96 protein-coding genes, 2 tRNA genes, 3 rRNA genes and 4 pseudogenes (1 of these 105 only partly in view) are annotated in these 114306 nt (G+C 61.9%); 57 read left to right on the top strand and 48 right to left on the bottom strand.

The features are described 5' to 3' along the window. The first annotated feature begins 227 nt into the window (after positions 1-227). The 3 genes from KHO49_RS05005 (at position 228) to KHO49_RS04995 (ending at position 2904) form a co-directional block, all read left to right on the top strand. The gene (locus KHO49_RS05005; protein WP_249735473.1) at positions 228-698 is read left to right on the top strand and encodes a hypothetical protein; all 471 of its coding nucleotides are present in this window, start codon (positions 228-230) and stop codon (positions 696-698) included. Between the two features lie 88 nt (positions 699-786). Next, positions 787-1311 carry a hypothetical protein gene (locus tag KHO49_RS05000; protein WP_213664709.1) on the top strand — a complete coding sequence of 175 codons (525 nt, stop codon included), beginning with the start codon at positions 787-789 and terminating at the stop codon, positions 1309-1311. 126 nt (positions 1312-1437) lie between these two features. Further along, positions 1438-2904, top strand: a complete 1467-nt coding sequence (locus KHO49_RS04995; RefSeq protein ID WP_213664708.1) for an ArnT family glycosyltransferase — start codon at positions 1438-1440, stop codon at positions 2902-2904. Positions 2905-2979: 75 nt separating this feature from the next. Here KHO49_RS04995 and KHO49_RS04990 read toward each other — a convergent pair whose 3' ends face one another. Beyond that, positions 2980-3315, bottom strand: a complete 336-nt coding sequence (locus KHO49_RS04990; protein ID WP_060842421.1) for a hypothetical protein — start codon at positions 3313-3315, stop codon at positions 2980-2982. A gap of 185 nt (positions 3316-3500) precedes the next feature. Between KHO49_RS04990 and KHO49_RS31005 the strand changes: the two genes are divergently transcribed. Both KHO49_RS31005 and KHO49_RS04980 read left to right on the top strand, forming a co-directional pair. After that, entirely contained in the window at positions 3501-4049 is a 549-nt protein-coding gene (locus KHO49_RS31005) for a hypothetical protein (RefSeq protein ID WP_249735472.1), read from the top strand. A gap of 84 nt (positions 4050-4133) precedes the next feature. Then, positions 4134-4592, top strand: coding sequence for a hypothetical protein (locus KHO49_RS04980; RefSeq protein WP_102878303.1), 459 nt, complete (start codon positions 4134-4136; stop codon positions 4590-4592). Positions 4593-4634: 42 nt separating this feature from the next. On the opposite strand, the gene KHO49_RS04975 is transcribed toward KHO49_RS04980, so the two are convergent. After that, a complete protein-coding gene (locus KHO49_RS04975) occupies positions 4635-5192 on the bottom strand; it encodes a pesticin C-terminus-like muramidase (protein ID WP_110653092.1) in 558 nt (185 codons plus the stop codon). Positions 5193-5360: 168 nt separating this feature from the next. Between KHO49_RS04975 and KHO49_RS04970 the strand changes: the two genes are divergently transcribed. From KHO49_RS04970 to KHO49_RS04960, 3 genes are all read left to right on the top strand, one after another. Continuing rightward, entirely contained in the window at positions 5361-5744 is a 384-nt protein-coding gene (locus KHO49_RS04970; protein ID WP_102861053.1) for a transcriptional regulator, read from the top strand. 81 nt (positions 5745-5825) lie between these two features. Then, entirely contained in the window at positions 5826-6482 is a 657-nt protein-coding gene (locus tag KHO49_RS04965) for a DUF2589 domain-containing protein (protein ID WP_102878301.1), read from the top strand. A gap of 71 nt (positions 6483-6553) precedes the next feature. Continuing rightward, complete coding sequence (locus tag KHO49_RS04960) at positions 6554-7138, top strand: DUF2589 domain-containing protein (RefSeq protein ID WP_102861051.1); 585 nt, start codon at positions 6554-6556, stop codon at positions 7136-7138. Positions 7139-7176: 38 nt separating this feature from the next. Here the strand turns inward: KHO49_RS04960 and pmrG are convergent, their stop codons facing one another. Further along, entirely contained in the window at positions 7177-7851 is a 675-nt protein-coding gene (gene pmrG / locus KHO49_RS04955; RefSeq protein ID WP_110653093.1) for a lipopolysaccharide core heptose(II)-phosphate phosphatase PmrG, read from the bottom strand. A 493-nt stretch (positions 7852-8344) separates the two neighbouring features. On the opposite strand from pmrG, the pseudogene KHO49_RS31475 reads away from it, so the two are divergent. Both KHO49_RS31475 and KHO49_RS31470 read left to right on the top strand, forming a co-directional pair. Continuing rightward, positions 8345-9223 (top strand): annotated as a pseudogene (locus tag KHO49_RS31475) (methyl-accepting chemotaxis protein); the annotation flags it as partial. Positions 9224-9265: 42 nt separating this feature from the next. Continuing rightward, entirely contained in the window at positions 9266-10129 is an 864-nt protein-coding gene (locus KHO49_RS31470; RefSeq protein ID WP_372342433.1) for a methyl-accepting chemotaxis protein, read from the top strand. Between the two features lie 262 nt (positions 10130-10391). Here the strand turns inward: KHO49_RS31470 and KHO49_RS04945 are convergent, their stop codons facing one another. Beyond that, positions 10392-10784, bottom strand: a complete 393-nt coding sequence (locus KHO49_RS04945; protein ID WP_102878297.1) for a DUF3077 domain-containing protein — start codon at positions 10782-10784, stop codon at positions 10392-10394. A 563-nt stretch (positions 10785-11347) separates the two neighbouring features. Here KHO49_RS04945 and gliR point away from each other — a divergent pair. Further along, the gene (gene gliR, locus KHO49_RS04940; RefSeq protein ID WP_102878296.1) at positions 11348-12376 is read left to right on the top strand and encodes an AraC family transcriptional regulator GliR; all 1029 of its coding nucleotides are present in this window, start codon (positions 11348-11350) and stop codon (positions 12374-12376) included. Positions 12377-12382: 6 nt separating this feature from the next. Here gliR and KHO49_RS04935 read toward each other — a convergent pair whose 3' ends face one another. The 8 genes from KHO49_RS04935 to mdaB form a co-directional block, all read right to left on the bottom strand. Further along, positions 12383-12751 (bottom strand): glyoxalase superfamily protein, encoded by a 369-nt coding sequence (locus tag KHO49_RS04935; RefSeq protein WP_110595960.1) that lies wholly within the window; start codon positions 12749-12751, stop codon positions 12383-12385. Between the two features lie 116 nt (positions 12752-12867). Continuing rightward, the gene (locus tag KHO49_RS04930; protein WP_110653095.1) at positions 12868-14334 is read right to left on the bottom strand and encodes an N-acyl-D-amino-acid deacylase family protein; all 1467 of its coding nucleotides are present in this window, start codon (positions 14332-14334) and stop codon (positions 12868-12870) included. 1 nt (position 14335) lies between these two features. Further along, entirely contained in the window at positions 14336-15196 is an 861-nt protein-coding gene (locus KHO49_RS04925) for a MurR/RpiR family transcriptional regulator (protein ID WP_213664707.1), read from the bottom strand. Next, entirely contained in the window at positions 15197-16546 is a 1350-nt protein-coding gene (locus KHO49_RS04920; protein WP_102861043.1) for a GntT/GntP/DsdX family permease, read from the bottom strand. Between the two features lie 216 nt (positions 16547-16762). After that, positions 16763-18208, bottom strand: coding sequence for a SulP family inorganic anion transporter (locus tag KHO49_RS04915; protein WP_213664706.1), 1446 nt, complete (start codon positions 18206-18208; stop codon positions 16763-16765). 195 nt (positions 18209-18403) lie between these two features. Beyond that, positions 18404-20071: a gamma-glutamyltransferase gene (gene ggt, locus KHO49_RS04910; RefSeq protein WP_213664705.1), complete on the bottom strand. Its 1668-nt coding sequence runs from the start codon at positions 20069-20071 to the stop codon at positions 18404-18406. A gap of 139 nt (positions 20072-20210) precedes the next feature. Further along, entirely contained in the window at positions 20211-21122 is a 912-nt protein-coding gene (locus KHO49_RS04905) for a LysR family transcriptional regulator (protein WP_110653097.1), read from the bottom strand. Positions 21123-21196: 74 nt separating this feature from the next. Then, on the bottom strand, positions 21197-21787 hold the full coding sequence (gene mdaB, locus KHO49_RS04900; protein ID WP_102861039.1) for an NADPH:quinone oxidoreductase MdaB: 591 nt from the start codon (positions 21785-21787) through the stop codon (positions 21197-21199). A gap of 203 nt (positions 21788-21990) precedes the next feature. Between mdaB and KHO49_RS04895 the strand changes: the two genes are divergently transcribed. Continuing rightward, positions 21991-22305 (top strand): putative quinol monooxygenase, encoded by a 315-nt coding sequence (locus tag KHO49_RS04895; RefSeq protein WP_213664704.1) that lies wholly within the window; start codon positions 21991-21993, stop codon positions 22303-22305. Between the two features lie 9 nt (positions 22306-22314). Here KHO49_RS04895 and KHO49_RS04890 read toward each other — a convergent pair whose 3' ends face one another. Next, entirely contained in the window at positions 22315-23079 is a 765-nt protein-coding gene (locus KHO49_RS04890; protein ID WP_213664703.1) for a sulfite exporter TauE/SafE family protein, read from the bottom strand. Between the two features lie 238 nt (positions 23080-23317). On the opposite strand from KHO49_RS04890, the gene KHO49_RS04885 reads away from it, so the two are divergent. The 3 genes from KHO49_RS04885 (at position 23318) to KHO49_RS04875 (ending at position 25265) form a co-directional block, all read left to right on the top strand. Next, entirely contained in the window at positions 23318-24199 is an 882-nt protein-coding gene (locus tag KHO49_RS04885) for a LysR substrate-binding domain-containing protein (RefSeq protein ID WP_110653100.1), read from the top strand. Between the two features lie 56 nt (positions 24200-24255). Further along, complete coding sequence (locus KHO49_RS04880) at positions 24256-24831, top strand: NAD(P)H-dependent oxidoreductase (protein ID WP_213664702.1); 576 nt, start codon at positions 24256-24258, stop codon at positions 24829-24831. Positions 24832-24893: 62 nt separating this feature from the next. Beyond that, positions 24894-25265, top strand: coding sequence for a MerR family DNA-binding protein (locus tag KHO49_RS04875; RefSeq protein WP_213664701.1), 372 nt, complete (start codon positions 24894-24896; stop codon positions 25263-25265). Positions 25266-25790: 525 nt separating this feature from the next. Here the strand turns inward: KHO49_RS04875 and KHO49_RS04870 are convergent. After that, positions 25791-27204, bottom strand: a pseudogene (locus KHO49_RS04870) (amino acid permease); the annotation flags it as partial. Positions 27205-27314: 110 nt separating this feature from the next. Continuing rightward, positions 27315-28565 (bottom strand): kynureninase, encoded by a 1251-nt coding sequence (gene kynU / locus KHO49_RS04865; protein WP_213664699.1) that lies wholly within the window; start codon positions 28563-28565, stop codon positions 27315-27317. A 188-nt stretch (positions 28566-28753) separates the two neighbouring features. Here kynU and KHO49_RS04860 point away from each other — a divergent pair, with 188 nt between their 5' ends. After that, entirely contained in the window at positions 28754-29227 is a 474-nt protein-coding gene (locus KHO49_RS04860) for an Lrp/AsnC family transcriptional regulator (RefSeq protein ID WP_102878281.1), read from the top strand. Positions 29228-29233: 6 nt separating this feature from the next. Here KHO49_RS04860 and KHO49_RS04855 read toward each other — a convergent pair whose 3' ends face one another. After that, on the bottom strand, positions 29234-30247 hold the full coding sequence (locus KHO49_RS04855) for an AraC family transcriptional regulator (protein ID WP_213664698.1): 1014 nt from the start codon (positions 30245-30247) through the stop codon (positions 29234-29236). A 348-nt stretch (positions 30248-30595) separates the two neighbouring features. On the opposite strand from KHO49_RS04855, the gene antA reads away from it, so the two are divergent. From antA to KHO49_RS04830, 5 genes are all read left to right on the top strand, one after another. Then, entirely contained in the window at positions 30596-31984 is a 1389-nt protein-coding gene (gene antA / locus KHO49_RS04850; protein WP_213664697.1) for an anthranilate 1,2-dioxygenase large subunit, read from the top strand. A 2-nt stretch (positions 31985-31986) separates the two neighbouring features. Beyond that, the gene (gene antB / locus KHO49_RS04845) at positions 31987-32478 is read left to right on the top strand and encodes an anthranilate 1,2-dioxygenase small subunit (protein WP_047301590.1); all 492 of its coding nucleotides are present in this window, start codon (positions 31987-31989) and stop codon (positions 32476-32478) included. Positions 32479-32496: 18 nt separating this feature from the next. Next, positions 32497-33519, top strand: coding sequence for an anthranilate 1,2-dioxygenase electron transfer component AntC (gene antC / locus KHO49_RS04840; protein WP_213664696.1), 1023 nt, complete (start codon positions 32497-32499; stop codon positions 33517-33519). 79 nt (positions 33520-33598) lie between these two features. Beyond that, a complete protein-coding gene (locus KHO49_RS04835; protein ID WP_110595947.1) occupies positions 33599-34999 on the top strand; it encodes an amino acid permease in 1401 nt (466 codons plus the stop codon). A 183-nt stretch (positions 35000-35182) separates the two neighbouring features. Beyond that, the gene (locus tag KHO49_RS04830; RefSeq protein WP_123393804.1) at positions 35183-36391 is read left to right on the top strand and encodes a benzoate/H(+) symporter BenE family transporter; all 1209 of its coding nucleotides are present in this window, start codon (positions 35183-35185) and stop codon (positions 36389-36391) included. A 14-nt stretch (positions 36392-36405) separates the two neighbouring features. Here the strand turns inward: KHO49_RS04830 and pdxR are convergent, their stop codons facing one another. The 3 genes from pdxR to kynB all read right to left on the bottom strand — a co-directional run bounded on the left by pdxR (position 36406) and on the right by kynB (position 39770). Further along, the gene (gene pdxR, locus KHO49_RS04825) at positions 36406-37905 is read right to left on the bottom strand and encodes a MocR-like pyridoxine biosynthesis transcription factor PdxR (protein ID WP_170004361.1); all 1500 of its coding nucleotides are present in this window, start codon (positions 37903-37905) and stop codon (positions 36406-36408) included. 266 nt (positions 37906-38171) lie between these two features. Further along, on the bottom strand, positions 38172-39023 hold the full coding sequence (gene kynA, locus KHO49_RS04820; protein WP_102861023.1) for a tryptophan 2,3-dioxygenase: 852 nt from the start codon (positions 39021-39023) through the stop codon (positions 38172-38174). Positions 39024-39128: 105 nt separating this feature from the next. Beyond that, on the bottom strand, positions 39129-39770 hold the full coding sequence (gene kynB / locus KHO49_RS04815; protein ID WP_102861022.1) for an arylformamidase: 642 nt from the start codon (positions 39768-39770) through the stop codon (positions 39129-39131). A 276-nt stretch (positions 39771-40046) separates the two neighbouring features. Between kynB and KHO49_RS04810 the strand changes: the two genes are divergently transcribed. From KHO49_RS04810 to KHO49_RS04800, 3 genes are all read left to right on the top strand, one after another. Further along, positions 40047-40391: a cupin domain-containing protein gene (locus KHO49_RS04810; RefSeq protein WP_102861021.1), complete on the top strand. Its 345-nt coding sequence runs from the start codon at positions 40047-40049 to the stop codon at positions 40389-40391. Between the two features lie 123 nt (positions 40392-40514). After that, positions 40515-41000, top strand: coding sequence for an Xre family toxin-antitoxin system antitoxin (locus KHO49_RS04805; RefSeq protein ID WP_102861020.1), 486 nt, complete (start codon positions 40515-40517; stop codon positions 40998-41000). Continuing rightward, positions 40997-41515 carry an RES family NAD+ phosphorylase gene (locus KHO49_RS04800; protein ID WP_213664695.1) on the top strand — a complete coding sequence of 173 codons (519 nt, stop codon included), beginning with the start codon at positions 40997-40999 and terminating at the stop codon, positions 41513-41515. The genes KHO49_RS04805 and KHO49_RS04800 overlap by 4 nt, the downstream gene beginning before the upstream one ends. A 270-nt stretch (positions 41516-41785) precedes the next feature. Here KHO49_RS04800 and mmsB read toward each other — a convergent pair whose 3' ends face one another. Together mmsB and KHO49_RS04790 are read right to left on the bottom strand one after the other, a co-directional pair. Beyond that, complete coding sequence (gene mmsB, locus KHO49_RS04795; protein WP_102861018.1) at positions 41786-42673, bottom strand: 3-hydroxyisobutyrate dehydrogenase; 888 nt, start codon at positions 42671-42673, stop codon at positions 41786-41788. Between the two features lie 10 nt (positions 42674-42683). Then, on the bottom strand, positions 42684-44210 hold the full coding sequence (locus KHO49_RS04790) for a CoA-acylating methylmalonate-semialdehyde dehydrogenase (RefSeq protein ID WP_102878272.1): 1527 nt from the start codon (positions 44208-44210) through the stop codon (positions 42684-42686). Positions 44211-44359: 149 nt separating this feature from the next. On the opposite strand from KHO49_RS04790, the gene KHO49_RS04785 reads away from it, so the two are divergent. From KHO49_RS04785 to KHO49_RS04770, 4 genes are all read left to right on the top strand, one after another. Next, positions 44360-45307, top strand: coding sequence for a LysR family transcriptional regulator (locus KHO49_RS04785; RefSeq protein WP_213664694.1), 948 nt, complete (start codon positions 44360-44362; stop codon positions 45305-45307). Positions 45308-45723: 416 nt separating this feature from the next. After that, positions 45724-47049, top strand: a complete 1326-nt coding sequence (locus tag KHO49_RS04780) for a hypothetical protein (RefSeq protein ID WP_213664693.1) — start codon at positions 45724-45726, stop codon at positions 47047-47049. Positions 47050-47122: 73 nt separating this feature from the next. Continuing rightward, complete coding sequence (locus KHO49_RS04775; protein WP_213664692.1) at positions 47123-47779, top strand: DUF5343 domain-containing protein; 657 nt, start codon at positions 47123-47125, stop codon at positions 47777-47779. A gap of 1 nt (position 47780) precedes the next feature. Next, the gene (locus KHO49_RS04770) at positions 47781-48374 is read left to right on the top strand and encodes a Swt1 family HEPN domain-containing protein (RefSeq protein WP_213664691.1); all 594 of its coding nucleotides are present in this window, start codon (positions 47781-47783) and stop codon (positions 48372-48374) included. A gap of 415 nt (positions 48375-48789) precedes the next feature. Here the strand turns inward: KHO49_RS04770 and KHO49_RS04765 are convergent, their stop codons facing one another. From KHO49_RS04765 to KHO49_RS04755, 3 genes are all read right to left on the bottom strand, one after another. After that, positions 48790-49374 carry a hypothetical protein gene (locus tag KHO49_RS04765; RefSeq protein WP_213664690.1) on the bottom strand — a complete coding sequence of 195 codons (585 nt, stop codon included), beginning with the start codon at positions 49372-49374 and terminating at the stop codon, positions 48790-48792. Between the two features lie 231 nt (positions 49375-49605). Next, positions 49606-49953 carry a hypothetical protein gene (locus KHO49_RS04760; protein WP_213664689.1) on the bottom strand — a complete coding sequence of 116 codons (348 nt, stop codon included), beginning with the start codon at positions 49951-49953 and terminating at the stop codon, positions 49606-49608. A 177-nt stretch (positions 49954-50130) separates the two neighbouring features. Next, entirely contained in the window at positions 50131-51615 is a 1485-nt protein-coding gene (locus KHO49_RS04755; protein WP_502937855.1) for a tyrosine-type recombinase/integrase, read from the bottom strand. 41 nt (positions 51616-51656) lie between these two features. On the opposite strand from KHO49_RS04755, the pseudogene KHO49_RS31465 reads away from it, so the two are divergent. Continuing rightward, positions 51657-51800 (top strand): annotated as a pseudogene (locus KHO49_RS31465) (LysR family transcriptional regulator); the annotation flags it as partial. A gap of 46 nt (positions 51801-51846) precedes the next feature. Here the strand turns inward: KHO49_RS31465 and yfiB are convergent. The 13 genes from yfiB to aptA form a co-directional block, all read right to left on the bottom strand. Next, positions 51847-52341, bottom strand: a complete 495-nt coding sequence (gene yfiB / locus KHO49_RS04745) for an outer membrane lipoprotein YfiB (protein ID WP_102878270.1) — start codon at positions 52339-52341, stop codon at positions 51847-51849. Between the two features lie 14 nt (positions 52342-52355). Next, complete coding sequence (dgcN, locus tag KHO49_RS04740) at positions 52356-53624, bottom strand: diguanylate cyclase DgcN/YfiN (protein WP_102861014.1); 1269 nt, start codon at positions 53622-53624, stop codon at positions 52356-52358. Then, positions 53621-54202: a regulatory sequestration protein YfiR gene (yfiR, locus tag KHO49_RS04735; RefSeq protein ID WP_102861706.1), complete on the bottom strand. Its 582-nt coding sequence runs from the start codon at positions 54200-54202 to the stop codon at positions 53621-53623. Before yfiR ends, dgcN begins: the two co-directional genes overlap by 4 nt. 116 nt (positions 54203-54318) lie before the next feature. Then, on the bottom strand, positions 54319-56400 hold the full coding sequence (gene recD, locus KHO49_RS04730; protein ID WP_213664688.1) for an exodeoxyribonuclease V subunit alpha: 2082 nt from the start codon (positions 56398-56400) through the stop codon (positions 54319-54321). Continuing rightward, on the bottom strand, positions 56397-60089 hold the full coding sequence (gene recB / locus KHO49_RS04725; RefSeq protein ID WP_213664687.1) for an exodeoxyribonuclease V subunit beta: 3693 nt from the start codon (positions 60087-60089) through the stop codon (positions 56397-56399). The genes recD and recB overlap by 4 nt, the downstream gene beginning before the upstream one ends. Continuing rightward, positions 60086-63538 (bottom strand): exodeoxyribonuclease V subunit gamma, encoded by a 3453-nt coding sequence (gene recC / locus KHO49_RS04720; protein WP_213664686.1) that lies wholly within the window; start codon positions 63536-63538, stop codon positions 60086-60088. Before recC ends, recB begins: the two co-directional genes overlap by 4 nt. A gap of 163 nt (positions 63539-63701) precedes the next feature. Then, positions 63702-63817, bottom strand: a 5S ribosomal RNA gene (gene rrf, locus KHO49_RS04715). A gap of 146 nt (positions 63818-63963) precedes the next feature. Then, positions 63964-66855: ribosomal RNA gene (locus tag KHO49_RS04710) — 23S ribosomal RNA — on the bottom strand. A gap of 221 nt (positions 66856-67076) precedes the next feature. Continuing rightward, positions 67077-67152, bottom strand: a tRNA-Ala gene (locus tag KHO49_RS04705). Positions 67153-67162: 10 nt separating this feature from the next. Further along, positions 67163-67239: transfer RNA gene (locus KHO49_RS04700), tRNA-Ile, on the bottom strand. A 123-nt stretch (positions 67240-67362) separates the two neighbouring features. Continuing rightward, a 16S ribosomal RNA gene (locus KHO49_RS04695) occupies positions 67363-68901 on the bottom strand. The 16S, 23S and 5S rRNA genes sit together here with 2 tRNA genes alongside, the layout of an rRNA operon. Positions 68902-69528: 627 nt before the next feature. Beyond that, positions 69529-71022, bottom strand: coding sequence for a CoA-acylating methylmalonate-semialdehyde dehydrogenase (locus KHO49_RS04690; protein ID WP_102863050.1), 1494 nt, complete (start codon positions 71020-71022; stop codon positions 69529-69531). A gap of 74 nt (positions 71023-71096) precedes the next feature. Then, positions 71097-72446: an omega-aminotransferase AptA gene (gene aptA / locus KHO49_RS04685; protein ID WP_213664685.1), complete on the bottom strand. Its 1350-nt coding sequence runs from the start codon at positions 72444-72446 to the stop codon at positions 71097-71099. Between the two features lie 124 nt (positions 72447-72570). Here aptA and KHO49_RS04680 point away from each other — a divergent pair, with 124 nt between their 5' ends. From KHO49_RS04680 to KHO49_RS04655, 6 genes are all read left to right on the top strand, one after another. Beyond that, positions 72571-73491 carry a LysR family transcriptional regulator gene (locus KHO49_RS04680; protein ID WP_102863048.1) on the top strand — a complete coding sequence of 307 codons (921 nt, stop codon included), beginning with the start codon at positions 72571-72573 and terminating at the stop codon, positions 73489-73491. 366 nt (positions 73492-73857) lie between these two features. After that, positions 73858-74526, top strand: coding sequence for a TetR/AcrR family transcriptional regulator (locus KHO49_RS04675; protein ID WP_102863047.1), 669 nt, complete (start codon positions 73858-73860; stop codon positions 74524-74526). Between the two features lie 5 nt (positions 74527-74531). Further along, positions 74532-75113, top strand: coding sequence for an IMPACT family protein (locus KHO49_RS04670; protein WP_213664684.1), 582 nt, complete (start codon positions 74532-74534; stop codon positions 75111-75113). A gap of 531 nt (positions 75114-75644) precedes the next feature. Continuing rightward, positions 75645-77210, top strand: a complete 1566-nt coding sequence (locus KHO49_RS04665) for an ABC transporter ATP-binding protein (RefSeq protein WP_213664683.1) — start codon at positions 75645-75647, stop codon at positions 77208-77210. Between the two features lie 11 nt (positions 77211-77221). After that, the gene (locus tag KHO49_RS04660) at positions 77222-78328 is read left to right on the top strand and encodes an ABC transporter permease (protein WP_102881908.1); all 1107 of its coding nucleotides are present in this window, start codon (positions 77222-77224) and stop codon (positions 78326-78328) included. Then, entirely contained in the window at positions 78328-79254 is a 927-nt protein-coding gene (locus KHO49_RS04655) for an ABC transporter permease (protein ID WP_213664682.1), read from the top strand. Before KHO49_RS04660 ends, KHO49_RS04655 begins: the two co-directional genes overlap by 1 nt. On the opposite strand, the gene KHO49_RS04650 is transcribed toward KHO49_RS04655, so the two are convergent. Then, complete coding sequence (locus KHO49_RS04650; protein WP_110595509.1) at positions 79251-79688, bottom strand: hypothetical protein; 438 nt, start codon at positions 79686-79688, stop codon at positions 79251-79253. The genes KHO49_RS04655 and KHO49_RS04650 overlap by 4 nt on opposite strands. Positions 79689-79873: 185 nt before the next feature. On the opposite strand from KHO49_RS04650, the gene KHO49_RS04645 reads away from it, so the two are divergent. The 3 genes from KHO49_RS04645 (at position 79874) to KHO49_RS04635 (ending at position 83240) form a co-directional block, all read left to right on the top strand. Further along, entirely contained in the window at positions 79874-80557 is a 684-nt protein-coding gene (locus KHO49_RS04645) for an SDR family oxidoreductase (RefSeq protein ID WP_102863041.1), read from the top strand. 205 nt (positions 80558-80762) lie between these two features. Further along, a complete protein-coding gene (locus tag KHO49_RS04640) occupies positions 80763-82121 on the top strand; it encodes an 8-oxoguanine deaminase (RefSeq protein WP_213664681.1) in 1359 nt (452 codons plus the stop codon). Between the two features lie 111 nt (positions 82122-82232). Further along, the gene (locus KHO49_RS04635) at positions 82233-83240 is read left to right on the top strand and encodes a formylglycine-generating enzyme family protein (RefSeq protein ID WP_258010430.1); all 1008 of its coding nucleotides are present in this window, start codon (positions 82233-82235) and stop codon (positions 83238-83240) included. On the opposite strand, the gene KHO49_RS04630 is transcribed toward KHO49_RS04635, so the two are convergent. After that, entirely contained in the window at positions 83237-84325 is a 1089-nt protein-coding gene (locus KHO49_RS04630; protein ID WP_102881913.1) for a calcium:cation antiporter, read from the bottom strand. The genes KHO49_RS04635 and KHO49_RS04630 overlap by 4 nt on opposite strands. A 327-nt stretch (positions 84326-84652) precedes the next feature. Between KHO49_RS04630 and KHO49_RS04625 the strand changes: the two genes are divergently transcribed. From KHO49_RS04625 to KHO49_RS04615, 3 genes are all read left to right on the top strand, one after another. Further along, complete coding sequence (locus KHO49_RS04625; RefSeq protein WP_123391172.1) at positions 84653-85735, top strand: BMP family ABC transporter substrate-binding protein; 1083 nt, start codon at positions 84653-84655, stop codon at positions 85733-85735. 65 nt (positions 85736-85800) lie between these two features. Continuing rightward, entirely contained in the window at positions 85801-86766 is a 966-nt protein-coding gene (locus KHO49_RS04620; protein ID WP_213664680.1) for a 2-oxoglutarate and iron-dependent oxygenase domain-containing protein, read from the top strand. A gap of 179 nt (positions 86767-86945) precedes the next feature. Continuing rightward, complete coding sequence (locus tag KHO49_RS04615) at positions 86946-87899, top strand: adenosine deaminase (protein ID WP_213664679.1); 954 nt, start codon at positions 86946-86948, stop codon at positions 87897-87899. Positions 87900-87974: 75 nt separating this feature from the next. Here KHO49_RS04615 and KHO49_RS04610 read toward each other — a convergent pair whose 3' ends face one another. Beyond that, complete coding sequence (locus KHO49_RS04610) at positions 87975-89351, bottom strand: MFS transporter (protein ID WP_213664678.1); 1377 nt, start codon at positions 89349-89351, stop codon at positions 87975-87977. A 136-nt stretch (positions 89352-89487) separates the two neighbouring features. Further along, positions 89488-90396, bottom strand: a complete 909-nt coding sequence (vimR, locus tag KHO49_RS04605) for a transcription regulator VimR (protein WP_102863034.1) — start codon at positions 90394-90396, stop codon at positions 89488-89490. Between the two features lie 118 nt (positions 90397-90514). On the opposite strand from vimR, the gene KHO49_RS04600 reads away from it, so the two are divergent. The 3 genes from KHO49_RS04600 to KHO49_RS04590 all read left to right on the top strand — a co-directional run bounded on the left by KHO49_RS04600 (position 90515) and on the right by KHO49_RS04590 (position 92172). Continuing rightward, positions 90515-90808, top strand: a complete 294-nt coding sequence (locus KHO49_RS04600; protein ID WP_102863033.1) for a putative quinol monooxygenase — start codon at positions 90515-90517, stop codon at positions 90806-90808. Between the two features lie 30 nt (positions 90809-90838). After that, positions 90839-91852, top strand: a complete 1014-nt coding sequence (locus KHO49_RS04595; RefSeq protein ID WP_213664677.1) for a zinc-binding alcohol dehydrogenase family protein — start codon at positions 90839-90841, stop codon at positions 91850-91852. Positions 91853-91995: 143 nt separating this feature from the next. Beyond that, positions 91996-92172, top strand: a complete 177-nt coding sequence (locus KHO49_RS04590; RefSeq protein ID WP_162884107.1) for a hypothetical protein — start codon at positions 91996-91998, stop codon at positions 92170-92172. A 1-nt stretch (position 92173) separates the two neighbouring features. On the opposite strand, the gene KHO49_RS04585 is transcribed toward KHO49_RS04590, so the two are convergent. Both KHO49_RS04585 and KHO49_RS04580 read right to left on the bottom strand, forming a co-directional pair. Beyond that, a complete protein-coding gene (locus KHO49_RS04585) occupies positions 92174-93370 on the bottom strand; it encodes a multidrug effflux MFS transporter (RefSeq protein WP_213664676.1) in 1197 nt (398 codons plus the stop codon). A gap of 92 nt (positions 93371-93462) precedes the next feature. After that, positions 93463-93660: a heavy-metal-associated domain-containing protein gene (locus tag KHO49_RS04580; protein WP_102863030.1), complete on the bottom strand. Its 198-nt coding sequence runs from the start codon at positions 93658-93660 to the stop codon at positions 93463-93465. Between the two features lie 145 nt (positions 93661-93805). Between KHO49_RS04580 and KHO49_RS04575 the strand changes: the two genes are divergently transcribed. The 3 genes from KHO49_RS04575 (at position 93806) to cueR (ending at position 97138) form a co-directional block, all read left to right on the top strand. Continuing rightward, on the top strand, positions 93806-94189 hold the full coding sequence (locus KHO49_RS04575; RefSeq protein ID WP_110650842.1) for a hypothetical protein: 384 nt from the start codon (positions 93806-93808) through the stop codon (positions 94187-94189). A gap of 151 nt (positions 94190-94340) precedes the next feature. Beyond that, the gene (locus KHO49_RS04570; RefSeq protein WP_213664675.1) at positions 94341-96737 is read left to right on the top strand and encodes a heavy metal translocating P-type ATPase; all 2397 of its coding nucleotides are present in this window, start codon (positions 94341-94343) and stop codon (positions 96735-96737) included. After that, complete coding sequence (gene cueR / locus KHO49_RS04565) at positions 96734-97138, top strand: Cu(I)-responsive transcriptional regulator (RefSeq protein ID WP_060837378.1); 405 nt, start codon at positions 96734-96736, stop codon at positions 97136-97138. The genes KHO49_RS04570 and cueR overlap by 4 nt, the downstream gene beginning before the upstream one ends. Positions 97139-97385: 247 nt before the next feature. On the opposite strand, the gene KHO49_RS04560 is transcribed toward cueR, so the two are convergent. Next, positions 97386-98282, bottom strand: a complete 897-nt coding sequence (locus KHO49_RS04560; RefSeq protein ID WP_102863027.1) for a PA4780 family RIO1-like protein kinase — start codon at positions 98280-98282, stop codon at positions 97386-97388. A 456-nt stretch (positions 98283-98738) separates the two neighbouring features. Between KHO49_RS04560 and KHO49_RS31460 the strand changes: the two are divergent. Continuing rightward, positions 98739-99827 (top strand): annotated as a pseudogene (locus tag KHO49_RS31460) (cache domain-containing sensor histidine kinase); the annotation flags it as partial. Positions 99828-99917: 90 nt separating this feature from the next. Continuing rightward, entirely contained in the window at positions 99918-100685 is a 768-nt protein-coding gene (locus tag KHO49_RS31455; protein WP_371826197.1) for a methyl-accepting chemotaxis protein, read from the top strand. An 84-nt stretch (positions 100686-100769) separates the two neighbouring features. Here the strand turns inward: KHO49_RS31455 and KHO49_RS04550 are convergent, their stop codons facing one another. After that, on the bottom strand, positions 100770-102047 hold the full coding sequence (locus tag KHO49_RS04550; protein ID WP_110595500.1) for an acetyl-CoA C-acetyltransferase: 1278 nt from the start codon (positions 102045-102047) through the stop codon (positions 100770-100772). Between the two features lie 133 nt (positions 102048-102180). On the opposite strand from KHO49_RS04550, the gene KHO49_RS04545 reads away from it, so the two are divergent. After that, a complete protein-coding gene (locus KHO49_RS04545; RefSeq protein WP_213664674.1) occupies positions 102181-103533 on the top strand; it encodes a 3-oxoacyl-ACP reductase in 1353 nt (450 codons plus the stop codon). Positions 103534-103535: 2 nt separating this feature from the next. Then, on the top strand, positions 103536-104390 hold the full coding sequence (locus tag KHO49_RS04540; RefSeq protein WP_102881926.1) for a MaoC family dehydratase: 855 nt from the start codon (positions 103536-103538) through the stop codon (positions 104388-104390). A 7-nt stretch (positions 104391-104397) separates the two neighbouring features. Here KHO49_RS04540 and KHO49_RS04535 read toward each other — a convergent pair whose 3' ends face one another. Beyond that, positions 104398-104847, bottom strand: coding sequence for a DMT family transporter (locus KHO49_RS04535; RefSeq protein WP_102863022.1), 450 nt, complete (start codon positions 104845-104847; stop codon positions 104398-104400). A gap of 420 nt (positions 104848-105267) precedes the next feature. On the opposite strand from KHO49_RS04535, the gene KHO49_RS04530 reads away from it, so the two are divergent. Beyond that, positions 105268-106857, top strand: coding sequence for a collagen-like triple helix repeat-containing protein (locus KHO49_RS04530; RefSeq protein ID WP_213664673.1), 1590 nt, complete (start codon positions 105268-105270; stop codon positions 106855-106857). Positions 106858-107049: 192 nt separating this feature from the next. Next, complete coding sequence (locus KHO49_RS04525) at positions 107050-108726, top strand: ShlB/FhaC/HecB family hemolysin secretion/activation protein (RefSeq protein WP_123391188.1); 1677 nt, start codon at positions 107050-107052, stop codon at positions 108724-108726. 74 nt (positions 108727-108800) lie between these two features. Here the strand turns inward: KHO49_RS04525 and KHO49_RS04520 are convergent, their stop codons facing one another. Then, positions 108801-109214, bottom strand: coding sequence for a response regulator (locus tag KHO49_RS04520; protein WP_110595495.1), 414 nt, complete (start codon positions 109212-109214; stop codon positions 108801-108803). A gap of 187 nt (positions 109215-109401) precedes the next feature. Continuing rightward, complete coding sequence (locus KHO49_RS04515; protein WP_102881931.1) at positions 109402-109608, bottom strand: Flp family type IVb pilin; 207 nt, start codon at positions 109606-109608, stop codon at positions 109402-109404. A 329-nt stretch (positions 109609-109937) separates the two neighbouring features. On the opposite strand from KHO49_RS04515, the gene cpaB reads away from it, so the two are divergent. The 4 genes in view from cpaB to KHO49_RS04495 are tightly spaced (at most 19 nt apart) and all read left to right on the top strand, a layout consistent with a single transcriptional unit that may run on beyond the window. Then, complete coding sequence (gene cpaB / locus KHO49_RS04510) at positions 109938-110873, top strand: Flp pilus assembly protein CpaB (protein WP_213664672.1); 936 nt, start codon at positions 109938-109940, stop codon at positions 110871-110873. A 19-nt stretch (positions 110874-110892) separates the two neighbouring features. After that, a complete protein-coding gene (locus tag KHO49_RS04505) occupies positions 110893-112146 on the top strand; it encodes a type II and III secretion system protein family protein (RefSeq protein ID WP_123391192.1) in 1254 nt (417 codons plus the stop codon). After that, complete coding sequence (locus KHO49_RS04500; RefSeq protein WP_102881934.1) at positions 112143-113330, top strand: CpaE/TadZ family protein; 1188 nt, start codon at positions 112143-112145, stop codon at positions 113328-113330. Before KHO49_RS04505 ends, KHO49_RS04500 begins: the two co-directional genes overlap by 4 nt. After that, on the top strand, positions 113327-114306 hold the 5' portion of the coding sequence (locus tag KHO49_RS04495) for a TadA family conjugal transfer-associated ATPase (protein WP_102863014.1). The gene runs 301 nt beyond the window's last position; 980 of the gene's 1281 nt are visible here — the first part of the coding sequence; its start codon is at positions 113327-113329; its stop codon lies beyond the right edge, outside the window. Before KHO49_RS04500 ends, KHO49_RS04495 begins: the two co-directional genes overlap by 4 nt.

Raw genomic sequence — 114306 nt, 5'->3', positions numbered from 1 at the left:
CTCGGTAATCGTCAGGAACTTGAACATGTCCATCTCCTTCTGGGTGGGTGACGCAAGCCGGGCCCGTGAACAGTCGACGGGCCGCTGCCTGTATAAGGGATTTTCTGCCCCGACGTCATCCACCAGAGAACATTGACCGCGAAAAAACCACGCAAACTCCACAATCAAACCGCCTGCTTGCCGATAGCCTGGGTCCGGTCATCCTCAGCCTGAAGCCCGTGCCCACCATGCCCCAAACGTCCAATTCCGTTCGCACCCTGAGCCCCTATCACTGGATCGCCACGTACTTCATCGGCGTTGCGGGACTGGCCTTGGCCCTGATGCTGGTGGTCAATCTGATCCTGCTGAGCACCAGCCAGACGCCGTGGCAATCGCTGCTCAACTCCCTGTCGTTCAGCGTGGCGGTGCTGATGGTGAGCCTGGTGCTGATTACCCTGATCGCCGCCTTGCCGTGCATCCTGTTCTTCTGGCTGGCCCAGCGCTTTACCTGGCGCCGCCTGTGGATCTACCTGGTGAGTGGAGCCCTGGCGGCGCAGTTCGCCATTCCCGTGATGACCCAGCTGCTCCCCGAACTCTTCAACCTCCCGCACGGCGTCAGCGCTGCGCTGCACTATATACAGCTGGCATCGATGTTCGGCGGCTGCGGGGTGTTTCTGGGGGTAGTGTTCTGGTGGCGCAGCGGGCGTCACTTGCGCTGAGCCGAGCCTTTATTCACCACCGGCCCGACGCCAAGCAACCCGCCCCTTGAGCAGGGCCAAAGCAGCCACCCATATAGCGATCTTTTCCATGTCCGTAACAACTCCACCCCAACGCAGCGTGCAGCCAGAAGACTGGTTCGCCGCCTACTTCATCGGCGTCACGGCCATGGCCGTGATCCTGGCCTTGCTGATCATGCTGGCGATGCTGGCCAGCGCCGGCTCGTTGAACGCAGACATCATTACCCAGACGCTGTTCGTGGGCCTGCTGACCCTGGTGGTCAGTGGCGTGCTGATCGGCATTATCACGGCCCTGCCCTGCGCCCTGTTCTTCTGGCTGGCCCAACGGTTTGCCTGGCGCAATGTGCTGATCTACCTGTTCTGCGGTGCACTGGCGGCGATGCCGACCATTCCCGTGGTAGCCAGCCTGGTGCCCTCCAGCTTCTATACCGACCGCTACGAGGATGAACCGCTACCCGACGGTTTGCCGCGCTACCTGCCGCTGGCGCCATTGTTCGGCTGCTCGGGGGCTTTTCTGGGGCTGGTTTTCTGGTGGCGCAGCGGCCGTCATCTGCGCAGATCAACTCCCCAACACCGCGCGAACCGGTCCGCCTGAGCCCTCAAGACCGAACCGCACCTTTTCCCCCTACTTGTTCACAATTTGTTAAGAGTTGCCTCCGTATACTTTTGCGCTTGCCCGCGGCCTTCCGGCTGCGTCCCTCGATCTGCCGGCGCAAAATTCATGTCACGACCCGCTCCGCTGTTGTTCCTGCTGGCCTGCCTGCTGTTCTTCTTCGCCCTGGGCAACCACCAGTTGCAAGGTTCCACCGAAGCCCGGGTCGCCGGGATCGCCATGGAAATGCACCTGGACGATGACTGGGTGACACCGCGCCTGTTCGGCACGCCGTTCCTGGAAAAGCCGCCCCTGAGCCTGTGGCTCGACGCCGGCGCCATCCGCGCCTTCGGCGGCACGCCCCTGGCGGTGCGCCTGGCCTCAGCCTTCGCCGGGCTGATCAGCGTGATGCTGCTGTACGCCATGCTGCGCCGCTTCGGCCGGCCGGCCACCCTGGCCGCGGTGGCCGGGCTGATGCTGGCAACCATGGCCAGTTACTGGAGCAACGTGCGCGGCGTGGGTGAAGATGCCCTGCTCAGCCTGGGGGTGACCCTGGCCCTGCTGGCGTTCTTTCAGGCCCAGCGCCGTCAGGCCGAACGGCAACCGGCGCTGCTGGCCTGGCTGGCGTTCGCCGTCGGCATCGCCATCGCCACCCTGAGCAAGGGCGTGCTGGGCCTGGCCATGCCGGGGGTGGTGATCTTCGCCTACCTGCTGGCCGACAGCCTGATCGAAAAACGCTTCACCCTCAGCCACTGGTTGCGCCCAGGGTTGCTGACCCTGCTGGGCCTGGTACCGCTGATGATCTGGCTGTACCTGCTCTACCAGCGCGGCGGCTTGCAAGCCCTGGGCGAAGTGCTGTGGACCAACAGCGTCGGGCGCTTCGGCGGCTCCTTTGTCGAGGCCGGACACTACGAACCCTTCTATTACTACCTGGCCAAGCTGCCCCAGGCCTTCCTGCCGTGGAACATCCTGGTCTACCTGGGGCTGTGGCACTTCCGTAAAACCCTGGTGCAGAACCGCTACCTGCTGTTCTTCAGCCTCTGGTTGCTGGCGCAATTCACCCTGCTGTGCCTGGCCTCCAGCAAACGCACGGTGTACCTGATGTCCCTGACCCCGGCAGCGGCGGTGCTGGCGGCGGAATATGGCGCGGTGCTCTACCAGCGCCTGGCCCAGCGGGCCCTGGGCACGGGTTTCTGGAGTGCCGTGGGGCGCCAGCGCAAGGGCTTGCTGATAACGCTCATGGCCCTGGTGATCGGCGGCTATCTGGCCAACGCCCAATGGGCCGCGCCCAAGGCCGACCGCAAGCTGTCGTTTGTTCCGGTGACCGACCGGATCATGGCGTTGCAGGGTAGCGGGCACCAGCTGGCGCTGTACCAGGCCAACGAGCGCATCGCCGGCGCCAGCGTGTTCTACACCCAGAGCCTGCTCAAGGACCTGCAGACCGAGGCGCAGTTGCTGGCCTTTCTGCGCGAGTCGCCGCAGCACATGGCGGTACTGGGCGGCGCCGAAGCGCCCAAGCCGCCGCTACAGATCCAGCAGACCCTCATGGTCGGCCGCCAGGCCTACTACTTCGTCAGCCTGGCGCCCGCCGGCTGACCCAACAAAAACGGCACCTGCTGCAGGTGCCGTTTTCATTTCCAGACCCGCGACGGAGCCCGGCACGGTACGGACTTACTGAGGATTCTTCAGCTTGACCACGTCACCGGAGACCTTGGTGGTGTAGCCGTTCAGGACCCAGGCCCAGAACCAGCTTTCCTGGACCTGGGTATTGATCAGGGCATCACCGCCCTTGGCCTTGATCGCCGCAGTCTGGGCGCGTACGAAGCGATTGTTCTGCTGGATCGGGAACATGCCCAGCAACATGATGCCGGTGGCGCTCCCTTCGCTGTGACCGATGACGGTGTACTGGCTGCTGTCCAACTGCTGGGTTTTCATCGGGGTGCCGGTGCAGCCCGCAAGAACCAGACCGAGGCAGGCAGAGGCAACGACTTTGCTGATGTGCTTCACGACGTAACTCCATGGAGAAAGCGCCCGGGACTCATTTCCCGGGCGCCGGCACTTTACTCGCGCGATACCGTCCTGCCCATCCCCGCCGCCCACACCCCTTGAACCCTTTCCCGCTGATACCCGCACGCCGCCCTTGAAACCATGACTCCTGCCCAACGACGGGCAATCCCCCCAAGGAGTCAGTCATGAGCATCACCGTTACCACCTCCACCCTGGACCAGGCCGTCGCCCAGAAGCGCTTCGACGATGCCTGCCGCTACCTGCGCCAATCCGATCTGGCCAACTTCCTCCTCGACGAGCTGATCGCCGTCAAAGAGGAACTGACCGTGGAAGTCACCAACTCCTCGGCGGCGGACAAGACCGACCGCTGGATTCCTCCGGCCGCCAACTCCACCACGTCCGCCGGACGCGTGGTGTGGAACCTCAAGTCCCAGGTGTACGCCATCGAGAAACAATACAAACAGCCGGACCTGAGCAACTTCCAGAAATTCCTCGCGCTGTTCGCCAGTGACCGGGTCGAGCGCCTGTCCCCGGCCCTGGTGCTGATGCATGAGTTGGGGCACGCCTGCCAGTTCCTCACCAACAAGGCCGAGTTCCGCAAGCAACTGGCGGACAAAAACATCCTTGAAGTGGAAAACATCAACGTCAACGCCATCGAGAACACCGTGGCCAAGGAGCTGACGGCGAAAAACAACAAGGAAGGCCTGCGCTGGGACTACCTCGACGCCCGCTGAGCCTTGTCCCCCGGCGATGACCTGTCGCCGGGGTCCTCCCTGTGTTCGTGTCGGGCCCTAGCGGCCTGCAGAAGGAGTTGCCCCATGTTGATTCTGCGTTCACTGATCATCGGCCTGAGCCTGTTGGCCAGCGCCGCCCACGCCCTGGAAACCACCAGCACCCCGGCCGAAACCCTGAAGGCCTACGCCGCCACCCTGGGGAGCACCGCCGGCAGCAGCCAATGGCAGCAGCTGTGGAAACGCGCCCGGGACCAGGGCGCTTTCAATACCGCGGGCGAACAACCGCGCTTCACCATCACCCAGGACAAACTGCCGGACATGGCTCGCACCACCTTGAGCAATGCCAGCAGCGTAACCGCGCAAAACACCACCCAGGCGCTGTACCGCCATGAGTTTGCCACGCCCATCGGCCAGGCCCAGGGCAAGTCCCTCAAGGCTCTGTGCCTGTTGGTGGATTGGCGTTCGCTGCCCACCGGCACCCGGCCCGATGACACCAGCCACATGGGCAGTGCGAGCCTGCTGCAAATCATCCCCTGCCCCTGAAACCGACAAGCCGCCCAGGCCCTTAGCCTGGGCGGCAACGGCTCATGAAGCGATCTGCGAGCTCAGCAGATCGGCCTCCTTGCGCCGACGAGTGCCGTAGCTGTCGCCAAAGTTACGCAGGTTGGCCAGGGCACTGGACCAGTCGCGGGCCACCACCTGGGCCCAGAACTTCGGCGTGCGGCTGGCCAGGTCGCCGTACTGAAAAGCCACCGAGGCGATCACGGTCTGCATCGGTGCCGGCAGTTGGGCGAAATCCACCCCACTGGCCTTGGCGTAGTTCGCCGCCAGGCTATCGACAAAGGGCGCCTTGAACGCCTCATCGATCAGCTCGGCCTCGTCACTGCCGATGCTCAAGGGCTGGCCATCGAGAAACGCCTTGGCCTTGAGCCCCGTCAGGCCCAGGTAGGGCGTCAAGCGCCGCACCAGATCTGCCGGCAGATTGAGCGCCTGCAAATCCTTCACCCCTCGCTGCCCCAGATCGAAGCCCGTGCCCACCGTGACCCCGCTCTTGCTGTTGGCCGCATCAGGCACATAACCGCGGGTCATGGCACCGCCTTCCAGAGCGGCGATAAAACTGAAATCAATCGCATAGCGTGACATGGATATTTCCTCCTCCAGTTGAAGAAAATCCAGTGCATCACCAGCGACCGATACAACATCAGAATGTAATAGTTCCCTTTAATAGGGGGGAAATTTCCCACTGAACAGAGGACGACACACCTCCTTAGGATCGAACCAGCTGTATTCATAATTCCAAGGAGGTACCAAATGGACGTGAAAGACCTCAGTCTTATCGATATTCGCCAGCTACCCCATTCACTCCAGGCCCTCATCGACTGCATCGGCCTGGAAAACGCCTACCGCCTGACACGTGAATACGGCGGCCGTCCTAAGTACATCCCCAAGCACGCCGAACGCACTTCGCTGGCGCTGATCCTGCCTCCCGATGCTCTCAACGCCCTGATCGAACGCTTCGCCGGACTGGCCCTGGAGATCCCCAAGGCCGACCACTTCTGCCGGCAGATCCGCAATCAGCACATCCAGCTGGAAAGCCTGGGAGGCATCTCCCGCAGCGTCCTGGCAGACAAGTACGGCCTGAGCCTGCGGCAGATCGGCAACATCCGCCGCCTGGAAGCCAACACTCACCGGTAATCGATTCCCGCTGAATCGGCGGCGCGGGCTTGCTTAAGGTGCAAGGGCGCAACTCGCGCATAAACGATAAGGAGATTGACCATGCCAGATATCGACAAGGGCTTGATCGGCGGCGTGATTGCCGCCCTGCCCCTGGACAAGATGATCACCGGTCCGTTGATGGCAATGATCCAGGCGCAGGTCGCCGCGAGCAAAGCCTATGCGGACTTCCTCATGGGTGTGTGTATCCAGAACGGCCAGGCGGTATCGGTGCAGTTCGACTACGACGAAACCCTGGTGGATGACCAGGGCGTCTACAAGGGTACGGTGAAGAAGTCGATGCGCATCCCGCTGCTGGCGGCCATCAGTCACCCCAACATCACCATCGAGGAAGGCTCCATCGAGTTCGAGCTGACCATCAGCCAGATGGCCGAGGACACCAGTTCCACTGAAGCCTCCGGCAGTTTCGAGGCGAAGATGGGCTGGGGCCCGTTCAGTGTTTCGGTCAAGGGTGCGGCGAGCCACAAATCCACGCAGACCCGCAAGACCGACACCCGGGCACGCTATGCCATCAGCACCAAGATCGTCCGCCAGGACCCACCGGAAGCCCTGATGCGGGTGATCGACTTCCTCACCGACGCCGCCACCAAACCGGTGATGCTGCCGAGCGCCACCGCCACCGACACCGACAAGCTGCCCACCGCCAACGCGCTGAAAATGCCCGATGCTCCGGCGGAAAACAGCGGCAACAAGCCCTGACAACCACGCTTGACCCACCCGCCCCGCCGCCACGGCGGGGCACTTCAGCCATCGAACAAGGAGCATGATCCATGGCGTTTTTTTCCCGTCGCAAGGAGCCCATGTCCGCCAGCGACCTGAGCCACATCACCCGTGGCATGCACCAGGCCGCCGCTGCGACCCACAACCTGATCGCCCAGCAATACATCAAGTTGTTCGACCAGTTCTTCGACTACAACGTCAACGACCTGGGTACGCCGATGAAGGCCAAGATGGTCGAGGTGGCCCTCAACGAACAGCACATCATCAACGTCCCGTTGATTGCCCTGGTCTCGCCCAAGGGCCTGGCCCTGCACAAGATGACCGTCGACCTGTCGGTGCGCATGCAGGGCACCGAACTGCAGAAGGCCAGCCACGACCTGGAGAATGGCGAGCTGCAGAGCGAGAAGTTTTTCGTCACCTTCGGCAGCGGCAAGCGCGAAGGCCAGGAGCGCGACCCGGACGAAGTGCAGATCTGCATGGAGTTTCGCGACTGCGAGCCGCCGGAGGCGATCCAGCGCCTGATCGAGGAGTTCACCAATCTGATCAGTCCACAACGGATCAATGAAGGTCCTGCGCCCGGCGCGCTGGCTCCCGCGGCACCCCCTCCCGCCGATCCGGACCTGCTGGCCCCCTGAGCCTGATCGCCGGCCGCGACGGCCGGCCCCGGGGGCCGTCAGGGCTTGAGGTTTACCGAACGCCAGTCACTGGCCTCGATCATCCCGAGCATCTTCGGCGCCCCGTTGAGGGTATCGGTAGACACGAACAGCGAGGCGCCGTAACCCAGGGTCGGGGTCGACAGTTTCAGTTCCTGCTCCAGTTGGTCCATGCATTCACTGTGGGTCACCAGCACCAGATTGCGGCCAGCGACCTTATGCGCCAGCACGTCGTGCAACATGCTGTTCTTGCAGTTGTACAGCCAGTCATCGCCACTGCTGACCTTGCTGAACATATAGCCGGCCGTCTGCGCGGTACGGGTCAGGGGGCTGTTATAGAGGTCGGTACGTTCCAGGCCCAACTGCTCGAACTGCGCGCCAATGCTCACCGCCACCTCCCGCGCTCGATCGGTAATGCCATCGGCGGGCCCGAGACAGGTGGCACTGGAGCGATCGCAGCGCTCCACGTGGCGCACCAGGACAATCATGTCGCCCTTGGCCCAACTGCGGGTCAAGGCCCTGATCCCGGCCACGTTGCCGTGGGCCAGATCCGGCACCGCCGCCGGCTTGAGCAGGTACAGACTCAAGGGGAACAGCAGCAACACGCCCAGCAGCGCCAGTGCATTCTTGTAACGGACCAGGGAACGCCTAAAGGGCGGACGCTTGGCCACCGCCAGCACGAGTCTTGTAGCCACAGTCCTGCCGCCCTTTGAGGGTGATCCGGGTTTTTGAGCAGCGCGTAGCGAGGCTACAGAACCCGGATGACAATTGAGCGCTGCCGGGCACGCTGGCAGCAACCGGACCGACTCTAGGGCGCACACCGTGGGGGAGCGGTGAAATCAATGTGAAAAAAAGCTCAACGCACGGGTGGTTCATCCCGCAAAATAACCGTCCATCGCCGAAAACATTGTCTTGGGACAATGCGGACGAAATCGTTTCAGCTATGGCACATCCCGCCGATACACCCCCTACAAAACACCTTGCTGGTCACCAACAACAACAATCTTCCAGCCAACTCAAGATCAAGAAGAGCTATGTTCCTGGAGGAATTCAATGAGTAGTTGGTTTGCCAACATCAGCGTCAACCTTAAGCTGGGCCTGGGTTTCGGCCTGGTCCTGGCCCTCACCGGCATCCTGGCACTGACCGGCTGGACCAGTCTGGGCAACCTGATCGACCGCAGTAACTGGATGAGCGACATCACCCAGCTCAACAGCGGCCTGACCAAACTGCGGGTCACCCGTCTGCAGTACATGCTGGCCAACGGCGACGAAACCGCCGCCCAGGGCGTGCAGAAGACCCTGGATGATTTCAGCGCCCAGCAGAAAAAACTCCTGGCCACGTTCCAGAGCCCGGAAAACATCAAGCTCCTGCAAGGCCTGGGCGCGACCATCAGCGCTTATCAGGACTCGCTGAACAAGATGCGCAATGCCTACCGCACCGGCGACGCTGCGCGCCTGGCGATGAACCAGAACGCCGAACGCGCCAATGACCTGATCAATGGCATCAACACCTGGGTCAAGCAACTGCCCCTGAGCGACGAACGCTTTACGCAGTTCCAGGCCATCACCCAGGCCAAGGAAGCCTTCCAACTGGCGCGCTATGAAGTGCGCGGCTATGTCACCACCAACAACCCGGACACCGAACAGAAAGCCGTCACCCAGCTCAACGCGGCCATTGCCGAAATGGATCAGCTCAAGAGCCATTTCAGCAGCACCCAGCGTGATGCCCTGCAACAGCTGGAAACCGCACTGAGCGGCTACCGCAGCTCGCTGCAGGCCTTCAAGGTCGCCTTCACCGACGCCGTACAGGCGCGCAAGGAAATGACCGAGCAAGGCGCCGACATCGTCAGCCGCAGCGACGCCCTGTACCAGATCCAGCTGGAGCGCCGCGATATCGAAAGCGCCCAGGCCCGCAGCCTGCAATTGATCAGCACCCTGCTGGCCCTGCTGGTGGGCGTACTGGCTGCCGTGATCATCACCCGGCAGATTACCCGTCCGCTGCGGGAAACCCTGGCCGTGGTCGAGCGCATCGCTTCCGGCGATCTCACCGAAAACCTGCGGGTGACCCGTCGCGATGAACTGGGCGTGCTGCAACAAGGCATCGTGCGCATGGGCGTGACCCTGCGCGAACTGATCGGTGGCATCCGCGACGGCGTGACCCAGATCGCCAGCGCCGCCGAAGAACTGTCCGCCGTGACCGAAGAAACCAGCGCCGGGGTCAACAGCCAGAAAGTCGAAACCGACCAGGTGGCCACCGCCATGCACGAGATGACCGCCACCGTGCAGGAAGTCGCGCGCAATGCCGAAGAAGCTTCCCAGGCCGCAGCCGCAGCCGACGGCGAAGCCCGCGAAGGCGACAAAGTGGTGGCCCAGGCCATCGAGCAGATCGAGCGCCTGGCCAGCGAAGTGGTGCGCTCCACTGATGCCATGACCGTGCTGCAACAGGAAAGCGACAAGATCGGCAGCGTCATGGACGTGATCAAGGCCGTGGCCGAACAGACCAACCTGCTGGCGCTGAACGCCGCCATCGAAGCCGCCCGTGCCGGTGAAGCCGGTCGTGGTTTCGCCGTGGTCGCCGACGAAGTGCGGGCCCTGGCCCAGCGCACCCAGAAGTCCACCGAAGAGATCGAAGAACTGGTGGCCGGCCTGCAGAACGGCACCCAGCAAGTGGCCACGGTGATGAACAACAGCCGCAGCCTGACCGACAGCAGCGTCGAGCTGACCCGCAAGGCCGGTGCCTCGCTGGAAAGCATCACCCGCACCGTGTCCAACATCCAATCGATGAACCAGCAGATCGCCGCCGCGGCCGAGCAGCAGAGCGCCGTGGCCGAAGAGATCAGCCGCAGCATCATCAACGTGCGCGACGTCTCCGAACAGACCGCCGCCGCCAGCGACGAAACCGCCGCCTCAAGTGTTGAACTGGCGCGCCTGGGCGGCCAGTTGCAGATGATGGTCAGCCACTTCCGCGTCTGATTCGCCGCGCCCCTTCGGTCCTGTAGCCGCTGCCGCAGGCTGCGACAAGGACCGAAGGGCCTTCCTAGGCCCTCAAGAGCTTGAACAAGGGTGGCGGCTGCGTGCAGGCCTGCAATGCCAGGAAGAAGCAAACCTGGTGGATCCGAAAATCCGCCAGCACGCAACCGCCATTAATTGACACGGCTACAAGCGTGATTGCAAACACGCTTGATGTACCACTACCGGTTTAGGTTAGCCCGGTCCCTGCCGGCGACGTCCTGCCCTACCCCGCCGGTTTACTAGCGCCATCCAACAGCGCATCCACCACCGCCCGCGCCATCTCCACCGAATGAATCATCGACCAGATCAGCCCGCGCTCGATGCCGCTGGCGCTGGTGATTTCGTCGGCCGTCTCTTCCGCGCACTTGAGCAGCAATGAAACGTGCAGCAGCGCCTCTTCGGCATTGACCCCTTCACATACCGCAAACAGCGGACGGCCCTCGCCATCCCGACAACCAAAGCGGGTGCTGCCAGTGGCAGTGAAGTGCTCATGCAAAGGGGGCGAAAGCGCGGTGTTTTGCAGCGCCTGTAGCAAGGTCTTGTTGGGTTCTTCCAGCGCAGTGATCAACTCACGGCTGGGTTGCAGAACGGGTGGGTCGGGAACGATCTTCTTCACGGCAAAACTCCTGGAGAAGTTGAACCGCCACGCATCGCTACCAAACGATCAAGGTGGCGGCCATACGCAGGTTGGTAGACCGGGACTCCAGGAAACCCAGCGCACACGAGGTGCCCTGCGCACAGCCGCCATAACACGTCGACAGATTAAGGCCTGTCGAAAGTCAGCGGCGCTTGTGCCTGAAGTGATGCGGGCTACCAAACCCGATCGCTGAAATGCAGCGACGGCCGAAGACTAGCCCTGGACATTCGATAGGCACAAGCCATGCAAACAGTTGAAATGTAACGGGTGGATTCTCGCGGAAATGCCCTACAAATCAAAGCGAAAATCCGCCATCAGAGGCAAACTTTATCGCATCCCTGTAGCCGCTGCCGCAGGCTGCGACAAGGCCCGCAGGGCCTTCCGAGGCCCTCAAGGGCGGCGTCCCCTTCGGGGCCGGTCGCAGCCTGCGGCAGCGGCTACAAGAAGCGGGGTCGCCGGCCATTTACAGCACTTGGGGTTTGCCCTTACCTTTCCCGGTCTGCGTCCTGCTGTCCGAAGGATCTGTCACCAGGAATATCTCGATGCCCAGCCTCGGTTTTACCTCGGTCCCACCCTTGCTCAAATATCTGCTCTATGCCGAGCAATTGGGTATTGCCACGGCGCCGGCGCTGGCGGCGGCGGGGCTTGAGGCCGCGCAGTTGAACGACACCAGTCTGCGCCTGCCGGTGGAGGTGCATGAGCGGTTGCTCGACTACTTCTGCCAGCATTCCGGCGATCCGCTGTTCGGGCTCAATTCGGCGCGCTTCGTCAAACCCAATTCCTGGAATGTGCTGGGCTACATCACCATGAACTGCGCCACCCTGGGCGAAGCCATGGGCCGCATCATGCCGTTCGAAAAGCTGGTGGGGGACATGGGCACCAGCCGGGCCGAGGTGGCGGGCGATCAGGTGCGGTTGATCTGGAGCTGTCGTCATCGGCGCCCGGACATTCGCCGGCATCTGGTGGAAAACGTGCTCGCCTCCTGGCTGCTGTATGCGCGCTGGATCGCTGACTCACAGCTCTCCCCCACTGCAGTGTGGTTCGAGCACTCGCTGCCGGAGCAGGCCGAGGTGGCGCAGTACGAGGCCCTGTTCGGCTGTCCGGTGCTGTTCGGGCAAGCCTGCTCGGCCCTGGTGGCACCGCTGCACTACCTGCAGTTGCCCCTGCGCCAGGCCGATGCGCGGCTGCTCAAGACCCTGGAGGATCACGCCCAGGCGATGATGGCCTCGTTGGCCGATGCGCCCCTGGCGTTGCAGGTGCAGAACGTGTTGCGCCAGTTGCTCAAGGACGGCCTGCCGCGCAAGGAGCAGGTGGCGGAGCAGTTGCAGATGTCCGAACGCACGCTGCAGCGCCAGCTGCAACAGGCCGGCACGTCCTACCAACAGATTCTTGATGACTTGCGCCAGGAGCTGGCCGAGCACTATCTGCGCCACAGCGAGCTGTCGATCCAGGGGATCGCCGATTGCCTGGGCTTTACCGAATCCCGTTCATTTCACCGCAGCTTCAAGAGCCGCACCGGGTTGACCCCGGGGCAGTTTCGTCAGACCGCGCTGAACGCCGGCAAGGCCTGAGCCCGCTCAGACGCTGATGGCGTTGGTGAACACCAGCCGATTGCCGAACGGATCGCTGATGGTCATGTCCTGGCTGCCCCAGGGCATGGCCTGGATCTGCGGATGGGAAAAGCGGTACTGCTTGGCCAGCAATTGCTGCTGGAAGGTTTCCAGTTCATCGGTCTCGATCCGCAGCGCCGCGCCCGGGGTGCAATCGCCGTGATGCTCGGACAGGTGCAGCACGCAATCGCCCCGGGACACCTGCATGTACAGCGGGAAGTTGTCCTCGAAGCGGTGCTGCCAATCGAGGTTGAAGCCCAGGAAGTCCAGGTAAAACTCCCGGGCCTTGGCTTCATCGAAAATCCGCAGGATGGGGGTGGTTTTGCCAAAGCTCATTGCATGACTCCCTGACTGAAATAGGCCGACTCTACAGGTGGCGATTCCCAGCACTTCGGCGCCGCGCAAGGATTCTTTAATGGCACAGCGCCATCACTGTGATGAAGATCAAAGAATCAGACTACGGATGTGAAGCCCCGGCGCAAATCCCCCTCTCGCGGTAAGAAACGTCCCGAGCGTTGACCGTTGGCCTGGCCCTCGGCGTAGCTGCGCACGCCATTGACCCAGACCCCGTCGATCCCTTGCGCGGCTTGCTGCGGGTGCTTGAAATCGGCCACGTCGCGCACCCGCGCCGGATCGAACAGCACCAGGTCGGCCCAATGCCCCTCGCGGATTTCGCCGCGCTGGTGCAGGCCAAATCGCGCCGCCGAAAGCCCGGTCATCTTGTGCACCGCGGTGTGCAGCGGGAACAGGCCCAGGTCGCGGCTGAAGTGGCCCAGTACCCGAGGGAAGGCTCCCCACAACCGTGGATGAGGGAAGGGATCTTCCGGCAGACCATCGGAGCCGATCATCGACAGCGGATGGGCGAGGATGCGCCGCACGTCGCTTTCATCCATGCCGTAGTACACCGCCCCCGCCGGTTGCAGGCGCTCGGCGGCGACCAGCAGGCTGACGCCCCACTCGTCGGCAATCTCGTTCAGATCACGACCGCCCTGTTCGGGGTGCGGCGTGGACCAGGTGATGGTGATGCGGTACGCATCGGTGACCTGCTTGAGATCCAGGGTCGAGGAGCTGGCGGCGTAGGGATAACAATCGCAGCCCACCGGATGATCCTGGGCCGCCTGTTCCAGGGCCGCCAGCAGTTGCGGACTGCGGCCCCAGTTGCCGGCGCCGGCGCATTTGAGGTGGGAGACGATCACCGGCGCCCGGGCCGCGCGGCCGATCAGGAAGGCTTCGTCCATGGCCTCCAGCACCGGCTCGAACTCGCTGCGCAGGTGGGTGGTGTACACCGCCCCGAACGCCGTCAGTTCCTGGGCCAGTTGCAGCACTTCATCGGTCTCGGCGCAAAACGCGCTGGCATAGGCCAGCCCGCTGGACAGGCCGAGGGCGCCGTCCTCCAGGCTTTCGCGCAGTTGCTCGCGCATGGCCGCGATTTCGCCAGCGCTGGCGGTGCGATGCAGGTCCGAAAGGTGGTTGCTGCGCAGCGCCGTGTGCCCCACCAGGGCCGCGACGTTCACCGCCGGGCGCGCCTCATCCACCGCCGCGCGATAGTCGCGAAAGTGCGGATAGACAAACATCGAGCGCTCGCCCAGCAGGTTCATCGGGTCCGGCGGATCGCCCTTGAGGCTCACCGGCGCAGCGCTGATCCCGCAGTTGCCGACGATCACTGTGGTCACGCCCTGGCTGAGCTTGGGCAGCATCTGCGGCTGGCGGATCACTACGGTGTCGTCGTGGGTGTGCACATCGATGAAGCCCGGGGCCAGGACCCGGCCGCCGGCATCGATCTCGTGCTCGGCGGTGGCGGCGCACAGGTCGCCGATGCGCTGGATGCGACCGTCGCCGATCGCCAGGTCGGCGGGATAGCCCGGGCGGTCGCTGCCGTCGATGATCAGGGCGTTGCGGATCAGCGTGTCGTAGCGCATGTCAGTCTCCCAGGGGCAGGCAGTCGTCGCCGCCACGGTAATGATCCAGGGCCAGCTTGATCCGCCGCAGGCGTTCCTGGCTGTCATCGGGCAGGGCCAGGGCCAGCTCGGTGGCCAGCACATCAATGGCCAGCAGCATGCCGTAGCGGGCCGCGGTGGGTTTATAGATGAACGAAGTTTCGGCGCTGTGCAGGGGTAGCACCACGTCCGCCAGTTGGGCCAGGGGTGACTCGGGCAGGGTAATGGCGAGGATGCCGGCACCGTAGTTGCGGGCCAGGGCCACCGCGTCCAGCAATTCGGGGGTGATGCCGGTCAGGGAACAGGCGATCACCGCATGTTGCGGCCCCAGGGCGGCGGCGGTCACCCGCATCATCACCGGGTCGTGGCAGGCGACGATGGGGTAGCCCAGGCGCACCAGGCGCACCTGCAGTTCATCGCTGCACAGCGTCGAGCAGCCGCCCATGCCGAAGGCGTGGATCATCCGTGCGCGCCCCAGCAAGCGCACCGCATCGGCAAACTGCGTTTCCTCGAAACCGGCCAGGTGCTGATGCAGCGCAGACTCGATATCGCCCAGGATCTGCCGGTAGAAACCGGACTGCTCAGGCGCTCCCGCCGGGTCGAGAAAGCGGCTGCCGACACCGCTGGCCTGGGCCAGTTGCAGGCGCAGTTGGCGCAGGTCGCGGCAACCGACACTGCGGGCAAAGCGCGACAGGGTGGCGGCGCTGACTTCGGCGCGCTGGGCCAGTTCGTCGAGGCTGGCGGAGGCGGCAAAGCCCACGTCGTCGAGCAGCAAGCGGGCGATCCGCCCTTCCCCGGCGCTGAAGTCATCCAGGCGCGAACGGATCTGATAAAGAATGTCCATCTACAACAGCTCCGCGAGTCCCAGGGTCAGGCCGAAGGCGATCAGCGAAATCAGCGTCTCCAGCACGGTCCAGGTCTTGAAGGTTTGAATGACGGTCATATTGAAGTATTCCTTCACCAGCCAGAAGCCACCGTCGTTGACGTGGGACAGAATCACCGAACCGGCCCCGGTGGCAATCACCAGCAATTCCGGGTGGGGATACCCCAGGCCGACAGCCACCGGCGCCACCACCCCAGAGGCGGTGGTCAGGGCCACGGTGGCAGAACCGGTGGCGACCCGCATCAGCACCGCAAACAGCCAGCCCATCCACAGCGGCGACAGCTGGAATTCATGGGCCAGGCCGACGATCTGCTCGGTGACCCCGGAGTCGATGAGAATCCGGTTGAGGCCACCACCGGCCCCCACCAGCAAGGTGATGCTGGCGGTGGGCGCCAGGCACTCGTTGGTGAACTTGAGGATCGATTCGCGGTTGATGCCCTGGGCAAGCCCCAGGGTCCAGAAACTCACCAGGGTGGCCACCAACAGGGCGATCACCGAGTTGCCGATAAACAGCAGGAACTGATTGAGCCCGGTGCCGGGCTCCGCCAGCAGGTTGGCCCAACCGCCGATCAGCATCAGCACCACCGGCAGCAGGATGGTGAACATGGTCAGGCCAAAGCTGGGCAGGCGCGCCCGGGGTTCGCGGGCAATGAACTGACGCTCCAGGGGGTTCTCGGCCGGCAGATGGATGTGCGGCACGATAAACCGGGCATACACCGGACCGGCGATGATCGCCGTGGGCACGCCGATCAGGATCGCGTACAGCAGGGTCTGCCCCACCGACGCCTGATAGGCCTGCACCGCCAGCATCGCCCCCGGGTGCGGCGGCACCAGAGCGTGGACCACCGACAGCCCGGCGACCATGGGCAACCCCACCATCAGCAGCGACACCCCCACCCGCCGTGCCACGGTAAAGGCAATGGGGATGAGCAGTACAAAACCCACTTCGAAAAACAGCGGCAACCCCACCAGAAAGGCGATACAGACCATGGCCCAATGGGCGTTGCGCTCGCCGAAGCGGTCGATCAAGGTCCGCGCCACTTGTTCGGCGCCGCCGGATTCGGCCATCAGCTTGCCGAGCATGGTGCCCAGGGCCACCACCAGGGCGATATGGCCCAGGGTCTTGCCGACCCCGGCTTCATAGGCACCCACCACGCCGGACGGCGGCATGCCGGCCATCAGCGCCAGGCCGACGGACACCAGGGTGATGACGATAAAGGGATTGAGTCGGTAGCGGGCGATCAACACGATCAACGCAATGATGGCGACTGCGGCGTAGCCCAGCAGCCAATAACCCGTTGCGGGAGCCATGGTGTTCTCCTTGAAAACAGCGTCACTTTCGAATGGTTGTGAAACTCTTTAATCACTTAAGGAGTTTTGTTTCAAACCAAGTGAAACTAATTTTCGTAAAGAGGCAGGCCTTGTCGCGAACAGCTATGCAAAAGCGCGAGCGATGAAAATCGGTAGTGGCTATTTTCATCCCCGCGCATTGAAAAACGGGCGAGCACTGCCACTCGCCCCCGGGCTTCAGTCGTGTTGCACCCGGGCTCGTTTCAGCAGCTTCTTGCAGCGCTCCGACAGGTGCAGCACCCGCAGTTGCTTGCCGGCCTTGGCATAGCGCTCGCGCAAGGTTTTCAGGGCGGCGATGGCCGAGTAGTCGACAAAGCTCAGGTGGCGACAGTCGACGGTCACGTGCTGCGGGTCATCCACCGGGTCGAACTGATTGAGAAACGGCGTGGTGGAAGCAAAGAACAACGTGCCGTGCAAGTGATAGCGCTTGCTGCCGTCGGCCTCCAGGTGAGCGTCGGCGTACAGCTCGCGGGCCTGCTGCCAGGCGAAGTTCAGCGCCGCGATCACGATGCCGCAGAACACCGCTATGGCCAGGTCGGTGAACACCGTGATCACGCTCACGGCGAGGATCACCAGCACATCGTTCATCGGCACCTTGTTGATCACCCGCAACGAGGCCCAGGCAAAGGTCTGCTGCGACACCACGAACATCACCCCTACCAGGGCCGCCAGGGGAATGCGCTCGATCAGCGGCGACAGGAACAGCACGAACAGCAGGATCAGCCCCCCGGCCACCACCCCGGACAAGCGCCCGCGACCACCGGAGCTGAGGTTGATCACGGTCTGGCCGATCATCGCGCAGCCGCCCATGCCGCCGAACAGGCCCGACACCACATTGGCCGCGCCCAGGGCCACGCATTCGCGGTCCGGGTAGCCACGGCTCTCGGTGATTTCGTCGGTGAGATTCAGGGTCAGCAGGGTTTCCAGCAGGCCGACCATGGCCATCAGCAACGCGTAGGGCGCGATGATGCCCAGGGTGTCCAGGTTCCACGGCACCTGGGGCAGCGCCAGGCTCGGCAGGCCGCCGGCGATGTGGGCCATGTCCCCCAGGGTGCGGGTCGGCAGGCCCAGCAGGTACACCAATGCGCCAACGCCGAGGATCGCCACCAGGGCCGGTGGCACCGCCCGAGTCAGGCGTGGCAGCAGGTAGACAATGGCCATGGTCAGCGCCACCAGCCCGGCCATCAGGTACAGCGCCTGGCCGCTGAGCCAGTGCTCACCGCTCTTGAAATGCTCCAACTGGGCCAGGGCAATGACGATTGCCAGGCCGTTGACGAACCCCAACATCACCGGGTGCGGCACCATGCGCACCAACTTGCCCAGGCGCAGCAGGCCAAAGGCGACCATGACCAGCCCGCCCAGCAACACCGTGGCCAGCAGGTACTGCACGCCGTGCTGCACCACCAGGGCGACGATCACCACCGCCATGGAACCGGCAGCGCCGGAAACCATGCCCGGCCGACCGCCGAACAGCGCGGTCAGGGTGCAGATGAAGAAGGCGCCGTATAGGCCCATCAACGGGTTGAGATGGGCCACCAGGGCGAAGGCGATGCATTCGGGGAGCAAGGCGAAGGAGGTAGTGAGTCCGGCCAGGACATCGGCGCGCAGACGTTTTGCTTTCATGGTTGACCTGATAGGCGGACCGGCGGACACGGCCCGGGGGAGAGCGGAAAAAGGCGGGCAATGGTACGCAGTTGCGTGGTCGGCGCCTAGACAGGCGAGCGGTCGGAGCCGGCTTACCGACGAAAGCGCCCCGACACCGAGTGCCGGGCTTGAGCGCGCCTTCGCCGGCAAGCCGGCGCTGACAGAGGGTTGTGGTTATTTGACGATCTTGCCGACACCACGACCGCGGGGGTCGGAAGCGGTTTCAAGCTGGGTGCCATTGACCCGGATCGCCTGGATGTCACCCATCTCCCAACCCTGGTCTTCCAGGGTGTAGCCCATGGTTTTCAGCTCATCGGCGACCTTGCCGGTGAGCGGCGCATAGGCGTCGTAGTAGATCGTGTCCTTGGGCAGCAACTGGTGATGCACGCGCTGCGCGGCCACGGCCTTTTCCAGGGGCAGGTTGTAGTCATAGAGGTTGTTCAGCACCTGGAAGATCGAGGTGAAGATCCGCGAACCACCGGGGGTGCCCAGCACCAGGGTGACCTTGCCATCGCGGGTCACCAGGCTCGGGCTCATGGACGACAGCATGCGCTTGCCCGGGGCGATGGCGTTGGCATCGCCACCCACCACGCCGAAGGCGTTGGCTACGCCGGGCTTGGAACTGAAGTCATCCATCTCATCGTTGAGCAAGAAGCCCGCCCCCTTGACCACCACGCCACTGCCGTAATCCCAGTTCAGGGTGTAGGTGTTGCTCACCGCGTTGCCCTGGGCATCGACGATGGAGAAGTGGGTGGTCTGGTGCGGCTCAAGCCCGGGACGCACTTTCTCGGTGGCCGAGATGGCATTCGGGTTGACCTCGGCGGCGCGTTTTTTCAGATAGGCCGGGTCGGTCAGTTGCTTGACCGGCACGTCGGAGAACGCCGGGTCGCCCAGGTAGTCGGCACGGTCGGCGAACACGCGCTTTTCGATTTCCGCCAGCAAGTGGATGTACTTGGCCGAGTTCAGCTCGACGCCCTTGAAGTCCGCGGCACGCTCTTCCTTGATGCTGATCAGCTGCGCCAGGGCGACCCCACCGGAGCTGGGTGGCGGTGCGGTGTACAGGGTGTTGCCACGGAAGCTGACCTGCAGCGGCTGGCGCCACTGGACCTTGTAGTCCTGCAGGTCCTGTTTGGTGATCAGGCCTTTGTCGGCCTGCATCTGCGCCACCAGCAAGTCGGCGGTCTTGCCGCTGTAGAACTCCTTGGCGCCCTGGTCGGCGATGCGCTCCAGGGTCGCGGCCAGCTCCGGCTGACGGAAGGTTTCACCGGGTTTCATGCTGCCGAAGTAGTCGCCGAAGTTGGTGCTGCCGTTGAACAGCTTCAACGCATCCTCGCGGTACTGGTACTGCTTGTCCGCCACCTTGAAACCGTTTTTCGCGTAGCCCACGGCCGGCGTGATCAACTCGCTCCACGGCAACTTGCCGAATTTCTGGTGGGCTTCCCACAGGCCCATCACGGTGCCCGGCACCCCGGCGGCGCGCGCGCCCACCAGGCTCAGGTTCTCGATCACCTCGCCCTTTTCGTTCAGGTACATGTCCCGGGTCGCGGCCTTGGGCGCGGTTTCCCGGTAGTCGAGGAAGTAGGGTTTGCCGTCGACGAACATCGTCATGAAACCGCCGCCGCCGATGTTGCCGGCTTCGGGGTAGGTCACTGCCAGGGCGAAGGCCGTGGCCACCGCGGCGTCCACCGCGTTACCGCCTTTCTTCAGGATCTGCGCCGCGACATCGGCGCCGTACTGGTTGGGCGCAGCCACCGCGCCGCCTTCCAGGGTCACGGCGAACGCCGAACTGCTGGCGGCGATGGCGGCCGTCAGGGCCAGGGTCTTGAACAACAGGATGCGCATAAAGTCCTTCCTTTTCTTGTTTTTGAACGGCAAGAACCTTAGGCCCGAGACGGGGGTTTGAGCAATCGCCAAACGTGGCACGAACGTCCCAAGCCTCAGCCATGGATAACCTACGGGTGATAGGCGGGAAACGGGGCTTTCAGCCCTGGAACTCGGGGCTGGCGTAGTCCGCCAGCTTGCCCTGGATGAAATCCAGGAAGCACTGGATGCGCAGGGCCAGTTGCGAGTTGCGGTAGTACACCGCGTTGATCGGCTGGCGGTAGCCGCTGTTGAACGAGGCCAGCACCGGTTGCAGGCGCCCGGCGCGGATGTCGTCGATGGTCATGAAATGCGACAGGCAGGCAATCCCCTGCCCCTCCAGCGCCAGGTGGCGCAAGGTCTCGCCGCTGGAGGCACTGATGCCCGGCTGGATCTGCCAGCGATCACCGTGCACATGGCGCAACGGCCAGTGATTGAGGGTTTCGGTCTGGGTGAAGCCGAGCAAGGTGTGTTCGGCCAGTTCGGCCACGCTTTGCGGCGTGCCGTGGCGGACCAGGTAATCGGGGCTGGCGAGGATATGCAGCGGGCTACAGCCCAGGGAGCGGGCATGCAGGGTCGAGTCCGCCAGCACGCCGATGCGGATGGCGATGTCGGTGCTCTGCTCCAGCAGGTCGATGATCAGGTCGTTGCTGTTGAGTTCCAGCTGGATATCCGGGTACAGGCGACGGAACTCGGCCACATGGGGAACGATGGCGTGCAGCATGAAAGGCGACGCGGCGTTGATCCGCAAACGCCCGGACGGATTGCGCTGGCGCGAGGACAGGCGCTCTTCGAGCTCGTCCATCTGGTCGAGAATCAGCTTGGCCTGCTCGAAGAAGTAGCGCCCTTCTTCGGTCAGGTCCATGCGCCGAGTGGTGCGGTTGATCAGCGTGGTGTCGAGCTTGGCCTCCAACCGCGACAAGGTGCGGCTGACCGCCGAAGGGGTCTGGGCCAATTGCTCGGCGGCGGCGGAAATCGAACCGCACTCGATGACGCAAACCAAGACTTGCAACTCGTCGGATCGGGCTTTCACAGGAGTCCTTTATCGGCGCTGGTGGGCCCGGATAAACCGCAGGCCCGCTTCAAGGCGCTCAATAGTAGCCGGATTCAGCCCTGGAGATTGAACACCGCCTTGAGGTGCTCCGCGTAGCGCTGTACGTCGGCTTCGATGTTCGGGCGCTTCATCACGTCGACACAGAGGAAGGTCGGCAAGCCGCGCATGCCGAGGAACTGGTTGGCCTTGTGGAACGGGAAGTACACCGCGTCCACGCCCTTGGCTTCGAAGAAGTCGGTCGGGTCGTCAAAGGCCTGCTGCGGCGCGTTCCAGGTCAGCGACAGCATGTACTGCTTGCCCTGGATCAGGCCGCCGCTGCCGTATTTCTGCGAGGCGTCGGAACGGGTCCGGCCATCGCTGGCGTAGAGGCTGCCGTGGCCTTCGGTGAAGACTTCGTCGATGTACTTCTTGACGATCCAAGGCGCGCCCATCCACCAGCCGGGCATCTGGTAGATGATCACGTCGGCCCAGAGAAACTTCGCCACTTCTTCCTGAATGTCGTAGCCCTCGTCGATATGGGTGACCTTGACCTCCAGGCCACCGCGATCCAGCACCGCCAGGGCGGTGTCGTGCAGGGTGGCGTTGTAACGGCCATCGGAGTGGGCGAACTGTTTGGCGCCATTGAGCAGCAGTACTTTTTTCATGATCCGGCCTCATCGGGGACAGCCCATCGCGCATCGGCAGCGACGGGCTGTGAAGGTTGCAAACGATGGCGGCAGGTTAATCAGGCCGGGAGCGGAGAATAAGCCCGGGTCGCTCAAAATACATTTGACTAAAACGCACGAATCGATAGCCGATCTTTGCCTTAGGATTTTCAGCACCTTCCCCGTCAATGAGTGCTTTGCGCATGTCCACGCCCCAGGCCTTTATCCTTCACGCCAAGACCCGTCCCGAGCGCGCCGACGCCTTCCAGGTGTTCTTCCTGAGCCATGTCGCCGCCAGCCGCGCTGAAGCCGGCTGCATCGAGTACCACATGCTGCGGGACCGGGAAGACCCGAGCCTGTTCATCTTCTACGAGGTCTGGGCTTCCCAGGAGGCGCTGGATAGCCACTCTGGCCTGCCGCACATGCAGCAGTTTCTAGACGCGCGCATGGACTACCTGGAGCGCGACTTCGAGATCCGCGCCATCGACATGCTCAGCCCGGCCGCGGCTGGCCGCTGAGCCAGAGGTCTAGCCGCTGATCAACAGATGCCCGCCCAGCAGCCCCAGGCCGATGAAGAACACCCGCTTGAACAGCAAGGCGCTGATGCGCTGGCGCAACCATTGCCCCAGCCACATGCCCAACAGCGCCGGGGCCAGGGTCAGCAAGGAAGCCCCCAGCTCGGCGCTGCCCAGGGCGCCACGCCACAGCAGGCCGGCGGCCAGGGCCAGGGTCGAGACGGTGAACGACAGGCCCAGGGCCTGCACCAACTGATCCCTGTTCAAGCCCAGGGCCTGCAGATAGGGCACCGCCGGGATCACGAACACCCCGGTGGCCGAAGTGATGACCCCGGTGACCAGCCCGCACAGCGGCGCCAGCCAGCGCTCCTGGGCCGGCGACACGCGCAGGGTCGGCAACAGCAGGCCGCTCAGGGCATACAGCAGCAACGCCGCGCCCAACCCCCGCACCACCCAATGCCCGCCCTCGATGCCCAACCACAATGAACCGGCGGCCGTGCCGACGAAGATCGCCAGCAACATCGGCCACAGGCGCTTGAGCAAGGCCGGCAGGTGCCCGCCAAAGGCCAGTTGCCAGAGATTGGTCAGGGTCGCCGGAATGATCAGCAAGGCTGCAGCCTGCGCCGGAGCCATAGCCAGCCCCAACAGCCCCATGACGATGGTGGGCAGACCGAGGCCGATCACCCCCTTGACCATGCCGGCCAGTACGAAGGTGCCGATGACTAGCAGAGAAAGGGCCAGTCCGAGGTTTTGATAAAACGCGAGAGAGCTGTTCATGGGCCTATCCTGCGCCCTGCCCGCCGAGCTGAAAATCTGCCATATACTGAGCCAGCCTCTTGCCAGGCAATAGGCACATACCAAAACCTATTGCCCGTACCTCCGTAGGAGCTGGCTTGCCAGCGAAGGCGCACTCAAGCCCGATGCAAAATCCTAAGGCCCCTTCGCCAGCAAGCCGGCTCCTACAAAAACATCTGCACGGCCTCCGTAAGAGACCCCGTTCCCCGAGGAATGCCCCATGCACTTCGACCTGATCGACCTGCGGCTGTACCTGAACATTCTCGACGCCGGCAACATCACCGCCGGGGCCGCTCGCAGCCATCTGTCCCTGGCCGCCGCCAGCGCTCGAATCCGCGCCATGGAAGCCTCCCTGGGCATCGAGTTCCTCGAACGCGGGCGCCGCGGCATTCGCCCGACGCCCGCCGGCAAGGCCCTGGCCCAACATGCCCGGACGCTGTTGCTGTACGCCGAACACCTGCAACAGGACCTCGCCGAATACGCCAAGGGAATCAAGGGCCAGGTACGCCTGTTGTGCAACACCACCGCCCTCAGCGAGTACCTGCCGGAGCTGCTGGCGGACTTCTTGCACAACCAGCCCCAGGTGGATATCGACCTGCAGGAATTGCCCAGCCAGCGCATCACCCACGCCCTGCGCCAGGGTGCGGCAGACCTGGGTATCGTCTCCGACGCGGTGGACATTCAGGGACTGATGAGCCGGCCTTTCCGTGATGATCCGCTGGTCCTGGTGATGCCCCAGGATCACCCGCTGAGCCTGCAGCCCAACCTCAGCTTCAACGACACCCTGGCCCACGACTACGTTGGCCTGGCCAGCCATAGCGCCCTGGCGGTGTATCTGGAGGAACAGGCCCTGCACCTGGGACGACGCATGCAATTGCGCATCCGCGCCGAAGGCTTCGACGCCCTGCTGCGCATGGTGGCCCGTGGGGCTGGGCTGGCGCTGGTGCCCCTGGCGGCCCTGGAGCGCAACCGTCACCTGCCATTGCAGTCCCGCCCTCTGAGCGAAGCCTGGGCCCGGCGCCGGTTGCTGTTGTGCGCCCGTGACTTCGCAACGCTGCCGCTGTATGCCCAAGGTTTGTGCGCGGCACTGCTGCCGCCTTGACTCTCCCCTTAGGGGCAGACTTTAGCCTTGGGGTTTATCCCTCAAGGACCACGGCAATGAGCAAACGCATCCTGGTGATTCTCGGCCACCCCTCGCGCAACAGCCTATGCGCGGCATTGAGCGAGCGCTATGTGAAGGCGGCGCAGGAAGCCGGGCATGACGTGCGCCAGCTCAGGCTCGGCGACCTACGCTTCGATCCGGTGCTGCGCGAAGGCTACCGGCAGATCCAGCCTCTGGAGGAAGACCTGCAACGGGCCCAGGCCGACATCCTCTGGGCCGAGCACCTGACCTGGGTCTTCCCCATCTGGTGGGGTGGGATTCCAGCCCTGATGAAGGGCTTTCTCGACCGTGTGCTGCTGCCGGGCTTCGCCTTCAAGTACCGCCTCGGCAAGGCCTTTCCCGAGCAACTGCTCAAGGGCCGCACCGCCCACCTGATGGTGACCATGGACACCCCGCCCTGGTATTTCCGCTGGTTCTATCGCATGCCCGGCTTGCAGCAGATGCGCCGCACCACCCTGGCCTTCTGCGGCATCAAGCCGTTGCGCACCCTGACCTTTGGCCCGGTGCTGGACGCCAGCGAAGAACGCAAGGCGGATTGGCTGATGCAGGCGCAGTACCTTGCCAGGCAGTGAATCCACCGGATAATGCGCAACGCTGTCCACCGCCCGAAACCGGTACTGAACAAGGAGTTTTCATGTACATCGGCCAAGCCGCGCAACTGTCCGGGACCACGATCAAGAGCATCCGTCACTACGAAGCCATCGGCCTGTTGCCCGAAGCTCCGCGTCAGGGTCGCTACCGCCTCTATGACGCCCAGAGCGTCGAGCAACTGATGTTCATCAAATGCGCGCAGCAGTTGGGGTTCAAGCTCAAGGAATTGCAGCAGGTGTTCGCCACGCACCAGGGCCAGGCCTTTCCCTGGGACCGCGCGCAGGCCGCCCTGGCGCAAAAGAGGCGCGAGCTGCAACAACAGATCGATGACTTGCAGCAGTTGCAGAGCCGGCTCGAAGTCTTCGAGACCAGCCTGCAACAGGCTCGCGAAGAGTGCCCCCTGGGCAGCCTCTAGCGGGTCGTTGAGAAAGGAGCGGAAAGGTGCATTCCGATAGAAAATTCAATTAATTAGTGACGCCAATCAGGCTCAGCGGCTCGCACGAACAAGTACGCTGGCACCGTCCAGACCTCCGGACTCGCTCCACCAGCTCCGCCCTTAGACTTTCGGAGGCAACTGGGGGCACCAAACCAAACTGCGATGTGTTCCTCGGGGACATTGGGGTCCCCCTCAATGCCGACCACGACCGCCAGAAGGCCGTCCAGCTCGACTAAGTCACCACGTTGCCAATTTGTCATGCACAGCACCTTTGAAGGCTTTCGATTTTCAAGTCGGCTCGTTCGCCGCAAGCGCGACACTCACCACAACTCAAGTCGGGGATGACTGCCACCACCCAGCGATTGCGCCCAGGCGGATCGCATTGTAAGCCGCTAAGGCCCAGGAGACCCAGCCTCGCAAGGTGGCGAGACCTCGCCACCCTCCTTAGTCGCTCACTACGCACGCTATACACAACCTGCACCAGCGATGCCCGGAGAATCCGGGAGGCGTGGCCTCAGACCTCGGACAGTCCGGCGACCGTCCTGGGCTTACGGAAGCACAGGTAGTAGACCAGGGTCAGTAACAGCAGGAAGGGCACGCCGAACACCAGGGTCATCTTGAACGCCTCGGTGAAGAAGGTGGTGATCATCACCGCCCCCATCAGCACCAGCCCCAACAGGGTGCTGTAGGGAAACAGGCGCATGCGGAACGAGAGCTGCTGCTCGCCATGGCGCTGGTGATAGCGGCGGAAGCAGTAGTGGGTGAGGAAGATCATGAACCAGGTGAAGATCGCGCCGAACATCGAGATCGCCATCATCAGGGTGAACGAGCTTTCCGGGTACAGCACGTTGACCAGGGTCGCCAGGGCGATGCCGGAGCTGGACAGCAGCAGGGCATTGAGCGGAATCCCGCTCTTGCTCAGGGCGCCCATGGACTTGGGTGCGTAACCGGCGCGGGACAGGCTGAACATCATCCGCGTGGTGATGTAGAGCTGGCTGTTCATCGCCGACAGCGCGGCGATCAGGATCACGAAGTTCATCACCCCGGTGGCCCCGGGAATACCGATGGTCTGCATCACCGTGACGAATGGGCTCTGGGCCTTGCCGGCCTGGACCCAGGGCACGATGGCCAGCATCAGCGCCAGGGTCAGCAGGTAGAACACCACCAGGCGCACGATGGTGGCGCGAAACGCCTGCTTCACCGCACGTTGCGGGTCCTTGGCCTCCCCCGCCGCCACCGCGATCATTTCCACGCTCAGGTAACTGAAGATCGACACGATCACCGCGATCCACATGCCCTCGAAGCCATTGGGAAAGAAGCCGCCGTGGGCGCTGTAGTTGTGCACGCCGTAATCGGGGTTGCCGGAGCCGAACACCACATACACCGCGAGGATGATGAAGCCGACGATGGCGGCGATCTTGATGGTGGAGAACCAGTATTCGAAGTTGCCGAAGGTCTTCACGCTGATGGCGTTGAGCAGGATCAGCACGCTGGAGAAGGATATGATCCACACCCATTCCGGAACGTTGGCGAACCAGTACTTCATGTACATGGCGATGGCCGTGACTTCGGCGCCCACCGCCAGAACGATGGCCGCCCAGTAGGCGTAGCGCACCAGGAAACCGGCCAGCGGGCTGACGTAGAACTCGGCATAAGCGCCGAAGGAACCGGAGGTGGAATGGGCCACGGTCATTTCCGCCAGGCAGCCCATGAGGATCAGGGTGATCAGCGCACCGATGGCGTAGCTCAGCAGCACGCTGGGGCCGGCATAGCCGATGGCATAGGCACTGCCCATGAACAGGCCGGTGCCGATGGCCCCGCCGATGGCGATCATGCTCATCTGGCCGGCGGTCAGCTGGCGCCTGAGGCCGTGCTCGCGATTGGAAATCGCTTCGAAACCCTTGTTGGAGGTGGTCACTTTGAGTGCCTCTTTATTGTTGTGTGCACGTATAAATCGATAGGGCAGCTCGTCCTTGTGCCGCTTGCCCGGGTCGCCGCTGGCTGCGGCAACCCAGGGATAAAACCGTCTCAGGTCACGCTGTGACGCACCTGGAATTGCGCCTGGGCCCAGGTTTTTTCATCGAGGATTTCACCGAGAATCTGCACCGATTCCCAGACCTCACTGAAGCGGGTGTAGAGCGGGGTGAAGCCGAAACGCATGATGCGCGGCTCGCGATAATCACCAATCACGCCCCGGGCGATCAGGGCCTGGATCACGGCATAACCTTCAGGGTGTTCGAAGCTCACGTGACTGCCACGCTTGGCGTGATCGCGTGGGGTCACCAGCTTCAGGTCGTGGCCGGCGCAACGCTGTTCCACCAGTTCGATGAACAGGTCAGTCAGGGCCAGGGACTTGCGCCGCAGGCTCTGCATGTCGGTCTGTTCGAAGACCTCCAGGCCGCACTCGACCATGGCCAGCGAAGTGATCGGCTGGGTGCCGCACAGGTAGCGGGCGATACCGCTGGCGGGCTCGTACTGGGTGGCCATGTCGAACTGCCGGGCATGGCCGAACCAGCCGGACAGTGGCTGGGTCACCAGATTGCACAGGGCAGGAGCAACCCAGGCGAAGGCTTGCGAACCCGGGCCGCCGTTGAGGTATTTGTAGGTGCAGCCGATGGCGTAGTCGGCGCCGCTGCGATTCAGCTCCACCGGCACTGCGCCGGCCGAGTGGGCCAGGTCCCAGAGGCTCAGGGCGCCGGCTTCGTGGATCAGCGAGGTGACGGCCTGCATGTCGTGCATGTAGCCGGTCTTGTAGTTGACGTGGGTGAGCATCACCACCGCCACGTCCTGGTCGATCGCCGCCGGCAGTTGTTCCGGGCTGTCCACCAGGCGCAGGGAATAGCCCTGCTCAAGCATCTGGGTCAGGCCCTCGGCGATGTACAGGTCGGAAGGGAAGTTGCTGCTTTCGGAAACGACCACCCGCCGTTCGGGGGCGCGTTCGGCCTGCACCCGCAAGGCCGCGCTGAGCACCTTGAACAGGTTGATGGTCGTGGTGTCGGTGATCACCACTTCGCCGCTGCCGGCGCCGATCAACGGAGCCAGGCGGTCGCCCAGGCGCTGCGGCAGGTCACGCCAGCCGGCGCTGTTCCAGCTGCGGATCAGGCCATCGCCCCACTCCTGCTCGATCACTTGCCGGGCCCGTTCCAGGGCGGCCACGGGGCGCGCACCCAGGGAGTTGCCATCGAGGTAGATCACGCCCTCGGGCAAGGCGAACTGTTGGCGCAGCGGCGCCAGTGGATCCTGTTCATCGAGACGCAGGCAGTGGTTTTTATCGATCATTGGAAGTCCTGTCTTGGTCAAGGTCATGTACGCCTGGCGCGGGCCGGGCACGGGGTCTGGGCGACCCGCAAACCCAGGAAATAATGGACGAAGCCGCAGAGAATTTTCGTGCAAAGTGCAGCGCGTTATCGTACTAATCTCGAATAAAATTCTAATCCTTCAATAAAAAACGCGGATTTATGCCAGCCATGACCCTCGACTCCACCGACCTGCGCATCCTGCACTTCCTGCAACAGGATGGGCGTATCAGCAATCAGGAACTGGCAGAGAAAGTCGCCCTTTCACCCTCCGCCTGCCTGCGCCGCCTGCGCATGCTCGAAGGCGACGGGATCATCAGCGGCTATCGCGCCCAGCTCAACGCCGAGCGCCTGGGGATTGAGTTGGAAGCCATCGTCCATGTGTCCCTGCGCCAGGACGTGGAAGGCTGGCACGAGACCTTTATCAGCAAGGTCCAGCAATGGCCGGAAGTGGTGGCCGCCTACGTGATCACCGGCGCCAGCAACTACGTGCTGCGCATCCGGGCGCGCAACCTCAAGCACTTCTCGGATTTCATCGTCAATCACCTGAACCGCGCGTCCGGGGTTACCGACATCCGCTCGGAAATCGTCCTGCAGAAGATCAAGGAACAGGACGGCCTGCTGGATCTGGTGCTGCGCAAGTAGTCCGTCCTAGAACCCCACCGGGCGCCGTGCCTGGTGGCGCTGAGCCGTGGCGCTCGGCGCCTCGTCGAACAGCTTGCGGTACTCCGCGGAAAACCGCCCCAGGTGGGTAAAGCCCCAGGCCAGGGCAATCTCGGAAATATTGCGCGCCGCGCCGTGTTCGAGAATGTCCTGGCGCACGCCATTGAGTCGATGTCGCTTGAGGTAGGCCATGGGCGACAGGGCAAAGTACTTGCGAAAGGCCTCGAACAGCTTGAAGCGCGAAACGCCGGCGGCGGCTTCCAGGTCCTCCAGGTGCACCGCCTCTCGGGCATGCTCGTGCAGGTACTGGCGGGCCCGCACCAGGTAATGCGGCAGCTTGACCCCGAGCATCGCCTGCAGCTCCGCGGAGTAGTTGTTGGGTTGGGCCAGGATCAGCCCCTTGATCAGGGAGCTCTCGATTTCCCGGGTGAAGGCCAGTTGCTCGTAAAGTTCGTTGCCCTGGGCCAGTTCGCCAATGAAGTGATGCGCCATGCGCCACCAGGCCGCGGCGGCGCCCTGCCGTGCGTCCATGGCAGGCTCGAAGCGCAGCGGCTGCTCGACCGGGCGTTGCAGCAATGCCTCCAGGGCTTCGCTCATGGCCGGCCGGGAAATCACCACCTGCAACTTGCGGCAGTCGCCGGAGATGGCCAGCACCTGGCTTTCGTTGGGGGCAATGATCACCCCCTGGTCAGGGTCCGAACGCAGCAGGCGACCGTCCTTGCTCAGCTCCTGCTCGCCGCACAGGGGCAGGCTCAGGCTGTAGCTGCTGAAGCGCTCGGTGTCCTCAATATCGACGACCACGTCGGTGCCGTATTCGATGATGCCCAGGGTCGTGGCACGTGACCTGAGGACGTTGGCACTGTGGTGGAAACGAATGCGTTCGGGGTTAGCGGTTTCCAGGCGATGCGGCCCACAGATACCCGCCATCCAGCTCCTGGCCCCTTCAAGGTCATAGCGATCGATACGAATCTCGCGAAACAGCCCATCAGCCTTGCTATTCATCACGGCGCACCCACGGCAATTATTATTCAGCGCGCTCTGACGGCGCGTCTTGTGTGACAGGGCAAGTTTTGCGCCAGCCGGCAACGCTGCCAACCCAGTGGATAGCAATCGCCCACTAAGTGGATAACCCGCCCCCATCGTCCTCTCTGGCCGGGCTCACAGTAGCCCATCGGCGCCCCGTGGTGCAGCTGTCGATCGCCGATCCGCTCAAAGGTGGGTCGCAGCTGGGTCACAACTACCCAGGCAATTTTATGGATGGCCTTGGCCGACTAAGCGGATAGCCACCGGCGCCCCGCACTCTCTCTAATGACTGCACCCGATTGACCTAAATAAAAAAGGTACCGACTCATGAGTGGTGCAAGAAGCGTCGAGCAGTGGCAAGACTTCATCCACGGCTGCCTGGACTTCCGCCCCGCGGACGGAGTGTTCCGTATCGCCCGGGAGATGTTCACCGAGCCCGAGCTGTTCGATCTGGAGATGGAACTGATCTTCGAGAAAAACTGGATCTACGCTTGTCACGAAAGCGAACTGCCCAACAACCACGACTTCATCACCATGCGCGCCGGGCGCCAGCCGATGATCATCACCCGCGATGGCGAGGGCCGACTCAATGCCCTGATCAACGCCTGCCAACACCGCGGCACCACCCTGACTCGGGTTGGCAAGGGCAACCAGTCGACCTTCACCTGCCCGTTCCACGCCTGGTGCTACAAGAGCGACGGGCGCCTGGTGAAGGTCAAGGCGCCGGGGGAATACGACGAAGGCTTCGACAAGGCCACCCGCGGCCTTAAAAAGGCCCGCATCGACAGCTACAGGGGCTTTGTCTTCATCAGCCTGGACGTGGCCGCCGACAACAGCCTGGAAGACTTCCTGGGCGACGCGCGGATCTTCTTCGACATGATGGTCGCCCAGTCCCCCAACGGTGAGCTGGAAGTGCTGCCGGGCAAGTCCGCCTACACTTACGACGGTAACTGGAAGCTGCAGAACGAGAACGGCCTGGACGGTTATCACGTCAGCACCGTGCACTACAACTACGTGGCTACGGTGCAGCACCGTCAGCAGGTCAACGCTGACAACGGCACCGGCAGCAGCGCCACCCTGGACTACAGCAAGCTCGGCGCCGGCGACGCCAGCACCGACGACGGCTGGTTCGCCTTCAACAACGGCCACAGCGTGCTGTTCAGCGAAATGCCCAACCCGGCGGTGCGTTCCGGCTACGCCAGCATCATGCCGCGCCTGGTGGAGGAGCACGGCCAGGCCAAGGCCGAGTGGATGATGCACCGCCTGCGCAACCTGAACATCTACCCCAGCCTGTTCTTCCTCGACCAGATCAGCTCCCAGCTGCGGATCATTCGCCCCATCGCCTGGAACAAGACCGAGATCATCAGCCAGTGCATCGGGGTCAAGGGCGAGAGCGACGCCGATCGGGAAAACCGCATCCGCCAGTTCGAGGATTTCTTCAACGTCTCGGGCATGGGCACGCCGGACGACCTGGTGGAGTTTCGCGAGGCCCAGCGCGGCTTCCAGGGACGCCTGGAGCGCTGGAGCGATGTCTCGCGCGGCCATCACCGCTGGGCCACCGGCCCCACCGCCAACAGCGAGAACCTGGGCATCCAGCCGGCCATGACCGGCACCGAAATCACCCATGAAGGGCTGTACGTCAACCAGCACCGCAACTGGCAGAAATTCCTCCTCGACGGCCTGCAGCGCCAGTCCCTGAAACTGCGTGAGGTATGAACATGAATGCGCAATTGCAGTACCAGATCGAGCAATTCTTCTATCGCAAGTGCGAACTGTGCGACGCCCAGGACTGGGACGCCTACCTGCAGCTGTTCGCCGTGGACAGCGAGTTCCACCTGCCGCAATGGGACTCGGAACACGTCTACACCCGGGACCCGAAACGCGAGATGTCGCTGATCTACTACGCCAACCGTTCGGGCCTGGAAGACCGGGTGTTCCGCCTGCGCACCGGCAAGGCGGCCTCGACCATTCCCATGCCGCGCACCCTGCACATGGTCAGCAACCTGCGCATCGCCGAGGGCGACAACGGGCTGCTGCAGGTGCGCCTGAACTGGCACACGCTGTTCTATCGCCTGGCCACCTCCGAGGACTTCTACGGTCACGCCACCTACGACCTCAAGCCCCATGGCGACAGCTGGCTGATCCAGCGCAAGCACGTGCTGCTGCTCAACGACACGATCAACTCGGTGCTCGATTTCTACCACCTCTGACTCGACGGACATCTCTTCATGACGCACAAGGTCGCGTTCAGCTTTGCCGACGGCAAGACCCTGTTCTTCCCGGTCAAGGCCAATGAAATATTGCTCGACGCTGCCCTGCGCAACGGCATCAAGATCCCCCTGGACTGCCGCGAAGGCGTCTGCGGCACCTGCCAGGGCCGTTGCGAGTCGGGCCAGTACAGCCAGGACTATGTGGACGAGGAAGCCCTATCGCCCCAGGACCTGGAGCAACGCAAGATGCTCACCTGCCAGACCCGGGTGCAGTCCGATGCGGCGTTCTACTTCGACTTCGATTCCAGCCTGTGCCACAACGCCGATCCGGTGCGACGTACCGGCTCGGTGATCGACGTGCGCCAAGTCTCGGACAGCACCGCCATCCTGCACCTGGACCTGGGTAGTAGCGAGGCACCGCTGGAGTTTCTCCCCGGCCAGTACGCACGCCTGCAAGTTCCCGGCACCGACAGCAGCCGGGCCTACTCCTTCGCCAACCGGCCGGGGGCGGACAACCAGTTACAGTTCCTGATCCGCCTGCTGCCCGACGGGGTGATGAGCAACTACATCCGCGAGCGTTGCCTGGTGGGCGACAGCATCGAACTGGAGGCGCCGCTGGGGGCTTTCTATCTGCGCCAGATCAGCCGGCCGCTGCTGCTGGTGGCCGGCGGCACCGGGCTGTCGGCGCTGCTGGCGATGCTCGAACAGATCGTCGAGCAGGGCTGCCAGCAACCGGTGCACCTGTACTACGGCGTGCGCCAGAGTGCCGATCTGTGCGAACTGGAGCGTATCCAGGCGCTGGGCGAGCGCCTGCAAGGGTTTCACTTCACCCCGGTGATCAGCGACGCCGACCCGGATTGGTCGGGCAAGCGCGGCTACATCACCGAGCACTTGGACAGCAGCGAACTGCGCGACCAAGACAGCGACCTGTACGTTTGCGGACCGCCACCGATGGTCGATTCGATTCGAACCTGGCTGCAAGAACAGCAACTTAACCGCGTTCAGCTGTATTACGAGCGGTTTACCGAGAGTAATATCTGATCCCGTCAGCATTGAGCCGCGATCGGTCCCGTTCACCACGGGATCGGTCCTGATAACAACTAGAAGAGAGCGCACATTAGTGGATCAAACCTTGCAACAAGGTGAACTCAAGCGTGGCTTGAAGAATCGCCATATTCAGTTGATCGCCCTGGGCGGGGCGATCGGCACCGGACTCTTCCTCGGCTCGGCCGGGGTGCTCAAGTCCGCCGGACCTTCGATGATCCTCGGCTATGCGATTGCCGGGTTCATTGCCTTCCTGATCATGCGCCAGTTGGGGGAAATGATCGTCGAAGAGCCGGTGGCCGGCTCTTTCAGCCACTTCGCCCACAAGTACTGGGGCGGCTACTTCGGCTTTCTCGCCGGCTGGAACTACTGGGTGCTGTATGTCCTGGTGGGCATGGCCGAGCTCACCGCGGTGGGCAAGTACGTGCAGTTCTGGTGGCCGGAAATCCCCACCTGGGTCAGTGCGGCGGTGTTCTTCGTGCTGGTCAACCTGATCAACATGATGAACGTGAAGTTCTTCGGTGAAGCCGAGTTCTGGTTCGCCATCATCAAGGTGGTGGCCATCGTCGGCATGATCGTCCTCGGTTGCTACATGCTGTTCAGCGGCAGCGGCGGCAGCCAGGCGTCGGTGAGCAACCTCTGGTCCCACGGCGGTTTCTTCCCCAACGGCGGCACCGGCCTGCTGATGGCCATGGCCTTCATCATGTTCTCTTTCGGCGGCCTGGAACTGGTGGGCATCACCGCTGCCGAAGCCGCCGAGCCGCGTAAAGTGATTCCCAAGGCCATCAATCAGGTGGTGTACCGGGTGCTGATCTTCTACGTCGGCGCCCTGGCCGTGCTGCTGTCGCTGTATCCGTGGGATGAACTGCTGGTGAGCCTCAACGCCGGCGGCGACGCCTACAGCAGCAGCCCTTTCGTGAAGATCTTCTCGCTGATCGGCAGTGATGCGGCGGCGCAGATCCTCAACTTCGTGGTCCTGACCGCAGCACTGTCGGTGTACAACAGCGGTGTGTACTGCAACAGCCGCATGCTCTATGGCCTGGCCGAACAGGGCGACGCGCCCAAAGCGCTGATGAAGCTCAACAAGCAGGGCGTGCCGATTCTGGCCCTGGGCATTTCCGCGCTGATCACGCTGCTCTGCGTACTGGTCAACTACCTGGCGCCCCACGAAGCGCTGGAGCTGTTGTTCGCCCTGGTGGTGGCTGCACTGATGATCAACTGGGCGCTGATCAGCCTGACCCACCTGCGCTTTCGCAAGGCCATGGCCGAGCAAGGCGTGGTGCCGTCGTTCAGGGCGTTCTGGTCGCCACTGAGCAACTACCTGTGCCTGGCGTTCATGGTGATGATCATCGGCGTGATGTGGATGATCCCGGGCATCCGCGCCTCGGTGTATGCGATTCCGGTGTGGGTCCTGGTGATTTGGGGCTTCTACCGCCTGAGTCATGCACGCAAGGCCGGACAGCCCGCCCTGCACTAAGGCTCAGGGTTGCAACACCCGAAAGCCCGGCCAGGATCAAGGCCGGGCTTTTTTGTCGGCGGCGTAAAAGCGGTCTGCCAATTAGGGTGAATGTGGCCTGAAACAACAGTCCGCCCTCTCTCTAGAATCGACTCCCTCCCGGCACCTGAGCCTGGGAGCCTGTTTCTGGATGGAGAGCGGCTGATGAACAGAACGGCGACAAGCCTACGCTGGACCGATGTTTTCTCGCCCACCGTGGCGGCGCTGATTTCAGTGCTGGTGAACTACGGCGGAACCTTTGTCCTGGTGTTCCAGGCCGCCGAGCTGGCACGGCTGTCACCGGCCCAGACCGCGTCCTGGGTCTGGGCGGTGTCGGTCGGTGTCGGCCTGACCGGGCTGTGGCTGAGCCTGCGTTACAAGGCGCCAATCATCACTGCCTGGTCCACACCCGGCGCGGCGTTCCTGGCCACGGTGATGCCGTTCACGCCCTATGCCGAGGTGATCGGTGCCTACCTGATCTCGGCCCTGGGCTTTATGCTGCTGGGTGCCACGGGGGCCTTCGACAGGCTGGTGCGGATGATCCCCAAGGGCATCGCCGCCGGCCTGCTGGCGGGCATTCTGCTGCAGTTCGGGATCAATGCCTTTGGCGGCGCCAGCGCCGACCCGCTATTGGTGACAGTGCTGTTGGTGTCCTACGCCCTGCTGCGGCGTTTCACCTCGCGCTTTGCCGTGGTGGGCATCCTGGTCATCGGCCTGGGGCTGCTCATCGCTCAGCAGCGGATCGACTTTTCTGCAGTGCACTTGAGCCTGGCCGTGCCGGTATTCACCGCGCCGCAGTTCTCCCTGCAGGCCTTGCTCGGAGTGGCCTTGCCGCTGTTCGTCATCACCCTCACCGGCCAGTACATGCCCGGCATGCTGGTGTTGCGCAATGACGGCTACAGCACCAGCGCCAATCCAGTGCTCACGGTCACCGGCCTGGGTTCGCTGCTGATGGCACCGTTCGGCGCCCATGCCTTCAACGTGGCGGCCATTACCGCGGCGATCTGTACCGGCAAGGACGCCCATCCTGACCCGAAAAAACGCTACATCGCCGGTATCGCCTGCGGGCTGTTCTACATCCTGGTGGGCACCTTCGGCGTGACCCTGGCCAGCCTGTTCATGGTGCTACCCAAGACCTTTATCAGCGCCCTGGCGGGCCTGGCGCTATTGGGGGCCATCGGCGGCAGCCTGGCCAATGCCATGGCCGACGCGGCCACCCGGGAAACCGCACTGATCACCTTCCTCGCCACCGCGGCCAACGTCACCCTGCTCGGGGTCGGCGGTGCCTTTTGGGGGCTGGTGGCCGGCTTGACCGCGCACCTGCTGATCCATGGCCGGGCCACTCTGTTGACCGCCCGTACCGTCAAACCCTGAAGGCCAGCGCCTGGCTAGGCCTTTCTCAGGGCCTGGGCCAGGCGTGCCATGGTCGTTTCGATTTCATGGGCGCTCAGCGAGGCGTAGCCCAGCAACCAGCCTGGCTGCTTGTGCTCCCCGGCATACAGCCGGCCGAGCCCCGGCAACTGGATGCCGGCCCTGGCGGCTCGTTGCTGGGTCAACGCTTCGCTCCAGCCGGGCTCCAGCAGGCAAGGAATCTGCAACCCGCCCGGTGGCGGCAAGGCCACGGCAATGCCCTGCAAATGCCGCCCGATGGCATCGAGCATGGCTTGCCGACGCTCGGCGTACAGCTTGCGCATGGCCCGCACATGGGCGTTGTAGTGCCCCTCCTCCATGAACCGCGCCAAGGTCAGCTGGAGGATCTGCGGCGTGTGCCCGTCCATGATGCTGCGGGCCGCGCTGAAGGCGCTCACCAGCTCGCTGGGCAGGGCCATGTAGCCCATGCGCAGGCCCGGGTAGAGGGTCTTGCTGAAGGTGCCGATGTAAAGGGTGCGCTGATACGGGTCCAGGCCCTGGACACAGGCGGTGGGCAAACCGTCGTAGTGGAACTCGCTGTCGTAGTCGTCCTCGATGATCCATTTCTCCTGCTCGGCGGCCCAGCGGGTCAGTTCCAGGCGGCGCTCCAGGGACAGGGTGACGCCCGTGGGGTACTGATGGGACGGCGTCACATAGACACAGCGGGCGCCACTGCGGTCGGCCCGCAGCAGGTCGGTGCGAATGCCCTGGCTGTCGACATCGATGGGCACGATGCGCGCCTCGGCGGCCTCGAATGCCTTGCGTGCGCCGAAGTAGCCCGGGTTCTCCAACAGGATCGGCTTGCCGGCGTCCACCAGCAGTTGCGCGCACAGAAACAGCGCCTGGCGGGTACTGCTCAGCACCAGGATCTGCTCGGGCTGCACCTTGGCTCCGCGCTCCAGGTTCAGGTAGGCGGCAATGGCCTTGCGCAGGGGCAGCGCGCCCTGGGGATCGCCATGCAGCAGTACATTGGCGCGGTAATCCTTCAGCGCCTGGCGTTGCAGGCGTTCCCAGACATCCAGCGGGAAGCTGCGGGTTTCCGGCAGCCCGGTAGCAAAGGCGGTGACGGCCTGCTGATCGCTGACGCCGCCCCTTTGCAACAGCAGCGCGCCACGCCGGCTCAGGCCCGCCCCAGGCTCTCGGCTGTGCCCAGGCTGCCCCTGCAACTGCTGGCGGCGGCGGACCGAGCCGCGCAACTGGGCACCGATGGCTTCACAGACATAACTCCCCGAACCTTCGCGGCGCTGGATAAAACCGTCGCGCTGCAACTGCACATAGGCGTTTTCCACGGTGTCCCGGGAGACCGCCAGCGACTTGGCCAGGGCCCGACTGGCCGGCAACTTCACCCCAGGCCCCAAGGCGCCATCGAGGATCAGCCCGCGCAACGCACGCTGAATGCGCTGGTGCAGGTCCAGAGGGCGGAACTCAGGGTCGCTGAGGCGCATCTTGAGGGTTTCAAGCTCGAAGGTACGGGACATGTGGTCTGCCTGGGAGAGTAAAAAATCTGCGCTGAAGGCAGCCACTTTATCTCCAGAGCGCAACTGTCGCCAATGCCTACCGCTCTGCAACGACCTCTGTAGCCGCTGCCGCAGGCTGCACTAAGGTCCGCAGGACCTTCCAGACCTCAAGAGCGCGTCTGCTGCGCAGGCGATCGCAGCCTGCGGCTGCGGCGACATTAGGGATTCAGGCAATCAGACGCCGGCAGGCAAATGAAAACGCCCCGGCAGGCGGAGCGTTTTGCGGATCAGAGCGAGGATCGCACTCGCCACAACTCGGGGAACAGCACGGTGTCGAGCATCTTGCGCAGGTAGCCCACGCCTTCGGTGCCGCCGGTGCCAGGCTGAAAGCCGATGATGCGCTCCACGGTGGTCACGTGACGGAAGCGCCACTGGCGGAAGGAGTCCTCCAGGTCGATGAACTTTTCCGCCAACTGATACAGGTCCCAATAGGCCGAAGGGTTGGCGTATACCTCGCGCCAGGCCGCCTCCACCGACGGGTCATGCTGAGTCGTGGTGGTGCTGTTCAGGGCCAGGCGCGCGGGGTCGATGCTCAAGCCGCTGCGAGCCATCAGGGCAATCGCTTCGTCATACATGGACGGCGTGGCAATCGATTCTTCCAGGGACTGCAGCAGCTCGGGACGGTGGGCGTGGGGCCGCAGCAGGGCCGCGCTCTTGTTGCCGAGGATGAATTCGATTTCCCGGTACTGGAACGACTGGAAGCCCGAGGACTGGCCCAGGTACGGGCGGATCGACTTGTACTCGGACGGCGTCATGGTGGCCAGCACGGCCCAGGCGTGCACCAGTTGGTCGAAGATCCGCGACACCCGCGCCAGCATCTTGAACGCCGGGGGCAACTGGCCCTGGCGCACCTGCTCGCGGGCGGCCTTGAGCTCATGAAGCATCAGCTTCATCCACAGCTCCGAAGTCTGGTGCTGGATGATGAAGAGCATTTCGTTGTGGTCCGGCGACAGCGGATGCTGGGCGCTGAGAATACGCCCCAGGTCCAGGTAGTCGCCGTAGCTCATGGAATCGGAGAAATTCAGCTCGGCGTTATGCCATTCATCCGGTGGGTTGCTTGAAAAAGGACATTGGCTCATGGCGTGGGCTCCTCGCCTCAGGCAGCGGTTACCACCCGCAGGCTGTGCAACCCGGGGCGGGATGCACAACGGCGCGGACGGCCAGCTGTGTATTTATTGTAGGAATCAATCGGCCAGGGGGCGCAGGATCGCCCGCACCGGACTGGCATCCAGGTGGGCAAAGCGCAGTGGCAGGGCAATCAGTTCGTAGTCACCTTCGGCAACCTCATCCAGGACTATCCCCTCAAGGATCGCCATGCCGTGGCGAGCCACGGTGTTATGAGCATCCATGGTCTTGGACTGCTGGGGATCGAGGGACGGGGTGTCGATGCCGATCAGGCGCACGCCGAGGCTGGCCAGCAGTTCGATGGTGGCTGGAGCTACCGCGGTAAAGTCCGGGTCCCACGTGCTCAGCGGCGCCTGTGGATAAGTGCGTAGCAAGACTCGCGCAGGCAAGTTGTCCAAGCGTCCGAGCACGGCTTCGGGCTGCACCAGGGCGCCGCTGTCCAGGCAATGCAGGACCCGGCACGGGCCCATGTAGACATCCAGCGACACTTCGCCGATGGGCAAGCCGTCCGGCCGGTAATGCAGGGGTGCGTCGACATGGGCGCCAGTGTGGGGCGACAGGGTTACGCGTCCGACATTCACCGGGCATTCGGGCCCGAACTGCCAGACGCGCTCCTCCTGGAACGGCGTGTCCCCCGGCCAGGTCGGGGTCGCGGTACTCAAAGGCGGGCTGATATCCCACCAGCGTGGTGTATTTTCCATTCGTGCGGCTCTCGGTCACTCCGGACTGAATGATACGAGCGATACCAGTAAAGATTCTTGCGAAATAACTCGGGCATCGTCAGATATTTCGCAAATCCTGCTAAAAAACCGCCCTTTGTCGAGGGAATGTTTCAAGCGCCAGCCGCCCGTTACCCCCCAGCCGGCAGCAACTCTCGCATTGCGCTTCTGGATACCCCGAGGTCGAGAACAGACATCCCCCTGAACGTCGGGCGCTATAGGGTGCGTCTTCAGTTCTCTGCCCGCTAGGAGCACAGCATGTCGCAACCCATTACCGTTCTGCGCGATACCCATCCACTGCCCGTCCTCGACGCCTGCAAGTGGGAAAAACTCGAGGGCGATCCCCACACCGTCAACCTCAACGCCTACACCAGCGAGGACGGCAGCAAGATCATGGGCACCTGGATCTGCACCCCGGGCAAGTGGCGAGTGGCCTATGAGAAGTGGGAGTACTGCCATTTCCAGGAAGGGTACTGCGTGATCACCCCGGATGGCCGCGATCCCATCCACTTGCGTGCCGGCGATATCTTCGTGGTGGAACCCGGGATGAAAGGCACCTGGGAGGTGGTGGAAACCGTGCGCAAATACTTCGTGTTTGCCTGAGTCAGAACACACCGGGGGGCCCCTTCGACCCGGGCTCCCCTTCCGGCATTGCCATTGAACACAACGCACCCCGCCAAATGTCTATATAATCACTGCCAAATGGCAAAGGCAGGAGTAGCACTCATGGTTGCGCTGACAGGCACCGGCATTGCCCCCAAGCGGCGGGGCAAACTGGTATTGAAAGAACAGTCTGCGGACATCCTCCTGGGTGGCCGGGCACGGTTTGACGACCGCATTTCGATCTATCGCTTGACCGAGGAAGGCATCCCTCTGACGGCGATCATCAAGTTCGTCTCCTCGGTCCCCATGCTCAAGGACGAACAGGTCCTGGCCAAGATCATCGGCCTCTCCGAACGCACCCTGCATCGGCGCCTGAAAACCCCGGACGAACCCCTGAACCCGGAGCAGAGTGCCCGCGCGGTACGCTTTGCCCAGGTGCTGGCCAAGGCCCAGGACGTCTTCGGCAGCAGTGAAGAGGCACAGGACTGGATGGCCAAGCCGGTAATGGGCCTCGACGGCCATAAACCGGTGGATCTGCTGACCAACCCCATCGGCTTCGAACTGGTGGACGAGTTCCTCACCCGCCTGGAATACGGGGTCTATCAGTGATCAGTATTCCGGGCAGCAGCGAGATTCATTTCTGGCGACTGGACGCCGCCCGGCACGCCGACAGCTGGGACAGTGGCATCGGTGCCGAGCTGTGCGGCGGCCGCTGGAACTCCAAAGGGGTGAAGGCCGTGTATGGCAGCGCCGATCCGGCCACGGCGATTCTGGAAGTGGCGGTGCACAAGGGCTTTGCCGCACTGGATAACGTGCCCCATGTCCTCACTGGCGCCCTGATCCAGGACCCGTCGACCATCTACCGCGTGGATGAACGCAGCCTGCCCAATCCCAACTGGCTGATCCCGGGCATCCCCAGTGCCGGCCAGCAGAAATTCGCCGACCAGTTGCTGGCCGACCATCCATTCGTGCTAGTGCCCTCATCGGTGTCCCGGCACAGCTGGAACATTCTGATCAATCCATTGCTGGCCAAAGGGCTGTACCAGGTGGTGATCCAGGAACGCTTCGGCCTCGACACCCGTCTCAACCCTCCCCCGCACACCGCTGCCAATCGCCCGAACTGAACCCACAAAAAAGCGGGAACCTGCCCGACGCAGATTCCCGCAAACGCCCCGGCTGAAGGGGCCGCGTTCAACACCAATCTTCGCCAGGCTTGAAATCACTGCGGCCCTTCGGGCCGTTCGCAGCCTGCGGCAGCGGCTACACCCATCCTTGTAGCCGCTGCTGAGCCCGCGAAGCTGCGAAAAGGACCGCAGGGCCTTGCTTGGCGCTATCCAGCTTTGAGATCGCTGCGTCCGTTCGCAGCCTGCGGCAGCGGCTACACAATCTTTGCCTTACTGCGGTTTGCGGTAGCTGTTGACGATGGCCGAGAAGTCCTTGCCGCCTTCCCCACGCTGGCTCATGGCCTGGTACAGCTGCTGGGCCACGGCGCCGAGCACCACCGGCTGATGCGCCTGGCGCGCGGCCTCGGTGGCCAGCCCCAGGTCCTTGAGCATCAGCTCGGCACCAAAGCCGCCGGTGTAGCCCCGGGAGGCCGGGGCGGTTTCAATCACTCCAGGCCACGGGTTGTAGGTATCGGAACTCCAGCAACGGCCGGTGGAGCTGTTGATGATCCCGGCCAGCACCTGGGTATCGATGCCCAGGGCATCCCCCAGGGCCATGGCTTCGCTGACGCCGATCATCGAAATCCCCAGCAGCAGGTTGTTGCAGATCTTGGCAATCTGCCCGGTGCCCACTTCGCCGCAATGCACGATGTTGCGCCCCATCTGCGCCAGCACTGGCTGCAGGGTGGCGAACAGCTCGGCACTGGCGCCGACCATGAAGGTCAGGGTCCCGGCCTGGGCACCACCGGTGCCGCCGGACACCGGCGCATCGGCCATGGCCACACCTTGCTTGGCAGCCACAGCGGCCACTTCACGAGCGGTCTGCGGGTCGATGGTACTGCAGTCCACCGCAGGGACGCCGCGACCAATCCCCGCCAGCACCCCGTCTTCACCCAGCCACACACTGCGCACATGGGCCGCGGCCGGGAGCATGGTGATCACCAGTTCGGCGCCTTCGGCGGCCGCTTTGGGCGAAGCAGCAACGCGCCCGCCCAGTTGCGCCAACTCCGCCAGCACGCTCTGGTTGAGGTCGAACAGGTTCAGCTGATGCCCGGCCTTGATCAGGTTGCGGGCCATGGGTGCGCCCATGTTGCCCAGGCCGATAAATGCAATGTTCATGTCAGGCTCCTCAACGCAGGCTGATGGTGGTGTTCACACCGTCGTTGACGCTGTCATCGTCGAACCAACGGGCGGTGACGGTCTTGGTCTGAGTGTAGAACTGCACCACTTGCTTGCCGTACGGGCCCAGGTCACCGAGCTTGGAGCCGCGGGAGCCGGTGAAGCTGAAGAACGGAACCGGCACCGGAATCGGGATGTTGATGCCCACTTGGCCGACGTCGATTTCGCTCTGGAACTTGCGCGCCGCCGCACCGCTCTGGGTGAACAGGCCGGTGCCGTTGCCGAAGGGGTTGGCGTTGACCAGGGCGATGGCCTGATCCAGGGTGTCCACCTCCAGCACCACCAGCACCGGGCCGAAGATTTCCTGGGTGTAGATCTGCATAGAGGGGGTCACCCCGGAGAACAGGGTCGGGCCGATGAAGTTGCCTTGCTCGTAGCCCGGGACCTGGATGCCGCGGCCATCGAGCTCCAGCTTGGCGCCTTCTTTCACGCCGCTTTCGATCAGCTCCAGAATCCGCGCCTTGGCGCGCTTGGACACCACCGGGCCAACATCGGTGCCCGGCTCGCTGCCGGCGTTGACCTTGAGTTTCTGCGCCAGGGCCTTGAGGTCCGGCAGCCATTGTTTCGAGGCGCCCACCAGCACCACCACCGAGGTGGCCATGCACCGCTGACCAGCAGCGCCGAAGCCTGCGCCCACCAGGGCATTGAGGGTCTGTTCGCGGTTGGCGTCGGGCAGCACCACGGCGTGGTTCTTGGCGCCCATCATCGATTGCACACGCTTGCCGTGCTTGCCCGCCAGGTCATAGACGTGAGTGCCGACCGCGGTCGAACCGACGAAGGACACGGCTTTGATGTCCTTGTGAGTGCACAGCGCATCCACCACGTCCTTGCCGCCGTGCACCACGTTGAGCACGCCGGCCGGGACCCCGGCTTCCACCGCCAGCTCCACCAGCAGCATGGTGGACAGCGGGTCCTGCTCGGAAGGCTTGAGGACGAAGGTGTTGCCGCAGGCGATGGCCATCGGGAACATCCACAGCGGGATCATCGCCGGGAAGTTGAACGGGGTGATCCCGGCGCACACACCGATCGGCTGGCGCAGGGTATAGGTGTCCACACCGCCGGCGACGTTCTCGGCGAACTCGCCCATCTGCAGGGTGCCGATGGAGCAGGCATGCTCCACCACTTCCAGGCCGCGGAAGATGTCACCCTCGGCGTCGGCGAGGGTCTTGCCCTGTTCGGCGCTGAGGACTGCGGCAATGCGCTTGGAATGCTCACGGATCAAGGCCTGGAGCTTGAGCATGATGCGCATCCGCGCGCCGATCGGGGTCAGTTTCCAGGTCTGGAAGGCACGCTGGGCGGCGGCGATCGCGGCATCGACTTCAGCGGCGGTGGCAAAGGGCACCTTGGCCAGCACTTCCTGGGTCGCCGGGTTGACGATGTCGTGCCATTCCTGGCTCTGGGACTGGACCCATTCACCGTCGATCAGCAGTTTGACCTGTTGCAGGGTGGTGCCGTCGGGCTTGAGGGATGCGTTCATGGGGTCTCCTGACTTCTTGAGTTCTTATGCAGGGAACCAAGGCGGGCAAACGCCTTGAAAGAGGGGGCTGTCGCGAGTTGGTGTCGGACGGTTTTTGGAGTATAGATGTGCAAACTTCTAATAAGAACGCACATAAAAACCGGTCCATCATGCAAAAAAACATCACCTCGCTAAGCACCCTGAACTGGGACGACCTGAAGTTTTTCCTCGAAGTGGCGCGCACCCGCAAGGCCAGCAGCGCGGCCAAGCGCCTGGCGGTGGACTACACCACGGTGTCGCGACGCATCGGTTCGCTGGAAACCGCCCTGGGCACCCTGTTGTTCGAAAAGTCCCGCACCAACGGTTTTGTTCTGACCGCCGAGGGCCAGCGCCTGCTGGGTTATGCCGAGTCCATCGAAAGCACCCTGCACATGGCGTGCGAGCAGGTCTCGGGTTCTGGCGTGGCGCTGTCCGGTCACGTACGCATGGGCTGCACCGAGGGCTTCGGCAGCTTCTTCATCACCCCGCAGTTGAGCCACTTCCTCGATGAGTACCCGGCGATCTCAGTGGACATCCTGCCGCTGCCGCACTTCATCAGCCTGTCCAAGCGCGAGGCGGACATCGTCATCGCCCTGGAACGCCCGGAGCACGGCCCCTACGTGTGCTGCAAGCTGTGCGACTACCGCCTGCAGCTATACGCCACCCAGGAATACCTCGACCGCCACCCGCCGATCCGCCGCCCCGGCGACCTGAGTGAGCATCAATTCATCAGCTACGTGGACGACCTGGCGTTCAGTTCCGAGCTGCTGTACCTGGCCAATGTGGTGCCCGGGGCCAGCGCCAACCTGCGCAGCACCAGCGTCATTGCCCAGTACGTGGCGGCGCAGCAGGGCCGCTCGCTGGCGATCCTGCCGTGCTTCCTGGCGGCCCAGGACCCGCGCCTGCTGCCGGTGCTGCCCAAGGAGATCAACCTGACCCGGCAATTCTGGATGTACTGCCGGGAGGATCTCAGGAAGCTCAAAAGGATCACTCTGTTATGGGATTACATAAGAGAGATCACAGAGCTGAACAGCCCGTTATTGCTGGGCCAAACGAGGGTCCTTCGGTTCACAGACTGAGCGTCTGCAAGGAATAAGGGAAGCTCATCGTAACGGGGTCAACAGTCTCTTGGCAACGGATTGTGACAGGGGTTGGCGCAGGACTTGTGACATCCGAAAGGGGCCTCACGGTGACACATAGGCGCGATAAGCCCCCAATTCTGGCCCCGGTGGTGGACGCCCATGCGAGGGCATACAGGGGGGAACGCGCAAGGAGTAACTCAGTGAGGTGATGTCTCGAAAATTTCTGTCAGATCCCATTGAGGAGCTCAAAGAATCAGTTCAGAAAACCACATGAGGGAATCTGCGCGAGGGGGTTGCTGAAAGTCCTACCAGCCTATAGCTTCAGATCTTAGGCATGGCGAGATGCCATCCCCATCTATCCATGGGGAGTCGGCCAGTCGGGTTACGCCCTAATAGAATCAAGGAAGAACAGCATGTCCTCAATCGTACCAACGCCCCCTGAGCCAGCACTTCCAGCACTACTCTCAACGGTGCTGCCCGCATTAACCTCGCTGACGACAGCACTTGGAATCCCAAGAACCGTTCTGGCAAGCGATGAGGAAATAGAGTACGCATGGCGAGATTTGCCACGTGAGCTTAGAGACATACCGGCGCCGTTGCGTGGTGAGTTGGTTGCAAGAATGTGTGTTGCGGTAAGCACTGGCCTTTTTGACAGTGCTATGAATTACATCTGGAACGCTGCCATTTTGCAGCTACGTACAAAAATACGAAACTTTGGCCTGCCTATAGTTGCTCAAATTCTTCAGTCAGATTTTGAGGAAAAGCATCTATTGGAACTGCAAGATAGCCGACTCCTTGAACTTTCATTGAAGCTAAATCTGGTCAACGAGGACGGTTTTTTCTTCCTCGATCAGTGCCGTGATGTCCGGAACAATTTCTCTGCTGCACACCCCACTATTGGGACAGTAAATGATCGTGAATTCACGACATTCCTCAATAGATGTGTCCGCTACGCGCTTGCAGACGCCTCTTCACCACGAGGAGTCGACATTGGCGCTTTCATCACTGCGATCAAAGGTGCGCGGTTCAACGCGAATCAGAATGGCGTTTGGGTGCAACGTCTTTCCGAAACTCACGATGCTCAGCGACAAATGCTGATCGTTATGGTGCATGGAATTTATTGTGATCCCAACACGTCCGAGCCATCTCGACTCAACGCATTAGACGTTTGCAGCGCTCTCAAAAATGGATTCACTGCTGACCTTCGATCAGATCTCGTGAACAAGCACAGTGAGTATGCAGCCAAGGGAGATGAACCACGCCATACAGCTTCGCTCCAGTTCTTCGAGAAGCTTGGACTCCTAACTCTTCTGAACGAATCCGAACAGCACGCGGTTTTTTACCGAGCAATTGATCGGCTATGGAACGTCCACAACGGCGCGAACAATTTCTATAACGAGCCTCCTTTTGCAGAGCGGCTTTTAGAGCTCTCAAAACAAAGTGCTATCCCTGAGACTACCCAAGAGAAATTTGTACAAGTAGTTGTCTGCTGCATTATCGGGAATGGGTACGGTGTATGCTGGGCAGCAGTACCAAGTTACGAGCAACTCATTCGCTCTTTCTCACCCCGAGAGGTTGCTATGATGATTGGATTAGCAGCCACGCCGGCAACCACACTCGCTCGCAGAGTATCGAGCCATGCTTCTTGCCGCCAAAGATTTAAGCAAACGCTAACACTCATAGACCCTGCAAGTGTCCCAAGCAGCGTAAAAGCGACATATGATTTTTATATGAAGTAAACAACCCAACTTTACTCAAAGGCTAACACACGAGCTTGCAAGCTCAAGCTGCAAGTTAAAGGAGAACTGAGCCGTGGCGGAAAACCTACCTTACAGCACGTCTGTTGGAACACTCATTAACATGCTGGAAAAGATAAAGTCAGCATCCGTTCCCGAGAGAGTCACTCAAGACTTTGTTTCGACAAAGTTAGCAATGAAAGGCGGAACCGCCGCCGCTTGCATTCCATTTCTAAAAAAGATGGGATTTGTAGCAAGCGACGGAACTCCGACCGACTCGTACAAAGAGTTCAGAAACCCGAAAAAATCAAGAATCGCAGTCGGTAAAGCCTTCAAAAAGCTTTATCAAAAACTTTATGAGATGAATGAATACGTCCACGACGCTTCTGACCAAGAGATACTTGGCTTAATTGTGGAATGTACAGGCGGCGAAAAAGACTCATCAGCAACAAAAGCAACACTAACGACTCTTAATGCACTTAGAAAAATCTCGGATTTCGACATTGAAAGCGACGACGCAATCGAAGCGATAGAGTCAACCAACGGCAGAGCAATACCAATTGAATCAACTCAACCAACACCTTCTCAGTTTCAGATACCGCCACAACACAGCTCCGGCAGTAAGGGAATCAACCTCGCCTACACAATCAACCTAAATCTGCCAGCAACCAAAGACATAGAAGTATTCAATGCCATATTTAAAAGCCTAAAAGAACACATTCTCGGAAACTAATATGGCCTTCGAAGAAACAGTAAAAGCATTTGGCATGACCAACATGCTAATTGAGTCAGAAATAGATCAACTGGAAAAAAGTCTCTCCATAAAGCTTCGCAACGAAATTAGCAAAGAGGAAGGACAAAACGAAATCGAGAAAGCCTACTTCCCCCAGTTTGCAGAAACCTTGCGAATAGAGGCTGCGGAAATGGCCCGAAGCTACGAACTCTTTTATTGCCTCGAAAAAACTATCCGACGGCAAATAACGGAAATCTTGGAACTTAACCAAGGTGCTAACTGGTGGAACGACAAAACCATCCCTCAACAAATTTTCACTGACGTAAAAAAACGAGTACAACGAGAGCGAGAGTCAGGTATCACTCCGCGCTCCTCAGACCAACTCGACTACACCAACTTTGGAGAGCTCGGAGAGATAATAAAATCAAACTGGCAAATATTTGCAAGTGTATTTAACAACATAAAAGCAGTTGAGAAAATCATGTCCAACCTCAACTCACTCAGGAATCCAATCGCGCACTGCAGCATGCTTGCAGAGGATGAAAAACTCAGACTCGACCTCAGCCTTCGTGATTGGTTCCGGCTGGCGGAATGAACCGAAACCTTACTTTATTAGGTAGTCAGCGTGTTTGTTTTTGATGTCGATGATGTTCATATTTACATATTGGCTGCCTTCTGGCCGACCTCCACGCCCCAGCTACTCGACCCCACAAAAGGTTTGAGCGTGGTTCCAGAAGGCAAGCCAATAGGGCGAGTAGGTTGTTTTGCATGAGACCCAGAGCAGGCGGTCAGGTCTACAAGTGTCTTTTGTGATGAGGGGAATCATGGTCGCAAGACCGTTCCCAAACTCAGAGGGAAGTCCAAAGAGGAAACTTGAAGTTTTTATTTAAGGAGGGATGTTGTTATCACAAAAATTATCCCTTCACAGAGGGTCCAGTAAGCATAAGCAGCTCACAAAGAGGTAAAGAGGAGATCAAGGAGACCCGAAGGCTTTTCTTATAAATGCGGGTTTAATTCGAATCTCCCAGAGTACGAAGATCGTAGTGCAACTTGGTCAAAACATCCGGAGCTGGGATTGTAAGTTCGTCGATCCACGGGTTCTCGCCAGACGGATAGTCATCATTCATTTCGGCAATCAGACTTGGAGGTCTGGTCTGCATCATAAACGGGACTGCCAACTCTATGGCCTTCATGTAGCGCTGAGCCTGTGACTGGCTGTAGCCGAAAAGCTCCTGCACGCCAGCTGTGGTTACCTCATCAAGCATCTCAAGGATCACAAAGCATTTCGTAACTGACAACGGCATGGATTTCCCACCAGTGTCGATGGGGCGAGCGTGCCAGTCCAGCCTTGCGATTCCCTCTACGATGTCCTGCGCAAAGCCTGCGTATCGACCATAGTAGGTGGTCGGGCCAAGGTAGGTGAAAAACGGATTCTTGATTGTTTTGGATTTCCGACCTCGGTTGCCGGTCTTGGAGGCGGCCTTCGTGACTGGCCTCGGGGGGATCTCGCTGCGCGCAATGTAGATAGCTATCAAACGATCTGTTCGGGCTCCGATACGTTTGTCCAACTCGAACAATTCAGCAGGTGTCAGCATGCAGTGGTTCCTCATCAGTAAGTAAGTCAGACGGGATGTCTTTCTTCCCTAAAGTGAGGGGTTTTGCAGAACGTCTACATAGAAAAGGCGCTGCTACGCTCATTCAGCAAGATCACACTCCTGCGAGAAAATCAAAATTGACACAGCGACGCGCAGTAGCAAAAACCCACCCATGACACAGACAATAATTTGGTTTATTGAGCATTTACCGTCTTTGCGGATGGTCCAACCTCATGAATTACCCGGTTTAAGTACAGGTAGTTTTTCAGCGGGGGCGTTGTAGACAGCCCACTCTATTCCTCCAGTTATCTCTGCCATTTTATAAATCACCTGGCGCCGCTCCATATTTTCTACGTGCGCGCGCATTCGAGACAGAATGTCGTTAGCCTGGGCACATTCAACTTCATCAAGCTCATCTGAAGAAACTGTTCGCTTGCCCTTCTTTGGCTTCCTATTTGGCCCAGTGGTTTTGACCCAAGATATAAGGCCATTGGCGGCGCTCACAAAATCAGAGTTCGACCCAAACGGACTCACGATCATGGTAACTGTCATGAGATTGCTGGTGATATCACACCACATGCTTAAGATTTCCTCCCCGGACGGTGTCGGACCCACGACGTAAGTGCAGCGCTCAAGGTACCCACAAACTGTTTGGTCATAAGACTTTTGAGGCAACAATGAAAACTTAGCCGTGTGAGGCGTTTACCCGGTGGTACGTTTTCAGTTTCCAAGTATCCTCCCCCGCACGGTTTTAACTTACAGCTTGAACAACTCCTCAAGCATCTCGGCAATGGTCTCAACAGGAACGCCAGAGCCGTAGGTGTCAAACGTAATCGTACCAGACGCATGCCCCATCACCGCCTGAGCATGAGTCGTAGGAACCCCTTTAGCCTGCATCAGCGACGCCAGCGAATGGCGCAACGAGTGGAACACCAAACCGGGCCCAAAGGACTCCCCAAGAGCCGCAGGGATTGCTTGCTGATTCACCCATTCACCACCCGCCCTATAGCTAATTTGGGCCAACGGTCCGGAACTGTTGGCTCTGCACAACTCCACGTACCGCAAGAACGCCGCGAGGTCGAACCCGTAAGCACCATCAGTCAACGGCACCAATCGCTCGCTGCGTTTGTTCTTGATGGACTTCCCTTCACCCGTTTCATTGATATGAATGACGGTAATACCCGACTCAAGTGCCTGAACATCGCCGGTGGTCAACTGCGAGATTTCGTTGAGACGACCGCCAGTGATAACCCCAAGGCTCAATAGCCAGCGCTTCCACGAGGTCTCTGGCAAGCCGTTCGCGTAGCTCATCAGCTTGGCTATATGGTCCTGGCTGAACGCCTTACGGCTCGACTCAACACCTTTGGTGAACTTGAGTTTCTTATCGAAGGACTTGTCGAGGTGACCATTTTCTACCGCCCAATTCAGGACCGCAGAAAGCTTCATCAACATCTGATTCACCGTTGAAGGCTTTCGTGTCGCTACAAGCTTGTCCCTCAGTCCTACAAGATCCTCACGGGTGTGGCTTCTCAGGTCCAAAGGACCCAGGGCATCTCGAAGGACTCCGTGTGTGAATTTGGTCGTGCTGAGAGTGCTGGGTTTCTGTTCTCCCGCGCGGTCTGCCAAGTAAAGAGCTGAAAGGGCTTCAAACGTCAGCGCTGGACGTAATACAGATAAGGACACAGGAACAATGGCGTCGCGTTTCAAGTTGTCCACCGAGCCGCCCTCAAGATCCCGGATGATCTTCACCAACGGCACTGAGTCACCCTGTAACCGATCCTGAGCAGCGACCATCACTTGCTTTGCCCGTGAGACGTGTTCGTGCTGATCGATACTGAGCGGCATCGTGGCGGAAATCTCAGTTAGATTCATTCCCACGTCTTCGTACAAGTCGCCCCAGTGGCTCAGCGAATGGACATCATGAGCAGATGACAACAATCCCTCTGCGATCACCAACAGGCGCTCTCTCAGCTCATGCCAAGTGGCTGCCGGGTTATCCAGATGGAAAGCCTTGATGGTTTCTGCAAGGCGTCGTGAAGCGTCCATAGCGGCCTTTCTGTCAGTAGTCTTGAGTGAAACGGACGCAGTGCGGGTGATGCTGCCGGTTTCGCGAAGGCGCAGATAGTAAATGCCATTACGCCGATAGTGGTAGAGCTTGGCGAGCTTCGTTCTCGGCCTCAATGAGATCAGCGGTTTTGTGACAGCGTTTGTGACAGCAGGTCGAGTTGCAAAGAAGGTCATGGTGGTCAGCCCCCGTAATCATTGGGTTAACCCTTACTTCCTTGCAATTCTGGATGTACTGCCGCGAAGACCTGCGCAAACTGAAGCGGATTACCCTGTTGTGGGATTACATCCGCGAGGTGACCGAGCAGAATCGGCCGCTGCTCATGGGGGACAGTCGCAGCATGCTGTTCGCCGCCCCCTGATCTTTAGCGGCCACAAAGCTAAAGCCGCAAAAATGTGGATCGCCGATCAGTCGGCGATCACCACGATCGACACCCGGCGGTTCTCGGTGCGCCCGGCTGCGGTGCTGTTGGAAGCCACCGGCTCGCTGCTGCCCAGACCGCGCAGCTGGATGTTCTCTTCACGCATGCCGACCTGGGTCAGCACCTTGACCACGCTCTTGGCCCGGCGCACGGAAAGCTGCACGTTGTAGGCCTCCTTGCCCGAAGCGTCGGTGTGGCCATCGACCCGGACCTTCTGGATATCCACACTGAGCAGGGCCTTGCCGATGCGCTGGACGATCTCGGTGCTGGCCTGGTTCAGGGTCTCCACATCGCTGCCAAACAGCACCTTGCCCGACAGGCCGAAGGCCCAGCCTTCATCCGTCAGTTCGAAGCCCTCCTGTTTCAGTACCGCGATCTGCTGTGGAGTCAGACCTTTGGGCGGCACGCTCTGGCAGCCGGTCAGGGCCAAGAGGGCCATCAATACCAGGGTGCTGAACAGTCGAACCGTACGTTGCGTCATTGAGAACAAGGGAATTAGCTCCTGTTTTGAACCTGAACGATAGGGAGCTCCGCCCCCACTGTGTGTTGCCCGCCTCGCGAGCCGCGCTTGGCGTGGTACATGGCCTCATCGGCAGCGTTCAACAGGCTGCCGGGAGTCACGCCATGATCCGGGTACACGGCAATGCCGATGCTCAGCGACGTCATGATCGACAGGTTGCCAGGCAATTGAATCGGCACGTCCATGCTGTGGATGATTTTGTCTGCGATGCGCTGGGCATCTTCAACCCGGTGCAGCGGGCTGAGCAGCACGGCGAATTCGTCGCCGCCCAGCCGGGCCACCAGATCCTCTTCACGCAGCTGCGCGCGAATTCGCGTGGCCACCGCCACCAGCACCGCATCACCCGCGGCGTGGCCGAAGTTGTCGTTGATTTCCTTGAACCGGTCACTGTCGAGAAACAGCACCGCCATGCGCTCGTTGAGCTTGTTGGCGCTGCGCAGTGCACGAATCAGCCGCCCCTCGAAAAACGCCCGGTTGGGCAGGCCGGTCAGGCTGTCGTGACTGGCCTGGTGAGCCAGGGTCTCATTCTCGCTTTGCAGGTGAGTCTGCCAGGCTTCCAGCTCATCGAGCAGGGCATTGAAGTCGTTGCCGAGGTTGTCCAGTTCGGCGATTTCCGCCGGCGGCACCCGCTGATCAAAGGCCCGCTCGCGCCGCGCCGCGTGGGCCACTTCCGCCAGACTGCGCAAGGGCCCGGTGATCCCCCGCAGTTGCCGGCGTGCCAGGTACAGCGACACCCAGGCACTCAAGGCAGTACAAAGCACGATACCCACCAGACCACTGAGCAGAAAGCGCAGCAGACTGCCGCCATGGCCGGTGACGTTGACGCTGCCCACTTCTCGGTTCTGATGAAGAATCGGCAAGCTGATGGGCTTTTCCAGGATCGCACTGGCAACGTGCATTTCCAGACGGGTCAGCAGACCGCTTTCTGGACGTTGCCAACTGGCCAGCAGACGGCCCTGGTTGTCATAGACCTTGGCATCGGCCACCTCTTCGGTTGAGGCAATCAGGGCCAGGGCCTCGGTGGCCACCACACTGTCGTTGAACACCACGGCCGCTTCCACGGTGTAGCTGATGGACCGGGCAATCAGGTGCAGGTTGTGATCGGCATAGACCCGCAATGCCAGGACCCCGAGGAAGGTCAGGGACAGGCTGGCCATGGAGATCGCCAACAGGGCGACGATCAGGTGACCGCGACCTATAACCGACCGCAGGGTCGGGCGGGCGTTGGGCTTGAACAGCTTCATGGCGCCGCCGGGCGACGACGCGACAGTTGCAGCACGCTGGGATGGATCTTCACCCCGCTGCGGGCCACTGAATCCAGGTTGACCTCGAACGACACTTGGTTGTCGCTGACCCGCAGGCAGAACAGGCTGCCAACGGTGCACTGATCGCCCCCCTCGCTGATGCTCAGCACGGGTTGGCCGATCAGCGAATTGAACAGGCGGCTCCGTTCATCGTTGCTCAGTTTGCCGACATAGACCGAGTCGCACTCACTGACGATTGCCGGGCTGCTGGCCAACAGGCGACGCACCAGCACCGGACGGCCGGTAGCCTGAGTAGTGCCCTTGAGCAGATCGTCGGTGTATTCGGTCGGGCCCACCACGCACAGGCGCAGTTCTGCAGGCTCCACGGGCCAGCGAGCGTAGCTGAGGATACCCAGCACCACTTGCGTCACTGCCTTGGCCCGCTGTTCCGCCAGGCTGGTAGAGGCTGACGGCTCTGGCTGCGCAATGGCAAGCAGACTGAACAGGCAAAGAATGGTCGACAGTACACACTGCCTCCACCCCAAAATGCGCTCTGTCCTGAAGACAGCCACGTCCATGCAGGGATTCTCTTTGAATTTCACGGAAATGATGCCGCAACGATAGCACAGCCCGGGAAAATGCAGCGAGCCCAGCGCCCCAAAACGGTGCTGGGCACTGGACAGCAACGCAGTGCTCAGTCCAGTTCCAGCATCAACCCGCTAAGGCGCTTGACCTTGCGCCGCACCGCCTCTTCAAACACCCCGGCCCGAGGCTCGATCAGGCTGAACCAATCCTTGGCCCGGGTGATTCCTGTATAGATCAATTCCTTGGTCAGCACCGGGTTCAGGGCGTCGGGCAGGATCAGCGCAGTATGGGCGAACTCCGAACCCTGGGACTTGTGCACGGTCATGGCGTAGACCGTTTCCACGTCATTGAGCCGGCTCGGCAGCACCAGGCGTACCCCGCCCTGGCCATCGTTGCGCGGGAAAGCCACCCGCAGCACCTGACGCCCGGCTTGCGGCCCCTCATGTTCCGGCAGCTTGAGGGCAATGCCAATATCGCCATTCATCAGGCCCAGACCATAGTCGTTACGGGTCATCAGCACGGGGCGGCCTTCGTACCATTGCTGGTCGCTGTCGATCAGCCGAGCCTTGAACAACGCCTGGGTGATCCGCAGGTTCAATCCTTCGACGCCCCACGGCCCCTTGCGCACGGCACAGAGCAACTGGAAGCGATCGAAGGCCTGCAGGACGTTGCGCGCCCAATCAGTCCAGCGGCGGTCTTCCAGGGCGGTGTCCGCGGGTGGACGCTGACTGCGAAGCACATTCAGGTAATGCCGATAGCCTTGTGGCCCCTCGCCGTGGCCTTCCAGCAACAGGCGCTCAAGGGCTCGGTCCTGCTCGCCCTTGAGACTCAAGCTGTACAAGTCCGCATGGCTGCGAGCCGCCAGCAGGCGCCGGGCCTCCTCGGCCTGTTGTTGATTGACCCAGCGCGCCAGCTGGCCAATGCCACTGCCTTCGCCGAAACGCCGGGAGTGGCGCAGCATCACCACCTGCTGCGCCAGGGGATGCTGGTGCCCGGTGTCTTCCTGCAAGCCGCTGGCGCCCAGGTTCTCAGCGCTGACCGCTTCCAGCCAGGCGCGAGTCTGCGGGTTGTACCAGCCGGCCTCGGCATCGCGACACAGGTCACCGAGCACCGCCCCCGCCTCCACCGACGCCAGTTGATCCTTGTCTCCCAGCAGCACCAGGCGGGCATGAATGGGCAAGGCGTCCAGCAGATTGGCCATCATTTCCAGGTCGATCATCGAAGCTTCGTCCACCACCAGCACATCCAGGGGCAGACGGTTGCCAGCGTGGTGGCGGAAATGCCGGGTGCCCGGGCGATTGCCCAGCAAGCGGTGCACCGTGGTCACCTCGCTGGGGATCTTTTCCCGTACCTCGTCGGCGACTGCCAGGGACCGCACTTGCAGGCTGATGGACTCGGTGAGGCGGGCCGCGGCCTTGCCAGTGGGCGCCGCCAGACGAATGCGCAAGGGTTTGCGCGCCTCCACCGCCGGGGCCTGGAGCAACGCCAGCAGACGCACCACGGTGGTGGTTTTGCCCGTGCCGGGGCCGCCGGTGATGATGCTGAAGGCGCCTCGGGTCGCCAGGGCACAGGCGAGTTTCTGCCAATCGATGGGCCCGGCAGCCTTGGCCGGGCCAAACAGCCCGTCCAGGCGCTGGGCCAGATTCTCCGGAGTCGCTTCCGTCGACGCCAGGCGCTGGCGCAGGGCGTTGTCGATCCGCCGTTCATAGGCCCAGTAGCGCCGCAGGTACAGGCGCTTTCCGGACAGCACCAACGGCCGCTGCTGGGACGCCTCGCCGTGATCAGCCGACAGGGCCACCAGCCGGCTGCCGGCCAGGACCTTGCACCAGTGCGCCCCCTCCAGATTCGCCAACACCTGGGAAGGCAGCACCGTGGCACCGCCTTGCGAATCCCCTTCCGGCGGCAGCGATAGAGCGAAATCCGGCTCCTTGAGGGTTTCGAACAGGTCCAGGCAGACATGCCCATGACCCAACTGGTGACTGGTCAGGGCCGCGGCCATGAGCACCAACGGATCGCAGCCGGGGTCCAGCTCATGGAGGAAACCGACAAAAGCCTTGTCCAGGGCCCGCAGCCAGCCGCGCTCGACCCAGAGCTCTAACAACAACAGCAGGTCTTCGGCGCGAGCCAGGGGCGCCAAGTCGAACTGGGGCGCTGGCGGCTCGGCCAACTGGGCAAACAGATCCTGGGTCATAACAGCACTCCCTGTTCCCAGGCGGGCTCGGCCTTGGGCGGCTCGGGCTGGCCCTGGAACATGCGGTCGAGGCGTTCGATCAACTGCCGTGGCGGCCGGGCAAAGTACGCGCCCTGGCTCGCGGAGCGGCTACCGCGCAAAAACAGGTACAAGGCGCCGCCGATGTGCCGATCGTAATCGTAGTCCGCCAACCGGGCCTTCAGCTGCCGGTGCAGCGCCAGCAGGTAGAGCACGTATTGCAGGTCGTAGCGGTTGTCGAGAATCGATTGTTCCATGGCCTGCTCGGTGTAGGCCGCGTCGTCCACGCCCAGCCAGTTGGATTTGTAGTCGGCCACGTAATAGCGGCCCTGATGTTCGAATGTCAGGTCGATGAAGCCCTTGAACATGCCATTGAGCAGCACCGGCTCGGCGGTGACCCGAGGCGCGCCCTGGTGGGTCTGCTGGCGCACCAGCTCGTCGAGCTTGAGCACGTCAACCTTGTGGCTGGCAAACCAGAACTCCATTTCGACCCGGTACTGGGTCAGTCGCCCCAGCACCACTGGCGGTTGCCCATCCCCCACAGGCAGGGGCGCCTGCAACAAGTGCTGCAGCCAATCGCTGAGGGTCAAAATCCAGCCTTGCCAGCCGCGACGATTGCAACGACGGGCGATGGCATCCTCGATCACCGCGGGGGCGGCGGCAAAACCCTCCTCCCCGGCCCATTCCAGCAGACCGTGGAGGAAAGTGCCGGGGTTCGGCCCCCGGGGAAACCGGTGAATATCGCCACCACTGGCGACGACTTCCCGAGGGGCCTCGGGGTCCAGCCGCTCATCGTCGAAGAGCTTCTGTGCCTGGGGATTTTCCGGTGCTTCGGTGCTGCCGCTGCCCAAGGTATCGCTGATGCGCAAGGCACTGTAGGAGGCGATCCACCAGTTCTCCGCCGCCCGTCGAATCGGCTGCAACGGGGCCAGCAGCCTGGCGTCATTGCGCGGTGGGTAAAAGCGCTGGTCATCGGCCGCAGGCAGCTCGCTGACACCGATGGCCTCACAGCCTTGCTGCAAGTCCAGGAGCCAGCGCAGCAATCCCTTGGACTCGCCCAACAGGGCACCGCCGCCAAGCAGGTAGCCCAGGGCCGACAAGTGCAACACCGAGCTGCTGTGGTTGCCGCGCTTGAGGTCGGCCACTCCCAGCCAGCAGGCATGCTGGGCACGGGTCAGGGCCACGTAGAGCAGACGCAGATCTTCCGCCAGACGCTCCTCATCGGCTTGGGCGATCAGCTCCGGCGTCGGTCGCAAACTGACCTGGGCCTTGCCGGCAGCATCGTGGTAATGCAGCGGCAGGCGACTGCCATCCACCGGTTTGGTGGAGCAGATGAAGGGCAGGAACACCAAGGGGTATTCCAGGCCCTTGGACTTGTGGATGGTCACCACCTTGACCAGTTGCTCGTCGCTTTCCAGGCGCAGGATCTGCTCTTCACCGGCCTGCCCGGACAACGCCAGATGCTCGGCCAGATGGCGGATCAGCGCCTGCTCACCGTCCAGTTCCGCAGCGTTCTGCTGCAACAACTCAGACAGGTGCAGGAGGTTGGTCAGCACCCGCTCGCCGTCGCTGCGGGCCATCAGCGCCTGGGGCAGCTGGAAGTCATGGAGCAGGCGTCGGAGCATCGGCAGCACGCCCTGGCTGCGCCAGATCGTGCGGTATCCGCGGAACTGCATGACTCGGGCTTCCCAGGCCAGTTCGTCCTGATTCAGCCGCTCCAGTTCCACCAGGGACAGGTTCAGGGTCAGGGAGGCCAGGGCGGCCCGCAGCGGACGCTCCACATCCGGTTCGGCGCAAGCCTTGAGCCACACCAGCAGGTCCCGGGCTTCCTGGGCGGCGAACACCGAGTCCTTGTCCGAGAGGTACACGCTGCGCACCCCGCGGGCGGCCAATTCACCGCGCACCGCCTGGGCCTCCTTGCCGTCGCGGACCAGGATGGCAATATCCGCCGGCAACAGGCCCTTGAGTTCCTGCTGGTCGCGGACAAAGCCACTGCGCCCCTGCTGACCGCCATTGAGCAGATCGACAATGGCACTGGCACAGGCCGCGGCCTGCTGCTGACGATACTGGGCCCCGGACAGCGGTTGCTCCGAAGGCAGTTGCCAGAAGTTCAGCGCTGGCACCGCTTGGCCATCCACCTGCAGGCGCTCCTTGCGGCCCTGAGCGGCTACCGCCAGGAAGGGCACCGGATTCTCGCCATCCTCTTCACGAAACAGGAAAGCCCCCTGCCCTTGCTGGCGCTGTTCGGCTTGCAGGAACACATGGTTGACCGCACTGACCATGGCCTGGCTGGAACGGAAGTTGGTGCCCAGGGTGTGCAAGCGTCCCGCGGTGGCCTGGCGGGCCCGCAGGTAGGTGTAGATGTCGGCGCCACGGAAGGCGTAGATCGCTTGCTTGGGGTCGCCAATCAGGAACAGCCCGGTTTCGGGGTCGTTGGCCTCGATGCGATAGATACTTTCGAAGATCCGGTACTGCACCGGATCGGTGTCCTGGAACTCGTCGATCAGGGCCACCGGGAACTGCTCGCGGATCAGAGTCGCCAGGCGCTCGCCGCCGTCGCTTTGCAGGGCGCTGTCCAGACGCAGCAACATATCGTCAAAGCCCATTTCGGCGCGGCGACGCTTCTCTTCTTCAAAACGCGCACCGACCCACTGCGCAGCATGCTGCAGGACTGCGGCGTCCGGGCTGGGCAAGGCGTCGAGGCTGGCCTTGAGTCCAGCCATGGCATCGAGCCCCGGGTGCTGCGGCGCTTCACCTTTCCAGGCCTCGCTCATTCCGTCTGGGGTCAGGCGGGTGAAGCCGGTGCCAATATCCAACTGCTCAACGGATTCGTCCTCGGCCCAGGCAATGATCTTTTCAAACCAGGGCTCGAAGAAGCGGGCCTGCATCTTGCGGCCGTCGACACTCTTGCTGGCAACGCCTTGCAGACAGATCTCCCGCAACTCCACCGCCCATTGCCGCCAGGGCGCCTTGAGTTGCACCAGCGCTTCCCGACGCTCCTGCAAACAGGCTTCGATCAATTCACTGGGGGTCTGTTCCGACGGCTCACGACGCTCGCTGCCGAACATTGCCCGCACCCGGGGCAGCAATTGGGCCGGGCCGACCCAGTTGGAGCGCACCCAGTTGAGCGCATCGCCCTGCATCGGATAGCAGAACAAGCGCCAGTAATCGCGCAGCACCTGACCCAGCAGATCGCTGTGGTCGGTTTCCAGGGTCTGGGTAAACAGGCTGCCGCTGTCGAAAGCGTGCTCGCGGAGCATGCGTTGGCACCAGCTGTGAATGGTGGAGACGGCGGCCTCATCCATCCACTGCGCGGCGATGTCCAGGCGGTTGGCGCAGGCGGCCCATTGTTCGGCGGGGTACTGCTCCCGCAGCTCGACGATCAGGCTATCGGGGGCGCTGGTTTCGTCACGGAAGAAGCGTGCGGCCTCCGCCAGACGGGTGCGGATGCGTTCGCGCAACTCCTTGGTAGCCGCATCGGTGAAGGTCACCACCAGGATCTGCGGCGGCAGCAATTCGCGACCAAAACCTGCGGACTCGCCACCGTGGCCCAGCACCAGACGCAGATAGAGCGCGGAGATGGTGAAGGTCTTGCCGGTGCCGGCACTGGCCTCGATCAGTTGGCTGCCCCGTAGGGGGAAGGCCAGGGCCAGAGGGACTTGTTGAGTCATGCGCCGGCCTCCTCGCCGAGGGCTGAACGCCAGGGGGCGTCCAGCAGGGGGCGATAGAGTGTCTCGGCCCAGCCACTGAAGGTTTCATCAGCGATCAGGGCGTTGTAGTCGGCGAATTGCCGAGCCAATGCCGGGCTTTCTCGACGCTCGCCTTCACTGTTCTGGCCATCGCCATCGTAGGTCTTGCGGGCCGCGGCAGCGGCTTTGTCAGGATCGGTCTGGCCCAGCCAGGCGAAGGCAGTCTTGACGGCCACCGGCAGTGGCTGACGCATGCCCGATTGCCAGGCCAGCAGCAGATTGCCGAGGATCGCCCGAGCCTGATCCTGTTCCAACGGCGGCAACAGCAGGCTGTCATCGCTGGCCACCAACGCGGTGGTCAGGGAGTAACCGCTGGCGCAGGCCAGCAGATGGTTGATCCAGGGCTTGATCAAGCGGTGCCATTTGCGGGTTTTGAGCGAACCTATGCCGTTGGGAATGGTGGTCACGGCCAATAGTCCGCCATCCGCCCGTTGATGCAGGTGGCTCAACCAGCCTTCCAGGCGCACACCCTGCAATTCCAGGCTGACAGGCAATGCACTGGTGACCGGGGTTGGCCACAGATCCAGCAGTTGCCGGTAGCGCTGCAACAAATCCGGCAGGGGCTCCATGAGTTCGCGCTGCAGGCACTCGCCGAAACCGGCCATAGGCAACAGGCCGCTGGCTTGCAGCCTTTGCGCCTGGGCCTGCAAGGCCTGATCCGGGTGTGCGGCATCGCTCAATGCGGCCTCCAGCAAGCTGTCGCTGAGGCTGTAACGTTGCAGGGCGTCGAGGACAAAGGGCTCCTCGTCAGCCAGTGGTGCTTCCATGGCTTCAAAAAACACCTTGAGCCGTTGGCTGAAAAAGTGCCGTACCGGGTTGCGCAGAAAATCCTGCAACTGGGCCAGGCTCAAGGGCTCATCCTGTACATAAGGCTCGAGGCGTTCGGTGGTGCCGGTTTCTGCCGGGGCCTGATGCAATACCTGCCACTCCCGGGCGTAACTGAACAGGACGTCATTGTCATGAAAATAGCGGGCACTGAAGGGCTGCAGCGGGTGCTCCTGGGTCAGGGCCTCAAGCAGGGACTGCTGCGCATCGGCCAATCGCCAGCCACCGGCCAGATGATCGCGCAACTGGCCGATCAGCACCGAGGCAGGCCGTTCGCTGTTATCGCGGATGCTGCGGCCAACCCAACTGACATAGAGTTGGTCCCGGGCTGAGAGCAACGCTTCGAGCAGCAGATAGCGGTCATCTTCGCGTCGGGAACGGTCGCCGGGGCGGTAGTCGCTGCCCATCAGGTCGAAGTCCAGGGGCGGTTGCGCCCGTGGGTAGTCACCGTCATTCATGCCCAGCAGGCACACCAGCTTGAAGGGGATTGCACGCATCGGCATCAGGGTGCAGAAATTCACGGCGCCGGCGAGGAAGCGCTGGGACAAGCGGCCCTGATCAAGGCCCGCCAGCCAGGCTTCACGCACCACGGTCAGGGGCAATTGATCTTGCAGACCGACGGAGTCGCAGGTTTCCAGCCAGTTTTCCCGAAGGTCCTCGAGCTGGCCCAACAGGTAATCGTCATGCTCGGTGCTAGCCAGGAAGAACTGTTCCAGCAAGTGCTGCAGGCGCTCGCCCCATTGGGCTGGCACAGCAGGCTGAGTGAGTTGCTGGTAGGCAATCTGCAGGGCATCCAGCAGTGCGACCAAGGGGCCGATCAGCGCGGCATCCAGGCCGCCGATTTCGTCATAAGGCTCAATGCCGTCGCAGGCATCGGAGCGGCCGACCGCATATCCCAGGAGCATTCGGCGCAGGCCGAAACGCCAGCTGTTTTGCTCAAGCTCCTGGGGCAGTCCCAATTCGGCACGTTGTTCGGCGTTCATGCCCCAACGGATGCCGGCACCTTCGATCCAGCGGTGCAAGGTAGGCAGGTCGGCTTCATCGACACCAAAACGCGCACGCAATGCCGGGACGTCCAGCAGGTCGAGAATCTCACTGACCGGGAAGCGGCTATCCGGGAGTTTGAGCAGGTGTTCGACGGCGATCAGCAACGGGTCGCGACCGCGCTGTCCCTGGTCGGTGAGGGTAAAGGGAATGAAACGTCGGTCATCACGCTCCAACTGGCCGAATACCGCACGGATATGCGGGGCGTAGCTGTCGATGTCGGGGACCATGACGATGACGTCGCGAGGCCGCAGGTCGGGCTCGGCGCTGAAGCGTGCCAGGAGCTGGTCGTGGAGGATTTCCACCTCGCGCTGGGCACTATGGGCAATGTGAAAACGGATCGACTGGTCCTGCTGGAGATCGACTTCGGGCCACAGTTCGCGAGTCTCGTTGAGGGGACGCAGCTCGAGGATATCGTCCTGCAGCTGCTGAAGCATGGTGCGTGGCTGGCTGTCGCTGAACAGGTCGATGCGGCCATCGCGGAAAGCCGCGCGATAACTGTTGGGGTCGTCGTAGCTGTCCAGCAGGTTGATGTAGTCACGGCCCTGCTTGCCCCAGGCGGCCAGCAACGGGTGGGCATGCTGGTGCAGGGTTTGCGGGTCCAGGGCCAGTGGCGTACCGGCTTTGCGCGCCTGGCGTTTGTACTGATGGCGCAGCAGATCCTTGTCGGCAACGATGTCCGCCCAGTGATGGCGACAGGGGTTGTGCACACAGAGAAGGACTTGGCTGAAACGGGCCAATCCGGCCAAAGCCTCCAAGGCCTGGGCCGGCAAGGAAGAAATACCGAAAACGATCACCCGTGACGGCAGGCCAGCGGGAGCTTGATCCAGGTTATTGATCCGCTCGATAAAGCGTTGGTGGACTCCGGCTCGGCTCTGGGCCATGCCCTCGGTACCCACATCCAGAAGCAGTGCTCGCCACAGTTCGGCTTGCCAGCAGTTGGCCGGGGTCAGGGCTTTGGCTTCGCCACGAACGTTACGCAGTGAATGGCGTCCAGCGGCCCAGTCCTCCAGCCAATCGGCCCGATAGACCTGGTACTGGTCGAACAGGTCGGCAAGGCGCTCTGCCAGTTGGTAGCGTTTACGCAAATCACTGTCGTGGGTCAGGAAGCGCTGCAGGGGTTCGAAGTGGGGCTCATCGATCAGTTCTGGCAGCAGGCGCATCAGACGCCAGGTCAGCGGGGCTTTGTCCAAAAGGGATTTAGGCGGGATTTCATCGCGTCCCAATACCAGACGATAAAGCTGCCACATGAAGCTGCCAGGCAATTGCACATCGATGGCGGCGGCAATGCCGCAACCGCCGGAGTCGTCCTCTTCAGGATCTTCAGCCAGGGCCAACTTCAGCCATTGCGCGATGCCATTGCTCTGCACCAGGGCGATTTCATTTTCCAGAGGGGCCAGCGGGTAGCGCCGCATCCAGCTGACCACCAGGCTGCGCAACTCGTCCAGGCGGTTACCGTGAACCACCATAAAACCTGGGGTGAGGGACGAGGCGTCCGGCATAAGGGCTTCCTTGGAGAATACAAAAAGCTAGGCCGGAACCTTAGCACTGTCACGGGGTGGTGGCAGCCGGAGCGAGCAAACAGCACAAGAGAAACCGCTGCAGCTTTTCTCCGCGCAAAAACAAAACCCCAATTGCTTTCGCAATTGGGGTTTCGGAATTTAATCTTGACGATGACCTACTCTCACATGGGGAAACCCCACACTACCATCGGCGATGCATCGTTTCACTTCTGAGTTCGGGATGGGATCAGGTGGTTCCAACGCTCTATGGTCGTCAAGAAATTCGGTAGCCAGTCCGTTGCTGATGCAACGTGCCAGCGAATGGGTATGTAATAGATTTGTGTGTTGTGCAAACTTTCGGTTTGTTTCGTCTTCACACACCGCAATCTGGTCTCTTTCGAGTTCGCAAATTGCTTGGGTGTTATATGGTCAAGCCTCACGGGCAATTAGTATTGGTTAGCTCAACGCCTCACAGCGCTTACACACCCAACCTATCAACGTCGTAGTCTTCGACGGCCCTTTAGGGGATTCAAGATCCCAGTGAGATCTCATCTTGAGGCAAGTTTCCCGCTTAGATGCTTTCAGCGGTTATCTTTTCCGAACATAGCTACCCGGCAATGCCACTGGCGTGACAACCGGAACACCAGAGGTTCGTCCACTCCGGTCCTCTCGTACTAGGAGCAGCCCCTCTCAAATCTCAAACGTCCACGGCAGATAGGGACCGAACTGTCTCACGACGTTCTAAACCCAGCTCGCGTACCACTTTAAATGGCGAACAGCCATACCCTTGGGACCGGCTTCAGCCCCAGGATGTGATGAGCCGACATCGAGGTGCCAAACACCGCCGTCGATATGAACTCTTGGGCGGTATCAGCCTGTTATCCCCGGAGTACCTTTTATCCGTTGAGCGATGGCCCTTCCATACAGAACCACCGGATCACTAAGACCTACTTTCGTACCTGCTCGACGTGTCTGTCTCGCAGTCAAGCGCGCTTTTGCCTTTATACTCTACGACCGATTTCCGACCGGTCTGAGCGCACCTTCGTACTCCTCCGTTACTCTTTAGGAGGAGACCGCCCCAGTCAAACTACCCACCATACACTGTCCTCGATCCGGATAACGGACCTGAGTTAGAACCTCAAAGTTGCCAGGGTGGTATTTCAAGGATGGCTCCACGCAAACTGGCGTTCACGCTTCAAAGCCTCCCACCTATCCTACACAAGCAAATTCAAAGTCCAGTGCAAAGCTATAGTAAAGGTTCACGGGGTCTTTCCGTCTAGCCGCGGATACACTGCATCTTCACAGCGATTTCAATTTCACTGAGTCTCGGGTGGAGACAGCGCCGCCATCGTTACGCCATTCGTGCAGGTCGGAACTTACCCGACAAGGAATTTCGCTACCTTAGGACCGTTATAGTTACGGCCGCCGTTTACCGGGGCTTCGATCAAGAGCTTCGCGTTAGCTAACCCCATCAATTAACCTTCCGGCACCGGGCAGGCGTCACACCCTATACGTCCACTTTCGTGTTTGCAGAGTGCTGTGTTTTTAATAAACAGTCGCAGCGGCCTGGTATCTTCGACCGGCATGAGCTTACGGAGCAAGTCCTTCACCCTCACCGGCGCACCTTCTCCCGAAGTTACGGTGCCATTTTGCCTAGTTCCTTCACCCGAGTTCTCTCAAGCGCCTTGGTATTCTCTACCCAACCACCTGTGTCGGTTTGGGGTACGGTTCCTAGTTATCTGAAGCTTAGAAGCTTTTCTTGGAAGCATGGCATCAACCACTTCGTCACCTAAAAGGTAACTCGTCATCAGCTCTCGGCCTTAGAACCCCGGATTTACCTAAGATTCCAGCCTACCACCTTAAACTTGGACAACCAACGCCAAGCTGGCCTAGCCTTCTCCGTCCCTCCATCGCAATAACTAGAAGTACAGGAATATTAACCTGTTTTCCATCGACTACGCTTTTCAGCCTCGCCTTAGGGACCGACTAACCCTGCGTCGATTAACGTTGCGCAGGAAACCTTGGTCTTTCGGCGTGGGTGTTTTTCACACCCATTGTCGTTACTCATGTCAGCATTCGCACTTCTGATACCTCCAGCAAGCTTCTCAACTCACCTTCACAGGCTTACAGAACGCTCCTCTACCGCATCACTTACGTGATACCCGTAGCTTCGGTGTATGGTTTGAGCCCCGTTACATCTTCCGCGCAGGCCGACTCGACTAGTGAGCTATTACGCTTTCTTTAAAGGGTGGCTGCTTCTAAGCCAACCTCCTAGCTGTCTAAGCCTTCCCACATCGTTTCCCACTTAACCATAACTTTGGGACCTTAGCTGACGGTCTGGGTTGTTTCCCTTTTCACGACGGACGTTAGCACCCGCCGTGTGTCTCCCATGCTCGGCACTTGTAGGTATTCGGAGTTTGCATCGGTTTGGTAAGTCGGGATGACCCCCTAGCCGAAACAGTGCTCTACCCCCTACAGTGATACATGAGGCGCTACCTAAATAGCTTTCGAGGAGAACCAGCTATCTCCGAGCTTGATTAGCCTTTCACTCCGATCCACAGGTCATCCGCTAACTTTTCAACGGTAGTCGGTTCGGTCCTCCAGTCAGTGTTACCTAACCTTCAACCTGCCCATGGATAGATCGCCCGGTTTCGGGTCTATTCCCAGCGACTAGACGCCCTATTAAGACTCGCTTTCGCTACGCCTCCCCTATTCGGTTAAGCTCGCCACTGAAAATAAGTCGCTGACCCATTATACAAAAGGTACGCAGTCACAGAACAAAGTCTGCTCCCACTGCTTGTACGCATACGGTTTCAGGATCTATTTCACTCCCCTCTCCGGGGTTCTTTTCGCCTTTCCCTCACGGTACTAGTTCACTATCGGTCAGTCAGTAGTATTTAGCCTTGGAGGATGGTCCCCCCATATTCAGACAAGGTTTCTCGTGCCCCGTCCTACTCGATTTCATGATTAAGAGATTTTCGCGTACAGGGCTATCACCCACTATGGCCGCACTTTCCAGAGCGTTCCGCTAATCTCAAAGCCACTTAAGGGCTAGTCCCCGTTCGCTCGCCACTACTAAGGGAATCTCGGTTGATTTCTTTTCCTCAGGGTACTTAGATGTTTCAGTTCCCCTGGTTCGCCTCTTGCACCTATGTATTCAGTACAAGATAACCATCTTATGATGGCTGGGTTCCCCCATTCAGAGATCTCCGGATCAAAGTCTGTTTGCCGACTCCCCGAAGCTTATCGCAGGCTACCACGTCTTTCATCGCCTCTGACTGCCAAGGCATCCACCGTATGCGCTTCTTCACTTGACCATATAACCCCAAGCAATCTGGTTATACTATGAAGACGACATTCGCCGAAAATTTGCAATTTAACTCACAAATTTTACCTTAGCCTGATCCGTTACCAGTGAAAGTAACGTTCAGTCTATCTTTCTATCACATACCCAAATTTTTAAAGAACGATCTAATCAAAAGACTAGAAATCAACATTCAAGCAGAATGCTCATTTCTAAGCTTTCAGAAGCAGTTTATGGTGGAGCCAAGCGGGATCGAACCGCTGACCTCCTGCGTGCAAGGCAGGCGCTCTCCCAGCTGAGCTATGGCCCCATAACAAAATTGGTGGGTCTGGGCAGATTCGAACTGCCGACCTCACCCTTATCAGGGGTGCGCTCTAACCAACTGAGCTACAGACCCAATTTCGAGCTTGTAACTGTTAGCTTGGAGCTATCAGCTTGGAGCTTAAAGCTGCTTCTATCGTCTTCTTCAATGAATCAAGCAATTCGTGTGGGAGCTTATGAAGCAGCTGATGTCGTCGATTAAGGAGGTGATCCAGCCGCAGGTTCCCCTACGGCTACCTTGTTACGACTTCACCCCAGTCATGAATCACACCGTGGTAACCGTCCTCCCGAAGGTTAGACTAGCTACTTCTGGTGCAACCCACTCCCATGGTGTGACGGGCGGTGTGTACAAGGCCCGGGAACGTATTCACCGCGACATTCTGATTCGCGATTACTAGCGATTCCGACTTCACGCAGTCGAGTTGCAGACTGCGATCCGGACTACGATCGGTTTTATGGGATTAGCTCCACCTCGCGGCTTGGCAACCCTTTGTACCGACCATTGTAGCACGTGTGTAGCCCAGGCCGTAAGGGCCATGATGACTTGACGTCATCCCCACCTTCCTCCGGTTTGTCACCGGCAGTCTCCTTAGAGTGCCCACCATAACGTGCTGGTAACTAAGGACAAGGGTTGCGCTCGTTACGGGACTTAACCCAACATCTCACGACACGAGCTGACGACAGCCATGCAGCACCTGTCTCAATGTTCCCGAAGGCACCAATCTATCTCTAGAAAGTTCATTGGATGTCAAGGCCTGGTAAGGTTCTTCGCGTTGCTTCGAATTAAACCACATGCTCCACCGCTTGTGCGGGCCCCCGTCAATTCATTTGAGTTTTAACCTTGCGGCCGTACTCCCCAGGCGGTCAACTTAATGCGTTAGCTGCGCCACTAAGAGCTCAAGGCTCCCAACGGCTAGTTGACATCGTTTACGGCGTGGACTACCAGGGTATCTAATCCTGTTTGCTCCCCACGCTTTCGCACCTCAGTGTCAGTATCAGTCCAGGTGGTCGCCTTCGCCACTGGTGTTCCTTCCTATATCTACGCATTTCACCGCTACACAGGAAATTCCACCACCCTCTACCATACTCTAGCTTGCCAGTTTTGGATGCAGTTCCCAGGTTGAGCCCGGGGCTTTCACATCCAACTTAACAAACCACCTACGCGCGCTTTACGCCCAGTAATTCCGATTAACGCTTGCACCCTCTGTATTACCGCGGCTGCTGGCACAGAGTTAGCCGGTGCTTATTCTGTCGGTAACGTCAAAACAATCACGTATTAGGTAACTGCCCTTCCTCCCAACTTAAAGTGCTTTACAATCCGAAGACCTTCTTCACACACGCGGCATGGCTGGATCAGGCTTTCGCCCATTGTCCAATATTCCCCACTGCTGCCTCCCGTAGGAGTCTGGACCGTGTCTCAGTTCCAGTGTGACTGATCATCCTCTCAGACCAGTTACGGATCGTCGCCTTGGTGAGCCATTACCTCACCAACTAGCTAATCCGACCTAGGCTCATCTAATAGCGTGAGGTCCGAAGATCCCCCACTTTCTCCCGTAGGACGTATGCGGTATTAGCGCCCGTTTCCGGACGTTATCCCCCACTACTAGGCAGATTCCTAGGCATTACTCACCCGTCCGCCGCTCGCCACCAGGTACAAGTACCCGTGCTGCCGCTCGACTTGCATGTGTTAGGCCTGCCGCCAGCGTTCAATCTGAGCCATGATCAAACTCTTCAGTTCAAACATCTTTGGGTTTTGAGAAAACCCTAAACTTGGCTCAGCAATCGTTGGTTACATCTTTGATTTCTCGCGGAGTAACTTGTGATGCTGATAATCTTTTTGACTATCAGTCTGACTCCACAAGCACCCACACGAATTGCTTGATTCAGTTGTTAAAGAGCGGTTGGTTAAGATCTTTCGTCTCAACCGAGGCGCGCATTCTACAGCAGCCTCATTTGCTGTCAAGTGATTTTTTTAAGAAGTTTTCAAAGTTTCCTTTTTAACTTCAACCACTTGCGCTTCCGATCTCTCGTTAGCGGGAGGCGAATTCTACAGCGTTACACGCTGCTGTCAACACCTCTTTTTAACCGCTTTCGACCGAGAGGATCGAATCGTTAATAAGGCGAAAACACACTGCCTTACCAACTGCTTCTGGCTTCGATGAACTGAAGCGTAACCGCTGCCGAAAACCGCGTAACTCGTTGAATTTCAAGGAGTTTTCCGTTTCGACTGCGCCGGAAGTGGGGCGAATTATAGACCTGTAGATTCTGCCGTCAACACTTATTTTCATAAATCTGTCATATCGATCAGAAACGCCCATAAAAGCAAAGGCCGGCCCATCAGGGCCGGCCTTTGTTGTCTCGCTACTTACAAGCTAGGGAAGGCGAACTGCGACGCTTCGTGACTGGCACGTTGCGGCCAACGCTGGGTAATAGCCTTGCGGCGGGTATAGAAACGCACGCCATCAGGACCATAAGCATGCAGGTCACCGAACAGCGAACGCTTCCAGCCACCAAAGCTGTGATAAGCCACTGGCACTGGCAGCGGTACGTTGACGCCCACCATGCCCACTTCAATCTCGTCACAGAACAGACGCGCCGCTTCACCGTCACGGGTAAAGATGCAGGTACCGTTACCATACTCATGGTCGTTGATCAGTTGCATAGCCTCTTCCAGGCTATTGACCCGAACGATGCACAGCACCGGACCAAAGATCTCTTCTTTATAGATGCGCATCTCAGGTGTGACGCGATCGAACAGGCAGCCACCCAGGAAGAAGCCCTCTTCATGACCGGCAACGCTCAGGCCACGGCCATCCACCACCAGTTGCGCACCGGCAGCGACGCCCTCCTCTACATAACCACTGACCTTATCGCGAGCCTGGGCAGTCACCAGCGGCCCCATGTCCAGGCCACAGGAAGTGCCGGCACCAATCTTCAGCGCCTTGATCTGCGGAACCAACTTGGTCACAAGAGCATCCGCCACTTGATCACCCACGCACACAGCTACCGAAATCGCCATGCAACGCTCACCACAGGAACCATAGGCTGCGCCCATCAAAGCACTGACGGCGTTATCCAGATCGGCATCAGGCATCAGCACCGCATGGTTCTTCGCCCCGCCCAATGCCTGAACCCGCTTGCCGCGCTTGGTGCCTTCGGCATAGATGTACTCGGCAATGGGAGTCGACCCTACAAAACTCAGCGCCTTGACTTCCGGCGCCTCGATCAGCGCATCCACCGCAGCCTTGTCACCATGCACTACGTTCAGCACGCCCTTGGGCAGACCGGCCTCATGCAGAAGCTCGGCAATCAACAGGGTGGAGCTTGGATCGCGTTCGGACGGTTTGAGGATAAAGCAGTTACCGCAAACGATCGCCAGCGGGTACATCCACAGCGGAACCATGGCCGGGAAGTTGAACGGGGTGATACCGGCCACCACGCCCAACGGCTGGAAGTCGGACCAGGCATCGATGTTCGGGCCGACATTACGACTGTATTCGCCCTTGAGGATTTCCGGCGCGGCACAGGCATATTCGACGTTCTCGATACCGCGCTTCAATTCACCAGCCGCGTCCTCCAGCGTCTTACCGTGTTCTTCACTGATCAGTTGGGCAATGCGTGCCTCGTTCTGCTCCAGCAGTTGTTTGAAGCGAAACATCACCTGGGCGCGCTTGGCCGGTGGCGTATTACGCCAGGCCGGGAACGCGGATTTGGCAGAGTCAATGGCTTGCTGGATGGTTTCACGGCTGGCCAACGGCACTTTATGAATCGCCTTGCCAGTGGAAGGGTTGAATACATCGCTGCTACGACCGTTGTCGCTGACCAGTTCGCCATGGATCAGGTGTTGAATCAAACTCATGCGGGGACTCCTGAAAAGGGGGAAGGCGCAGGCACGAAACGCTTCATGCCTGCCTCTATATAAGAAGGATCGAATCAGTCGAGCTTGTTCAGCACTTCGCCAACCGCATCGAACAGACGATCGAGGTCTTGCGGCTTGCTATTGAAGGTTGGGCCGAACTGCAGGGTGTCGCCGCCGAAGCGCACGTAGAAACCAGCTTTCCACAGGGCCATGCCGGCCTCGAACGGACGCACAATCGCATCACCGTCCCTGTGCGCGATCTGGATCGCACCGGCCAGGCCGAAGTTACGGATGTCGATCACGTTCTTCGCGCCCTTGATGCCGTGCAGCGCATTCTCGAAATGCGGAGCAACTTCAGCCACGCTCTGCACCAGGTTTTCCTTCTGCAGCAGATCCAGTGCAGCCAGACCCGCAGCGCACGCCACCGGGTGCGCCGAATAGGTGTAGCCGTGGGGGAATTCCACTGCGTACTCAGGCGTCGCCTGGTTCATGAAGGTCTGATAGATCTCGGAGCTGGCAATCACCGCGCCCATGGGAATGGCGCCGTTGGTGACCTGCTTGGCCACACACATCAGATCCGGGGTTACGCCGAAGCTGTCGGCGCCGAACATCGCCCCCGTACGACCGAAGCCTGTGATCACTTCGTCGAACACCAGCAGGATGTTGTGCTGATCACAGACTTCCCGCAGACGCTTGAGATAACCCTGTGGCGGCACCAGTACGCCAGCCGAGCCAGCCATCGGCTCGACGAAGACCGCAGCGATATTGGAAGCATCGTGCAGTTCAATCAGCTTCAGCAGCTCATCGGCCAGGGCAATACCGCCCTGCTCCGGCATGCCACGGGAAAACGCGTTACTGGCCAGCAGAGTGTGCGGCAGGTGGTCCACATCCATCATTGCCTGGCCGAACAGTTTACGGTTGCCGTTGACCCCGCCCAGGCTGGTGCCGGCGATGTTCACACCGTGATAGCCACGGGCACGGCCGATCATCTTGGTCTTGGTCGACTGGCCTTTCAGGCGCCAGTAGGCACGCACCATCTTCACTGCGGTATCAGCGCACTCGGAGCCGGAGTCGGTGAAGAATACGTGGTTCAGGTTGCCCGGAGTCAGGTCGGTGATTTTTTCCGCCAGTTGAAACGACAGCGGGTGACCGTATTGGAAGCCTGGAGAGTAATCCAGGGTGCCCAGTTGCTTGGATACCGCTTCCTGGATCTCTTTGCGCGAGTGACCGGCGCCGCAGGTCCACAGACCGGACAGCGAGTCATAGACCTTGCGACCCTTGTCATCCACCAGCCAGCTGCCTTCGGCGCCGACGATCAAGCGCGGGTCGCGTTGGAAGTTGCGATTGGCGGTGTAGGGCATCCAGTGAGCGTCAAGCTTGAGCTGACTGGCCAAAGATGGAATCGCGGTTTCCGGCATGTTCATGAGCAAAACCTCGCAAGGCAATGAAGCGGCGTAGGAATAAAAGCGTTGTTGCGACTAAGTTGCCACGGCTATAAAGTCGGTGAAATCCAACTTTAATAACCTTCAGTCTGGCATCCACTAAACTATGAGCAGCCGTCGCGCCGACCCGCTGGCGCAAGTCAGCGACTTTGATATCCGCCTGCTGCGGATCTTTCGCAGCGTTGTGGAATGCGGTGGTTTCTCCGCCGCAGAGACCGTGCTCGGCATTGGCCGCTCGGCCATCAGCCAACAGATGAGTGATCTGGAGCAACGGGTCGGCCTGCGCCTGTGCCAACGCGGACGCGCCGGCTTTTCCCTCACCGAAGAAGGCCGCGAGGTCTATCAGTCGAGCCTGCAACTGCTCAGCGCCCTGGAGAGCTTCCGCACCGAGGTCAACGGCCTGCACCGCCACCTGCGGGGCGAGTTGATCATCGGCCTCACCGACAACCTGGTGACCCTGCCCCACATGCGCATCACCCACGCCCTGGCGCAATTGAAGGAGCGCGGCCCGGACGTGCAGATCCAGATCCGCATGATCGCCCCCAACGAAGTCGAGCAAGGGGTACTCGACGGTCGCCTGCACGTCGGCGTGGTGCCCCAGGCCAGCGCCCTGTCTGGATTGGAGTATCAGCCGCTGTATGACGAACGTTCATTGCTGTACTGCGCGGTGGGCCATCCCCTGTTCTACGTGGACGACAAGCAACTGGACGATCAGCGTCTCAATGACCAGGACGCCATTGCCCCGACCTTCCGCCTGCCCGCGGAAATCCAGGCCCACTATCAAGCATTGAACTGCACCGCCAGCGCATCCGACCGCGAAGGCATGGCCTTCCTGATCCTCACCGGACGCTATATCGGCTACCTCCCTGACCACTACGCCACCCTCTGGGTGCAGCAGGGCCGGTTGCGCGCGCTCAAGCCCAAGTCTCGCTTTTATGACCTGAGCCTGGCATCGGTCACACGCAAGGGCCGGCGCCCCCACCTGGTGCTGGAAAGCTTCCTGGAGAGCCTGGCGGCGACCCGCTAAAAACCGGCAAAGCCCCGTACTCGCATGGCCGCATCGACAACCAGACAAAATGGCCTGAGCACCTGGACCGCTTTTTTGCAAAGACCTCGGCACCTAGAACCTTCAGCCCGAGCTCCACGCCCTGCAGCCAGATGCTTCCCGCAGCGGTGAACTGATCCATGGACTCAACGACCGCCGCACCCCCTGGCAGCCCTGCTGATGCGCCTGCTGCCGGAAGGTAAAAGCCTGCCAAACGACATAAATCCGGCGCCGGAAAAACACAGCCTGAAGGCCCGCTGAAGCTTTTGTCGCGCCAAGGCTTGTCTGATCAACCTGGGTGCGCTATCAACGCACAGGTTGCACCCACAGACTTGCTCGGAAACCTCCATGACCTTTGAAGTCCCCGCCCACAGCACTCCTCACCCAGGCAAACCCGCCAGCCGCATTCGGCAGAAGAATGAAGAGGCCATCATCCAGGCCGCCGAGGACGAGTTCGCCCGTCACGGCTTCAAAGGCACCAGCATGAACACCATCGCGCAGAAGGCCGGCCTGCCCAAAGCCAACCTGCACTACTACTTCACCAACAAGCTGGGGCTGTACATCGCGGTGCTGAGCAACATCCTCGAACTCTGGGACAGCACCTTCAACACCCTCACCGCCGAGGATGACCCGGCGGAGGCCCTGACCCGCTACATCCGCGCCAAGATGGAATTTTCCCGTCGCCAGCCACAGGCCTCGCGGATCTTCGCCATGGAAATCATCAGTGGCGGCGAATGCCTGAGCGAATACTTCAGCCAGGACTACCGCGCCTGGTTCCAAGGCCGGGCCAATGTGTTCCAGGCCTGGATCGACGCCGGCAAGATGGACCCGGTTGACCCGGTGCACCTGATCTTCCTGCTCTGGGGCAGCACCCAGCACTACGCCGACTTCGCCACCCAGATCTGCCGCGTCACCGGCCGCAGCCGCCTGACCAAGCAGGATTTCGAAGAGGCCGGCACCAACCTGATCCGTATCATCCTCAAAGGCTGTGGCCTGACTCCCGCCCAGAAAGACTGACGCTCATGCCCTTTACCCTGGCCGGCCTTTGCGAGTACCGCGAAGAGATTCGCAAAAGCCGCTTCATCACCTTTGCCGCGCCCATCACCAGCGCGGTCGAGGCCCAAGCCTTCATCCAGCAATACAGTGACCTCAACGCCTCCCACAATTGCTGGGCATGGAAGCTGGCCGATCAGTACCGCAGCAACGACGACGGCGAACCTGGCGGCACCGCCGGACGGCCGATCCTCGCGGCCATCGAGGCCCAGGATTGCGATCAGGTAGCCGTGCTGGTGATCCGCTGGTACGGCGGCATCCAGCTGGGCACTGGTGGCCTGGCCCGGGCCTACGGCGGCGGTGCCAACAAATGCCTGCAAGGCGCCGAACGCATCGCCCTGGTCAACCGCATACCGCTGCGCTGCGCCTGCAGTTTCAGCGAGCTGGCCCTGGTCAAGTTGCGGATCGCCGATCTGGGCGGACTACTGGTCCAGGAAGACTTCACCGCCCATGGCGTGGAGTTGCAACTGGCCCTGGGCGAAGAGCAGATCGATACCCTGCAACAGCAGTTGGCCGACCTCAGCCGCGGACGCATCCTCTTGCAGCGCTGAGCGCACCAACCCGGCCCGAGCACCTTGTGCATAACCCGGCAGAGCCTCCCGCAGTTGCCCACATCTGCTGTGCACCCGACTGTGGATAACCTGAGCACATAGCGCTGTAACCCTTCTGTAACGTGGCTTTGCGGGCTTTGTTCATTTTTTGCCCAAAGTTCCTCCAGTGGACTTTTTTGCAACGTAAAACAGCAAGTTAGAGTGGTTTATCGCGGTTGGAAGGCAAGGCTGCCGGGCTTATGCCCAAGTTCCAGGCTTGCACACAAATACTGTGGAGCAAGCTGTGGATAACCCGTGCAAGGCTGCTCCAGCCGCTGACGGCACAGGGCCTGCAGGCCACTGGTCATTTTTTGCTCAGTTTGCCGCGGACAAAAACAGAGCCCTTTCAAACACTTTGCCCCGAAGTGGTGCCCGGTATCCGCCTCCTCCGACAGTTCAAGGGGCACTCCAGGGCGGCGCCTGAGCTTTCCTGACCTACTGGCCAGGAAATTGCTTTATCCACAGCAACAACTCCAATCCCCTGAGCCCGTCATGCCAAATTCCGCTGTGCCCATCGCACAAACTCCGCGCCTGCAACTGCGCCAGATCAGCAAGCGCTATCCCGGTTGCCTGGCCAACGACGCCATCGACCTGAGCATCGCCCCAGGTGAAATCCAGGCCCTGCTCGGCGAGAACGGCGCCGGCAAAAGCACCTTGATGAAGATCATCTACGGGGTGATCCAGGCCGACTCGGGGGAGTTGATCTGGCAAGGCCGGCGTCAGCTCATCAGCAGCCCGGCCCATGCTCGCGGCCTGGGGATCGGCATGGTGTTCCAGCACTTCTCATTGTTCGAAACCCTCAGCGTCGCGCAAAACATCGCCCTGGCCATGGGTTCGGCGGCCGGCACGCCGGGCCAGCTGGAAGGCAAGATCCGCGAAGTGTCCCAGCGCTACGGCATGGCCCTGGAACCCCAGCGCCTGGTGCACAGCCTGTCCATCGGCGAGCGCCAGCGAGTGGAGATCGTGCGCTGCCTGATGCAGGACATCCGCCTGTTGATTCTCGACGAACCCACCTCAGTGCTGACCCCGCAAGAGGCCGAAGAACTGTTCATCACCCTGCGCCGGCTGGCGGCCGAGGGCTGCAGCATCCTGTTCATCAGCCACAAGCTCGCCGAAGTCCGCGCGCTGTGCCACAGCGCTACAGTACTGCGGGGCGGCCGGGTGGCCGGTCACTGTCGGCCGGCCGAATGCTCGAACCAGGAACTGGCGCGACTGATGGTGGGTGACACGGCGGCCCTGCTCGCCGACTACCCCAAGGTCAGCGGCGCTACCGAATTCCTGCAGATCCGCGAGTTGAGCTGGCACAACCCCGATCCCTTCGGCTGCTCCCTCAAGGCCATCGACCTGAGCCTGCGCAGTGGCGAAATCGTCGGCATCGCCGGGGTCGCCGGCAATGGCCAGGACGAACTGCTGGCCCTGCTCAGCGGCGAGCAACGCCTGGCTCCCGGTGAGGCCCAACGCATCTGCCTGGCCGGCCAGGCCGTCGGCCATCTCTACCCCGATGCAAGACGCCGAAAGGGGCTGGCCTTCGTCCCCGCCGAACGCCTGGGGCAAGGTGCCGTGCCGGAACTGAACCTGGAAGACAATGCGCTGCTCAGCGCCTTTCAACAGGGACTGGTCCGCAATGGCCTGATTCAAAGAGCCAAGGTCCGCTCCTTGGCCGAGAAAATCATCCAGCGCTTCGGGGTCAAGACCGGTGATGCCCAGAGCCCGGCCCGCAGCCTGTCCGGCGGCAATCTGCAGAAATTCATCCTCGGCCGCGAGATCCTCCAGCAACCGCGCTTGCTGATCGCCGCGCACCCGACCTGGGGCGTCGACGTGGGTGCCGCTGCCACCATTCACCGGGCACTGATCGCCCTGCGCGATGCCGGCGCGGCGATCCTGGTGATCTCCGAAGACCTGGATGAACTGCTGCAGATCAGCGATCGCATTGCTGCCCTGTGCGGCGGTCGTCTCTCGACGCCCAAAGCCTGCGCCGACACCTCAATGGTCGAAGTCGGCGCCTGGATGGCCGGCCACTTCGAAGCCGTCCCCTACACCCCCGCCCCGGCGGTTTAACGGAGTCGTCCATGCTGCTTTCACTCGAACCTCGCGGCCGCCAGTCGCGCCTGATGCTCTGGTGTTCCCCTCTTCTGGCCGCGCTGCTGACCCTGAGCTGTGGCGCCCTGCTGTTCATGGCCCTGGGGCATGACCCGCTGCTGACCTTGCACACCCTGCTGATCGCCCCGGTCAGCGACCTGTACGGCGTCTCGGAACTGCTGGTCAAGGCGCTGCCGATCCTGCTCTGCGCCCTGGGCCTGGCAGTGGCCTACCGGGCCCGCATCTGGAACATCGGCGCTGAAGGCCAATTGCTGCTCGGGGCCCTGGCCGGCAGCGCCCTGGCGGTCAACCTCATCGAGTTGCAAAGTCGCTGGGCGCTGGTACTGATCCTGCTCACCGGCACCCTGGCCGGAGCCGCCTGGGCCGGGCTCACCGCCTGGTTGCGCACGCGCTTCAACGCCAACGAAATCCTTACCAGCATCATGCTCAACTACATCGCCCTGAACCTGTTGCTGTATTGCGTACACGGCCCATTGAAGGACCCCGCCGGGTTCAACTTCCCCGAGTCGGCGATGTTCGGCGACGCCAGCCGCTTGCCACAGTTGATGGAAGACGGTCGGGTCCACGCCGGGGTGTATTTCGCCCTGCTGGCCCTGGTGGCAGTCTGGGTACTGCTGCAGAAAAGCTTCGTCGGTTTCCAGATCAAGGTCCTCGGGCTGGACACCCGCGCCGCAGGTTTCGTCGGCTTTCGCCAGCAGCGCCTGATCTGGCTGGCGCTATTGATCAGCGGCGCCCTGGCAGGGCTGGCCGGGGTCTGTGAAGTCACCGGCCCCATCGGCCAACTGGTGCCGCAAGTCTCCCCCGGCTACGGCTATGCGGCGATCACCGTGGCCTTTCTTGGACGCTTGAACCCCATCGGCATCCTGTTCTCCAGCCTGCTCATGGCCCTGCTGTACATCGGTGGCGAAAGCGCGCAGATGAGCCTCAACCTGCCCCAGGCCATTACCCAGTTGTTCCAGGGCATGATGCTGTTCTTCCTCCTGGCCTGTGACGTACTGATTCTCTATCGGCCGCGCCTGAACCTGCGCTGGGCACGCCGCGACACGCCCCTCAGCGCAACCGCCGGAGCCCTGTAATGGATATCGATCTGCTGAGCAATATTCTCTACGCCATGGTGCGCTGCGGCACGCCCTTGCTGCTGGTGGCCCTGGGGGAACTGATCTGTGAAAAGAGCGGCGTCCTCAACCTCGGCCAGGAAGGCATGATGCTGTTCGGCGCGGTGATAGGTTTTATCGTCGCCCTCAACAGCGGCCATTTATGGCTTGGCGTGCTGCTGGCAATGGCGGCGGGAATGCTGCTCTCGGCGCTGTTTGCCCTGGTGGCTCTGCTGTTCAACGCCAATCAGGTGGCTACCGGGCTGGCGTTGACCATCTTCGGGGTCGGCCTGTCTAGCTTTGTCGGTGCGGCCTGGGTCGGCAAGCCACTGGCCGGGTTCGAACCGCTGGCGCTGCCATTGCTCAGCGACATCCCGCTGATCGGCCGCATGCTGTTTGCCCAGGATCTGCTGGTGTACTTGTCTTTCGCGCTGTTCGCCCTGGTGGCCTGGGTGATCCTCAAGAGCCGGGTTGGCCTGATCATCCAGGCCGTCGGCGAAAACCCCGACGCCGCCAGCGCCATGGGCCTGCCGGTGCTGCGGGTGCGCACGCTCGCGGTGCTGTTCGGCGGTGCCATGGCCGGGTTGGCCGGGGCCTACCTGTCCCTGGCCTACACCCCGATGTGGGCCGAGAACATGAGCGCCGGCCGCGGCTGGATTGCCCTGGCCCTGGTGGTGTTCGCCAGTTGGCGCGTGTGGCGACTGTTGCTCGGCGCCTACCTGTTCGGCCTGGCGAGCATCCTGCATCTGGTGGCCCAGGGCCTGGGGCTGGCGATACCCTCCAACCTGCTGGCGATGCTGCCCTATGCCGCCACCATCCTGGTGCTGGTGCTGCTATCGCGCGACGCCTTGCGCACCCGTTTGTACGCACCGGTTTCCCTGGGGCAGCCGTGGCAGGCGGGGCATTAAATGACCGGCGCACGCCCGGCTGGAGCCAGCTTGCCGACGTCGCCTTTGACCGGCAGCAACTGCGCCACACACCAGGCCAGCTCGAAAACCAGGAACACCGCGATCAATGCCGTGGCGCCGTGCATCAGGGCGTACCCCAGCCAGGTGGCAAACAGGAGGCGCCCCACCGCGTCATAACGACCAAACGCCTGCTGCGGATCACGAATCCGCAGCACCGACCATACGCAGACAATCGAACCCATGAGGTTGGCCATCAGCAGGTGCATCGGCTCGAACGGAGGCAGGCTACCGGGCAGATTGAAGGCCTGGACCGCGCCCTGCAGCAACTCGTGCAGGGCCATGAAGCTCCAGGGGGTGACAAAGGCCAGCGTCACCAGCAAGTCGTACCAGCCGCTGGCGCGGACCAATTTTCGGTAGTGTTCGGTCGTCCACATAGGAAGTGCTCCATCAACTCAAGGAGCGCGCAGGCTAAAGCCTGGAGTATGCTCCAGGGTCAAGCCCTTTCGAGCCCCATGCATGTGCATCGGAGAACTGGGCCAGTTGCGCCACGAGCTGCAACTGCGGCTGGGACAAGCCTGTCCATTGAATCCGTGATCCTCATTTATCAAGGAACCTCATCATGTCCACGGCAAAAACCGCACTGATCATCGGCGCCTCCCGGGGCCTGGGCCTCGGCCTGGTACAACGCTTGCTGGAAGACGGCTGGCAAGTCACCGCCACCGTGCGCAACCCGCACAAGGCCGAGGCCCTGCAGGCCCTGGGCAAGGTGCAGATCGAACAACTGGACATGGACGATCAGCAAGCGGTGATCGCCCTGAGCCAGAAACTCAAGGACCAGGTGTTCGACCTGCTGTTCGTCAATGCCGGGGTCAAGGGCCCGGACAACCAGCTGCCGGGCCACGCGACCCTGGCCGAAGTCGGCCAGCTGTTCTTCACCAACGCGGTGGCGCCGATCAACCTGGCCCAGCGCTTTGTCGGGCAGATCCGCAAGGACAGCGGCGTGCTGGCGTTCATGAGTTCGGTGCTAGGCAGCGTGACCATGCCGGACGCTCCGGAGCTGGCGCTGTACAAGGCCAGCAAGGCGGCGCTGAATTCCATGACCAACAGTTTCGTGACCCAGTTGCAACAGAAGCTGACCGTGCTCTCGCTGCACCCGGGCTGGGTAAAGACCGACATGGGCGGCGAAGGCGCCGACATCGACGTGCAAACCAGCACCCGTGGGCTGATCGCCCAGATCAACGCCTACACCGGCAAGGGCGGCCATCACTTCGTCAACTACAAGGGCGAAACCATCCCCTGGTAAGCCCGCAACCTCTGTAACCGATGCCCCTGGCAGCGCTTGCACAGCGCGGCCAAGGCTCTGCAACGGGGGGGCAAACCGCAAGTTTTGTCCCCCGGCACATCTTTCGCTAGACTGCGCACCTCGCCCCTTGCGGCGACCCTGGATCAGCAGACAGGGCAACACTGAGCTGGCTAACCTGAACCCACTTTCAGAGGAGCCGGCCACCATGCCTGCGACCCGTACCTGGTTAAAAAATCCCCTGGCCATCTTCACCGGCAATGCCCTCGACGCCCGTGGCGGCCTGGTCGTGCAAGACGGTCTGATCGTCGAAGTCCTGGGCCTGAGCCAACAGCCTGCTAGCCCTTGCCAACAGGTCTTCGATGCCCGCGAGCACGTGTTGCTGCCGGGCCTGATCAACACCCACCATCACTTCTACCAAACCCTGACCCGGGCCTGGGCGCCGGTGGTCAACCAACCGCTGTTCCCCTGGCTCAAGACCCTGTACCCGGTCTGGGCGCGGCTGACCCCGGAAAAACTCGCCCTGGCCACCAAAGTGGCGCTGGCCGAACTGCTGCTCTCCGGTTGCACCACCGCCGCCGACCATCACTACCTGTTCCCGGACGGTCTGGAAAACGCCATCGACGTACAAGTCGAAAGCGTGCGTGAACTGGGCATGCGCGCCATGCTCACCCGCGGTTCCATGAGCCTTGGCGAAAAGGACGGCGGCCTACCACCGCAACAGACCGTGCAGGAAGGCCAGGTGATTCTCGACGACAGTCAGCGCCTGATTCACCAGTACCACGAGCGTGGCGACGGCGCGCAAATCCAGATTGCCCTGGCGCCGTGCTCGCCGTTCTCGGTGACCCCGGAAATCATGTCGGCCAGCGCCGAACTGGCCAACGGACTCGATGTACGTCTGCACACTCACCTCGCCGAGACCCTCGACGAAGAAGACTTCTGCCTGCAGCGCTTCGGCCTGCGCACCGTGGATTACCTGGACAGCGTCGGCTGGCTCGGTCCGCGTACCTGGCTGGCCCACGGCATCCACTTCAACCCGGATGAAATCGCCCGCCTGGGCGCTGCCGGCACCGGCATCTGCCATTGTCCGAGTTCGAACATGCGCCTGGCCTCCGGCATCTGCCCCAGTATCGAACTGACCGATGCGGGGGCGCCGCTTGGCTTGGGCGTGGATGGCTCGGCATCCAATGATGCCTCGAACATGATCCTCGAAGCCCGTCAGGCGCTGTACATTCAGCGTCTGCGCTACGGCGCCGAGAAGATCACCCCGGAGCGCGTATTGGGCTGGGCGACCCAGGGTTCGGCAAGCCTGTTGGGCCGCACCGACATCGGCGAGCTGGCGGTGGGCAAGCAGGCGGACCTGGCGTTGTTCAAGCTTGATGAGCTGCGTTTCTCGGGTAGCCATGATCCGGTTTCGGCGCTGCTGTTGTGCGGCGCGGATCGAGCGGACCGGGTCATGATTGGTGGCAAGTGGCGGGTGATTGATGGCCAAGTCGAAGGGCTGGACCTGAAAAACCTGATCGCCGATCACAGCCAGGCGGCCCGGCAGTTGATCGCTGGTAGCTGATCGTTGAGTCCAACGGCGAGGGACCCGATCCCTCGCCTGCGCCTTAAGCGGAATCGGATTGAGGAAACATGTTAGTTTCCGCCCTCGAACGAACCGCTATAGGGACATTACGTGAAACAAAAGTACGGACTGGCGCTCTGCGTCGCGCTGCTGATTTCAGGCTGCGAGAAACAGGAGGTTGCTGGCCCGCCCAGCAAAGTGCTGTCCCCTGAAAAAGTGGCAGAAATTGCTTCGACCATCAGCCGCAAATACCCGAATCTGTCCCCACAAAACCGCGATGCCGTACTCAACACAGTGATCCGCTCGCTGGACAACATGGTGTTGATTGAAGGGGGCGAATTCCAGATGGGCGATTTCGGTTGGCCCCATGGCTTCGACCCACTTGCCTTGTGCCAATGGCCCTGCGGCGTGGACCCGGCAAAAATGGAGCGGATCAGTCTCGACGTCGATGACGATTTCGTTCACCCGGTCAAATTGAGCAGCTATTACCTGTCCTCGCTGCAAACCACCTTGGGCGATTTTGATCTGTTCTTCCTGGCCCAAGGCAAGCCGCCATTCGACGCTGAACTTCGTAAACGCGAAGACATGAAGCACCTCTACCTTGAAAACCTGCCCGCCCCGGCCTCTCGATCATGGCAAGAGGCCAAGGATTACTGTGGCTGGCTGGCAGACCTCAGCGGCTATCGCGTCGATCTGCCGACCGAGGCGCAATGGGAATATGCGGCGCGCAACCGCGGCCAGCCGGTGATGTTCGCCACCGACAACGGCAATCTGGATTACGGCCGCAACTTCCCGGCCCCTGACGACAACGAAACCTTCGCCGTGGACAGGTTTGTGCCCAATCCGCTGGGCCTCTACAACCTCACCGGCAACGCCAGTGAATGGGTCAACGATTGGTACGATAAACACTACTATCGCGAGTCTCCCGTGGAGAACCCGCAAGGGCCTGAAACGGGCATTTATCGAGCGCAACGCGGCGCCAACAACAAGTTTGCCAACGACCCGACCTTTTCTCCTTCGGCCAGCACCGTGCGCCGTTGGCGTTGGGGGGCACTGGCGGCCTGGAATGCCCCCGGTGTCAGCTTTCGCTGCGCCATCCAGTCAGCCCAGCCGCTTTAAAGGCCCAGCAGCGACAGCATGATGAAGGTGGCAAACAGGACGAAGTGAGTCATGCCTTCTATGGCATTGGTTTCACCGTCGTTGAGGTTGATCGCGCTGACGATCAGGGTGATGAACACCATCACTGTCTGCACCGGAGTCATGGCCATCTGGAACGGCTGGCCGGTGTACAAGGCCATGGCCTCCATCACCGGCACCGTGAGGATCACCGTCGACAGGGAGGCGCCCAGCGCCACGTTGACCACCGACTGCATGCGGTTGGCCAAGGCCGCGCGCAGGGCGGTGAGAATCTCCGGCGCGGCGGAAATCGCCGCCACCAGGATCGCCGTGATCACCGGCGGTGCGCCCGTGCCTTCCAGGCCCAGGTCAAGGGTCTTGGACATCACCTCGGCCAGGGCGCCGATCACCACCACCCCGAACACCAGGATGCCGATGCTCCAGGCCAGGTTGACGGCATGGGGCTGTTCCTGGGCCTCTTTAGCACGGCGCTTTTCCGGGTAGCTATAGCTGAAGAAGTAGCTGTGCGGCCCGACCTGCATGCGCAGGAACAGGGTATAGAGCACCACCATCGCGCCAATGGTGAAGGCCGAATACACCTTCCAGTCGGCCTCGGGGATGAACTCCGGCACCACCATCGACACGCCCATGGCGGTGAGGATCATCACGCTGTAGGTGCGCGCCGAATCGTCGTTGTAGGGCTGCTCGCCGTGCTTGATGCCGCCCATCAACGCGGCCAGGCCGAGGATGCCATTGATGTCCAGCATCACCGCCGAATAGATGGTGTCGCGCACCAGGGTCGGCGAGGCTTCGTTGCTCATCATGATGGCCAGGATCACCACCTCCACCAGCACCGCGGCCAGGGTCAGGATCATGGTGCCGTAGGGGTCGCCGACCTTTTCCGCCAGCCGTTCGGCGTGGTGGGCAACGCGCATCGAGGCGATGACGATAAAGCCGATCAGCACCAGCCCGGCCATCAGGGCAATGCCTTGGCCGCTATTGAGCAACAGGTGTTCCAGGGGATAGGCGGCCACGGCAGCCAGCAGCGCAAGCAGCAGAAACTGTTCTTGCTTGAGGGAAGTGAGCATCGCAGTCCTTTGACGGAAATAAAAACGAGTACAGGAGATGAATAAAAGACTGCTTCGGGTCACTAACGTTTCGTTACATGTCAGTGCACCAGGCTCAGGCGCCACGCACCGGGATGGATCTTGAACAGCCCTTCGCCGGCAAGCCGGCTCCTACATTCCAGCCCCGTAGGAGCTGGCTTGCCAGCGAAAAGCGCGCCCCAAAGCCCCCGTAGAAACCGCCTCGCCGGCGCAACGCCGATCTTTGTTGTCCTGTTGGTCAGCTATTTGCATTGCCCTTAAGCGCTTGCCGACCCAGTCCTCCCCCACAACAAGATGGAGCTCCAATTCATGCATACACGCCCGTTGCACAAGCTGCTCTGCGCCCTGGCCGCCGCTGTCGGCCTGAGTGCCAGTCTCGCCGCCAGCGCTGCCGATCCGCTGAAGGTCGGCTTCGTCTACATCGGTCCCATCGGTGACCACGGCTGGACCTATCAGCATGAACAAGGACGCAAGGCACTGGCGGAAAAATTCGGCGAGCAGATCAAGACCAACTACGTCGAGAACGTGGCCGAAGGCGCCGACGCCGAGCGGGTGATCCGCAACATGGCCAAAGATCATTACGACCTGATCTTCACCACCTCCTTCGGCTACATGAACCCCACCCTGAAAGTCGCCAAGCAGTTCCCCAAGGTGACCTTCGAACACGCCACCGGCTACAAGCAGGACAAGAACCTCGGCACCTACCTGGCACGCACCTACGAGGGACGCTACGTCGGCGGCTTCCTCGCAGCGAAAATGACCAAGAGCAAGAAGATCGGCTACGTCGCCTCCTTCCCGATCCCGGAAGTGATCCGCGACATCAACGCCATCCAGCTAGCCCTGAACAAGTACAACCCGGGCACCGAGATCAAGGTGGTGTGGGTCAACTCCTGGTTCGATCCGGGCAAGGAAGCCGACGCCGCCAACGCCCTGATCGACCAGGGCGCCGACGTGATCTTCCAGCACACCGACAGCCCGGCGCCGATCCAGGCCGCAGAACGCCGTGGCGTGTATGCGGTGGGCTACGCCTCGGACATGGCCCACTTTGGCCCCAAGGCGGTGCTGACCTCCATCGTCAACAACTGGGCCCCCCATTACATCCAGGCCACCCAAGGGGTGCTGGACCACAGCTGGACATCTCAGGACTACTGGGGCGGCCTGAAAGAAGGTACGGTTGAGCTGCCCCTCAGCGACCTGCTGCCGGCCCCGGTGAAAGCCGAGGCCGAGCAGATCATCGCCAGCATCAAGAGTGGCCAGTTCCACCCGTTCACCGGCCCGATCAATGACCAGGGCGGGACAGAAAAAATCCCTGCGGGGGTCAGCGCCAGCAATGCCGAACTGGCCTCGATGAACTACTACGTCGAAGGCCTGAAGGCAGACCTCCCCAAATAAGCTGGTCGTCGCTGCCGGAGCACCCGCCAGCGACGACGGACCGCCAACAGGATGGGAGCCTTTTCATGCATCAACTGCCGATCATCGATATCAGCCCGCTGTATCAGGAGGCCCAGCCAGGCTGGGACAGTGTCGCCAAACAGATCGACCGCGCCTGTCGCGAATGGGGCTTCTTCTACATCAAGGGCCACCCGATCAGCGCACAACGCATCGAGCAATTGCTGGCCATGGCCAAGCACTTCTTCGCCTTGCCCAGCGCCGAGAAACTCAAGATCGACATCACCCAGAGCCGCCACCATCGCGGCTACGGCGCCATCGCCACCGAGCAGTTGGACCCGGGCAAGCCCAGCGATCTCAAGGAAACCTTCGACATGGGCCTGCATCTGCCCGCCGAGCATCCCGAGGTAGTGGCGGACAAGCCTCTGCGCGGCCCCAACCGCCACCCGGACCTGCCCGGCTGGAAAAACCTGATGGAGCAGCACTACCAGGACATGCAGGCCCTGGCCCAGACCCTGCTGCGGGCCATGACCCTGGCCCTGGGCATCGAACGCGACTTCTTCGACCGCCGCTTCCAGGACCCGGTCAGCGTGCTGCGGATGATCCACTATCCGCCGCGCCACACCGCCAGCAGCACCGAGCAGCAAGGCGCCGGCGCCCACACCGACTATGGCTGCATCACCCTGCTCTACCAGGACGCGGCCGGTGGCTTGCAGGTACGCAACGTCCAGGGGCAATGGATCGACGCGCCGCCCATTGCAGGCACCTTCGTGGTCAACCTCGGCGACATGATGGCGCGCTGGAGCAACGATCGTTACCTGTCGACTCCGCACCGGGTCATCAGCCCGCTGGGGGTGGACCGCTACTCGATGCCGTTCTTCGCCGAACCGCACCCGGACACCCGCATCGAATGCCTGCCCGGCTGCCAGGACGCGGAGCATCCGGCCCAGTATCCGCTGACCACCTGCGCCGAATTCCTGCTCTCGCGTTTTGCCGATACCTACGCCTATCGCCGGGAGCTGGAGCAGGCCTGATCGCCCACTCGGTCAGGTTTTGCCGAACAATCGCGCCGCCAGATGTAGAATGGCGGCTTTTTCGGGCCCGGTGAAAACCTGGCGATCGCCGCAACCGCCGCCAGTTCCCCAGAGAAGGGCACGGCCCCGGCAGCGCATCACACTTCGCAGCGCCCGCCTGCACCTGATGAGACAACACCATGTATGACTGGCTGAACGCCTTGCCCAAGGCCGAGTTGCACCTGCACCTGGAAGGCTCCCTGGAGCCGGAACTGCTGTTCGCCCTGGCCGAACGCAACAAGATCGCCCTGCCCTGGAGCGACGTCGAAACCCTGCGCAAGGCCTACGCCTTCAACAACCTGCAGGAGTTCCTCGACCTGTATTACCAGGGCGCCGATGTGCTGCGCACCTCACAGGACTTCTACGACCTGACCTGGGCCTACCTGCTGCGCTGCAAAGAGCAGAACGTGATTCACACCGAGCCCTTCTTCGATCCGCAGACCCACACCGACCGTGGCATCCCGTTCGAAGTGGTGCTCAACGGCATCGCCGCCGCGCTGAAGGACGGCGAGCAGCAACTGGGCATCACCAGCGGCCTGATCCTCAGCTTCTTGCGTCACCTGAGCGAAGAAGAAGCGCAGAAGACCCTCGACCAGGCGCTGCCGTTCCGCGACGCCTTTGTCGCCGTGGGCCTGGACAGTTCGGAAATGGGTCATCCGCCGAGCAAGTTCCAGCGGGTCTTCGACCGCGCGCGCAGCGAAGGCTTCCTGACCGTCGCCCATGCCGGCGAGGAAGGCCCGCCCGAGTACATCTGGGAAGCCCTGGACCTGTTGAAGATCCAGCGCATCGACCACGGCGTGCGCGCCTTCGAAGACGAGCGGCTGATGCAGCGCATCATCGACGAACAGATCCCGCTGACCGTGTGCCCGCTGTCCAACACCAAGCTCTGCGTGTTCGACCACATGTCCCAGCACAACATCCTGCAAATGCTCGAGCGCGGGGTGAAGGTCACGGTCAACTCCGATGACCCGGCCTACTTCGGCGGCTACGTCACCGAGAACTTCCACGCCTTGTACACCGACCTGGGCATGACCCAGGACCAGGCCCAGCGCCTGGCGCAGAACAGCCTGGATGCGCGGCTGGTCAAGCCGTAACGGTCTTCGCCGGCCAGCCGGCTCCTACAGGTTCGTGTAGGAGCCGGCTGGCCGGCGAACAGCTCCCCCTCTCTATCACCCCCCCGACTCGCTCAACGCCTCCAGCGTCTTGCCCCGGGTCTCCATCCCGAACAGCCAGACCACTCCCGCCGCCACCACAAAGCACGCCGCCCCCAGGGCAAACACCCCGCCCTGCCCGGTGATGGGAAACACCAGCCCGGTCACCAACGGCCCCAGCAGCGAACCGATCCGGCCAACGGCCGAAGCAAAGCCCGAACCCGTAGCCCGGGCAGACGTCGGGTACAGCTCGGGCGTGTAGGTGTAGAGCACCGCCCACATGCCGAACAGGAAGAACTGCATCAGCAGGCCGGTGCCGATCAACAGGCTGACGTTGCCGCCAAACACCGCGCTCTGCCCGTAGAAGAAGGCCATGATCCCGCCGCCGAGCAAGGTGACGATGCACACCGGCTTGCGCCCCCAGCGCTCCACCAGCCAGGCGGCCATGAGGAACCCGGGAATCCCGCCCAGGGAAATCAGCACCGTGTAGTACACCGACTGGGTCACGGCAAAACCGGACTGTTGCAGCAAGGCACTGAGCCAGGACGTCAGCCCGTAGAACCCCAGCAATGCGAAGAACCACAGGCTCCAGATCATCATCGTGCGTTGCCGATACAGGGGCGACCAGATCTGTTTCAGCGCGGAGAAAAAATGCCCCGGCGCACTGTCGATGCGTGGCAGGCGTACCGGTTCCGGCAACGGGGCGCCACCCAGGGCAGCCCGCACCTTGTCCTCGATGCCCAGCAGCACCCGGTCGGCCTCGGCATGGCGCCCAGCCTGCTCCAGCCAGCGCGGCGACTCGGGAATGAAGAAGCGGATCACCAGCACGAACACTGCCGGAATCGCCAGCACCAGGAAGATGTCGCGCCAGCCGATCAGCGGCAGGAGGAAGTACGACAGCGCACCGGCCGCCACAAAACCCAAGGGCCAGAAGCCGTCCATCAAAGCGATGTAGCGCCCGCGTCGTTGCGCCGGAATCATCTCCGAGAGCATCGATTGGGCGATGGGAAACTCCATGCCCATGCCGATGCCCAGCAGCACCCGGAACAGGGTCAGGCTGTCCACGCTCTGGGCGGTGGAACACAGGTAACTGGCCACGCCCCAGAGCACGATGCTCCATTGGAACACCGGCTTGCGCCCGAAGCGGTCAGCGAGCATGCCCGACAGCGAGGCGCCGAGCACCATGCCGAAGAAGCTGGAGCTGGCCAGCAGGCCAGCCTGGGCCGAGCTCAGGCCGAACTCGGTTTTGATCGACCCCAGCAGGAAGGTCATCATCGCCAAATCCATGGAGTCGAAGAAAAACGCCAGGGCAATGATGATGAAGATCACCCGGTGATAACCGCTGATGGGTAAGCGCTCCAGGCGCTCTGCGGCGCTGTATCCCTGTATGCCCATGCCCTGTTCCCCCGATTGAATGCGCGACCCGTCGAGTGTGCGGGATCGAAGCCGGGGGTGATGGCTGAGGGCGACCTGTTCGCGTCCGGCAGCGACGCCGAGGGCGCGGCACCTGGGTTCGCCGGCAACCCGGCTCTTACGGGCGGCGGGCGCTGATCTGGGCGCAGCGCTCCTGGAGCATGTCCCGCAACAGCTTGACCGGTTTGCTCAAGTGCGCGCGATGGGTGCACAAAAGGTTCAGCGACGCGCCTTCGCAACGCAACTCCGGCAACAGCACCTGCAAGCGGCCGGCCAGCACGTCGGCGGCCACATCCAGCCAGGACTTGTAGGCAATCCCTTCGCCGGCCACCGCCCAGCGCCGCACTACATCGGCATCGTCACTCAGGCGGTCGCCGCTGACGGTCAGGCTCACCTCGCGCTTGCCGTCATAAAAACTCCAAAGGTCGTGGGCCCGGCTGTCGAGCATGTACAGCAGGCAGTTGTGCTGGGCCAGTTGCTCCAGCTGGCGCGGCTCGCCGTGCCGGGCCAGGTAGCTGGGGGCCGCACACAGGACCCGGAGATTGTCCGGGGCTATCGGCAGTGCCACCAGACTGGAGTCCTCCGGCTCACCGTAGCGCAGGGCAATGTCCACCGGCTGGCGGAACAGATCGGCAATCCGGTCCCCCAGCAGCAGGCGCACGCTGAGCTTGGGATGCTCGCGCTGGAACTCGTCGAGCCAGGGCAGCAGCAGGTTGCGACCAAAGTCCGAAGGCGCGGAAAGCTGCAACACGCCGCTGACCTGATCCTGTCCGCTGGCCAGCAGGCGCCGCCCTTCATCCAGGTTGCTCAAGGCGGCGCGGGCGTATTCAAGAAAGCCCTCGCCCTCGGCCGTCAGACGCAGGCTGCGGGTGGAACGGGCCAGCAAACGCGCCCCCAAGTGTTCTTCGATGCGCTTGAGGGCGGCGCTGGCCACCGCCGGCGACAGGTCCATGACCCGGGCCGCCGCCGACAGGCTGCCCAGGTCCGCGGCCCGCACGAACAGTTGCAGGTCATCGAATCGCAGCATGGATCTACCCCTGGATTATCAAAAAAATATTGAAAGAGACTGCTCTTTTAGCCGGTTTTATCTTCAGGAGAAATAGCCAATTATCTGCCCATCACCTGACAGCCCAAAGGTAAACACCATGTCCCAAGCCTTTACCGCCATCGCGACCCTGATCGCCAAGCCTGACCAGCACAACGTCCTCAAGCACGAACTCAGTGCCCTGGTACACCCCAGCCGTGCCGAGACCGGCTGCCAGTACTACCAATTGCATCAGGACGCCGAACAGCCGGGCACCTTCTACGTTCTGGAACGCTGGGACGATGAGGCCGCCCTGGAGTTTCACAACAACACCCCGCACTTCCAGCATTTCCTCGACCAGACCCGCGAGGCGATCGAGCACTTCGAACTCAAGCGCCTGCAACTGATCGTCTGACCCTCACTCTGCACTCAACAGGAATTCACCATGAAAGCCATCGCCTACTACGCATCCCTACCAATCGACGACCCCAAGTCCCTGCAAGACATCGAGCTGCCGGAGCCGGTCGCCGGCCCTCGCGACCTGCTGGTGGAGGTCAAGGCCATCTCGGTCAACCCGGTGGACACCAAGGTCCGCCAGAACGTCCAGCCCGAAGGCGGCGCCGCCAAGGTGCTGGGCTGGGACGTGGCCGGCGTGGTCACGGCCGTGGGCAGCGAGGTCAGCCTGTTCAAGGTTGGCGACCGGGTGTTCTACGCCGGCTCCATCGCCCGGGCCGGAGGCAACAGCGAGCTGCACACCGTGGATGAACGGATCGTCGGCCATATGCCCAAGAGCCTGGGTTTTGCCGAAGCCGCGGCCCTGCCGCTGACCGCGATCACGGCCTGGGAACTGCTGTTCGAACGCCTGCAAATCAGCCAGGACCGCAGCGACCAGGGCCAGAGCCTGCTGATTGTCGGCGCCGCCGGCGGGGTCGGTTCGATCCTCACCCAACTGGCCCGGCAACTGACCGGCCTCAAGGTGATCGGTAGCGCCTCCCGGGAGCAGACCCAAGCCTGGGTCCGCGAGCTGGGCGCGCACGGCGTGGTGGATCACCGTCAGCCACTGAGCGCCGAGCTCAAGCGCATCGGCATCAATCAGGTGACCCACGTCGCCAGCCTGACCCAGACCGACACCCACCTTGATGAGTTGGTGGAGGCCCTGGTGCCCCAGGGCAAACTGGCCTTGATCGACGATCCGAAAAGCCTCGACGTGACCAAACTCAAGCGCAAGAGCCTGTCCCTGCACTGGGAGTTCATGTACACCCGCTCGCTGTTCGAGACCGCCGACATGCAGGAACAGCACGTGCTGCTCAACAAGGTCGCCGAGCTGATCGACGCCGGCACCCTGAAGACCACGGTGGGCGAGCATTTCGGCCAGATCAACGCGGCCAACCTGCGCCGCGCCCACGCCTTGCTGGAGAGCGGCACGGCCAAGGGCAAGATCGTCCTGGAAGGTTTCTAAGGGCTGAACGCACGGCGGCCATCGAGCAGAAAACCCGATGGCCGCCGTCAGTCCGAGAGTTGATTTCGGTCATATTTGTGACCGTATTCGGGTCTACACTGGCAGCCCTTGCATCGCACTCTTTTACCGTTAGGAGGTCAGCAATGAAGATCCTGATAAAAGAATTGGCAAACCCTCAAGGCTCCCAATGGCAGGTCCGTCTCGACCAGCACGCGGTGACTTTCCGCAGTGAAGCCGAGGCCCGGGCTTTCACCCAGACCCTGCAAGCACGCCTGCAAGCCCCCCACCCGATTCCCCAGAGTCAGCGCGCCGTCGGCTGACTCAGAGCTCGGCGGCTTTCAAGGCCCGGGCATTCTGCAAACGCCGGGTCATGACCGCCATGCTCACCGCCAGAACACCACACAGGCTGATGACCATGGCCATCGGCATGGCACTGCCATCGTGCAACACACCCACCAGATAGGCAGCGCCCGCAGCGACGCTGAACTGCAGGCAACCGAGCATCGCCGAGGCGCTGCCGGCCCGCGCGCCCTGGCCGTTCATGGCACAGGCCGCCGCGTTGGGAATGATGCATCCGAGGCTGGCGATGCACACGAACAAGGGCAGCAGCAGCGGCCAGAGCTCACTCGTATGCAGGGCGCTGACTGCCAGCAAGGCCAACCCGGCTGCCAGGTAGATCCACACGGTACGGGCCAGCAGGAAAGCCGGACCGCGCTTGGCCAACAGCCGCGCATTGATCTGCGCCACCAGGATGAAACCGCCGGCATTGATCCCGAAGAACCAGCCGAAATGCTCCGCCGGCACGCCGTAGAGCTTGATAAAGACAAAGGGCGAGCCGGCGATATAGGAAAACATCCCGGCGATGGCGATGCCGCCGGTCAGGGCGTGACCGAGAAAGACCCGGTCCGCCAGCAACAGACCGTACTGGCGCAACGCGCCGGACAACGGTAGGCGCGGGCGCGTGGCCGGCATGCTTTCCGGCAGGCCCAGGGCCACCGCCAATCCCGACAGGGCGCTGAACACCGTGAGCATGATGAAGATCGATTGCCAACCGTAGAGATTGACCAGCAGGCCGCCGAGCATCGGCGCCAGGATCGGCGCCAGGCCCATCACCAGCATCAACTGGGAGAACACCTTGGCCGAACCCACGGCATCGCACTTGTCGCTGACCACCGCGCGGGATATCACCATCCCGGCGCAACCGCCCAGGGCCTGGACGAAACGCGCGCCAATCAGCCACTCCAGGTTGGGCGCATAGGCGCAGGCCAGTGAGGCCAGGGTGAACAGCCCCACTCCCACCAGCAACGGCAGGCGCCGACCAAAACGGTCGGCCACAGGACCATAGGCCAGCTGGCCAATGGACAGTCCAAGGAAATAGGCGGCCAGGGTCAGCTGGACGTGTTTTTCATCGGTGCCGAAAGCCAGGGCCATCGAGGGAAAGGCCGGCAGATAAAAGTCGATGGCCAGAGGGCCAAAAGCGCTCAAGGCGCCGAGAATCAAAATTGTGCGCAGGTTCATGGCATCCAAGCGAGCGTTGGTCAGCGGTCGCACAGTCTAGCCGCGCTTGGACACCTTGAACATTCCGATAGGTCGCTAACTATTAAAAAGACTCAAGCAACCTGGACGGCGTAGCCTTCCTCGCTGATCAGATTGATCACCTCTTCGCTGGACAGGCGACTCTCGACCCCCACTTCCTTGGCCGCCAGATCCACCCGCACGGTGGCCGCCGGGTCCTTGCTCTGCAGCGCCTGAGTGATGGCCCGCACGCAGTGGCCGCAGGACATGCCTTGAACATTGAATACTTGCATCACGCTTCTCCTGTATTGGGATGCACGCAGTCTTGTCCTTGCCACCGTGGCAAGGTCAAGTTCCGGATTGAACTGCCGGGCTGGAAATCGGCGCCGCGCTCCGCCAAGCTGCACGTCTTATGACATCACAGCAGGAGATTCAGCCATGCGCTGGTCAACTTTCAGCTTCGTCGGCCTCCTTGGTCTGTTGGCGGCAACGCCACCGGCACTGGCCGCCGGAGAAGACTACGGCGTACTGATCATTTCCCGGGAGCGGCTGGAAGTCGCCACCTCCTGCGAGATCGGCCTGTACATCCAGGACCAGCTCGCCGGTCGGCTGTTCCAGGAACAGAGCGCCTCCTTCAACCTGCCGCCGGGCAAAGTGTCCCTGCGCCTGAAACTGCTGCCGGGCCAGGCGCCGGGCTGCAACCCTGGCCTGCTCGCCCCGGGTTCCCAGGACATCAGCGTGCGGGCCGGCGACGTGCTGAAGTTCCGCATCGCCAGCAACGCCTCGGGCATGTACCTCAAGCCCACCGCCCTGGACTACTGACGCTGCGCCCTCCACACGCCTTGCGTCCTGCAGCGCAAGGCGTGCTCCTGCTCCCCCCTGGGACAAAATGAAGCACCCTGGCAATGCCCGCTTGACCTTGCCTGCATGGCAAGGTTGATCCTGTGGGCAACATTTACAGGGAGTGTCAGTCATGCCTGAATCAACCACCTTCGACCTGCCGATTGCCGGCATGACCTGCGCCAGTTGCGCCGGTCGTGTGGAGCGTGCCTTGGCCAAGGTCGCCGGTATACGCGCGGTCAGCGTCAACCTCGCCACGGAACAGGCCCGGATCGAAGCCCCCGGGGACAGTCTGCCGGCCCTGCTGGAAGCGGTGGAAAATGCCGGTTACAGCGTGCCGGTGCAGTCCATTGAATTGACCATCGGCGGCATGACCTGCGCCACCTGTGCCGGCCGTGTAGAACGCGCCTTGAACAAGGTTCAAGGCGTGCGCAGCGCCAGCGTCAACCTGGCCACCGAGCGCGCCCACGTCGAACTGCTGGGCTTGGTCGATCCGACGCAGCTGATCAACGCCGTGACCCAGGCCGGCTACTCAGCCAGCCTGTGGCAGGCCGAGCACAAGCACGGCAACGACCAGCAGCAGAACCTGCGCCGCGAACGCTGGAGCCTGGTCCTGGCGATCCTCCTGGCCCTGCCCCTGGTGCTGCCGATGCTGGTGCAACCCTTTGGCCTGCACTGGATGCTCCCGGCCTGGGCCCAGTTCGCCCTGGCCACTCCGGTGCAGTTCATCTTCGGCGCACGCTTTTATGTCGCCGCCTGGAAAGCCGTGCGCGCCGGCAGCGGCAACATGGACCTGCTGGTGGCCCTGGGCACCAGCGCCGGCTATGGCCTGAGCCTGTATGAATGGGCCACGGCCGCCGCCGGCAGCATGCCGCACCTGTACTTCGAAGCCTCGGCGGTGGTGATCGCCCTGGTGCTGCTGGGCAAGTACCTGGAAAGCCGCGCCAAGCGCCAGACCGCCAGCGCCATCCGCGCGCTGGAAGCCCTGCGCCCCGAGCGGGCAATCCAGGTCATCGATGGGCGCGAGCAGGAAGTCGCCATCAGCGCCCTGCGCCTGAACGACCTGGTGCTGGTCAAACCCGGCGAGCGCTTTCCGGTGGACGGCGAAGTCATCGAAGGCCAGAGCCATGCCGACGAAGCGCTGATCAGTGGTGAAAGCCTGCCGGTGCCCAAGCAGCCCGGGGATAAAGTCACCGGCGGCGCCATCAACGGCGAAGGCCGCCTGCTGGTACGCACCCTGGCCCTCGGCGCGGAAACCGTGCTGGCACGGATCATTCGCCTGGTGGAAGACGCCCAGGCCGGCAAGGCACCGATCCAGAAGCTGGTAGACAAGGTCAGCCAGGTGTTCGTGCCCACCGTGCTGGTGCTGGCGCTGATCACCCTGGTGGGCTGGTGGCTGTATGGCGCGCCCCTGGAAACCGCAGTGATCAACGCCGTCGCCGTGCTGGTGATCGCCTGCCCTTGCGCCCTGGGCCTGGCCACCCCCACCGCGATCATGGCCGGCACCGGCGTGGCCGCCCGCCACGGCATCCTGATCAAGGACGCCGAAGCCCTGGAACGAGCCCATGAAGTCAGCTCGGTGGTTTTCGACAAGACCGGCACCCTGACTTCCGGTACGCCACGCATCGCCCATATGCAGGCCCTGGAAGGCGACGACAACAGCGTGCTGCAACTGGCCGGTGCCCTGCAGCGCGGCAGTGAGCATCCCCTGGCCAAGGCGGTGCTGGACCTGTGCCAGGAACGCCAACTGCCGGTGGCCGATGTCAGCGCCAGCCAGTCCCTGACCGGACGCGGTATCGCCGGCACCCTGGACGGCCGCCAACTGGCCCTGGGCAACCGCCGCCTGCTGGAAGAAAGCGGCCTGACCCCGGGCAGCCTGGCCCAGGCAGCCAAAGACTGGGAACACGAGGGCCGGACCCTGTCCTGGCTGATCGAGCAGAGCCCGCAATCCCGGGTACTGGGCCTGTTCGCCTTTGGCGACACCCTCAAGCCCGGCGCCTTGCAGGCGGTGCAGCAACTGCGCGCGCGGCATATCAGCAGCCACCTGCTGACCGGCGACAACCGTGGCAGCGCCAAGGTCGTGGCCGACGCCCTGGGCATTGACGATGTGCACGCCGAAGTACTGCCGGCGGACAAGGCCGCCACGGTGACAGCACTTAAAAAGACCGGCGTGGTGGCCATGGTCGGCGACGGCATCAACGACGCCCCGGCCCTGGCGGCGGCCGACATCGGCATTGCCATGGGCGGCGGCACCGACGTGGCCATGCACGCGGCCGGCATCACCCTGATGCGCGGCGATCCACGACTGATCCCCGCGGCCCTGGAGATCAGCCGCAAGACCTACGCGAAAATCCGCCAGAACCTGTTCTGGGCCTTCGTCTACAACCTGATCGGCATTCCCCTGGCCGCCTTCGGCCTGCTCAACCCGGTGCTGGCCGGGGCGGCCATGGCCCTGTCCAGCGTCAGCGTGGTGAGCAATGCGCTACTGTTGAAAACCTGGAAACCCAAAGACCTGGAGAACGCCGAATGAACATCGGCCAAGCGGCGCGCAAGAGCGGCCTGAGCGCCAAGATGATCCGTTACTACGAGTCCATCGGCCTGCTCAAGCCGGCCCATCGCAGCGACAGCGGCTATCGCCTGTACGGCGACGAAGACCTGCACAGTCTGGCCTTCATCAAGCGCTCTCGCGATCTGGGCTTTTCCCTGGAAGAAGTGGGCAAGCTGCTGACCCTGTGGCAGGACCGGCAGCGAGCCAGCGCCGATGTAAAGGCCCTGGCGCGCCAGCACATCGATGAGCTCAACCAGAAGATCCGCGAACTGGCCGGGCTGCGCGACACCCTGCAGGACCTGGTGGAGCACTGCCACGGCGACCATCGCCCGGACTGCCCGATCCTCAAGGAACTGGCTTCGGGCAGTTGTTGCGGGTCCTGAGTATTTGCAAGAAGCGATCTCTGTAGCCGCTGCCGAGCCCTGGCGAGGCTGCGAAAAGGCCCGCAGGGCCTTGCTTGGCGATCCCTTGCAAAATTTCAGCCCCCTCAAGATCCTCGCGTCCCTTCGGGCCGTGCGCAGCCTGCGGCAGCGGCTAAAAGGTGCCAAGGTGCCAAGGTGCCAAGGTGCCAAGGTGCCAGGTAGTTTGCAGGCATAAAAAATCCGGCCAAGGCCGGATTTTTTTATTCCATCACTGCATCCAGGGCGGAGGCGGTGGTTCTTCGGATTTGCCTGGCGGCGCATCGTCCGCCGCCCGCACTGCCTGCCGGCGCTCCTCGTCGAGACGTGCCGCTTCGATCTCGCGGATCACGCTGCCAACATCCGCCAGTTCTTCGGGGTCGTCGAACTCGCCGGTCAGCACACTGCCCGGATGCAAGGTGCCAGCCTCGTACAAGGCCCACATTTCCTTGGCATAACGGGTGTGCTTGAGCTCCGGGGCAAAACGCCCGAAGTAGGACGCCATGTTGCCCACGTCCCGCTCCAGCATGCTGAACGCGTGGTTGTTGCCTGCCGCGTCCACCGCCTGGGGCAGGTCGATGATCACCGGACCGTCCGGCGTCAGCAGCACGTTGAACTCGGACAGGTCACCGTGCACCAGCCCGGTACACAACATCAGCACGATCTGGGAAATCAGGAAGGCGTGATATTCACGAGCCTGGTCCGGTTCCAGCACCACATCGTTGAGCCGCGGCGCCGCGTCGCCGTACTCGTCGGCCACCAGCTCCATCAGCAACACGCCTTCGAGAAAGTCGAACGGCTTGGGCACCCGCACCCCAGCATTGGCCAGACGGAACAAGGCCGCCACTTCGGCGTTCTGCCAGGCGTCCTCGGTTTCCTTGCGACCGAACTTGGAGCCCTTGGCCATGGCCCGCGCCTGTCGGCTGTTGCGAACCTTGCGCCCCTCCTGATATTCCGCCGCCTGACGGAAACTGCGTTTATTCGCCTCCTTGTAGACCTTGGCGCAACGTAGCTCGTTGCCGCAGCGCACCACATACACAGCTGCCTCTTTACCACTCATGAGTGGGCGCAGCACCTCGTCTACCAGACCGTCTTCGATCAGGGGTTCAATGCGTTTTGGAGTCTTCATCAGCTTTTATTGGGGGTCCCTTGTTACCAAACACGCGAAAGTCACTCGTTATACGGCAATCCTCCCACCACGGGAAAGGGCTGCCGAGCGCCGGACGACAGCAATGCACTCAATGTGCCAGATCCCTGAAGCACTGCCGCCGAAGATCATAGCCGAGTGGCCAGCGAACAACGTCCGCCATGGCTTGAGAGATTGCCGCCATCCGTCGCACGCCCTTGGCGTCTTCAAGGAGGTTTTTTCTCTGCGCGACTCAATTTTCCGCCGTCCCAGCCGAAGTCATCAGAGACAAAGGGATTTTGTCCGACAATCCAATAAAGACGTCAGCCGCCGGCCAAGGTTCGATCGCTGCCTGCTCGACTTCTGCCTCAGGGACTGCAATCAGCGCCATCTTTCAAGCTGCCAATAATCCGCGAGTCGCCTGCACTTCGTGGTCATACAAGAAAATCTGGAGCGCGGATGAACATCAAACAGAAACTCACCTGGGCCTTCGCCGCCATTGCCTGCCTGCCCGTGGTGCTGGTGGCCACGCTGGTGGTGATCAACCTGCGCAGCGAAGCGCAAAACACCTTTGTCGACGGCAGCGGCCGCGAGATCCGCCAAGTGGCCAATGCCATGCAGCTGTTCTTCGAAGGCATCAGCCAGAACATCGACTACCTGGCAGCCCAACCCTTGCTGACCCAGGCCGGCGGCGACCTCAAGACCTGGATGAGCGCCGATGCCGCCAAGATTCCAGAAGGCGAGCAGGACAAACGCATCTTCGAACTGTTCGCCGCCATGGCCGCCAGCCACCCCGCCTATGCCTATGTGTCCTATGGCGTGAGCAACGGCGGTTACGTCTCCTGGCCCGCCGACCTGAAGCTGGCCAACTACGACCCTCGCGTGCGCCCCTGGTACAAGGCCGCGCTGGCCAGCCCGGGCAAGACCCTGCGCACCGATGCGTACTACTGGGCCCCGGACGATGCGGTGCTGGTCAGCACCGTGCGCTCCCTCGCCAACCAGTTGGGCCCCCAAGGCGGCGTGGTCGCGGTCGACGTGTCGCTCAAGCAGCTCACCGAAATCGTCAAGCAGATCAAGCTGGGCGAGTCCGGCTACCTGATGCTGATGGAAAACAACGGCACGGTGCTGGTGGACCCCAAGCAGCCGGAGCATAACTTCAAGGCCCTGGACAGCCTCGGCGAGGGTTACGCGCAACTGGCCAAGACCGGCAAGGGCCTGGTGCAAGTGGAACTGGGCGGCGAGCACTACATGGCCAACGTCTGGCCTTCCGAACAACTGGGCTGGACCTTCATCGGCCTGATCAAGCAGAACGAAGTCATGGGCTCGGCCACCCAGCTGACCTGGATCATCGCCGTGATCGCCGGGGTCCTGGCCGTGTTGTTCGCGGTATTCGGAGCCAGCTTCGCCAGCCTCATCGTGCGGCCGATCCGCAGTGTCGCCAGCGGCCTGGAAGGCATCGCCCAGGGTGAAGGCGACCTGACCCGCAACCTGAATATCCGTGGCAGCGATGAAACCGCGCAACTGGCCAACTGGTTCAACCAGTTCCTCGCGGCGATCCGCAGCCTGATCCAGCACATCGGCCAGGCGGCACAGAAGATTCTCGCCACCTCCCATTCCTCGACCCAAGTTTCCAACGACATGGCCGAAGCCGCCGGACGCCAGCGCGAAGCGGTGGACATGGTGTCCACGGCCTTCCACGAAATGGTAGCCACGGCCAACGAAGTGGCTCGCTCCTGCAGCCAGGCCGCCGAATCGGCAGACAGCGGCCAGCGTCAGGCCCAGGAAGGCCAGCAGCAGATCGACGACGCGGTGCACAGCGTCGACCGCCTGAGCCAGGAGATCGAGCAGTCGGCGCAATCGATGCAGCAACTGGAACGCGACAGCAACGACATCCAGTCGATCCTCGGCACCATCCGCTCCATCGCCGAACAGACCAACTTGCTGGCCCTCAACGCCGCCATCGAGGCCGCCCGGGCCGGAGAGCAGGGGCGCGGTTTTGCCGTGGTGGCCGACGAAGTCCGCGCCCTGGCCAAGCGCACCGCCGATTCCACCGCCGAGATCGACGGGCTGCTGGGCAACCTGGCCAAGCGCACCAGCGCCGTGACCCAGCAGATGCACGCCAGCCTGGAAGTGTCCCAACAGTCGGTGAACCGCATCGGCCTCGCGCGCAACAGCTTCGGACAGATCCGCGAGTCGGTGGACGTGATCCGCGACATGAACACTCAGATCGCCACCGCCGCCGAGGAGCAGCATCAAGTGGCGGAAGACATCAACCGGCACATCAGCCAGATCCATGGCGATGCGCAACGGGTGGCGGAACTGGCCAACGCGGCACGCCTGGACTCCCAGAACTTGGCGGGGCTGTCCAATGAGCTGGACAGCCTGGTGCGGCGCTTCAAGACTTGAGGCCCCTTTCGCCGGCAAGCCGGCTCCTACGGATTTGGAGGCACTTCTCTGTAGGAACCGGCTTGCCGGCGAATGCCACGAACCTCAGCGTTCGATGATCGCCGTCACGCCCTGCCCACCCGCCGCACAGATCGAAATCAGCCCGCGGCCCTGCCCTGCCACACTCAACAACTTCGCCAGGTTGGCGACAATGCGCCCGCCGGTGGCGGCAAACGGGTGCCCCGCCGCCAAGGAGCTGCCTTTGACGTTAAGCCGGGCGCGATCGATGCGGCCCAGAGGCGCGTCGAGGCCCAGGCGGGTCTTGCAGTAATCCGCGTCCTCCCAGGCCTTGAGGGTGCACAGCACCTGGGCGGCAAAGGCTTCGTGGATCTCGTAATAATCAAAGTCCTGCAGGCTCAGCCCGTTGCGCGCCAGCAAGCGCGGCACGGCATACACCGGGGCCATCAGCAGGCCTTCGGCTCCTTTGACGAAATCCACCGCGCCAGCCTCGCCGTCGCGCAGGTAGGCGAGGATCGGCAGGCCGCGCTCCTGGGCCCATTGCTCACTGCCCAGCAACACCAGGGAGGCGCCATCGGTCAGAGGCGTGGAATTGCCCGCGGTGAGGGTGCCCGCGGCACTGCGATCGAAGGCGGGCTTGAGGCTGGCGAGTTTTTCCAGGGTCAGGTCCGGGCGCAGGTTGTTGTCCCGGGTCAGGCCGAGGAAGGGGGTGAGCAGGTCGTCGTGCCAGCCTTCGGCATAGGCGGCGGCCATTTTCTGGTGGCTCTCCAGGGCCAGTTGGTCCTGTTCGCCACGGGGAATGTTCCAGGTCTTGGCCATCTGTTCGCAGTGTTCGCCCATGGACAGGCCGGTACGCGGCTCACCGTTGCGCGGCAGTTCCGGCTTGAGGTGATGGGGCCGCAACTGCAGCAGGATCTTCAGCTTGTCGCCGGTAGTCTTGGCCCGATTGGCCTGCAACAGGATCTGCCGCAGCCCCTCGTTGACGCCGATCGGCGCATCCGAGGTGGTGTCGACGCCACCGGCGATGCCGCAGTCGATCTGCCCCAGGGCAATCTTGTTGGCCACCAGCAAGGCCGCTTCCAGGCCGGTGCCACAGGCTTGCTGGATGTCGTAAGCCGGTGTCGTGGGCGATAGCCGCGAACCCAGTACGCACTCCCGGGTCAGGTTGAAATCCCGCGAATGCTTGAGCACCGCCCCCGCCGCCACTTCGCCAAGGCGCAGGCCGTGGAGCTGGTAACGCTCGATCAGGCCCTCCAGGGCGGCCGTGAGCATGGCCTGGTTGCTGGCCGTGGCATACGGGCCGTTGGAGCGGGCGAAGGGAATGCGGTTACCGCCGATAATCGCGACGCGACGCAGCTGTGTCATGGAAAGCTCCCTATTCTATGAGTGCGACTTCGGTGAGTACCTCTCCCACTAGCGTAGGAGGCTTCTCGCAGATCGAACGACTCGGGGCCATTCGTGGTCCACACTTTGAACCCCAGCCTGCGGAGTGCGTTCCATGTCCGACCGTTATATCGACTTCGCCAATTCGTCCATCGGCCAGCGCCTGGTCGGGGCCCTTGGCCTGCCGTCACCGGTACGTCTGGAGCGCTGGCAGGCCGGCCGCCTGCGGCCCATCGAAGGCGCTCTGTTGATCGGTGGCGGCGCCATGGCCCAACAGGTGAGCGCCCTGGCACCGCGCCTGACCGATTCGGTCTACAGCTACGGCACCGACCCAACCCTGGCCACGCCCTGGATTCCCGGCCATGGGCCCAAGCTCAAGGCCGTGGTCTTCGATGCCAGCGAACTGCGGCATACCGATCAGCTCAAGCAACTGCGGGAGTTCTTCCAGCCGCTGCTGCGCAGCCTTGAGTCCAGCGCCCATCTGCTGATCCTCGGACGTGCTCCGCACACCCTGACAGAGCCCTTTGCCGCCAGCGCCCAGCGTGCCCTGGAAGGCTTCAGTCGCTCCCTGGCCAAGGAGCTGCGCAACGGCGCCACCCTGCAACTGCTGTATGTGGCCGAGGGCGCCGAAGAGCAGTTGGAAGGCGCCCTGCGATTCTTTCTCTCGCCCAAGAGCGCCTATGTTTCCGGGCAGGTGATCCACTTGCAGCCCTGCGCCAGTCAGGTCCAGGACTGGAGCCGGCCGCTGGCCGGGCGCAAGGCCCTGGTCACCGGCGCGGCCCGGGGCATTGGCGCGGCCATCGCCGAAACCCTGGCCCGGGACGGGGCCCAGGTGCTGTTGCTGGATGTGCCCCAGGCCAAGGCCGACCTGGACGCTCTGGCGGCCCGTCTCGGCGCACGCGCCATCGGCCTGGATATCTGCGCCGAGGACGCCCCGGCCCAGTTGCTCGAACAACTGCCCGAGGGCATCGACATTCTGGTGCACAACGCCGGGATCACCCGGGACAAGACCCTGGCCAACATGACCGCGGAGTTCTGGGACGCCGTGCTGGCGGTGAACCTCAACGCCCCGCAGGTATTGACCCAGGCCCTGCTCGACAGCGGCCGGCTGCACGATCACGGACGCGTGATCCTGTTGGCCTCCATCAGCGGCATTGCCGGCAACCGCGGGCAGACCAACTACGCCGCCAGCAAGGCCGGGCTGATCGGCCTGGCCCAGGCCTGGGCACCGCTGCTCAAGGCCCGGGACATCAGCATCAACGCCGTGGCGCCAGGCTTCATCGAGACCCAGATGACCGCCAAGGTGCCCTTCGCCTTGCGCGAAGCCGGACGCCGCATGAGTTCCCTGGGCCAGGGCGGCCTGCCTCAGGACGTCGCCGAGGCCGTGGCCTGGCTCGGCCAGCCGGGCAGTGGCGCGGTCAGCGGGCAAGCCTTGCGGGTGTGTGGCCAAAGTGTCCTGGGAGCCTGAAGATGACAACGCACTGGCATGAACTGAACCTGCCTGCGCTCTTGCCGCCGCTGTTTCTCAAGGCGGCGCTGAGACGGCGGAGCAATGGCACCGAGTTGCCCGAAGATGGACTGCGCTGCTGGATCAGCCTGGAGCCCAAACGGCTGGCGGCCTATCGCAAGGTCTGCGGTTTTGCCGACAACGGCCTGCTTCCCGCTACCTATCCCCATGTGCTGGCCTTCGCCCTGCAAATGCAGCTGCTGACCGCCCAGAACTTCCCCTTCCCGTTGCTGGGGCTGGTCCATCTGGCCAACCGGATTCGAGTGTTGCGCCCCATGGGCAACGTCAGCAGCGTGCGCATCGGCGTCCGGGTGGACAACCTGCAACCTCACGCCAAAGGGGCGGTGTTCGATCTGGTGACCACCGTGGACGATCTGCTGGGGCCGCTCTGGGAAGCCGAAAGCCAGATGCTCTGTCGCACAGTCAAGTTGCCCGGAGAACCTGCCGCGCCGCTTCCAGCATTGGGCGAAGGCCTGAACGAGGTGAGCCGCTGGCAGGCCGAAAGCAATATCGGCCGGCGCTACGCCAGGGTCTCTGGTGACTACAACCCTATCCACCTCAGTGCCTGGAGTGCCCGCCTGTTTGGCTTTCCCCAGGCCATAGCCCACGGTCTGTGGAACAAGGCCATGACCCTGGCGGCACTGAGCGAGCACCTGCCGGCCGCGAATATCGAAGTGTCGGTGCATTTCATCAAGCCCGTGCTGCTGCCCGGAACCGTCCGCTTGCTGGCCAGCGCTGCAGGGTCCAGTGGCGAACTCCAGCTACTGGGCAATGGCGATCTGCAACATATGCAGGGTCGCTGGCAGCCCATCGCCTGAGACGTCATCAACCACGGCGAATAAGCACTACACCGGCGACGATCAGCAGCAATCCGGCAATCTTGCCGAGGCTCACCGGCGCCTCGCGAAAGCCCACCCAACCAAAGTGGTCCAGGGCCAGGGCCATGCTCAACTGACCCGCCAGCACCAGAGCCATGAACAGCAAGGCGCCGATCCGTGGCCCGGCAAAAGCTGCGGTGGTGATGAAAAAGACCCCCAGCAGGCCGCCACACCAGTGCCACCAGGTCAGGCCCTTGAGGGCACTCAACGAGGGCATCTCACGCTGCATCAACACCAGGATCAACAAGGCTGCAGTACCGACAAAAAAGGAAATCAGTGCTGCGGCCAGCACACCGCCGACCTGCTTGGCCAACTGACCATTGATTCCGGCTTGCAGGGCCAGAAAGGCACCAGCGAAAAACGGCAGGCACAACAGCCACCAGATTGGACTAGGCATCACAGGCTCCAACAGCAATTCGGCCGCGCAGTATAGGCCAGCGCAGATTTGAAAGTCCTCGACACCCATTAACAGAATCTTAGAAAACTGCCGTTCTCTTGAGCAGAAAACAAAACAGAACCCATTAATTGTATATATATAACTTTCGTTTAGAGCTCACGAGCAGTCGCTCCATCCAGAGATACAAGGCATTGATTAATAACCACTTAAAAAGCACAAACTTCACAAACAATACTTTCAAACTAGTCACTTTTAAAGCAGTAGAAAACCAAGAATAAAACTCATTAATACCAAGTTCATAATTGTTCAAAAAGTCTCTCGCGCCTTTCATGTAGACAACGGACGAAGGTATCTCCAGCAATAGAACTGGAGAGCTATCGAAAACAACGAACGTTGTAATAGGTGCAAGGGATACCTCTCATGAAAACTCAATTCGGATGGAAAGCGTGTACAGCACTGGCGATAATCCTGACCCTCAGCCTGGCGGGCTGCAGCGGCGGCGGTGGTGGTCATAAGAGTGGTTCGAGCAGTTCATCTCCAACCACTGCTGACGGTGGCACTGGTGGCGGAACGGGTGGTGGTACTGACGGAGGCACCGGTGGCGGAACGGGCGGTGGTACCGGCGGAGGCACCGGTGGCGGAACGGGCGGTGGTACCGGCGGAGGCACCGGTGGCACGACCAGCACCCTGGTGACCGCCGACGTGGTGGCCGGCGTGGGCACTACCGTGAGCGATGTCGGCGACGGCATCAGCGACCTGGGCGACTCTCTGGCAACGGTTCCAGTGGTCGGCAGCCTGGCCCGCAGTGCCGTCAACACTACCGGTAATGTGGTGGACAGCGTTGGTGAGGGCTTGACCAACGGCCTTGGCAAACTGGGGAGCGATCCCAAGGCCCTGAGCAAGACCACGGCCACCGTCGGCAACGTGGTCGGCGATGTGGGCACCGGAGTCAAGGATCTCAGCGGGCAACTGGCAACGACCACCCAAAGCGTTCCGGTCGTCGGTGGCGTGGTGACCAGGGTGGCCCCGGTACTCAGCGGTGTCGGCACCCGGGTGACCATGCTGGGCAACACCTTGAGTACCGTCACCAGCAGCGGGCCAGTCGGCACCCTAACCGATGGCGTGGGTGACAAGGTACTGGTACCGGTAGTGAGCATGGCAGAAGGCCTGACTGGCAAGGTGGGCAGCACCACCGGCCTGGGCGCACCAGTCAAGGGACTGATCAAAGGCGTGAGCGATGCTGTGGATGATACCGGCGAGAAGGTCAGCAATACCGGTGATGGCAACCCTGTGACCGATCTGTTGGGCAATGCCCTGAGCAATGCCAGCGGCGCGGTAAACAGCGCAGCTGGCTACGTCGGCAAGTCCGGGAGCGGCACCGGAAGCGGTGGCGGTACTGGCCTGGGCGGCACCGGCATGCTGGAAGTCGCAGGCGGTGCAGTGGCCAACCTCGGCAATGGCATCAATACCGGCAACACCAATGGCACGGTCAGCGCAGTGAGCGCCGCCGGCACTGCGGTGGGCGGCCTGGTTGCCTCGGTGGGCGGAGCCTTGGGCGGCCCAGGCACTCCCAACCTGGTGGTCACCGCGCCCCTGGCCAGTGTCGGCGCGAACCTGGGTTCGGCGTTGAATCCGGTCACCAGCTCCGTCACCGGTCTGACCCAGCAAGTGGGCGCAGCCGGCGGCCTGGGTGGCCAGGTCAGCGGTCTGCTGGGCCAAGCGGGCGGGGCTGTGAGCAATGTGGGTACCACTGTTGCCGGTGGCACGGGCGGCAATCAGGTCGGCGGCTCCCTGGGCGGCACCCTCGGCGCAGTGGGCAGCACCGTGGCCTCGGTCGGCGGTCTGGTCAACGGCGGCACTGCCCCCAGCGGCGGTCTGCTCGGTGGGGTCGGAGTCGGGATCGGCGTCGGAGCCAGCGCCAGCGGCAGCGCTTCTACAGGAGCAGGTCTCAACGGTGGCCTGGGTGGTGTGCTGGGTGGTTTGACCGGCGCCCTGGGCGGCCAGAAATAATTTGCACCTGGCCGATTCGACGGCCTCACCTGCAGCGCCTACGCTTGGTTGAGGGCGAGAGGTTCAGATGAATCTCTCGCCTTTTTGTTTATCCAGAGCATCACCCTCCAGCACCTGATCAGGGCTCAGACCTTGAACGGTGCATGGAATGAGGACTTTTAGCATCGCTGCGGCTTGACCATGGAGTGTCCTATGCGCACGTTGGCCAGTTTGTTGTTGATTGGATGCTGTACCTCCGCTTACGCCGACTCCCTTCCCCGTTTTCTCAACAGTAACGACAGCATTACCAACCTGCCCCAACCCAACCTGCCAGTGGACGCCTACCGCCCGGCTACACCGCAGTTGCAGACGCCTGAGCAACCCGTCGCCCCCCAAGGGCAGCAGCCGCTGATGATGGGCACCAAGGTTACGGTGCGTCAGGTCCAGATCGAGGGTGGCACGGTCTACCCTCTTGAGCAGTTGGCGGCGATCTACCAGCCATTGATCGGCCATGAAACCAGCTTCGCTCAATTGATCGAAGCCACCCGAGAGATCACCCGACGCTACCAGAACGACGGCTACCTGCTGTCCTACGCCTTCATGCCGCAGCAGAACTTCAACCAGGGTGTCCTGCGGGTGGTGCTGGTGGAGGGCTATATCAGGGACTACCAGCTACAGGGCGACATCGGCCCGGTGTCCGCCTATCTGGACAAGCTGGTGAGCAAGCTAAAGGCCGAACGCCCGCTGACCCGCAAGACCTTCGAGCGCTATACCACTCTGATGAGCCGGGTACCGGGCGTGACCCTGCAAGCGGTGGTGCCACCACCGGGAACCACCGACGGTGCGACCCAATTGGTCGCCGTGGCCAGCCGCAAATCCATCAGCACCACCCTCAACAGCACCGACGACAATCGCAAAGGTCTGCAGGCCCTGGTGGGTATTACCAGCAGCTCGCAAACGGCCTGGGGCGAACAGCTGAGCCTCAGCGGACTGTTTCCCCCGGGCAAGGACAAGGAACACTACTACCGCCTGGACTACAGCCAGTTGCTGGGTTCCGAGGGCACGCAGTTGAGCCTCTACGGTGCGCGCTACCGCAGTGATCCGCGAAGCAACGTGCAATTGGGCAATGGCCTGGAGCTTGAGCCCCATCGCGCAAACGACCGTTTCTCCATCGGCGTCAGCCACCCCTTCATCGCCTCGCCCAATGAGATGCTCACCGCCGGTACACGCCTGTATGCAGTGAACGACAAGACCCGCTATCGGCTGAACAACGCCCCCCTGACCCTGGAAGAGAAAACCGATATCCGCGCCCTGGCGCTGGAGAGCGACTGGAGCAAATCCGATCCGCGCCAACTGCGAATCCTCAGCGCCGGTCTCTACCAGGGCCTGGACAGCATGGGAGCCAAGACCAACAACGCACTCTACGATCTGGATTTCTTCCGCCTGCGTGTGGCGGGAGTACAGAGCGACCGTTTCTTCGACAATTGGCAGGGGGTGCTTTCCGCAGCCCTGTACTGGAGCGATGACAATCTGCCAGACAGTGAACGGGCCAGTTTTGGCGGACAGAACTTCGCGCGGGGTTATCCCGATGACCAGGCCACCGGTGACAAGGGTTGGGGTGTGGCTTATGAGGTGAACTACAGCTTCCGTCGCGAGGGGCCTTGGGTCCGGGTACTGCAACCCTATGTCGTGCTGGACCGCTCCAAGACCTGGTTCAACCAGTTGCCGGTCAAGGGCAGCAACCTGTCATCGGCGGCTGTGGGTCTGCGCTTCGGCGACACCAAGCACTACAACATCGCCCTGGAGGCCGCCAAGCCCATGTCCGATGAAGCCCTGGACACCTACAACCGCCGTCCGCGCTATACCTTGAGTTTCAGCTATCAACTCTGAACAGTTGGGTGATTTTGACCTGCTCCCCAGCAGGTCTTTTTTTGCCGGCAAAAAAGACCGAGCAAGCCTGAAGGTCAGGGACCGACGATATGCAGCCGGGGTTGGGGAAACAGATTATTGAGGGTTTCCAGCAGGCGCACGTAATAGATCGGCTTGCGGAACAGATCCAGGACCTGCAGACGCAACAGGTCACTGACGTCATCCATGTCGGCGTGCCCCGACATGACGATCACCGGCAAGTGCTGGCGCGAGGTGTGCTCGCGCAGACGCTTGATCAGCGACAGGCCACCCTCTTCCGGCATGCGCAGGTCCGTGATCACCAGAGCAATATCCGGATGCTGGGTGAGGTGTTCCAGAGCACATTTCACCGAGGTGGCGGTAAAGCAGCAAAAGCCCTCGCCTTCCAGCAGCTCGGCGAGTTCCATCAGCGCATCTTCTTCGTCGTCCACCAGCAACAATTGCTGACGTGTGGGTTGAGGGGAGGTCATGGACAGTACCCTGGAGTGAGCGTCACGCCCGTGGTTGAACGCAGCCATCGAACATCAGGCTACCGGTGGCGTAACCGCAAACAGGCCTTCGGTTCTAGAAAACCGAAGGCCTGCACGGAACCGGGGGTAGCTTGAAGGTCTGTCGAAAGCGCTGCCCAGCGGCTGCTCACCTGGGCCACTCCGCTGATCAAGGCTCAGGCCGGGTGACGGCGTCGCCTCCAAGGCTGGTCAGGATGTTGTTGAAGATGGCCAGTACACGATCACCCAGAGGGGTAACGAACGCTACGACCACCACTGCCACCATCGCTACGACAATCGCGTACTCGATCGCGGATGCGCCTTCGGTGCGGTCAAAAAACAGGCGCGCCCTGAGCAACAAATATTGAAGAATCATCCTAGCTCTCCTTTGCGCCAGACGGCGCCACTGGAACAGCACTGGGCAAAATTCCCCGGTGCCACCTGAGCATTGTCAACAAAGCCCGGCCCAGCAACTGTAAGAACTGATTAATCACAAAGTATTAATCGGATGGTTGGCGCCAAAAAACTCGCCCCATTGAATCAACTCATACTTTTGTTAGCTATTTTTCGACGACTTAATGGCATTTCGTCCTAGCTCTACTACCTTCACATAGCGAAATAGTTGCATGTTCATAGCTACCTGATTGCGAAATTAACTCGTTTGGAATCACGGGCTGGTGGTGCAGCAGGATAGGGAGAGCCTTCATGAACAGTCGCGTCACCATGGGTCTGGCTGGACTTCTGCTGCTGGGTGCGGTGTTTTTCGGTTACTGGGGCCTGGTCCTCAGCCGTCAACCCGAACCGGCACCACCGGCTCAACCGGTGGCCCCCCGCGTCGTCGAACAAGTCACCAGCAATGCCGAAGACCAGACCCGCCAACCCGTGGTGGTACTGGTGCGCGATGTGCCACCTTTCGTTCCGCTCACCGCCGCGGATCTGGCGCTGGAAAAACTGCGCACCGCGCCTGCCGGCAGCCTCAGTGCCATTGATCAGGCGGTGGGCCGTATGCCCTGGCGACAACTGAGTGCCGGCACCTGGCTCAACGCCCAGAGCTTCGAGACCGGTGGCACCCTGGCACGAATGATTCGCAGCGATGAGCGAGCCCTGGCGGTAGCGGTGGATGAAGTCATCGGCGCCGCCGGGCAACTGAGCCCCGGGGACTATGTCGACGTGCTGTTGTTTCTGCGTCAGGACACGACCAATCCACAGCAATCGGCACAGATCGCCGTGCCCGCCATGCGGGTACTGGCAGTGGGCGAGCAACTGGGACTGACCAATGACGGACAGCCCGCCGCCCCAGCGGTGACCCGCGAGGAGAAGCTCAAGCAGGACCAGCGCCGGATCGCCGCCCGCACGGTGGTTCTGGCCGTACCCGAGCAGCTCTTGAGCCGGTTGATGCTCGCCACCCAGGTCGGCGTGCTGCGACTGGCCGTGCGCAGCAGCGATGAGCAGCGCCTGGCCCACTACTGGGCCGGCAATGAGGACGCCATCGGCCACCTCGATGCAGCCAACAGCAACCTGTTCCAGTTCACTCAACTGGCCCTCGGCAAAGCTCCCCGTAGCCCGCTCGCCCAAGGTGGCGGACCACGCTCGGCGGTGGAGGTCATCCGGGGCAACCAGGTCTCTCAACAAACCCCCTGATCGAGCAAGGATGCATGACATGCGCAGTCGTTCCATGCCGCTGTTCACCACACTGCTGACGCTGAGTCTGGGCCAATGGCTCTGGAACCCGGCCATGGCCGCGCCAATGTCGGGCTGCTCAAGCCTGGCGCCGTTGCCGGCCGTGCTGGAAGTCGGCGAAGGTTTGCAACAGGAGCTGCAGTCCCCGGTGGTCATCACTCGATTGGCGGTAGGCGATCCGAAAGTTGCCGATGTCCACGCCAACGGCAACAAGGCCTTTCTGCTCACCGGCATGGCTCCCGGCGCCACCAGCCTGATGGTCTGGACCTCCTGCTCCAGCACTCCACGCCAGAGCATGGTGTTCGTCCGCGGCCGGGCCACTGCCGACATGACCGCCAGCCGCTTGCCAATCAGCGACGATCCGTTGCTGCCCAGCCAGGTACAGACCGACATCCGCTTCGTCGAGGTCAGCCGCACCAAGCTCAAGGAGGCCAGTGCCTCGATCTTCGGCCGCGGAAACAACTTCCTGTTCGGCTCCCCTGGCACCGCTCCCGTCACCACCGGCACCGCCGGCAGCGTCACCCCGACCTTCGGTGGCCGGCGGACCAACATCCCCCTGGACAACGGCACCTTCAACATCGGCTTCGGCAACGGCCGGGTACTGACCCTGATCAACGCCCTGGAAGGCAGCGGCTTCGCCTACACCCTGGCCCGGCCCTCCCTGGTGGCCCTCAGCGGCCAGAGCGCAAGCTTCCTGGCCGGTGGCGAAATCCCTATTCCGGTGCCCAGCACCGCTAGCAACAGCGTGACCATCGAATACAAGGAATTCGGTATCCGCCTGACCCTGACCCCCACCATTGTCGACAGCGGTCGCATTTCGCTGAAAGTGGCGCCGGAGGTCAGTGAGCTGGACTACAGCAACGGCGTGACCATCGCCGGGACCGTGGTACCGGCGCTGATCGTACGACGCACGGACACCAGCATCTCCCTGGCCGATGGCGAGAGCTTCGTCATCAGCGGCCTGATCAGCACCCGCAACAGTTCCCTGGTGAGCAAGTTTCCCGGGTTGGGGGACATCCCGGTACTGGGAGCGTTCTTCCGCGATTCGACGATCAATCGCGAAGAGCGCGAGCTGCTGATGGTGGTCACTCCGCATCTGGTCCAGCCCCTGGCCGCCGATGCCAAGCTGCCGGCCTTGCCCGGTGAACGCCTGCGCAGCTACGACCCGAACTTCTATCGCATGTTCTTCCTCGAGAACGGCAACTTCGACAAGCGCAGCGGGCTATCGCAATGAGCCAGAACATGAGCCAGACGTTCCTGGCCATCACCCGCAACAGCACCGATCTTGAATGGCTGCAAGGCGCCCTGGCGCCCCTGGGCCAGGTGGTAGGGGCCGATGGCAGCCTCGACGAGTTGCTGGCGCTGGTGGACGTGACTTTCGCCAACCTGGTGTTCGTCGGCCTCGACCGCGAGCATGTGGTGGCCCAGGCCGCACTGATCGAAGGGGCCCTGGAAGCCAAGCCGATGCTGGCGATCGTCGCCCTCGGCGATGGCATGGACAACCAGTTGGTCCTCAACGCCATGCGTGCCGGCGCCCGGGACTTCGTCGCCTACGGCTCGCGTTCCAGCGAAGTTGCCGGTCTGGTCCGACGTTTGAGCAAACGCCTGCCGGCAGTGACGCCCAACACCCAGATGGGCGGCCTGACCGTGCTCTACGGCGCGCAAGCCGATAGCGACGGCGCACTCCTGTCCGGGCACCTGGCCCTGGTGGTGCAAAAGAGTGGCCAGCAGACTCTGCTGCTGGACCTCGGCCTGCCCCGTGGCGACAGCCTGGCACTGTTGGGGCTGGAAAGTTCGTTCCACTTCGGCGATGCCCTGCGCCACCTGCGGCGCCTGGATACCACCCTGATCGACAGCGCCTTCACCAGCACTGAAGCCGGCTTGCGCATCCTCGCCTACGCCAGTCACGACGAGCCCCTGGAACACACCAGTGCCGCCGAGCTGTACATGTTGCTCAGTGCCTTGCGCCAGCACTTCCAGCACATCGTGGTGAACCTCGTTGGCCAGCCCGACAGCGAGGCTCTGCGGACCTTCGTCAGTCATTGCGACAAGCTGATCTGGTGCACCGACCAGAATGTCCTCGACTGCCGGCGCAACCTGGCGGTCCTCAATCACTGGCGCGAAAAGGGCATGAAACTGGAGCACGCACGCTTGCTGGTGGACCGCTACCTGCGCGCCGTCACTCCGGATTCCGAAACCCTGGGCAAGACTTTCGGCCTGGAAGTGATCGCGGTGCTGGCCTACAACCCGGAGGTGCGCCTGAACGCCAAGAACCAGGGAGTCACCCTGTTTGAAATGGCCCCCCGGGAGAGCCTGACCCAAAGCATTCGCACCTTGGGCGAACGCCTGGCCAAGCGCTCCGAAGGCCTGACCAAGCCCAAGGCCGGCTGGCTCAACAGAATCATGGGGGGCAGATGAGCGGCGAAAAACTCTTTGGCGCCCCGGCTCGTCCGGCACCGGGCAATAGCGATCACGAAGGCCTGAAGCTGGTGCTGCATCGCTACATCATCGATGCCATCGAAGACTCGGGGAAAAACCTGCTGGAAAGCTCCCGGCAGAACCTTTCGCAGTTCGTCACCGACAAAGTGGCGGAGTACATCGCGCGCATGCACCTGGCGATTTCCCGCTATGAAATGGAACGGCTGGCGGAGGAAATCGTCGATGAGCTGACCGGCTTCGGCCCCCTGGAAGTGCTGCTGCGCGATCCGGCGGTGACCGAGATCCTGGTCAACGGCCCGCACCGGGTATTCGTCGAGCGCGACGGCGTGCTGCACCAGAGCGACCTGCGTTTCATCGACGCCCACCACGTTGAGCGGGTCATGCAACGGATCCTTGCCCCCTTGGGCCGACGCCTCGACGAGTCCTCGCCGATGGTCGATGCGCGCCTGCCGGACGGCAGCCGGGTCAACGCCATCATTCCTCCCATCGCCCTGGACGGCCCCTGCCTGTCGATTCGTAAATTTCGCAAGGACATGCTCAAGAGCAGCGACCTGATCGCCATGCAGACCATCGACCTGGCGATCTTCGAGTTCCTCCAGGAGGCCGTGGGCAAACGCTGCAACATCCTGATCAGCGGCGGCACCGGTACCGGCAAGACCACCCTGCTGAACATCCTCAGCCAGTTGATCAATCCCCACGAACGGCTGGTGACCATCGAAGACGTGGCCGAACTGCAACTGGGGCACCCCCATGTGGTGCGTCTGGAAACCCGCCCGCCCAATGCCGAAGGCCATGGCGAGGTCAAGGCCAGCGACCTGATCCGCAACGCCCTGCGGATGCGCCCGGATCGGATCATCCTCGGTGAGATCCGCGGCGTGGAAGTACTGGATGTACTGACCGCGATGAACACCGGCCACGATGGTTCCATGAGTACGGTACACGCCAACAACGCTCA

This window comes from Pseudomonas sp. RC4D1 (genome assembly GCF_018390395.1).
Lineage (GTDB): Bacteria > Pseudomonadota > Gammaproteobacteria > Pseudomonadales > Pseudomonadaceae > Aquipseudomonas > Aquipseudomonas danubii.
The sequence above is the reverse complement of the archived record's forward strand: the minus strand, read 5'-3'. Positions and strand labels throughout refer to the sequence as shown.

Bases quoted from the DNA above. Each gene is read 5' to 3' on its own strand.
- KHO49_RS04965 (WP_102878301.1), top strand. From the start codon at position 5,826: ATGCCAGATATCGACAAGGGCTTGATCGGCGGCGTGATTGCCGCCCTG.
- KHO49_RS31005 (WP_249735472.1), top strand. From the start codon at position 3,501: ATGAGCATCACCGTTACCACCTCCACCCTGGACCAGGCCGTCGCCCAG.
- KHO49_RS04780 (WP_213664693.1), top strand. From the start codon at position 45,724: ATGTCCTCAATCGTACCAACGCCCCCTGAGCCAGCACTTCCAGCACTA.
- KHO49_RS31455 (WP_371826197.1), top strand. From the start codon at position 99,918: ATGGCCGAAGCCGCCGGACGCCAGCGCGAAGCGGTGGACATGGTGTCC.
- recB (WP_213664687.1), bottom strand. From the start codon at position 60,089: ATGACTCAACAAGTCCCTCTGGCCCTGGCCTTCCCCCTACGGGGCAGC.
- KHO49_RS04615 (WP_213664679.1), top strand. From the start codon at position 86,946: ATGTATGACTGGCTGAACGCCTTGCCCAAGGCCGAGTTGCACCTGCAC.
- KHO49_RS04770 (WP_213664691.1), top strand. From the start codon at position 47,781: ATGGCCTTCGAAGAAACAGTAAAAGCATTTGGCATGACCAACATGCTA.
- KHO49_RS04935 (WP_110595960.1), bottom strand. From the start codon at position 12,751: ATGAGCTTTGGCAAAACCACCCCCATCCTGCGGATTTTCGATGAAGCC.
- KHO49_RS04645 (WP_102863041.1), top strand. From the start codon at position 79,874: ATGTCCACGGCAAAAACCGCACTGATCATCGGCGCCTCCCGGGGCCTG.
- KHO49_RS04915 (WP_213664706.1), bottom strand. From the start codon at position 18,208: ATGAAAGCAAAACGTCTGCGCGCCGATGTCCTGGCCGGACTCACTACC.
- kynB (WP_102861022.1), bottom strand. From the start codon at position 39,770: ATGGAAAATACACCACGCTGGTGGGATATCAGCCCGCCTTTGAGTACC.
- mdaB (WP_102861039.1), bottom strand. From the start codon at position 21,787: ATGAAAAAAGTACTGCTGCTCAATGGCGCCAAACAGTTCGCCCACTCC.
- KHO49_RS04925 (WP_213664707.1), bottom strand. From the start codon at position 15,196: ATGGACATTCTTTATCAGATCCGTTCGCGCCTGGATGACTTCAGCGCC.
- KHO49_RS04595 (WP_213664677.1), top strand. From the start codon at position 90,839: ATGAAAGCCATCGCCTACTACGCATCCCTACCAATCGACGACCCCAAG.
- pdxR (WP_170004361.1), bottom strand. From the start codon at position 37,905: ATGTCCCGTACCTTCGAGCTTGAAACCCTCAAGATGCGCCTCAGCGAC.
- KHO49_RS04505 (WP_123391192.1), top strand. From the start codon at position 110,893: ATGCGCAGTCGTTCCATGCCGCTGTTCACCACACTGCTGACGCTGAGT.
- kynU (WP_213664699.1), bottom strand. From the start codon at position 28,565: ATGATCGATAAAAACCACTGCCTGCGTCTCGATGAACAGGATCCACTG.
- KHO49_RS04610 (WP_213664678.1), bottom strand. From the start codon at position 89,351: ATGGGCATACAGGGATACAGCGCCGCAGAGCGCCTGGAGCGCTTACCC.
- KHO49_RS04765 (WP_213664690.1), bottom strand. From the start codon at position 49,374: ATGCTGACACCTGCTGAATTGTTCGAGTTGGACAAACGTATCGGAGCC.
- ggt (WP_213664705.1), bottom strand. From the start codon at position 20,071: ATGCGCATCCTGTTGTTCAAGACCCTGGCCCTGACGGCCGCCATCGCC.
- KHO49_RS04830 (WP_123393804.1), top strand. From the start codon at position 35,183: ATGAACAGAACGGCGACAAGCCTACGCTGGACCGATGTTTTCTCGCCC.
- KHO49_RS04805 (WP_102861020.1), top strand. From the start codon at position 40,515: ATGGTTGCGCTGACAGGCACCGGCATTGCCCCCAAGCGGCGGGGCAAA.
- KHO49_RS05000 (WP_213664709.1), top strand. From the start codon at position 787: ATGTCCGTAACAACTCCACCCCAACGCAGCGTGCAGCCAGAAGACTGG.
- antA (WP_213664697.1), top strand. From the start codon at position 30,596: ATGAGTGGTGCAAGAAGCGTCGAGCAGTGGCAAGACTTCATCCACGGC.
- KHO49_RS04665 (WP_213664683.1), top strand. From the start codon at position 75,645: ATGCCAAATTCCGCTGTGCCCATCGCACAAACTCCGCGCCTGCAACTG.
- cpaB (WP_213664672.1), top strand. From the start codon at position 109,938: ATGAACAGTCGCGTCACCATGGGTCTGGCTGGACTTCTGCTGCTGGGT.
- KHO49_RS04680 (WP_102863048.1), top strand. From the start codon at position 72,571: ATGAGCAGCCGTCGCGCCGACCCGCTGGCGCAAGTCAGCGACTTTGAT.
- KHO49_RS04500 (WP_102881934.1), top strand. From the start codon at position 112,143: ATGAGCCAGAACATGAGCCAGACGTTCCTGGCCATCACCCGCAACAGC.
- KHO49_RS04660 (WP_102881908.1), top strand. From the start codon at position 77,222: ATGCTGCTTTCACTCGAACCTCGCGGCCGCCAGTCGCGCCTGATGCTC.
- KHO49_RS04655 (WP_213664682.1), top strand. From the start codon at position 78,328: ATGGATATCGATCTGCTGAGCAATATTCTCTACGCCATGGTGCGCTGC.
- antB (WP_047301590.1), top strand. From the start codon at position 31,987: ATGAATGCGCAATTGCAGTACCAGATCGAGCAATTCTTCTATCGCAAG.
- dgcN (WP_102861014.1), bottom strand. From the start codon at position 53,624: ATGAAGCTGTTCAAGCCCAACGCCCGCCCGACCCTGCGGTCGGTTATA.
- KHO49_RS04785 (WP_213664694.1), top strand. From the start codon at position 44,360: ATGCAAAAAAACATCACCTCGCTAAGCACCCTGAACTGGGACGACCTG.
- gliR (WP_102878296.1), top strand. From the start codon at position 11,348: ATGCCCAGCCTCGGTTTTACCTCGGTCCCACCCTTGCTCAAATATCTG.
- KHO49_RS04620 (WP_213664680.1), top strand. From the start codon at position 85,801: ATGCATCAACTGCCGATCATCGATATCAGCCCGCTGTATCAGGAGGCC.
- KHO49_RS04650 (WP_110595509.1), bottom strand. From the start codon at position 79,688: ATGTGGACGACCGAACACTACCGAAAATTGGTCCGCGCCAGCGGCTGG.
- recC (WP_213664686.1), bottom strand. From the start codon at position 63,538: ATGCCGGACGCCTCGTCCCTCACCCCAGGTTTTATGGTGGTTCACGGT.
- KHO49_RS04550 (WP_110595500.1), bottom strand. From the start codon at position 102,047: ATGACACAGCTGCGTCGCGTCGCGATTATCGGCGGTAACCGCATTCCC.
- KHO49_RS04885 (WP_110653100.1), top strand. From the start codon at position 23,318: ATGCACTTCGACCTGATCGACCTGCGGCTGTACCTGAACATTCTCGAC.
- KHO49_RS04630 (WP_102881913.1), bottom strand. From the start codon at position 84,325: ATGCTCACTTCCCTCAAGCAAGAACAGTTTCTGCTGCTTGCGCTGCTG.
- kynA (WP_102861023.1), bottom strand. From the start codon at position 39,023: ATGAGCCAATGTCCTTTTTCAAGCAACCCACCGGATGAATGGCATAAC.
- KHO49_RS31470 (WP_372342433.1), top strand. From the start codon at position 9,266: ATGGGCGTGACCCTGCGCGAACTGATCGGTGGCATCCGCGACGGCGTG.
- yfiR (WP_102861706.1), bottom strand. From the start codon at position 54,202: ATGGACGTGGCTGTCTTCAGGACAGAGCGCATTTTGGGGTGGAGGCAG.
- aptA (WP_213664685.1), bottom strand. From the start codon at position 72,446: ATGAACATGCCGGAAACCGCGATTCCATCTTTGGCCAGTCAGCTCAAG.
- KHO49_RS04600 (WP_102863033.1), top strand. From the start codon at position 90,515: ATGTCCCAAGCCTTTACCGCCATCGCGACCCTGATCGCCAAGCCTGAC.
- KHO49_RS04560 (WP_102863027.1), bottom strand. From the start codon at position 98,282: ATGAAGACTCCAAAACGCATTGAACCCCTGATCGAAGACGGTCTGGTA.
- KHO49_RS04855 (WP_213664698.1), bottom strand. From the start codon at position 30,247: ATGAATAGCAAGGCTGATGGGCTGTTTCGCGAGATTCGTATCGATCGC.
- KHO49_RS04760 (WP_213664689.1), bottom strand. From the start codon at position 49,953: ATGTGGTGTGATATCACCAGCAATCTCATGACAGTTACCATGATCGTG.
- KHO49_RS04515 (WP_102881931.1), bottom strand. From the start codon at position 109,608: ATGATTCTTCAATATTTGTTGCTCAGGGCGCGCCTGTTTTTTGACCGC.
- yfiB (WP_102878270.1), bottom strand. From the start codon at position 52,341: ATGACGCAACGTACGGTTCGACTGTTCAGCACCCTGGTATTGATGGCC.
- KHO49_RS04690 (WP_102863050.1), bottom strand. From the start codon at position 71,022: ATGAGTTTGATTCAACACCTGATCCATGGCGAACTGGTCAGCGACAAC.
- KHO49_RS04545 (WP_213664674.1), top strand. From the start codon at position 102,181: ATGTCCGACCGTTATATCGACTTCGCCAATTCGTCCATCGGCCAGCGC.
- KHO49_RS04585 (WP_213664676.1), bottom strand. From the start codon at position 93,370: ATGAACCTGCGCACAATTTTGATTCTCGGCGCCTTGAGCGCTTTTGGC.
- KHO49_RS04790 (WP_102878272.1), bottom strand. From the start codon at position 44,210: ATGAACGCATCCCTCAAGCCCGACGGCACCACCCTGCAACAGGTCAAA.
- KHO49_RS04875 (WP_213664701.1), top strand. From the start codon at position 24,894: ATGTACATCGGCCAAGCCGCGCAACTGTCCGGGACCACGATCAAGAGC.
- recD (WP_213664688.1), bottom strand. From the start codon at position 56,400: ATGACCCAGGATCTGTTTGCCCAGTTGGCCGAGCCGCCAGCGCCCCAG.
- KHO49_RS04675 (WP_102863047.1), top strand. From the start codon at position 73,858: ATGACCTTTGAAGTCCCCGCCCACAGCACTCCTCACCCAGGCAAACCC.
- KHO49_RS04960 (WP_102861051.1), top strand. From the start codon at position 6,554: ATGGCGTTTTTTTCCCGTCGCAAGGAGCCCATGTCCGCCAGCGACCTG.
- KHO49_RS04580 (WP_102863030.1), bottom strand. From the start codon at position 93,660: ATGCAAGTATTCAATGTTCAAGGCATGTCCTGCGGCCACTGCGTGCGG.
- KHO49_RS04535 (WP_102863022.1), bottom strand. From the start codon at position 104,847: ATGCCTAGTCCAATCTGGTGGCTGTTGTGCCTGCCGTTTTTCGCTGGT.
- KHO49_RS04970 (WP_102861053.1), top strand. From the start codon at position 5,361: ATGGACGTGAAAGACCTCAGTCTTATCGATATTCGCCAGCTACCCCAT.
- KHO49_RS04755 (WP_502937855.1), bottom strand. From the start codon at position 51,615: ATGACCTTCTTTGCAACTCGACCTGCTGTCACAAACGCTGTCACAAAA.
- KHO49_RS04530 (WP_213664673.1), top strand. From the start codon at position 105,268: ATGAAAACTCAATTCGGATGGAAAGCGTGTACAGCACTGGCGATAATC.
- cueR (WP_060837378.1), top strand. From the start codon at position 96,734: ATGAACATCGGCCAAGCGGCGCGCAAGAGCGGCCTGAGCGCCAAGATG.
- KHO49_RS04895 (WP_213664704.1), top strand. From the start codon at position 21,991: ATGTCCACGCCCCAGGCCTTTATCCTTCACGCCAAGACCCGTCCCGAG.
- KHO49_RS05005 (WP_249735473.1), top strand. From the start codon at position 228: ATGCCCCAAACGTCCAATTCCGTTCGCACCCTGAGCCCCTATCACTGG.
- KHO49_RS04525 (WP_123391188.1), top strand. From the start codon at position 107,050: ATGCGCACGTTGGCCAGTTTGTTGTTGATTGGATGCTGTACCTCCGCT.
- KHO49_RS04575 (WP_110650842.1), top strand. From the start codon at position 93,806: ATGCGCTGGTCAACTTTCAGCTTCGTCGGCCTCCTTGGTCTGTTGGCG.
- antC (WP_213664696.1), top strand. From the start codon at position 32,497: ATGACGCACAAGGTCGCGTTCAGCTTTGCCGACGGCAAGACCCTGTTC.
- KHO49_RS04880 (WP_213664702.1), top strand. From the start codon at position 24,256: ATGAGCAAACGCATCCTGGTGATTCTCGGCCACCCCTCGCGCAACAGC.
- mmsB (WP_102861018.1), bottom strand. From the start codon at position 42,673: ATGAACATTGCATTTATCGGCCTGGGCAACATGGGCGCACCCATGGCC.
- KHO49_RS04890 (WP_213664703.1), bottom strand. From the start codon at position 23,079: ATGAACAGCTCTCTCGCGTTTTATCAAAACCTCGGACTGGCCCTTTCT.
- vimR (WP_102863034.1), bottom strand. From the start codon at position 90,396: ATGCTGCGATTCGATGACCTGCAACTGTTCGTGCGGGCCGCGGACCTG.
- KHO49_RS04975 (WP_110653092.1), bottom strand. From the start codon at position 5,192: ATGTCACGCTATGCGATTGATTTCAGTTTTATCGCCGCTCTGGAAGGC.
- KHO49_RS04640 (WP_213664681.1), top strand. From the start codon at position 80,763: ATGCCTGCGACCCGTACCTGGTTAAAAAATCCCCTGGCCATCTTCACC.
- KHO49_RS04590 (WP_162884107.1), top strand. From the start codon at position 91,996: ATGAAGATCCTGATAAAAGAATTGGCAAACCCTCAAGGCTCCCAATGG.
- KHO49_RS04995 (WP_213664708.1), top strand. From the start codon at position 1,438: ATGTCACGACCCGCTCCGCTGTTGTTCCTGCTGGCCTGCCTGCTGTTC.
- KHO49_RS04860 (WP_102878281.1), top strand. From the start codon at position 28,754: ATGACCCTCGACTCCACCGACCTGCGCATCCTGCACTTCCTGCAACAG.
- KHO49_RS04810 (WP_102861021.1), top strand. From the start codon at position 40,047: ATGTCGCAACCCATTACCGTTCTGCGCGATACCCATCCACTGCCCGTC.
- KHO49_RS04625 (WP_123391172.1), top strand. From the start codon at position 84,653: ATGCATACACGCCCGTTGCACAAGCTGCTCTGCGCCCTGGCCGCCGCT.
- KHO49_RS04540 (WP_102881926.1), top strand. From the start codon at position 103,536: ATGACAACGCACTGGCATGAACTGAACCTGCCTGCGCTCTTGCCGCCG.
- KHO49_RS04930 (WP_110653095.1), bottom strand. From the start codon at position 14,334: ATGCGCTACGACACGCTGATCCGCAACGCCCTGATCATCGACGGCAGC.
- KHO49_RS04670 (WP_213664684.1), top strand. From the start codon at position 74,532: ATGCCCTTTACCCTGGCCGGCCTTTGCGAGTACCGCGAAGAGATTCGC.
- KHO49_RS04520 (WP_110595495.1), bottom strand. From the start codon at position 109,214: ATGACCTCCCCTCAACCCACACGTCAGCAATTGTTGCTGGTGGACGAC.
- KHO49_RS04570 (WP_213664675.1), top strand. From the start codon at position 94,341: ATGCCTGAATCAACCACCTTCGACCTGCCGATTGCCGGCATGACCTGC.
- KHO49_RS04980 (WP_102878303.1), top strand. From the start codon at position 4,134: ATGTTGATTCTGCGTTCACTGATCATCGGCCTGAGCCTGTTGGCCAGC.
- KHO49_RS04920 (WP_102861043.1), bottom strand. From the start codon at position 16,546: ATGGCTCCCGCAACGGGTTATTGGCTGCTGGGCTACGCCGCAGTCGCC.